This window comes from Pseudomonas sp. B26(2017) (assembly GCF_002113045.1).
Lineage (GTDB): Bacteria > Pseudomonadota > Gammaproteobacteria > Pseudomonadales > Pseudomonadaceae > Aquipseudomonas.
This window is the reverse complement of record NZ_NEJJ01000003.1, coordinates 55,800-167,040: the sequence shown is the minus strand read 5'-3', so window position 1 is coordinate 167,040 and position 111,241 is coordinate 55,800. Positions and strand designations below refer to the sequence as shown.

General features: G+C 61.1%; 107 protein-coding genes, 7 tRNA genes and 1 pseudogene (2 of these 115 only partly in view). 76 read left to right on the top strand and 39 right to left on the bottom strand.

Annotated features, from left to right (window positions below; translation table 11 throughout):
- A protein-coding gene (locus CAF79_RS06050; RefSeq protein ID WP_007960291.1) for a PA3371 family protein crosses the window boundary here: on the bottom strand, window positions 1-48 show its 5' portion. Its footprint begins 132 nt before the window's first position; the window shows 48 of its 180 coding nt (coding positions 1-48); the start codon lies at window positions 46-48; the stop codon falls past the left edge of the window.
- 19 nt (window positions 49-67) lie between these two features.
- Entirely contained in the window at window positions 68-295 is a 228-nt protein-coding gene (locus CAF79_RS06045; protein WP_085697073.1) for a hypothetical protein, read from the bottom strand.
- A 284-nt stretch (window positions 296-579) separates the two neighbouring features.
- Between CAF79_RS06045 and CAF79_RS06040 the strand changes: the two genes are divergently transcribed.
- The 5 genes from CAF79_RS06040 (at window position 580) to CAF79_RS06020 (ending at window position 6,119) form a co-directional block, all read left to right on the top strand.
- A tRNA-Arg gene (locus CAF79_RS06040) sits at window positions 580-656 on the top strand.
- A 275-nt stretch (window positions 657-931) separates the two neighbouring features.
- On the top strand, window positions 932-2,536 hold the full coding sequence (locus tag CAF79_RS06035) for a tetratricopeptide repeat-containing response regulator (RefSeq protein WP_085697072.1): 1,605 nt from the start codon (window positions 932-934) through the stop codon (window positions 2,534-2,536).
- Window positions 2,533-3,225 (top strand): sensor histidine kinase KdpD, encoded by a 693-nt coding sequence (locus tag CAF79_RS06030; RefSeq protein WP_085697071.1) that lies wholly within the window; start codon window positions 2,533-2,535, stop codon window positions 3,223-3,225. Before CAF79_RS06035 ends, CAF79_RS06030 begins: the two co-directional genes overlap by 4 nt.
- A 219-nt stretch (window positions 3,226-3,444) precedes the next feature.
- Window positions 3,445-4,686: a glutamine synthetase family protein gene (locus CAF79_RS06025; RefSeq protein ID WP_170929701.1), complete on the top strand. Its 1,242-nt coding sequence runs from the start codon at window positions 3,445-3,447 to the stop codon at window positions 4,684-4,686.
- Between the two features lie 68 nt (window positions 4,687-4,754).
- Window positions 4,755-6,119: an MFS transporter gene (locus tag CAF79_RS06020; protein WP_085697069.1), complete on the top strand. Its 1,365-nt coding sequence runs from the start codon at window positions 4,755-4,757 to the stop codon at window positions 6,117-6,119.
- 60 nt (window positions 6,120-6,179) lie between these two features.
- Here CAF79_RS06020 and CAF79_RS06015 read toward each other — a convergent pair whose 3' ends face one another.
- The 4 genes from CAF79_RS06015 to flgA all read right to left on the bottom strand — a co-directional run bounded on the left by CAF79_RS06015 (window position 6,180) and on the right by flgA (window position 8,833).
- Window positions 6,180-6,926: a flagellar brake protein gene (locus tag CAF79_RS06015; protein ID WP_085697068.1), complete on the bottom strand. Its 747-nt coding sequence runs from the start codon at window positions 6,924-6,926 to the stop codon at window positions 6,180-6,182.
- A 95-nt stretch (window positions 6,927-7,021) separates the two neighbouring features.
- On the bottom strand, window positions 7,022-7,489 hold the full coding sequence (locus CAF79_RS06010; RefSeq protein ID WP_085683591.1) for a flagella synthesis protein FlgN: 468 nt from the start codon (window positions 7,487-7,489) through the stop codon (window positions 7,022-7,024).
- 48 nt (window positions 7,490-7,537) lie between these two features.
- Window positions 7,538-7,864, bottom strand: a complete 327-nt coding sequence (gene flgM / locus CAF79_RS06005; protein ID WP_007960324.1) for a flagellar biosynthesis anti-sigma factor FlgM — start codon at window positions 7,862-7,864, stop codon at window positions 7,538-7,540.
- A 207-nt stretch (window positions 7,865-8,071) separates the two neighbouring features.
- Window positions 8,072-8,833 (bottom strand): flagellar basal body P-ring formation chaperone FlgA, encoded by a 762-nt coding sequence (gene flgA, locus CAF79_RS06000; protein ID WP_085697067.1) that lies wholly within the window; start codon window positions 8,831-8,833, stop codon window positions 8,072-8,074.
- A gap of 82 nt (window positions 8,834-8,915) precedes the next feature.
- Between flgA and CAF79_RS05995 the strand changes: the two genes are divergently transcribed.
- The 6 genes from CAF79_RS05995 to flgE all read left to right on the top strand — a co-directional run bounded on the left by CAF79_RS05995 (window position 8,916) and on the right by flgE (window position 13,925).
- The gene (locus CAF79_RS05995; protein WP_085697066.1) at window positions 8,916-9,848 is read left to right on the top strand and encodes a chemotaxis protein CheV; all 933 of its coding nucleotides are present in this window, start codon (window positions 8,916-8,918) and stop codon (window positions 9,846-9,848) included.
- A gap of 47 nt (window positions 9,849-9,895) precedes the next feature.
- A complete protein-coding gene (gene cheR / locus CAF79_RS05990) occupies window positions 9,896-10,723 on the top strand; it encodes a protein-glutamate O-methyltransferase CheR (RefSeq protein WP_085697065.1) in 828 nt (275 codons plus the stop codon).
- A 241-nt stretch (window positions 10,724-10,964) separates the two neighbouring features.
- Window positions 10,965-11,372, top strand: a complete 408-nt coding sequence (gene flgB, locus CAF79_RS05985) for a flagellar basal body rod protein FlgB (protein ID WP_085697064.1) — start codon at window positions 10,965-10,967, stop codon at window positions 11,370-11,372.
- Window positions 11,373-11,375: 3 nt separating this feature from the next.
- Window positions 11,376-11,819, top strand: coding sequence for a flagellar basal body rod protein FlgC (gene flgC / locus CAF79_RS05980; RefSeq protein ID WP_054593596.1), 444 nt, complete (start codon window positions 11,376-11,378; stop codon window positions 11,817-11,819).
- A 15-nt stretch (window positions 11,820-11,834) separates the two neighbouring features.
- Window positions 11,835-12,563 (top strand): flagellar hook assembly protein FlgD, encoded by a 729-nt coding sequence (gene flgD, locus CAF79_RS05975; protein WP_085697063.1) that lies wholly within the window; start codon window positions 11,835-11,837, stop codon window positions 12,561-12,563.
- Window positions 12,564-12,593: 30 nt separating this feature from the next.
- On the top strand, window positions 12,594-13,925 hold the full coding sequence (gene flgE, locus CAF79_RS05970) for a flagellar hook protein FlgE (RefSeq protein ID WP_085697062.1): 1,332 nt from the start codon (window positions 12,594-12,596) through the stop codon (window positions 13,923-13,925).
- 253 nt (window positions 13,926-14,178) lie between these two features.
- Here the strand turns inward: flgE and CAF79_RS05965 are convergent, their stop codons facing one another.
- Complete coding sequence (locus tag CAF79_RS05965; protein ID WP_085697061.1) at window positions 14,179-17,073, bottom strand: ribonucleoside-diphosphate reductase subunit alpha; 2,895 nt, start codon at window positions 17,071-17,073, stop codon at window positions 14,179-14,181.
- Window positions 17,074-17,808: 735 nt separating this feature from the next.
- On the opposite strand from CAF79_RS05965, the gene CAF79_RS05960 reads away from it, so the two are divergent.
- Both CAF79_RS05960 and CAF79_RS05955 read left to right on the top strand, forming a co-directional pair.
- Window positions 17,809-18,531 (top strand): response regulator, encoded by a 723-nt coding sequence (locus tag CAF79_RS05960; RefSeq protein ID WP_085697060.1) that lies wholly within the window; start codon window positions 17,809-17,811, stop codon window positions 18,529-18,531.
- Window positions 18,528-20,138 carry an ATP-binding protein gene (locus CAF79_RS05955; protein ID WP_085697059.1) on the top strand — a complete coding sequence of 537 codons (1,611 nt, stop codon included), beginning with the start codon at window positions 18,528-18,530 and terminating at the stop codon, window positions 20,136-20,138. The genes CAF79_RS05960 and CAF79_RS05955 overlap by 4 nt, the downstream gene beginning before the upstream one ends.
- Before the next feature lie 115 nt (window positions 20,139-20,253).
- Here the strand turns inward: CAF79_RS05955 and CAF79_RS05950 are convergent, their stop codons facing one another.
- Together CAF79_RS05950 and CAF79_RS05945 are read right to left on the bottom strand one after the other, a co-directional pair.
- The gene (locus tag CAF79_RS05950) at window positions 20,254-20,979 is read right to left on the bottom strand and encodes a 4'-phosphopantetheinyl transferase (protein ID WP_085697058.1); all 726 of its coding nucleotides are present in this window, start codon (window positions 20,977-20,979) and stop codon (window positions 20,254-20,256) included.
- A gap of 192 nt (window positions 20,980-21,171) precedes the next feature.
- The gene (locus CAF79_RS05945) at window positions 21,172-21,963 is read right to left on the bottom strand and encodes a dienelactone hydrolase family protein (protein WP_085697057.1); all 792 of its coding nucleotides are present in this window, start codon (window positions 21,961-21,963) and stop codon (window positions 21,172-21,174) included.
- Between the two features lie 142 nt (window positions 21,964-22,105).
- On the opposite strand from CAF79_RS05945, the gene CAF79_RS05940 reads away from it, so the two are divergent.
- The 3 genes from CAF79_RS05940 to CAF79_RS05930 all read left to right on the top strand — a co-directional run bounded on the left by CAF79_RS05940 (window position 22,106) and on the right by CAF79_RS05930 (window position 24,836).
- A complete protein-coding gene (locus CAF79_RS05940) occupies window positions 22,106-22,711 on the top strand; it encodes a hypothetical protein (protein WP_085683581.1) in 606 nt (201 codons plus the stop codon).
- A 104-nt stretch (window positions 22,712-22,815) separates the two neighbouring features.
- Window positions 22,816-23,493, top strand: coding sequence for a response regulator transcription factor (locus tag CAF79_RS05935; RefSeq protein WP_085683580.1), 678 nt, complete (start codon window positions 22,816-22,818; stop codon window positions 23,491-23,493).
- On the top strand, window positions 23,490-24,836 hold the full coding sequence (locus CAF79_RS05930; RefSeq protein WP_085697056.1) for an ATP-binding protein: 1,347 nt from the start codon (window positions 23,490-23,492) through the stop codon (window positions 24,834-24,836). The genes CAF79_RS05935 and CAF79_RS05930 overlap by 4 nt, the downstream gene beginning before the upstream one ends.
- A gap of 4 nt (window positions 24,837-24,840) precedes the next feature.
- On the opposite strand, the gene CAF79_RS05925 is transcribed toward CAF79_RS05930, so the two are convergent.
- Window positions 24,841-25,839 carry an AraC family transcriptional regulator gene (locus CAF79_RS05925; RefSeq protein WP_085697055.1) on the bottom strand — a complete coding sequence of 333 codons (999 nt, stop codon included), beginning with the start codon at window positions 25,837-25,839 and terminating at the stop codon, window positions 24,841-24,843.
- A 352-nt stretch (window positions 25,840-26,191) separates the two neighbouring features.
- Here CAF79_RS05925 and CAF79_RS05920 point away from each other — a divergent pair, with 352 nt between their 5' ends.
- Together CAF79_RS05920 and CAF79_RS05915 are read left to right on the top strand one after the other, a co-directional pair.
- Window positions 26,192-27,526, top strand: coding sequence for a dicarboxylate/amino acid:cation symporter (locus CAF79_RS05920; RefSeq protein ID WP_085697054.1), 1,335 nt, complete (start codon window positions 26,192-26,194; stop codon window positions 27,524-27,526).
- Window positions 27,527-27,671: 145 nt separating this feature from the next.
- Complete coding sequence (locus tag CAF79_RS05915) at window positions 27,672-28,853, top strand: CaiB/BaiF CoA-transferase family protein (RefSeq protein ID WP_085697053.1); 1,182 nt, start codon at window positions 27,672-27,674, stop codon at window positions 28,851-28,853.
- Window positions 28,854-28,936: 83 nt separating this feature from the next.
- Here CAF79_RS05915 and CAF79_RS05910 read toward each other — a convergent pair whose 3' ends face one another.
- Both CAF79_RS05910 and CAF79_RS05905 read right to left on the bottom strand, forming a co-directional pair.
- On the bottom strand, window positions 28,937-29,431 hold the full coding sequence (locus CAF79_RS05910) for a SprT family zinc-dependent metalloprotease (protein WP_085697052.1): 495 nt from the start codon (window positions 29,429-29,431) through the stop codon (window positions 28,937-28,939).
- Between the two features lie 172 nt (window positions 29,432-29,603).
- On the bottom strand, window positions 29,604-30,206 hold the full coding sequence (locus tag CAF79_RS05905; RefSeq protein WP_007957761.1) for a Yip1 family protein: 603 nt from the start codon (window positions 30,204-30,206) through the stop codon (window positions 29,604-29,606).
- 289 nt (window positions 30,207-30,495) lie between these two features.
- Between CAF79_RS05905 and ttcA the strand changes: the two genes are divergently transcribed.
- Together ttcA and CAF79_RS05895 are read left to right on the top strand one after the other, a co-directional pair.
- Window positions 30,496-31,320, top strand: a complete 825-nt coding sequence (gene ttcA / locus CAF79_RS05900) for a tRNA 2-thiocytidine(32) synthetase TtcA (protein ID WP_064598661.1) — start codon at window positions 30,496-30,498, stop codon at window positions 31,318-31,320.
- A gap of 145 nt (window positions 31,321-31,465) precedes the next feature.
- Complete coding sequence (locus tag CAF79_RS05895) at window positions 31,466-32,140, top strand: DNA-3-methyladenine glycosylase I (protein WP_085697051.1); 675 nt, start codon at window positions 31,466-31,468, stop codon at window positions 32,138-32,140.
- Between the two features lie 129 nt (window positions 32,141-32,269).
- Here the strand turns inward: CAF79_RS05895 and CAF79_RS05890 are convergent, their stop codons facing one another.
- Genes CAF79_RS05890 through arsC form a run of 3 tightly spaced genes read right to left on the bottom strand, consistent with a single transcriptional unit; the run spans window position 32,270 to window position 33,643 of the window.
- Complete coding sequence (locus CAF79_RS05890) at window positions 32,270-32,695, bottom strand: DUF2069 domain-containing protein (RefSeq protein ID WP_085697050.1); 426 nt, start codon at window positions 32,693-32,695, stop codon at window positions 32,270-32,272.
- Between the two features lies 1 nt (window position 32,696).
- Window positions 32,697-33,293, bottom strand: a complete 597-nt coding sequence (wrbA, locus tag CAF79_RS05885) for an NAD(P)H:quinone oxidoreductase (RefSeq protein ID WP_085683574.1) — start codon at window positions 33,291-33,293, stop codon at window positions 32,697-32,699.
- Entirely contained in the window at window positions 33,290-33,643 is a 354-nt protein-coding gene (gene arsC, locus CAF79_RS05880; protein ID WP_085697049.1) for an arsenate reductase (glutaredoxin), read from the bottom strand. Before arsC ends, wrbA begins: the two co-directional genes overlap by 4 nt.
- 114 nt (window positions 33,644-33,757) lie before the next feature.
- Here arsC and CAF79_RS05875 point away from each other — a divergent pair, with 114 nt between their 5' ends.
- Window positions 33,758-34,225, top strand: a complete 468-nt coding sequence (locus CAF79_RS05875; RefSeq protein WP_007957768.1) for a TlpA disulfide reductase family protein — start codon at window positions 33,758-33,760, stop codon at window positions 34,223-34,225.
- A 155-nt stretch (window positions 34,226-34,380) separates the two neighbouring features.
- Here the strand turns inward: CAF79_RS05875 and CAF79_RS05870 are convergent, their stop codons facing one another.
- Together CAF79_RS05870 and CAF79_RS05865 are read right to left on the bottom strand one after the other, a co-directional pair.
- Entirely contained in the window at window positions 34,381-34,785 is a 405-nt protein-coding gene (locus CAF79_RS05870) for an META domain-containing protein (protein WP_007957769.1), read from the bottom strand.
- On the bottom strand, window positions 34,785-35,219 hold the full coding sequence (locus tag CAF79_RS05865) for a hypothetical protein (RefSeq protein ID WP_085697048.1): 435 nt from the start codon (window positions 35,217-35,219) through the stop codon (window positions 34,785-34,787). The genes CAF79_RS05870 and CAF79_RS05865 overlap by 1 nt, the downstream gene beginning before the upstream one ends.
- A gap of 133 nt (window positions 35,220-35,352) precedes the next feature.
- Here CAF79_RS05865 and CAF79_RS05860 point away from each other — a divergent pair, with 133 nt between their 5' ends.
- Entirely contained in the window at window positions 35,353-35,793 is a 441-nt protein-coding gene (locus CAF79_RS05860; RefSeq protein ID WP_085697047.1) for a hypothetical protein, read from the top strand.
- A 10-nt stretch (window positions 35,794-35,803) separates the two neighbouring features.
- On the opposite strand, the gene CAF79_RS05855 is transcribed toward CAF79_RS05860, so the two are convergent.
- Both CAF79_RS05855 and CAF79_RS05850 read right to left on the bottom strand, forming a co-directional pair.
- Entirely contained in the window at window positions 35,804-36,793 is a 990-nt protein-coding gene (locus tag CAF79_RS05855; protein ID WP_085697046.1) for a 2-hydroxyacid dehydrogenase, read from the bottom strand.
- An 83-nt stretch (window positions 36,794-36,876) separates the two neighbouring features.
- Window positions 36,877-39,630 carry a response regulator gene (locus CAF79_RS05850; protein WP_085697232.1) on the bottom strand — a complete coding sequence of 918 codons (2,754 nt, stop codon included), beginning with the start codon at window positions 39,628-39,630 and terminating at the stop codon, window positions 36,877-36,879.
- Window positions 39,631-39,846: 216 nt separating this feature from the next.
- On the opposite strand from CAF79_RS05850, the gene CAF79_RS05845 reads away from it, so the two are divergent.
- The 7 genes from CAF79_RS05845 to CAF79_RS05815 all read left to right on the top strand — a co-directional run bounded on the left by CAF79_RS05845 (window position 39,847) and on the right by CAF79_RS05815 (window position 48,149).
- Window positions 39,847-40,569, top strand: coding sequence for a response regulator transcription factor (locus tag CAF79_RS05845; RefSeq protein WP_085697045.1), 723 nt, complete (start codon window positions 39,847-39,849; stop codon window positions 40,567-40,569).
- Complete coding sequence (locus CAF79_RS05840) at window positions 40,556-41,980, top strand: sensor histidine kinase (protein ID WP_085697044.1); 1,425 nt, start codon at window positions 40,556-40,558, stop codon at window positions 41,978-41,980. The genes CAF79_RS05845 and CAF79_RS05840 overlap by 14 nt, the downstream gene beginning before the upstream one ends.
- A 141-nt stretch (window positions 41,981-42,121) precedes the next feature.
- Window positions 42,122-43,024: a cysteine synthase CysM gene (gene cysM / locus CAF79_RS05835; protein ID WP_085697043.1), complete on the top strand. Its 903-nt coding sequence runs from the start codon at window positions 42,122-42,124 to the stop codon at window positions 43,022-43,024.
- Entirely contained in the window at window positions 43,024-44,409 is a 1,386-nt protein-coding gene (rlmD, locus tag CAF79_RS05830) for a 23S rRNA (uracil(1939)-C(5))-methyltransferase RlmD (protein WP_085697042.1), read from the top strand. The genes cysM and rlmD overlap by 1 nt, the downstream gene beginning before the upstream one ends.
- A gap of 88 nt (window positions 44,410-44,497) precedes the next feature.
- Window positions 44,498-46,741 carry a GTP diphosphokinase gene (relA, locus tag CAF79_RS05825; protein WP_085697041.1) on the top strand — a complete coding sequence of 748 codons (2,244 nt, stop codon included), beginning with the start codon at window positions 44,498-44,500 and terminating at the stop codon, window positions 46,739-46,741.
- 5 nt (window positions 46,742-46,746) lie between these two features.
- Complete coding sequence (mazG, locus tag CAF79_RS05820) at window positions 46,747-47,580, top strand: nucleoside triphosphate pyrophosphohydrolase (RefSeq protein ID WP_085697231.1); 834 nt, start codon at window positions 46,747-46,749, stop codon at window positions 47,578-47,580.
- Between the two features lie 26 nt (window positions 47,581-47,606).
- Entirely contained in the window at window positions 47,607-48,149 is a 543-nt protein-coding gene (locus CAF79_RS05815; protein ID WP_085697040.1) for a DUF2058 domain-containing protein, read from the top strand.
- Window positions 48,150-48,246: 97 nt separating this feature from the next.
- Here the strand turns inward: CAF79_RS05815 and CAF79_RS05810 are convergent, their stop codons facing one another.
- The 6 genes from CAF79_RS05810 to CAF79_RS05785 form a co-directional block, all read right to left on the bottom strand.
- On the bottom strand, window positions 48,247-48,435 hold the full coding sequence (locus CAF79_RS05810) for a hypothetical protein (protein ID WP_007957795.1): 189 nt from the start codon (window positions 48,433-48,435) through the stop codon (window positions 48,247-48,249).
- Between the two features lie 276 nt (window positions 48,436-48,711).
- Window positions 48,712-49,932: a beta-ketoacyl-ACP synthase I gene (gene fabB / locus CAF79_RS05805; RefSeq protein ID WP_085697039.1), complete on the bottom strand. Its 1,221-nt coding sequence runs from the start codon at window positions 49,930-49,932 to the stop codon at window positions 48,712-48,714.
- Window positions 49,933-49,943: 11 nt separating this feature from the next.
- Window positions 49,944-50,459 (bottom strand): 3-hydroxyacyl-[acyl-carrier-protein] dehydratase FabA, encoded by a 516-nt coding sequence (gene fabA, locus CAF79_RS05800; RefSeq protein ID WP_085697038.1) that lies wholly within the window; start codon window positions 50,457-50,459, stop codon window positions 49,944-49,946.
- Window positions 50,460-50,706: 247 nt separating this feature from the next.
- Window positions 50,707-52,608 carry an ATP-binding protein gene (locus tag CAF79_RS05795; RefSeq protein WP_085697037.1) on the bottom strand — a complete coding sequence of 634 codons (1,902 nt, stop codon included), beginning with the start codon at window positions 52,606-52,608 and terminating at the stop codon, window positions 50,707-50,709.
- Window positions 52,605-53,537, bottom strand: coding sequence for an ABC transporter substrate-binding protein (locus CAF79_RS05790; protein WP_085697036.1), 933 nt, complete (start codon window positions 53,535-53,537; stop codon window positions 52,605-52,607). The genes CAF79_RS05795 and CAF79_RS05790 overlap by 4 nt, the downstream gene beginning before the upstream one ends.
- Complete coding sequence (locus CAF79_RS05785) at window positions 53,538-55,661, bottom strand: TonB-dependent siderophore receptor (protein ID WP_085697035.1); 2,124 nt, start codon at window positions 55,659-55,661, stop codon at window positions 53,538-53,540.
- Between the two features lie 196 nt (window positions 55,662-55,857).
- Between CAF79_RS05785 and CAF79_RS05780 the strand changes: the two genes are divergently transcribed.
- From CAF79_RS05780 to CAF79_RS05740, 9 genes are all read left to right on the top strand, one after another.
- Entirely contained in the window at window positions 55,858-56,883 is a 1,026-nt protein-coding gene (locus tag CAF79_RS05780) for an NAD(P)H-dependent glycerol-3-phosphate dehydrogenase (protein ID WP_085697034.1), read from the top strand.
- Between the two features lie 18 nt (window positions 56,884-56,901).
- Window positions 56,902-57,249 carry a DUF4389 domain-containing protein gene (locus tag CAF79_RS05775; protein ID WP_085697033.1) on the top strand — a complete coding sequence of 116 codons (348 nt, stop codon included), beginning with the start codon at window positions 56,902-56,904 and terminating at the stop codon, window positions 57,247-57,249.
- A complete protein-coding gene (gene sixA, locus CAF79_RS05770; protein ID WP_085697032.1) occupies window positions 57,246-57,698 on the top strand; it encodes a phosphohistidine phosphatase SixA in 453 nt (150 codons plus the stop codon). Before CAF79_RS05775 ends, sixA begins: the two co-directional genes overlap by 4 nt.
- 81 nt (window positions 57,699-57,779) lie before the next feature.
- The gene (locus CAF79_RS05765) at window positions 57,780-59,435 is read left to right on the top strand and encodes an AMP-binding protein (RefSeq protein ID WP_085697031.1); all 1,656 of its coding nucleotides are present in this window, start codon (window positions 57,780-57,782) and stop codon (window positions 59,433-59,435) included.
- Between the two features lie 31 nt (window positions 59,436-59,466).
- A complete protein-coding gene (locus CAF79_RS05760; RefSeq protein WP_025112971.1) occupies window positions 59,467-59,910 on the top strand; it encodes a hotdog fold thioesterase in 444 nt (147 codons plus the stop codon).
- Window positions 59,911-60,028: 118 nt separating this feature from the next.
- Window positions 60,029-60,835 carry an alpha/beta fold hydrolase gene (locus CAF79_RS05755; RefSeq protein ID WP_085697030.1) on the top strand — a complete coding sequence of 269 codons (807 nt, stop codon included), beginning with the start codon at window positions 60,029-60,031 and terminating at the stop codon, window positions 60,833-60,835.
- On the top strand, window positions 60,832-61,686 hold the full coding sequence (locus CAF79_RS05750; RefSeq protein ID WP_085697029.1) for an alpha/beta hydrolase: 855 nt from the start codon (window positions 60,832-60,834) through the stop codon (window positions 61,684-61,686). Before CAF79_RS05755 ends, CAF79_RS05750 begins: the two co-directional genes overlap by 4 nt.
- A 127-nt stretch (window positions 61,687-61,813) precedes the next feature.
- Complete coding sequence (locus CAF79_RS05745; protein ID WP_085697028.1) at window positions 61,814-62,620, top strand: DUF4892 domain-containing protein; 807 nt, start codon at window positions 61,814-61,816, stop codon at window positions 62,618-62,620.
- A 68-nt stretch (window positions 62,621-62,688) separates the two neighbouring features.
- A complete protein-coding gene (locus CAF79_RS05740; protein WP_085697027.1) occupies window positions 62,689-63,741 on the top strand; it encodes an AI-2E family transporter in 1,053 nt (350 codons plus the stop codon).
- 233 nt (window positions 63,742-63,974) lie between these two features.
- Here CAF79_RS05740 and xopAW read toward each other — a convergent pair whose 3' ends face one another.
- The 3 genes from xopAW to CAF79_RS05725 form a co-directional block, all read right to left on the bottom strand.
- Window positions 63,975-64,610 (bottom strand): EF-hand domain-containing protein, encoded by a 636-nt coding sequence (xopAW, locus tag CAF79_RS05735; RefSeq protein ID WP_085697026.1) that lies wholly within the window; start codon window positions 64,608-64,610, stop codon window positions 63,975-63,977.
- Between the two features lie 104 nt (window positions 64,611-64,714).
- Window positions 64,715-65,770 carry a cell wall metabolism sensor histidine kinase WalK gene (locus CAF79_RS05730; RefSeq protein WP_085697025.1) on the bottom strand — a complete coding sequence of 352 codons (1,056 nt, stop codon included), beginning with the start codon at window positions 65,768-65,770 and terminating at the stop codon, window positions 64,715-64,717.
- Window positions 65,770-66,531: a response regulator gene (locus tag CAF79_RS05725; RefSeq protein ID WP_371917913.1), complete on the bottom strand. Its 762-nt coding sequence runs from the start codon at window positions 66,529-66,531 to the stop codon at window positions 65,770-65,772. Before CAF79_RS05725 ends, CAF79_RS05730 begins: the two co-directional genes overlap by 1 nt.
- A 283-nt stretch (window positions 66,532-66,814) precedes the next feature.
- Between CAF79_RS05725 and pyrF the strand changes: the two genes are divergently transcribed.
- A complete protein-coding gene (pyrF, locus tag CAF79_RS05720) occupies window positions 66,815-67,513 on the top strand; it encodes an orotidine-5'-phosphate decarboxylase (protein ID WP_170929700.1) in 699 nt (232 codons plus the stop codon).
- Between the two features lie 51 nt (window positions 67,514-67,564).
- On the opposite strand, the gene CAF79_RS05715 is transcribed toward pyrF, so the two are convergent.
- Window positions 67,565-68,569, bottom strand: a complete 1,005-nt coding sequence (locus CAF79_RS05715; protein WP_085697022.1) for an NADP-dependent oxidoreductase — start codon at window positions 68,567-68,569, stop codon at window positions 67,565-67,567.
- 227 nt (window positions 68,570-68,796) lie between these two features.
- On the opposite strand from CAF79_RS05715, the gene CAF79_RS05710 reads away from it, so the two are divergent.
- The 4 genes and pseudogenes from CAF79_RS05710 (at window position 68,797) to CAF79_RS29640 (ending at window position 73,227) form a co-directional block, all read left to right on the top strand.
- Complete coding sequence (locus CAF79_RS05710) at window positions 68,797-69,558, top strand: SDR family oxidoreductase (protein WP_007917441.1); 762 nt, start codon at window positions 68,797-68,799, stop codon at window positions 69,556-69,558.
- 195 nt (window positions 69,559-69,753) lie between these two features.
- A complete protein-coding gene (locus CAF79_RS05705) occupies window positions 69,754-71,154 on the top strand; it encodes a PLP-dependent aminotransferase family protein (RefSeq protein ID WP_085697021.1) in 1,401 nt (466 codons plus the stop codon).
- 108 nt (window positions 71,155-71,262) lie between these two features.
- Window positions 71,263-72,366: pseudogene (locus tag CAF79_RS29645) on the top strand (HAMP domain-containing protein); the annotation flags it as partial.
- Window positions 72,346-73,227, top strand: coding sequence for a methyl-accepting chemotaxis protein (locus tag CAF79_RS29640; RefSeq protein WP_371807389.1), 882 nt, complete (start codon window positions 72,346-72,348; stop codon window positions 73,225-73,227). The pseudogene CAF79_RS29645 and the gene CAF79_RS29640, both read left to right, overlap by 21 nt.
- Before the next feature lie 517 nt (window positions 73,228-73,744).
- Here the strand turns inward: CAF79_RS29640 and CAF79_RS05695 are convergent.
- Window positions 73,745-74,503 (bottom strand): hypothetical protein, encoded by a 759-nt coding sequence (locus tag CAF79_RS05695; protein WP_170929699.1) that lies wholly within the window; start codon window positions 74,501-74,503, stop codon window positions 73,745-73,747.
- Between the two features lie 389 nt (window positions 74,504-74,892).
- Here CAF79_RS05695 and CAF79_RS05690 point away from each other — a divergent pair.
- From CAF79_RS05690 to CAF79_RS05665, 6 genes are all read left to right on the top strand, one after another.
- Window positions 74,893-74,968 (top strand) — tRNA-Glu (locus tag CAF79_RS05690).
- 2 nt (window positions 74,969-74,970) lie between these two features.
- Window positions 74,971-75,046, top strand: a tRNA-Gly gene (locus CAF79_RS05685).
- A gap of 104 nt (window positions 75,047-75,150) precedes the next feature.
- Window positions 75,151-75,226 (top strand) — tRNA-Glu (locus CAF79_RS05680).
- Window positions 75,227-75,229: 3 nt separating this feature from the next.
- Window positions 75,230-75,305: transfer RNA gene (locus CAF79_RS05675), tRNA-Gly, on the top strand.
- Window positions 75,306-75,363: 58 nt separating this feature from the next.
- A tRNA-Glu gene (locus tag CAF79_RS05670) sits at window positions 75,364-75,439 on the top strand.
- A 2-nt stretch (window positions 75,440-75,441) separates the two neighbouring features.
- Window positions 75,442-75,517 (top strand) — tRNA-Gly (locus CAF79_RS05665).
- Window positions 75,518-75,638: 121 nt separating this feature from the next.
- On the opposite strand, the gene CAF79_RS05660 is transcribed toward CAF79_RS05665, so the two are convergent.
- The 4 genes from CAF79_RS05660 to CAF79_RS05645 all read right to left on the bottom strand — a co-directional run bounded on the left by CAF79_RS05660 (window position 75,639) and on the right by CAF79_RS05645 (window position 79,701).
- On the bottom strand, window positions 75,639-77,378 hold the full coding sequence (locus CAF79_RS05660) for a dipeptidase (RefSeq protein ID WP_085697018.1): 1,740 nt from the start codon (window positions 77,376-77,378) through the stop codon (window positions 75,639-75,641).
- 195 nt (window positions 77,379-77,573) lie between these two features.
- Window positions 77,574-78,212 (bottom strand): LysE family translocator, encoded by a 639-nt coding sequence (locus CAF79_RS05655; protein ID WP_085697017.1) that lies wholly within the window; start codon window positions 78,210-78,212, stop codon window positions 77,574-77,576.
- Window position 78,213: 1 nt separating this feature from the next.
- On the bottom strand, window positions 78,214-78,984 hold the full coding sequence (locus CAF79_RS05650; protein ID WP_085697016.1) for a 2OG-Fe(II) oxygenase: 771 nt from the start codon (window positions 78,982-78,984) through the stop codon (window positions 78,214-78,216).
- A gap of 90 nt (window positions 78,985-79,074) precedes the next feature.
- Window positions 79,075-79,701, bottom strand: coding sequence for a hypothetical protein (locus tag CAF79_RS05645; RefSeq protein WP_085697015.1), 627 nt, complete (start codon window positions 79,699-79,701; stop codon window positions 79,075-79,077).
- A 90-nt stretch (window positions 79,702-79,791) separates the two neighbouring features.
- Between CAF79_RS05645 and CAF79_RS05640 the strand changes: the two genes are divergently transcribed.
- Window positions 79,792-80,787, top strand: coding sequence for a LysR family transcriptional regulator (locus CAF79_RS05640; RefSeq protein ID WP_085697014.1), 996 nt, complete (start codon window positions 79,792-79,794; stop codon window positions 80,785-80,787).
- A gap of 57 nt (window positions 80,788-80,844) precedes the next feature.
- On the opposite strand, the gene CAF79_RS05635 is transcribed toward CAF79_RS05640, so the two are convergent.
- Together CAF79_RS05635 and CAF79_RS05630 are read right to left on the bottom strand one after the other, a co-directional pair.
- The gene (locus CAF79_RS05635) at window positions 80,845-81,252 is read right to left on the bottom strand and encodes a PA2817 family protein (RefSeq protein ID WP_007950758.1); all 408 of its coding nucleotides are present in this window, start codon (window positions 81,250-81,252) and stop codon (window positions 80,845-80,847) included.
- Between the two features lie 74 nt (window positions 81,253-81,326).
- A complete protein-coding gene (locus CAF79_RS05630) occupies window positions 81,327-83,774 on the bottom strand; it encodes an acyl-CoA dehydrogenase (protein WP_085697013.1) in 2,448 nt (815 codons plus the stop codon).
- 248 nt (window positions 83,775-84,022) lie between these two features.
- On the opposite strand from CAF79_RS05630, the gene CAF79_RS05625 reads away from it, so the two are divergent.
- The 4 genes from CAF79_RS05625 (at window position 84,023) to CAF79_RS05610 (ending at window position 87,189) form a co-directional block, all read left to right on the top strand.
- A complete protein-coding gene (locus CAF79_RS05625) occupies window positions 84,023-84,682 on the top strand; it encodes a transglutaminase family protein (protein ID WP_085697012.1) in 660 nt (219 codons plus the stop codon).
- Window positions 84,683-84,725: 43 nt separating this feature from the next.
- Window positions 84,726-85,349, top strand: a complete 624-nt coding sequence (locus tag CAF79_RS05620; RefSeq protein ID WP_085697011.1) for a glutathione S-transferase family protein — start codon at window positions 84,726-84,728, stop codon at window positions 85,347-85,349.
- Window positions 85,350-85,480: 131 nt separating this feature from the next.
- Entirely contained in the window at window positions 85,481-86,413 is a 933-nt protein-coding gene (locus CAF79_RS05615; protein WP_085697010.1) for an ABC transporter ATP-binding protein, read from the top strand.
- Window positions 86,410-87,189 (top strand): ABC transporter permease, encoded by a 780-nt coding sequence (locus tag CAF79_RS05610; protein ID WP_085697009.1) that lies wholly within the window; start codon window positions 86,410-86,412, stop codon window positions 87,187-87,189. The genes CAF79_RS05615 and CAF79_RS05610 overlap by 4 nt, the downstream gene beginning before the upstream one ends.
- A 54-nt stretch (window positions 87,190-87,243) precedes the next feature.
- Here the strand turns inward: CAF79_RS05610 and CAF79_RS05605 are convergent, their stop codons facing one another.
- Complete coding sequence (locus tag CAF79_RS05605) at window positions 87,244-87,762, bottom strand: DUF2062 domain-containing protein (RefSeq protein WP_085697008.1); 519 nt, start codon at window positions 87,760-87,762, stop codon at window positions 87,244-87,246.
- Between the two features lie 136 nt (window positions 87,763-87,898).
- On the opposite strand from CAF79_RS05605, the gene CAF79_RS05600 reads away from it, so the two are divergent.
- From CAF79_RS05600 to CAF79_RS05545, 12 genes are all read left to right on the top strand, one after another.
- On the top strand, window positions 87,899-90,142 hold the full coding sequence (locus tag CAF79_RS05600; RefSeq protein WP_085697007.1) for a DNA internalization-related competence protein ComEC/Rec2: 2,244 nt from the start codon (window positions 87,899-87,901) through the stop codon (window positions 90,140-90,142).
- Window positions 90,143-90,220: 78 nt separating this feature from the next.
- Window positions 90,221-90,856: a MotA/TolQ/ExbB proton channel family protein gene (locus CAF79_RS05595; protein WP_085697006.1), complete on the top strand. Its 636-nt coding sequence runs from the start codon at window positions 90,221-90,223 to the stop codon at window positions 90,854-90,856.
- Window positions 90,853-91,281, top strand: coding sequence for a biopolymer transporter ExbD (locus CAF79_RS05590; protein WP_085697005.1), 429 nt, complete (start codon window positions 90,853-90,855; stop codon window positions 91,279-91,281). The genes CAF79_RS05595 and CAF79_RS05590 overlap by 4 nt, the downstream gene beginning before the upstream one ends.
- Window positions 91,281-92,291 carry a tetraacyldisaccharide 4'-kinase gene (gene lpxK, locus CAF79_RS05585; protein ID WP_085697004.1) on the top strand — a complete coding sequence of 337 codons (1,011 nt, stop codon included), beginning with the start codon at window positions 91,281-91,283 and terminating at the stop codon, window positions 92,289-92,291. The genes CAF79_RS05590 and lpxK overlap by 1 nt, the downstream gene beginning before the upstream one ends.
- A gap of 24 nt (window positions 92,292-92,315) precedes the next feature.
- Window positions 92,316-92,501 (top strand): Trm112 family protein, encoded by a 186-nt coding sequence (locus tag CAF79_RS05580; protein WP_003179363.1) that lies wholly within the window; start codon window positions 92,316-92,318, stop codon window positions 92,499-92,501.
- Window positions 92,498-93,262 carry a 3-deoxy-manno-octulosonate cytidylyltransferase gene (gene kdsB, locus CAF79_RS05575; RefSeq protein WP_085697003.1) on the top strand — a complete coding sequence of 255 codons (765 nt, stop codon included), beginning with the start codon at window positions 92,498-92,500 and terminating at the stop codon, window positions 93,260-93,262. The genes CAF79_RS05580 and kdsB overlap by 4 nt, the downstream gene beginning before the upstream one ends.
- Window positions 93,262-93,726, top strand: a complete 465-nt coding sequence (locus CAF79_RS05570; protein WP_007950772.1) for a low molecular weight protein-tyrosine-phosphatase — start codon at window positions 93,262-93,264, stop codon at window positions 93,724-93,726. Before kdsB ends, CAF79_RS05570 begins: the two co-directional genes overlap by 1 nt.
- Window positions 93,723-94,742: a UDP-N-acetylmuramate dehydrogenase gene (murB, locus tag CAF79_RS05565; protein ID WP_085697002.1), complete on the top strand. Its 1,020-nt coding sequence runs from the start codon at window positions 93,723-93,725 to the stop codon at window positions 94,740-94,742. The genes CAF79_RS05570 and murB overlap by 4 nt, the downstream gene beginning before the upstream one ends.
- 258 nt (window positions 94,743-95,000) lie before the next feature.
- Window positions 95,001-95,471, top strand: a complete 471-nt coding sequence (locus tag CAF79_RS05560) for a (2Fe-2S)-binding protein (protein WP_039770687.1) — start codon at window positions 95,001-95,003, stop codon at window positions 95,469-95,471.
- Entirely contained in the window at window positions 95,468-97,789 is a 2,322-nt protein-coding gene (locus CAF79_RS05555; protein ID WP_085697001.1) for a xanthine dehydrogenase family protein molybdopterin-binding subunit, read from the top strand. Before CAF79_RS05560 ends, CAF79_RS05555 begins: the two co-directional genes overlap by 4 nt.
- On the top strand, window positions 97,789-98,769 hold the full coding sequence (locus CAF79_RS05550) for an XdhC family protein (protein WP_085697000.1): 981 nt from the start codon (window positions 97,789-97,791) through the stop codon (window positions 98,767-98,769). The genes CAF79_RS05555 and CAF79_RS05550 overlap by 1 nt, the downstream gene beginning before the upstream one ends.
- Window positions 98,766-99,362, top strand: coding sequence for a nucleotidyltransferase family protein (locus CAF79_RS05545; protein ID WP_085696999.1), 597 nt, complete (start codon window positions 98,766-98,768; stop codon window positions 99,360-99,362). Before CAF79_RS05550 ends, CAF79_RS05545 begins: the two co-directional genes overlap by 4 nt.
- Window positions 99,363-99,429: 67 nt before the next feature.
- Here CAF79_RS05545 and rne read toward each other — a convergent pair whose 3' ends face one another.
- Window positions 99,430-102,654, bottom strand: a complete 3,225-nt coding sequence (gene rne / locus CAF79_RS05540) for a ribonuclease E (protein WP_085696998.1) — start codon at window positions 102,652-102,654, stop codon at window positions 99,430-99,432.
- A 699-nt stretch (window positions 102,655-103,353) separates the two neighbouring features.
- Between rne and rluC the strand changes: the two genes are divergently transcribed.
- The 3 genes from rluC to sppA are packed head-to-tail and all read left to right on the top strand — an operon-like array spanning window position 103,354 to window position 105,979.
- Entirely contained in the window at window positions 103,354-104,316 is a 963-nt protein-coding gene (gene rluC / locus CAF79_RS05535) for a 23S rRNA pseudouridine(955/2504/2580) synthase RluC (protein WP_085696997.1), read from the top strand.
- Complete coding sequence (locus tag CAF79_RS05530; RefSeq protein ID WP_085696996.1) at window positions 104,303-104,965, top strand: HAD-IA family hydrolase; 663 nt, start codon at window positions 104,303-104,305, stop codon at window positions 104,963-104,965. Before rluC ends, CAF79_RS05530 begins: the two co-directional genes overlap by 14 nt.
- Before the next feature lie 24 nt (window positions 104,966-104,989).
- Entirely contained in the window at window positions 104,990-105,979 is a 990-nt protein-coding gene (sppA, locus tag CAF79_RS05525; RefSeq protein ID WP_085697230.1) for a signal peptide peptidase SppA, read from the top strand.
- A gap of 47 nt (window positions 105,980-106,026) precedes the next feature.
- Here the strand turns inward: sppA and CAF79_RS05520 are convergent, their stop codons facing one another.
- Window positions 106,027-106,605 (bottom strand): nucleoside triphosphate pyrophosphatase, encoded by a 579-nt coding sequence (locus tag CAF79_RS05520; protein WP_085696995.1) that lies wholly within the window; start codon window positions 106,603-106,605, stop codon window positions 106,027-106,029.
- 106 nt (window positions 106,606-106,711) lie between these two features.
- Here CAF79_RS05520 and CAF79_RS05515 point away from each other — a divergent pair, with 106 nt between their 5' ends.
- The 7 genes from CAF79_RS05515 to fabF all read left to right on the top strand — a co-directional run.
- On the top strand, window positions 106,712-107,239 hold the full coding sequence (locus CAF79_RS05515; protein ID WP_003204262.1) for a YceD family protein: 528 nt from the start codon (window positions 106,712-106,714) through the stop codon (window positions 107,237-107,239).
- Between the two features lie 13 nt (window positions 107,240-107,252).
- On the top strand, window positions 107,253-107,435 hold the full coding sequence (gene rpmF, locus CAF79_RS05510; RefSeq protein ID WP_003179396.1) for a 50S ribosomal protein L32: 183 nt from the start codon (window positions 107,253-107,255) through the stop codon (window positions 107,433-107,435).
- 4 nt (window positions 107,436-107,439) lie between these two features.
- The gene (gene plsX, locus CAF79_RS05505) at window positions 107,440-108,450 is read left to right on the top strand and encodes a phosphate acyltransferase PlsX (RefSeq protein ID WP_085696994.1); all 1,011 of its coding nucleotides are present in this window, start codon (window positions 107,440-107,442) and stop codon (window positions 108,448-108,450) included.
- Between the two features lie 125 nt (window positions 108,451-108,575).
- Entirely contained in the window at window positions 108,576-109,514 is a 939-nt protein-coding gene (gene fabD / locus CAF79_RS05500; protein ID WP_085696993.1) for an ACP S-malonyltransferase, read from the top strand.
- A gap of 16 nt (window positions 109,515-109,530) precedes the next feature.
- A complete protein-coding gene (fabG, locus tag CAF79_RS05495; protein WP_085696992.1) occupies window positions 109,531-110,274 on the top strand; it encodes a 3-oxoacyl-ACP reductase FabG in 744 nt (247 codons plus the stop codon).
- 196 nt (window positions 110,275-110,470) lie between these two features.
- Window positions 110,471-110,707: an acyl carrier protein gene (acpP, locus tag CAF79_RS05490; protein WP_085696991.1), complete on the top strand. Its 237-nt coding sequence runs from the start codon at window positions 110,471-110,473 to the stop codon at window positions 110,705-110,707.
- Window positions 110,708-110,815: 108 nt separating this feature from the next.
- Window positions 110,816-111,241 carry the 5' end (the start) of a beta-ketoacyl-ACP synthase II gene (gene fabF, locus CAF79_RS05485; protein WP_007908259.1) on the top strand. The gene runs 819 nt beyond the window's last position, so the window shows 426 of its 1,245 coding nt (coding positions 1-426); it begins with the start codon at window positions 110,816-110,818; the stop codon falls past the right edge of the window.

Sequence of the window (111,241 nt, the reverse complement as noted above, 5' to 3'; positions counted from 1 at the left end):
GCCACTCAATAAGGCGAGGATCAGAAACCCCGCAGCTGACTTGGACATGCTGTACTCCTGAAGATATTCAAAAAACCAGACGTTCAGTCGAATGCGTCGGCAACGCCTGTTCAGACTCGCTGACCGCTTGCGGGGCGAAGCTCTGATCGCTCAACACCGCCCATTGCGGCGCCTTCTGCACTTGCAGGTAATGCGGCATGCGCCCGGCCACTTTCTCGTTGTCCTCGGGGACGAAGTGAAAGCCCACCAGGACGGCCAGTGCGATTGCGTTTGCGAACACGAGGGCGCTGTTCATGAGACGAGTCTCCGACTGTTCTTGTATAAGAACCGGTAAAGCAGCCGTCGTGCCAATAGTCTAACTGCTGTTAAGTCCTTTAAAAACAAGCATTTAGAATGGTTTTTCGGAAGGGCTGCATTGCAATCTGCAATGATGGCTTTCTGCGCTGATGCAAATTGCACGGTAAAACGTCCGGCACCCGTGCAGGGCGCCTGCCTACACTTAAAAAGCCCTGTGGACGACATGACAAATCCGGGCCTGGCCGTTAACATGCACGCCGTCTGTCGCACCGACAGTCCTGTGTCCCAGTAGCTCAATTGGATAGAGCATCCCCCTCCTAAGGGGAAGGTTGGCAGTTCGAACCTGCCCTGGGACACCATCTATTGAAAAGCCCCGAGCAGAGTAATCTGGCGGGGCTTTTTGCTGCTTGGAAAAGTCATGGAACGTCTCGGCGCCTTCCTCAGTTTTGCCAATCGATGTGCCGACCCCTGTACAACGAATCTTGAACCCTCGCTTCAAGAGAACCGCTGATCCGGCCGATAACCCGTTCGGTGACTTCAGAGTCGCGCGAAATCGCTTGATAGCATTTGGCCGGCAGCTATCATCTGCGCGCCTGGAAATGGACCATCTTCTTCAATTGCCTGGAAATCCTCGATGCTGTCGTATCACCAAAAGAGTTTTCTGATCGTCGATGATTTCTCGGATTTCCGCAGTTCCGTGCGTTCGATGTTGCGCGAGTTGGGCGTCAAGGATGTGGACACCGCCGACACCGGTGAGCAGGCGCTGAAAATGTGTGCGCAGAAGTCCTACGATTTCATCCTCCAGGACTTCCACCTCGGCGACGGCAAGAAGAACGGTCAGCAGGTGCTGGAAGACCTGATGATGGAGAAGCTGATCAGCCACGAAGCGGTGTTCGTGATGGTGACGGCCGAAACCAGTCAGGCGATGGTGCTCAGTGCTCTGGAGCACGAGCCCGACGCGTATCTGACCAAGCCGTTCAACCGCTCTGGCCTGGCTCAGCGCCTGGAGCGTCTGGAGCAGCGCAAGACGTTGCTCAAGCCGATTCTGCAAGCCCTCGACCGTGGCAAACCGGTCGAGGTGCTCAACGCCTGTATCGCCCTGTGCAAGCAGGACATCCGTTATTCGCCGCTGTGCCTGCGCTATCGCGCTGATGCGTTGCGCGACATGAACCAGAACGAAGCGCTCGAGCGCCTTTACGACAGCATCATCGCCGACCGGCCGTTGCCGTGGGCCTTTGCCGGGTTGGGCAAGTTGCTGTTCAAGCGCGGGCAGGTCAGTCAGGCCAAGGGCGTTTACGAAAAAGCCCTGAAGGTCTTTCCGATGATGCCAGCGCTGTATGACGGGATGGCCGACGTGCTGGTCGCCGAGGGCGATACCAAAGGCGCGCAGCAAGTGCTGGAGGAGGCGATTCGTCTGTCGCCGCTGGCGGTGCGTCGTCAGGCGTTGCTGGGCAAGCTGGCGATGGCCAACGAAGATTTCGACACCGCCTCCCGGGCTTATCGCCAGGCGGTGAATCAGGGCGCGCAATCGCGGTTCAAGGATCCGGAAAGCAATCTGGGCCTGGCGCACGCGCTGATCAGCAAGGGCAGCGAGCGCGGGCTCGATACCCGTACGCGTCTGGAGATCAACACCACTCTCAGCGCAGTGGCCAAGGAAAACCCGACCGATCCGGGCCTGCAAATTCGCGCGCGCCTGATGAAGGCCACCAGCCTGTTGCTCAACGATGCCGAGACCGCTGAAAAACTCACCGAACAAGCGCTGATGCGCCTCGACGGCATGGAGCAGTTCATGAGTCCCGAGGCTGCGTTGCTGGTGGCCAAGCAACTGCAGATGCTCGGTCAGGCCGAGGCGGGCACGTCGATGCTCAAGAGTTGCGCGGAGATCTACGGCGATGACCCGGCGGTGATGAAAGACATCGCCAAGCTCACCGATGACCCGACTATTCTCAGCTCAAGTAATGCGGCCGCCGACCTCAACCGTCAGGGCGTGCGCGTGTACAAGACCGGCAACCTGGTGGAGGCCCGCGAGGTGTTCCGCAAGGCGCTGAAGATGCAACCGAAGAACATCAGTATTGCGCTGAACATGGCCCAGTCGCTGCTGCACGGCACCGACACCAGTGTGCCGTCGGCGGAGCTGGAAGAATGTCGGGCCTGCCTGAAACTGGTGGGCATGATGCCCGATACCGACGCGCGTTATCCGCGTTATCAGAAGCTGAAAAGCAAGGCGTTTGGCGAATGAACCAAGACGAGCAGGCACTGGATTTTTCCACGGTGATTGCCTCCACCGTGCACGACATGAAGAACTCTCTGGCGATGCTGATGCAGGCCCATAGCCAATGGCTGGCGCGTCTGCCCGAGGCGCAGCGCCAAGGGGCGGAGCAGGGCGTGATCGACTTCGAGTTCGCTCACCTCAACGGCATGCTGGTGCAGTTGCTCGGACTGTACAAGCTCGGGGTCAACCAGATGCCGTTGCAGCCGGCGTATCACGAGCTGGACGATTTCATCGAGGCGCAACTGGCGGCGCATCAGGAAGTGTTCGCCAGCCGTGGAATCATCGCCACTTACGAAGTCGATCCGCTCAGTCCCCTGGGTTTTTTCGACCGCGAACTGATCGCCTCAGTGCTGGGCAACTGCATCAACAACGCGATCCACTACGCCCGTGAATCGCTGCTGATCACCGTCAGCGACGAGGCCGGGCAACTGGTGCTGAGCATCAATGACGACGGCGACGGTTATCCGGCCGAAATGCTCGAGCGCCAGTCCGATTACGTGCAGGGCATCAACCACAGCAGTGGCAGCACTGGCCTTGGTCTGTACTTCGCCGGGCGCATCGCTGCGCTGCATCAGCGCAACGGTGTGGGTGGCCGGACCGAGATCCGTAATGGCGGCCCGTTGGGCGGTGGCGTGTTCAGTATTTACCTGCCCTGAATCACGGATTCATCGACCGGAATTCTTTTTGTTGGCTGCTGCTTGATATTCCGAACAGCCGAAGCCTATTTTGTCCGGGTCGCCGTTCGCGGCTCGCACAATAACAAGGATTGCGTCATGACAACCGATGGCCAGCGTTCACTCGCGCAGCGATTGACGGGCATTGATGAGATTGAATGTGTCACGCCGGATTTGAACGGCGTGCCACGTGGCAAGGTAATGACCGCCGAGGGCTTCCTCGAAGGGCGGCGTTTGCAGTTGGCCCGGGGGGTGCTGCTGCAATGCATCATGGGTGGTTATCCCGCCGCCAAATTCTATGGCAGCGATGACGGTGACCTGGCGCTGGTGGCTGATCCGGCGCAGATCCATCCGTTGCCATGGAGTGACGAACCACGGGCCTTTGCCATCTGTGATGCCGACGAGCTGACCGGCGAGAGCTCCAACCTGTCGACCCGTGGCCAGCTCAAGAAAGTCATTGCCCGCTACGCATCCCTTGGTCTGGCGCCGGTGGTGGCGACCGAACTCGAATTCTTTGTGTTCGCACCGAACACCGACCCGACCCAACCGTTCCAGCCGCCAGTTGGCCGCGACGGTCGTCGCGAGGACGGCCACTCGGCGTTCAGTGTCAGCTCCAACAACGGCCTGCGACCGTTCTTCAGTGAAGTCTATAAATGCATGGCGGCCCTCGGTCTGCCGCGCGATACCTTCATGCACGAAATGGGCGTCAGCCAGTTCGAGATCAACCTGCTGCACGGCGATCCGCTGCTGCTGGCCGACCAGACCTTCCTGTTCAAGCACCTGCTCAAGGAAGTCGCGCTCAAGCACGGTCTGACCGTGGTGTGCATGGCCAAACCATTGGCGCACACGCCGGGCAGTTCGATGCACATTCACCAGAGCATCGTCGAAATCGGCAGCGGCAAGAATGTGTTCAGCGACGCGGACGGTCAGCCGACCGCAATGTTTCGCCACTTCATCGGCGGGCAGCAGGCGGGTATGGCTGATTTCACCGCGCTGTTTGCGCCGAACGTCAATTCTTACCAGCGTCTGTGCCATCCGTTTGCATCGCCGAATAACGCCTGCTGGTCCCACGACAACCGCGCCGCCGGTCTGCGTATTCCGGCCAGTTCGCCGGTCGCGCGCCGGGTCGAGAATCGCTTGCCGGGCGCTGATGCCAATCCGTATCTGGCGATTGCCGCGAGCCTGGCCGCCGGTTTGTACGGCATCGAGCATGAGCTTGAGCCAAGCGAAGCGATTCAGGGCGAGTTCGATGTCCCGGACCATCTTTCGCTGCCGTGTACCTTGCACGCGGCGCTCGAACGTCTCAAGCGCAGTCAGCTGGCCAAGGAACTGTTCGGCACGGAGTTCATCGAAGGCTACGTCGCTTCGAAGACCATGGAGTTGACCAGTTTCTTTGATGAAATCACTCCCTGGGAACGCCGTGTTCTAGCTGCCCAGGCCTGACGAAATGTCGCCGTCGGGCTATCGTTTGATAGCCCGATACTTACCGCAAGGAGCCGCTCGGAACGCCGATGCGCCAAATCTGGAAATCCTTTCGAGCGCTGTATTTCGCCTCGCTGATGATGTTGATCGGCTCGGGCCTTCTTTCTACTTATCTGGCGTTGCGTCTGGCGGCCGACCATGTCGACGGGTTGTGGGTCGGTGCGCTGATGGCGGCCAACTATTTCGGTCTGGTGCTGGGCGGCAAGATCGGTCACCGCCTGATTGCCCGGGTCGGGCATATCCGTGCCTACTCGGCGTGTGCCGGGATCGTCGGCGCGGCGGTGCTCGGTCATGGTCTGGTGGACTGGCTGCCGGCCTGGCTGGTGCTGCGGACCATCGTTGGCCTCGGCATGATGTGCCAATACATGGTCATCGAGAGCTGGCTGAACGAGCAGGCTGACGCCAATCAGCGCGGTCTGGTGTTCAGCGGCTACATGATCGCGTCGTATCTGGGGTTGGTGCTCGGTCAGCTGATTCTGGTCATGCACCCGGGCCTTGGCCTGGAACTGCTGATGCTGGTCGCGCTGTGCTTCGCCCTGTGTCTGGTGCCGGTGGCGCTGACCCGGCGGATTCACCCGGCGCCGTTGCATCCGGCGCCGATGGAGCCGCGCTTCTTTATCAAGCGTGTGCCGCAGTCGCTGAGCACCGTGCTCGGGGCGGGGCTGATCATTGGTTCGTTTTACGGTCTGGCGCCGCTGTATGCCTCGCAGCAGGGGCTGTCGACCGAACAGGTCGGTCTGTTCATGGGTAGCTGCATTTTTGCCGGGCTGGTGGTGCAGTGGCCGTTGGGCTGGTTGTCGGATCGTTATGACCGGGCCTTGCTGATTCGCTGCTTTGCGCTGTTTCTGGCAGTCGCTGCATTACCGCTGGCGATCCTGCCGCAGGTGCCGCTGGAGGTGCTGTTCGTGGTCGGCTTCCTCTGCTCGCTGGTGCAGTTCTGCCTGTACCCGTTGGCGGTGGCGTTCTCCAATGACCATGTCGAAGGCGAGCGCCGGGTGTCGCTGACGGCGATGTTGCTGGTGACCTACGGCGTGGGTGCCAGTGTCGGGCCGCTGGCGGCCGGGGTGCTGATGAAGCTGTTCGGGCCGCAGAGCCTGTACGCGTTCTTCACCTTTTTCGCGCTGGTGCTGGTGTGGCGGATCCGGCCGAAAGCCGTGACCAATCTGCATCAGGTCGACGATGCGCCGCTGCATCACGTGGCGATGCCGGACAGCATGTCCAGTTCGCCGCTGGTGGCTGCGCTTGACCCACGGGTAGACGAGCAGGTGGTGCAGGAGCAGATGCAGAATACGGTCGCTCCTGAACCGGAGCCGGAACCTGATCCGGAACCTGTCACGCCAACCGACTCGACAGTCGAGGGCGAAGGGCCGGACATCAGCCCCGCCAGGCCTTGATCCGGGCATAAAAAAAAAGGGCAGTCACCGCAATGACTGCCCGTTTTTCATGCCTTCCGATCAGAAGTCGTCTTTATCAAACCGACGCGCTTCGCGTTGCAGCTGATAAACGAAACGCTCGACGTTGCGTGCTGCCGGGCCGCTGATGTTGTGAAAGCGCAGGCCGGCGAAGGTGATGTTGAGTTTTTCTTCGAAGTGCAGGTAACGCAGTTCGACCGAGGCCGGTTGGTTGCCGAACAGCGGTGCGGCGATCAGCCGATCGTAGACCTGGCCCAGTTGCAGGCGGTCGGTAATGTCGCCTTCGAAACGCAGTTTGCAGCCAGTGGCGGAGATATCCAGCAGCTTGCCGTCGATCGGTGACTTGAGCTTTTCGCCACCGAGCACGACGCTGACCAGATCGGTCAGCTTCAGGGCTGCGCGGAAGGCGTTGCGGCGCTGGTGATAAACCACTTCGGTGGGCAGGTCGCCGGTGTAGAAGCGGTCGCCACTGGATTCTTCGATGTTCAGCTTGCCGTCGCATTCCCAGGCAATGCGCACGCCGTCATGAAAACCTTCGACCTTGAACGGTTCGCCGGCGAGCAGGAAGCGTTCGCCATCGCGCGGGATCATTTCGTCCAGGGCAATCGTGGCGGTTTCCCGGTCAACCTTGATCAGGTAACTCTGGAAGCGCTGGCTGCGCTCGTGGAAGGTGATGATCAGCGGATCGTGGCTCTCTTGCAGCTGGCGCAGGTTGCTGGAGATTTCCAGAGGTGTGGTGAGCACCTTTGGGGGCTGCGGAGCATCATCCGCGCTGAGGACGTTGGACACGTTAAATCAATCTCCAGACAAAATTTGACTACGGCTGGCCAGTATTTTGCCAGCATGTTTCGCACGTTGATAGGGCGCAAGCATTGAAGAAAGCATCACGCCTGGCTGAGCGCGCGTGGTTTCTGCAGTTTGGAGAAGGTGCCACTGGCATCGTAGAGCGCGGGAGGCTCGCCGCCGGTGAGGATTTTCAGCTGATTGGCGGTGGCGGCCTGCTGCATGATGATCGACTGGCCGTTCTTGGCGTTGGCTGCCTGGCACTGGGCAATCAGGTCGGTGAGGACGTCGCTCTGGCTGAGCAACTGGTCGCCGATGCTCGACTGACTGGCCAGTTGTTCCAGGCCGGCGCGGTCGAGCGACAGATTGAGACTGGCGAGGATTTCGCTGCGCTTGCGGCCATGCTGTTCGAGCAGAATGATCAATGCCTGTTTGCGCGCCAGAATTTCTTCCAGCAGAGGCATGTCGCGACCGTGCAAGGCGAGGGACTCGGTTTGCAGTAACTCCAGCAATTGTTGAGCTGGAGCAAAGTCGTCGGTGATCAGTTGCAATAAATTAGTGTCGTGCATGGCTGGCCTTGGGTTTTAAGCGTCCAAAAGCCTGGCGCTGACCGAGGCCTAGCGCTGGGCTTCGAAATTAAGCAGTTTGCTGGCTACACGGTTGCTGTCGACCTTGTAGCTGCCATCGGCAATCGCTGCTTTCAACTCGGCCACGCGGGCTTTATCGACGGCAGGCTGATCGCGCAGCTTGTCAGTGACCTTCTGCAACTGTTGAGCCTCATTGCTGAGGTGTACCGATTCCCCGCTTTTTGCGGTACTGGCCTGTTCGGCCGGGGTATTCAGCGGCGCGGAGGTGCCGGTTTCGGCGGTTTCCTTGGCGTTGCTGGTACGTGTACTGCCCGTAAGTGACGAGGAGCTGTTCAAACGGCTGAAATCGATGACCATGTTAAAAACCTCTGGGAATTTGGACGCTTGCCATGTTCTCGGCCATCCCCTGGAAAACTTTAGGCTCATTTAGCAATGAGCTTGCATGCGCCGTTGCAGATCCTGCTGCGGCACAGTTTAGGGAACAGCTCTGGTCAGCGCCAGTTTTCTGCCTGGTTACTCAGGGGCTTTTCAAATATCCGTTCATGCAACCGTTTGCATCGCCGCTCACATGGCCACTTCCACCTGGCCGGGCGCAACAACCTGCGCCTTGATGACCCGTTGGGAGTTGAGGTTTTTCACGCGAATCTGTTCTTTCAGGCCGCCGTTGGCCAGCGCTTCGCCCGGCATTCGGACGGCCAAGGTGCCGCTGCGGGCGGTGATTACCACTTGATCGCCCTTGCGAACCACTTCCGCCTGTTCCAGATGCACCAGGGTAATGACTTGATCGGCTACCGTTGGTCGGGTCAATTTCTGTCCGATGGCTTCATCCACCGACGTCAGGAAACCCTGATTGATCGTACTGACGTCGCGCTCGCGCAAGGTCACGTCCTGAGGTTCGATGATGCCGGCGCGTTTGAGTGGCCGCGTGGTGGTGACAATCTCGCGAAACAGGCGGACTTGAGCGGGCACAAACACCGTCCAGGGGGAGGCGCCTTCGCAGCGGACTTTGACCGTGACACGGCCCAGAGGACGTGCCGGACTCTCCAGTGTCGCTGTCAATTCCTTGTCGCACATAGGCATGCGCATGCGTGGATCAAGCTGCTTGACCTCGATTTCATAACGACCTTCCGTTTGACTGGTAGCCAGATAGTCTTCTACGGTGAATTCAAGAAAGCCCTGAGTGACGCCGATAAGCATGTCAGGCAAGGTAACCGCATCAGCATCGGCAGGGCTGCCAGCGAAAAAAAGGCATACGGCGGACATCGCGCAAAGCCCTCTGCGGAGGGGAGATGTCAGGCGTCGGAAAAATGTCGTTTGAGCGTTCATACGAGTTAAAAAGCAAGCGCCGTGCCGTTTAGCAATGAATGTGCGTCGCAACAACACTTGGCGTTGGGGTAGGAGTCTGGGCATGGCTGGTGTAATGGATTCGGTGAACCAGCGCACGCAACTGGTGGGGCAGAATCGCCTGGAGCTGTTGTTGTTCCGTCTCGACGGTCAGCAGCTCTATGGGATCAACGTGTTCAAGGTTCGGGAAGTGCTGCAATGCCCGCAACTGACGCTGATGCCCAAGTCCAGTCCTGTCGTGTGCGGGGTGGCGAATATCCGGGGGGCGACCATTCCGATCCTTGATCTGGCGATGGCGACCGGCTCCGGAGCTTTGAAAGACAAGAACAGTCCGTTCGTGATCATCACGGAATACAACACCAAGACCCAGGGTTTCCTGGTGCGCTCGGTGGAACGCATCGTGAACATGAACTGGGAAGAGATTCATCCGCCGCCCAAGGGCACCGGACGTGATCATTACCTGACCGCTGTGACTCGGGTCGACAATCAGTTAGTCGAAATCATCGACGTCGAGAAGGTGCTGGCGGAAGTTGCGCCGACGCCGGAAGCGATTTCGGTCGGCGTGGTGGATGTCGAGACCCAGAGCAAGGCATTGTCGTTGCGGGTGCTGACGGTCGATGACTCGTCGGTGGCGCGCAAGCAGGTGACGCGTTGCCTGCAGACGGTCGGCGTCGAAGTGGTGGCGTTGAACGACGGCAAGCAGGCGCTGGATTACCTGCGCAAGCTGGTCGACGAGGGCAAGAAGCCGGAAGAAGAGTTCCTGATGATGATCTCCGACATTGAAATGCCGGAGATGGACGGGTACACCCTGACGGCCGAGATTCGCAGCGACCCTCGCATGCAAAAGCTTCATATCATCCTGCATACTTCGTTGTCGGGAGTGTTCAATCAGGCGATGGTCAAGAAAGTCGGTGCCGATGACTTCCTGGCCAAGTTCCGTCCTGATGACCTGGCATCCCGGGTAGTCGACCGGATCAGAGCAGCAGATATCAGCTAAGGGCCTTTTGCCCCTGGCGTTCAACACGATTTAAGAGGCGGCATCATTTGTCTACGGGTAATTTGGATTTCGAACAGTTCCGGGTCTTCCTGGAAAAAGCCTGTGGCATTTTGCTCGGTGAAAACAAGCAGTACCTGGTGTCGAGCCGTCTCAACAAACTGATGGAGCAGCAAGGCATCAAGTCCCTGGGTGAGCTGGTACAGCGCATCCAGACCCAGCCGCGCAGCGGTTTGCGCGAGCAGGTGGTCGATGCCATGACGACCAACGAAACCTTGTGGTTTCGTGACACCTATCCGTTTGAAGTCTTGAAGAACAAGGTGCTGCCCGAGGCGATCAAGGCCGCTCCCAACCAGCGTCTGCGGATCTGGTCGGCGGCCTGCTCGTCGGGTCAGGAACCCTATTCGCTGTCGATGTCGATCGACGAGTTCGAACGAGCCAACATCGGTCAGTTGAAAATGGGCGTGCAGATCGTTGCCACCGATCTGTCCGGCAGCATGCTGACCAACTGCAAGACCGGCGAGTACGACAGTCTGGCGATCGGTCGCGGTCTGTCCGCCGATCGTCTGCAGCGCTACTTCGATCCGAAAGGGCCGGGACGCTGGGTGATCAAGGCGCCGATCAAGAACCGGGTGGAGTTCCGCTCGTTCAACCTGCTGGACAGCTACGCAAGCCTGGGCAAGTTCGACATCGTGTTCTGCCGCAACGTGCTGATCTACTTCTCCGCCGAGGTGAAGAAAGACATTCTGTTGCGCATCCACAGCACGCTGAAACCGGGCGGTTATCTGTTCCTTGGCGCTTCCGAAGCGCTGAACGGTCTGCCGGATCATTACCAGATGGTTCAGTGCAGCCCGGGGATCATCTACCAGGCGAAGTGATCAAGATCGGCAACACAAGAAACGGGAATCCTCAGGGGCTCCCGTTTTTTTATGCCTGAAGGTTTTGCCGGGGGCAGGCGGCGGCAGAAAAGCGGCATCTGGCGGAAACCGGTTGCCGCTTTTCTGGCATTGCCGCATTGCCGATTCTCGGCAAAGCCCCGTAATCCGGGGCTTTCTCAAACTGGCACGACGCTTGCTATGACCCTGTTACGAAAAATCCGGTCACCTGAAGGTTCCCGACATGAGCATCAGCTTCGATAAAGCGCTCGGCATTCACGAAAAGGCTCTGGGCTTCCGCGCCCAGCGTGCCGAAGTGCTGGCCAACAACATCGCCAACGCCGACACCCCGAACTACAAGGCGCGGGATCTGGAGTTCTCCAAAGTGCTCGAAGCACAGAGCCAGAAGAACGCCAACGGCACCATCGCCCTGAACATGACCAACAGCCGTCACATCGAAGCTGAAGGCCTGGGCAATGGCGACGAGTCGCTGATGTATCGCACGCCGATGCAGCCGTCGATCGACCAGAACACCGTGGACGCCCAGCTGGAACAGTCGAACTACGCGCAAAACGCTGTCGACTTCCAGGCGAGCTTCACCCTGCTCAACAGCAAGTTCAAAGGGCTGGTGTCAGCCCTGCGCGGAGAATAATCCATGTCCCTGTCCAGCGTTTTCAACATTGCCGGCAGCGGCATGAGCGCCCAGACCACCCGTCTGAACACCGTGGCTTCGAACATCGCCAACGCCGAGACCGTCTCGTCGAGCATCGACCAGACCTACCGTGCCCGTCACCCGGTATTCGCCACCATGTTCCAGGGCGGCCAGAGCGGCGGCAGCAATTCGTTGTTCCAGAACCAGGATGCAGCCGGTCAAGGCGTGCAGGTGCTCGGCGTGGTCGAAGACCAGAGCAACCTCGAAGCGCGCTACGAGCCGAACCATCCGGCGGCCGATGCCAAGGGCTACGTCTACTACCCGAACGTCAACGTGGTGGAAGAAATGGCTGACATGATTTCCGCGAGCCGGTCGTTCCAGACCAACGCCGAGATGATGAACACCGCCAAGACCATGATGCAGAAGGTACTGACCCTCGGTCAGTAATAAGGGGCGACTGCCATGAGTGTTACCGATACCACCAGCAGCCTGACGATGAACGACATACTGGCCAACTCTTCGAAGAAGACCAGTAGCACGACCACCGGCGGCATCGCTTCGGCCACCAACAGCTCGACCGGCGGCCAGGCCCTGGGCAAGGACGCGTTCCTGCAACTGCTGGTTACCCAGCTGAAGAACCAGAACCCGCTCGACCCGCAGGACAACAGCGCATTCGTTGCCCAGCTGGCGCAGTTCAGCAGCCTTGAGGGGATCACCACCCTCAACAGCACCGTCAGCTCGCTGGCCGGCAACTACAACTCGTCGCAAGCCCTGCAGGCTTCTTCGCTGGTGGGTCGCAACGTGATCGTGCAGACCAACACTGTTCAGCTGGATGACCCGAGCAAAGGCATGACCGGTTCGGTCACCGTTCCGTCGTCGATCGCCGGCGGTACCGTCTCCATCACCGACAGCAGCGGCGCCGTTGTTCGCACCATCGATCTGGGCAGTCGCGCCGCAGGCAATGCGAGCTTCACATGGGACGGCAAGGACAAGGACGGCAACCTGGTGAAAACCGGTACCTACACCGTCAAGGCGAACGCCTCGATCAACGGCACCGCGACCGACCTGGCGACCTACCTGCCAGCCACGGTCACCAGCGTGACGATCAGCCAGACCGGTGGCGAGCTGATGCTCAACCTGTCCGGCAAGGGCACCGTTGCCCTGTCCAAAGTACAAACCATTGGTATATAGAGCCGACTAACCGGCACAAAGGAGTGGAATATGTCTTTCAATATCGGCCTTAGCGGTCTCTATGCAGCCAACAAACAACTGGACGTGACCGGCAACAACATCGCCAACGTCGCGACCGCCGGTTTCAAATCGTCCCGTGCAGAATTCGAAGACGTCTACTCGGCCACTCGCCTGGGCAGCGGCAGCAAGGTCATCGGTAACGGTGTGCGTCTGGCCAACGTTTCCCAGCAGTTCACCCAGGGCGACATCAACAACACCGGCAACGTGCTGGACATGGGCATCAACGGTTCGGGTTTCTTCACTCTGAGCAACAACGGTTCGATCTCCTACACCCGTGCCGGTACGTTCAAGGTCGACAAGGATGGTTTCATCACCAACACCGACTACACCTCGCGTCTGCAAGGCTACGGTGTGGACTCCAACGGCAAGATCATCAACGGTGTGTTGACCGATCTGAAGATCGACACTTCGAACCTGGCACCGAAGTCCACCTCGCTGGTGACCTCGACCATCAACCTGAACTCGACCGCTCCGGTGATCGACGATACTGCGGCGGCAGGCAAATTCGATCCGACCAACACGGCGACCTACACCAAGTCGTTCAGTACGCCGATCTATGACAGCCAGGGCAACCAGCACACCATGGATCAATACATGGTCAAGACCGGTGCCAACACCTGGAAGGTCTACACCTTGGTGGACGGTCGCAACCCGGATGCCACCGGCAGTGATCCGAAAACCACGGCACCGGTGGCCTCGACCATGAGCTTCGACAGCACCGGCAAACTGACTCAGGTCAGCACCCCGGATCCTGCGAACCCTGGTACGCCGATCATCAGCAGCGACCTGAAACTCACTGGCTGGGTGCCGGGTACCGTGACCAACGGTGTATGGACTGCCAACGGCGCTTCGGCGAACCCGGCCGGCATCACCATCTCCATGGCCAAGACCACTCAGTACAACGCTGACACCGCGCGCTCGATCCCGACTCAGGATGGCTACGCCACCGGCCAGATCACCAACCTGACCATCGATGGCACCGGTACGCTGTTCGCCAACTTCAGCAACAACCAGAGCAAGGCCATCGGCCAGGTTGCACTGGCCAGCTTCACCAACGAACAGGGTCTGCAGCCGATTGGTGGTACCAGCTGGAAAGAGACTTTCGCTTCGGGTATCCCGGGCTACGATGCGCCGGAAACCGGTACTTTGGGTTCGGTTGTTTCGAACTCGCTGGAAGAGTCGAACGTTAACCTGACCAACGAGCTGGTTGATCTGATCAAGGGTCAGAGCAACTATCAGGCGAACGCCAAGACCATTTCGACTCAGAGCACTATCATGCAGACCATTATTCAGATGACCTGATTTCTGGTATTGGCTGGTTAAGGAGCCCCTCTTTTTGAGGGGCTTTTTTTGTCTTGGGTTTGGGGATGGATCGGTATTTCATGCTGGCGCATCTCTTGAGAACAGCTCGTTCGGTTCCCTTTCCCTCAGGAAGAGGGGAGGGCTGAGGGCCGCTTTTGACTTTTTTCGCGGGCAAAAGAAAACCCCCGACAAACCAGAAGTCTGTCGGGGGGTTCTCGGATCGGGCGTTTCGCAACGCCCGATTCAGCTCAGCTTATTGGCAAGCTTCGCAATCCGGCTCGTCGATGGCGCAGGCCTTCGGTACTGGAGCCGGGCCGGCAGGGGCTGCCAGGACCGAGTCGTCACCGTGGTTGCCGCCGCTGGATACAGCGTTCAGCTTGCCGGTGTTGATGGTCGACTTCTCGGTGCTGGTCGCGGCCAGGGCACGGAGGTAGTAGGTGGTTTTCAGACCACGGTACCAGGCCATGCGGTAGGTCACGTCCAGCTTCTTGCCCGATGCGCCGGCGATGTACAGGTTCAGCGACTGCGCCTGGTCGATCCACTTCTGACGACGGCTGGCGGCGTCAACGATCCACTTGGTGTCCACTTCGAACGCGGTCGCGTAGAGCTCTTTGAGTTCTTGCGGGATGCGCTCGATCTGCTGAACCGAACCGTCGTAGTACTTCAGGTCGTTGATCATGACCGAGTCCCACAGACCGCGAGCCTTGAGGTCGCGAACCAGGTACGGGTTGATCACGGTGAATTCGCCCGACAGGTTCGATTTCACGTACAGGTTCTGGTAGGTCGGTTCGATCGACTGCGATACGCCGGTAATGTTGGCGATGGTCGCGGTCGGTGCGATGGCCATGATGTTCGAGTTGCGGATGCCTTTCTGTACACGGGCGCGAACCGGTGCCCAGTCCAGGGACTCGGTCAGGTCGACGTCGATGTACTTCTGGCCACGGGCTTCGATCAGGATCTGTTGCGAATCCAGCGGCAGCACGCCTTTGGACCACAGCGAGCCCTGGAACGTCTCGTACGAGCCGCGCTCGTCGGCCAGGTCGCAGGACGCCTGGATCGCGTAGTAGCTGACCGCTTCCATCGACTTGTCGGCGAACTCGACGGCAGCTTCGGAGCCGTAAGGGATGTGCTGCAGGTACAGCGCGTCCTGGAAGCCCATGATGCCCAGACCGACCGGACGGTGGCGGAAGTTGGAGTTCTTCGCCTGCGGTACCGAGTAGTAGTTGATGTCGATCACGTTGTCGAGCATGCGCACGGCGACGTCGATGGTGCGCTTGAGCTTGGCGGTGTCCAGCTTGCCGTCGACGATGTGGTTCGGCAGGTTGATCGAGCCCAGGTTGCAGACCGCGATTTCGTCCTTGTTGGTGTTCAAGGTGATCTCGGTGCACAGGTTAGAGCTGTGAACCACGCCGACGTGCTGCTGCGGGCTACGCAGGTTGCACGGGTCTTTGAAAGTCAGCCATGGGTGGCCGGTTTCGAACAGCATCGACAGCATCTTGCGCCACAGGTCTTTGGCCTGGATGGTCTTGAACAGCTTGATCTTGCCCGGGTATTCGGTCAGGGCTTCGTAGTACTCATAGCGCTCTTCGAAGGCCTTGCCGGTCAGGTCGTGCAGGTCCGGTACTTCGGACGGCGAGAACAGGGTCCACTTGCCGTCATCGAAGACGCGCTTCATGAACAGGTCAGGGATCCAGTTGGCGGTGTTCATGTCGTGGGTACGACGACGGTCATCACCGGTGTTCTTGCGCAGCTCGATGAACTCTTCGATGTCCATGTGCCAGGTTTCCAGGTAGGCACACACAGCGCCTTTGCGCTTGCCACCCTGGTTAACGGCGACGGCGGTGTCGTTCACCACTTTCAGGAACGGAACCACGCCTTGGGATTTGCCGTTGGTGCCCTTGATGTACGAACCCAGTGCACGAACCGGCGTCCAGTCGTTGCCCAGGCCACCGGCAAATTTCGACAACATGGCGTTGTCGTGGATCGCGTGATAGATGCCCGACAGGTCATCCGGAACGGTGGTCAGGTAGCAGCTCGACAGCTGTGGACGCAGGGTGCCGGCGTTGAACAGGGTCGGAGTCGAAGCCATGTAGTCGAACGAGGACAGCAGGTTGTAGAACTCGATCGCACGGTCTTCTTTCTGCTTCTCTTCGATCGCCAGGCCCATGGCCACGCGCATGAAGAAGATCTGCGGCAGTTCGAAACGCACGCCATCCTTGTGGATGAAGTAGCGGTCGTACAGGGTCTGCAGGCCCAGGTAGGTGAATTGCTGGTCGCGCTCGTGGTTGATCGCCTTGCCCAGTTTTTCCAGGTCGAAGTCGGCCAGCACAGGGTTCAGCAGTTCGAACTCGATACCTTTGGCGACGTAGGCCGGCAGTGCCTTGGCGTACAGGTCGGCCATCTCGTGGTGGGTCGCGCTCTCGGCGACGCCCAGGAAGCCCAGGCCTTCGGCACGCAGGGTGTCCATCAGCAGGCGGGCGGTCACGAACGAGTAGTTCGGCTCACGCTCGACCAGGGTACGCGCGGTCATCACCAGTGCGGTGTTGACGTCGTTCAGGGCCACGCCGTCGTACAGGTTCTTCAGGGTTTCGCGCTGGATCAGGTCGCCGTCGACTTCGGCCAGGCCTTCGCAGGCTTCGGTGACGATGGTGTTCAGGCGGCCCATGTCCAGTGGCGCGAGGGTGCCGTCGGCGCGGGTGATGCGGATCGACGGGTGCGCTTGCACCGGTGCTTCGGCGGTGGTGCGGGTGGCGCGTTCCTTGGAACGGGCGTCGCGGTAGATCACGTAGTCGCGAGCCACTTTCTGCTCGCCGGCACGCATCAGGGCCAGTTCGACCTGGTCCTGGATTTCTTCGATGTGGATGGTGCCGCCCGATGGCATGCGACGCTTGAAGGTCGCGGTGACCTGTTCGGTCAGGCGGGCAACGGTGTCGTGGATTCGCGACGAGGCGGCAGCGGTGCCGCCCTCAACTGCGAGAAACGCTTTGGTGATAGCGACGGTGATCTTGTCATCGGTGTAAGGAACGACAGTGCCATTACGCTTGATCACACGCAGTTGACCTGGCGCGGTGGCTGCCAGATCCGAATTCGAATCGGCGGCCTGCGGCAAGGTGCCCTGCGGGTTCTCGCGAGTTGTGTCGGTTTGCATGGGGGGTGATCTCCACATTCTCTATGTTTGTTTGGGCACCATCATGGTGCTCACCGTTCTGGTCCGAAGCACTACAGCCGACGGGCGTCGGGCATAACAACTTCGGACCAGTAGGAAAAAGGCTGATGAAGCCGCATCCTTGCCGAAGTTTTTGGCCGCGAGCCAAGGCTCGAGCCGAATTACTTCTCGGGTGACAGTAATGACTGCAACACCCGTACCGTTCCAGTCGTTTCCAACCTGAAAAACGGTGCCATCCGCAAGTGCGGTTTGGGCTTTGAAAAACTTGCTTGGTTCAACCGGAAACCAGCAATAAAGCGCTTGAGTTTCAGGTCTGAAATGTGGTTGGGCTCTAAAACGGAAAACCCTATATGTAGGGGCTTCCCTTGCGCCGCGCTACAAGATAATGCGTTTCGAGGGGGCTTGCAACGTACGAGCTGTGGATAAACCTGTGCGTAAATTGTGTAAGAAACCAGGAAAACCCGTGTAGGCCGCGAACCTGCTGAGCTAGACCGTTTGTCACTGTTTTTTCGCCGGGAAAAACGCTTCAGCGGAATTTTGAGGGCGCGAACCCTATCACAAAAATCCGCCTTGTCCGAACGCATTTACCGACTTGTGTTCTGGCTGTACGCCGTTTATACAATCGGCCCGTGCGCACGCATTCTTATCCTCCTGAAAGATGACAAAAAGACGGGAGGACCTTCCTTTATAAGCAGCATCGGCAAGCAGAGGTCACCCGTGGAGCAAGAAGCCTGGCAGGTATTGATAGTCGAGGACGACCAGCGTCTGGCCGAATTGACCCGTGAATACCTGCAAGCCAACGGATTGCGCGTGGAGATCGAAGGCAACGGTGCACTGGCGGCGGCGCGGATCATCAAGGAACAGCCGGACCTGGTAATCCTCGACCTGATGCTGCCCGGCGAAGACGGACTGAGCATTTGCCGCAAGGTCCGTGACCGCTACGACGGGCCGATCCTGATGCTCACCGCGCGCACCGATGACGCCGACCAGATCCTTGGTCTCGACCTCGGCGCCGACGATTACGTGTGCAAACCGGTGCGCCCACGGCTGCTGCTGGCGCGGATCCAGGCGTTGCTGCGACGCAGTGACACACCGGAGCCATCGGCAGGCAATCCGCGTCGTCTGCAATTCGGCCCGCTGGTGGTGGACAACGCGTTGCGCGAAGCCTGGCTCAGTGACAGCGGCATCGAGCTGACCAGTGCCGAATTCGACCTGCTCTGGCTGTTGGTATCCAACGCCGGACGCATCCTGTCCCGGGAAGAAATCTTCACCGCGTTGCGCGGTATCGGCTACGACGGCCAGGACCGCTCGATCGATGTGCGCATCTCGCGCATCCGCCCGAAGATCGGCGACGACCCCGATCACCCGCGCCTGATCAAGACCGTGCGCAGCAAAGGTTATCTGTTCGTGCCGGAAGCCTGCGCAGACCTGCCGCTGTGAATTCGATCTTCCTGCGCATCTATGGCGGCATGTGCGCGGCGCTGATTCTGGTGGCGGTGCTCGGCGTGCTGGCACTGCACCTGCTCAATCAGGTGCGCAGCGAGCAATACCGCGAGCGTCTGGCCCATGGCACGTTTTCGCTGATGGCCGACAACCTGCAACCGATGAACGAAACCGAGCGCCATCGCGCCTTGCTGGTGTGGGAGCGCCTGCTCGGGATTCCGCTGGCGCTGAAGACCTTTGCCCAGACCGACCTCGACCTGACCCAGCGCACTCGGGTGCAGCGCGGGCAGGCGCTGGTCGAACAGACCGGCCCGCACGCGGCCAAGGTCTATCGACTGGTCAGCGACAAGGATCAACTGGTGCTGGTGGGCGAGGTGCAGCAGATCAGCGAGCAACTGGCACGGGCGACCATTTACCTGTTGGCCGATGAACTGGTGCGGGTGCCGGTGGGCGAGCAGCCCAAACGGCTGGCGCAATTGAAGGAAGACAAAGGCTTCGGTTTCGACTTGCGGCTGGTCACCGTCAGCGATGCCGACATGGACGAAGACCAGAGCCGTCGGGTGGCTGAGGGCGATACGGTGATGGCGCTGGGCAAGGGCGGCGATTCGATCCGGGTGTTCGCCGGCATGGTCGGCACGCCGTGGGTGCTGGAAATCGGGCCGCTGTATCAGATGAATCCGTACCCGCCGGAGTGGCTGGTGCTGATCGCCGCCCTCGGCCTGACCCTGATCGGCCTGATCGTCTATTTATTGGTGCGCCAGCTCGAGCGACGTTTGCGCGGGCTCGAAGCTGCCGCCACGCGCATCGCCAAAGGCAGCCTGGAAACCCGCGTACCGGCCCGGGGTGCCGACTCGGTGGGCAAACTCGCAGCGGCTTTCAACGGCATGGCCGAGCACTTGCAGCAGTTGCTCGCCATCCAGCGTGAACTGGTGCGCGCGGTGTCCCACGAATTGCGCACGCCGGTGGCGCGCCTGCGTTTCGGCCTGGAGATGATCGGTTCGGCCACGACCCCGCAGGCGCTGGAAAAATACCGCGAGGGCATGGACCACGACATCGAAGACCTCGACAAACTGGTTGATGAAATGCTCACCTACGCCCGGCTGGAGCAGGGGTCGCCGGCGCTGACGTTCCAGCGCATCGATCTGGATGCACTGGTCAATCAGGTGATTGAAGAGTTGGCGCCTCTGCGCGCCGAGGTCACAGTGCAACGCGGTCTGTGCCTGTCAGCGGCGGATTGCGATGATGCGTGGGTCGAGGCCGAGCCGCGCTACCTGCACCGCGCCTTGCAGAACCTGGTGAGCAACGCCATGCGCCATGCACGTTCGAAGGTCACGGTCAGTTATCAGGTCGGGCAGATGCGCTGTCGGGTGGATGTCGAGGACGACGGACCCGGTGTGCCGGAAACCGCCTGGGAGAAAATTTTCACGCCGTTCCTGCGCCTGGACGACAGCCGAACTCGGGCGTCCGGCGGGCACGGGCTGGGTCTGTCGATCGTGCGGCGGATCATCCACTGGCACGACGGCCGGGCACTGATCGGCAAGAGCAAGAGCTTGGGCGGGGCGTGTTTCAGCCTGAGCTGGCCGAGGAATCAGGAGCGGCGCTGAATCTTGCATTGGTCAAGCTGACCCTTTCGCGTACAAGCTCGCTCCTACAGGTCAGCGCGCTTCAGGGTGGGAGCGAGCTTGCTCGCGAAAGGGTGATTCCAAATAAAACAAACCTTCAGGCAGGAATGCTGACCAGACTCAGCAACTGGCCGTCCTGCACGCTGAATTGCGCATCGAGTTCCGTGCCGTTGCGCCATTCGCCGGACAGATCCGTCAGCAACCGCAGCCGCACCTGACCCTGTTCATTCCACTCCAGCATCTCGGCATGCTCGAAGTAGAAGCGCTGCTGCACGATCGGGTACAGCGCCTTGAACAGGCTTTCTTTTACTGAAAAGGTCAGGGTCACCCAAAGCGCGATCTGATCCCGGGAAGCGGCGGCCATGCGCTGCATTTCCGGCGGGGTCAGGATCTCTCCGGCCAGTCGCTCGGCGCGTTCGGCGTTGAGCAGGTTTTCCAGGTCCATGCCCAGCCCGCGCCAGTGCTGTTTGTTGGCGACAATCGCCGCCGCACGACCGGTGCTGTGGGTGATCGAGCCGCAGATGTGCGCCGGCCATACCGGTGCACGATCTTCACCGATCGCCGGAACGCTGCTTGTGCCTTCCAGCTGCAGCAACGCCGCCCGGGCGCAAATCCGCCCGGCGAGGAATTCCGCCTGCCGCTTGGCCACCGAACGCTGGATACTCGACGGCGGCTCGATGGCGCTGCGGCGAAAGTCATCGCCGAGCAATTGCGACGGGTCGAAATGGGTGCTCAGAAACGCGGTGTCGGGCAATGCGGTCGGCAGCGGCCAATGGGCATCGAGCGGGGTGCAGCAGGCGGGGAGGAAAGGGTTGGCAGTCATGTCGGGCATTTTGCCGGGTTGTCTTCGGGCTGGATAGTGCCGACATGATCGTCCCCACGTCGAGGCGTCGAACCGTCCGCGTGGGAATGCCGTCCGGGACGCTCCGCGTCCCTTCGCCGGGTGACGCAGAGCGTCGCTGTATGCATACCCACGCAGAGCGTGGGAACGATCAGCGTTTGAGGGCGATCGGGTTCAGCCGAAAATCTTCTTGAAGAACGCCTGCATGTCCGCCCAGGATTTTTCATCGGCAGCCTTGTTGTAGCCGATATCCGGGCCACCGTGATCGCCGTGGCTCAGGCGATCCGCATCGGGGTTGCTGAAGCCGTGCTTGGCGCCCTCGAGGCTGACAAATTGATAGTCGGCGCCGGCCTTGTCCATTTCCGACTTGAACGCCGTGACGTTGTCCGGGGTGACCATGCTGTCCAGCGCGCCGTGCTCGACGAGGATTTTCGCCTTCACGCTGCCCGGCGCAGCTGGCGTCTTGGTGGCCAGCGCTCCGTGGAAACTCACCACGCCGGCCAGCGGCACACCCTGACGCGCCGCATTCAGCACCACGCCACCGCCGAAGCAGTAACCGATGGCGGCGATTTTATCCTTGTCGGTCTGCGGCTGTTTCTTCAACAGATCCAGCCCGGCCTGAAAGCGCTTGCTGGCCGCATCGGCGTTTTGCGTGGCGGCTTGCATGAAGGCCATCGCGTCTTTCGGGTGCTCGGTGTTCTTGCCCTCACCGTACATGTCGATGGCCAGCGCGCTGTAGCCAAGCCCGGCGAGATCCCGGGCGCGGCGCTTGGCGTAGTCGTTCAGTCCCCACCATTCATGCACCACCACCACGCCGGGGCGCGGGCCCTTGATCGCGTCGTCGTAGGCGTAATAACCGATCAGCTTTGTGCCGTCGGCACTCTGATAGGGGATTTCCTCGGTCTTGATCGCAGCCTGGCTGAGGCCGCTGAAGACGAGCAGGGCGAGGGTCAATAGCAGGCGCATGATCGGGTCTCCGGACAATAAAGGGTCAAAACAGCCTAGTTCATTTCATTCAGGCCAGGTTCAGAGAGCGTTCAGGGGCGGTACAGGGGAGGGTCAGTAACCTTGCGCCATACCCGAAGAGCACAACTGAGAGGAACACTCAATGACTCGTTTGAACAAACTGCTGCTGGCTTTCACTGTCATGAGCGCAAGCATTGCCGCCCATGCCGACACCACCACCAACTTCGCCGGCCTGACCTTTGGCCAGACCAGCGACAAGATCAAGAAATCCAACGCCCTGAACGACAACCTCGGCCACCCGGATGCCACCGCGGCCATCGACGGCAACAACACCTACGGCCTGCGCCTGGGTCAGCAAAACAGCCAGGGTCGCTACTACGCCACCTACGACAACGTGTCCGGCTCGCACAATGGCATTAAACTGCGCCAGGAAAACCTGCTGGGCAGCTACGATCTGTTCTACCCGGTGGGCGGCAGCACCAAGCTGTTCGGCGGTGCGACCGCGGGCCTGACCAAGCTGACCCAGGATTCGCCGGGCTACAGCCGCGACAGCGACATCGGTTACGCCGTCGGCGGCCAGTTCGGTGTGCTGCAGCAAGTCTCGCAGAACACCTCGGTCGAACTCGGTTACCGTTACCTGCGCAGCAACGCCAGCACCGAGATGAAAGAGAGCGGCGGCAGCAAGCAAGGCTCGCTGGATTTGACCAGCAGCGCCCAGACTTACCTGTCGGCCAACTACGCTTTCTAAGCGATTGGCGTCAGGCCCGCGCCGGGTCGTCCTTCGAGGGGCGACCCGGCGCAGCCATGTGAGGCGAAAGCCTTTGGAGTTGTCGATTTACCCGGGAGAGCGTCATGAAACTGTTGGTCGTCGAAGATGAAGCGCTGTTGCGCCATCACCTGCAAACCCGCCTGACGGAGAGTGGTCACGTGGTCGAGTCCGTGGCCAACGCCGAAGAGGCGTTGTACCAGACCGGGCAATTCAACTTTGACCTGGCGGTGATCGACCTCGGCCTGCCGGGCATGGGCGGGCTCGACCTGATCCGCCAGTTGCGCTCGGGCGGCAAGACCTTTCCGATCCTGATTCTCACCGCGCGCGGCAACTGGCAGGACAAGGTCGAAGGCCTGGCCGCCGGCGCCGACGATTACGTGGTCAAGCCGTTCCAGTTCGAAGAACTCGAAGCGCGGCTCAATGCGTTGCTGCGTCGCTCCAGCGGTTTCACCCAGTCGACCATCATCGCCGGCCCGCTGTTGCTGGATCTGAATCGCAAGCAGGCAACTCTCGACGAGCAACCGCTGGCGCTGACCGCCTACGAATACCGGATCCTCGAATACCTCATGCGCCATCACCAGCAGGTGGTGCCCAAGGATCGGCTGATGGAGCAGTTGTACCCGGATGACGACGAGCGCGATCCGAACGTGATCGAAGTGCTGGTCGGCCGTCTGCGCCGCAAGCTCGAAGGCCCGGCCGGGTTCAAGCCGATCGATACCGTGCGCGGCCTCGGTTACCTGTTCAATGAGCGCTGCACTTGATCCGTTCCCTTCGCGTCCGGCTGATGCTCGCCGCCACCACCCTGGCGGTGTTGTTCATGCTCGCGTTGCTCCCGGCAATGCAGGGCGCGTTCAGCCTGGCGTTGCAGGACTCGATCGAGCAGCGGCTGGCGTCCGACGTCACCACGCTGATCTCCGCCGCGCGGGTTGAAAACAACCGCTTGATGATGCCGGCACAGTTGCCCGACGAGCGCTTCAACCTTACGGACAATCGCCTGCTCGGCTACATCTATGACCGCGAAGGGCATCTGGTCTGGCGTTCGAAGGGGACCCAGGAAGAGAAGATCAACTACACGCCGCGCTACGATGGCCTCGGCAACGAGTTCGCGCGGATTCGTGAGGCCAACGGTCAGGAATTCTTCGTCTACGACGTTGAGGTCAAACTGCTCGGCGGCAAGAGCGCGGCCTTCAGTATCGTGGCCCTGCAACCGGTGCGTGAATACGAAACCACCCTCGAAGGTCTGCGGGAAAATCTCTACCTCGGTTTTGGTGCGGCGCTGTTGGTGCTGCTCGCCTTGCTGTGGATCGGCCTGACCTGGGGCCTGAAAGCCTTGCGCCGGCTCAGTCAGGAACTCGACGAAATCGAGGGCGGAACCCTCGAAAGCCTCAGCGAACAGCACCCGCGCGAACTGCTGCGCCTGACCGGTTCCCTCAACCGCCTGCTGCACAGCGAACGCCAGCAGCGCAGCCGTTACCGCGACTCCCTCGACGATCTGGCCCACAGTCTGAAAACCCCGCTGGCGGTGTTGCAGGGTGTCAGCGAAGACATGGCCCAGCGCCCCGAAGACCGCGATCAGGCCTGGGTGCTGCAAACCCAGATCGAGCGCATGAGCCAGCAGATCGGCTACCAGTTACAGCGCGCCAGCCTGCGCAAAAGCGGTCTGGTGCGCCATCAGGTGCGCCTGCGCCCGGTGCTGCAAAGCCTGTGCGACACGCTGGACAAGGTCTACCGCGACAAACACGTGCGCGTTGCCTTCGATCTGCCGGAGCACTGTTATGTGCCGATCGAGCAGGGCGCCTTGCTGGAAATGCTCGGCAACCTGCTGGAAAACGCCTATCGCCTGTGCCTGGGCGAAGTGCGCGTCAGTGTGCGTGAAAGCCATTCCGGAAGCGAACTGTGCATTGAAGACGACGGCCCCGGCGTACCACCGGATCAGCGCGCACGGATTCTCGAACGCGGCGAGCGTCTGGACCGTCAGCACCCGGGGCAGGGGATCGGGCTGGCGGTGGTCAAGGACATCATCGAGAGCTACAACGCCAAGCTGACGCTGGGGGACTCGCCGATGGGCGGGGCGGCGTTCAGGATTCATTTTCCGGCGGTGTGATGGCTTACTGCTCCTGCGCCCGATAAGCCCCCGGCGTCAGCCCTGTCCATTTCTTGAACGCCCGATGAAACGCCGACGGCTCGGAAAACCCGAGCTGTTCGGCGATCTGTTGCAACGACAGATCCGCCCGCCCGAGGTGATAAATCGCGATGTCCCGCCGCAACTGATCCTTCAATTCCTGAAAACTGGTGCCTTCTTCGCGTAGGTGCCGGCGCAGGGTTTGCGGGCTGATGTGCAGGTGCGCCGCCACCGCTTCGAGGTCCGGCCAGCGTGCGCTGTCGTGGCTGAGCAAGCGCCGCAGCCGGCTGCTCAGGCTGTTGCCGTCGTCCGGGCGGGACAGCAGGTCGGCGGGGGAGCGTTCGAGGAAATGCTTGAGGGTGCGTTCATCCTGCAACAGCGGCATTTGCAGATAACGGCTGTGAAACACCAGGCTGCTTTGCGCTGCCGAAAATTCCAGCGGACAGGAAAACAGCAGATCGTATTCCGCCCCGTGCGCCGGTTTCGGGTAGCTGAAACTGGCCTGCTCCAGGCGAATCCGCTGGCCGATCAGCCAACTGCCCAGGCGATGCCAGATCACCAGCAGGCTCTCGCTGAGAAAGTGATCCGGATCCCACAATTGCGCATCGTCGAGGCTCAGGCGCACCCATTCGTCTTCACGGCTCAGGGTCAGGCGCGGGGCTTCGGGGAATAGGCTATAAAACAATAAGCCGCGTTGCAGAGCCTTCTCCAGGCTGCGGCAATGAATGATGGCGTGGCACATCATGGCGAAGCTGCCGGGTTTGCTCGGCGCATTGCCGAAACCCAGGTATTCGTCGTCCAGGGCCAGCCAAAGGTTCTGGATCAGTTGGGTGAATTGCTCCGGGGCGATCCGCGCGCGCGGCTCGTCGAGCAGTTCGGGGCTGATGCCCAGTTGCTGCAGCAGGTCCGAATAGTCGTAACCCGAGCGCCGTGCGCCACCGAGGGCGGCGCGGGCGAAATGACTGGCGATGGTGCGTTCGCGCATGAGCGGCAGATCCTTCCTCTGGCGACCGATGGTAGCGGCTGCCTTTGATCGGTAACAAGGCGGATTTCCGCCAAATTGTAGGACGAGGTCGGGCGACTTGGCGGAAATCCGCCACACTTGAGTCACCGAACGGTGACACAAAAAAACCTGTATCCCCTGATATCAAAAGGCTTGCAGCGATTTGCACCAAAGTGGCACGACGTTTGCGATAAGAGCGACAGAAGCGTGCGCCGAGCCGGTCCGGAAAGCGCCGTTCGACACAACAAATCCCTCCAGTGCAGGAGGGTTCGCAATTCAAGTGTCGCGTACAACAGATGGATGTTGCCGCGCGGGACTCTTGAGGAACTTTGCAATGACGACTCGTCAGCCACTGTACAAATCCCTGTATTTCCAGGTGATCGTCGCAATCTGTATCGGTATCGCGCTCGGCCACTACTACCCGCAGTTCGGCGTGGCCGTAAAGCCGCTGGGTGACGGGTTCATCAAACTGATCAAAATGATCATCGCCCCGATCATCTTCTGCACCGTGGTCAGCGGCATCGCTGGCATGCAAAGCATGAAATCGGTCGGCAAGACCGGCGGTTATGCACTCCTGTATTTCGAGATCGTTTCGACCATCGCCCTGCTGGTCGGTCTGATCGTGGTCAACATCGTGCAACCGGGCAACGGCATGCACGTCGATGTCAGCACGCTGGACGCCTCCAAAGTGGCGACCTATGTGCAACAAGGTGCTGACCAGAGCGTCGTCGGCTTCCTGCTCAACGTAATCCCGAACACCATCGTCGGCGCGTTCGCCACCGGTGACATCCTGCAAGTGCTGATGTTCTCGGTGATCTTCGGTTTTGCCCTGCACCGCCTGGGCGCCTACGGCAAGCCGATCCTGGACTTCATCGATCGCTTCGCCCACGTGATGTTCAACATCATCAACATGATCATGAAGCTCGCGCCGATCGGTGCCTTCGGTGCGATGGCGTTCACCATCGGTGCCTATGGTGTCGGTTCGCTGGTGCAGCTGGGTCAACTGATGGCCTGCTTCTACATCACCTGCCTGGCGTTCATCCTGATCGTGCTGGGTGGCATCGCCCGCATGCACGGTTTCAGCGTGCTGAAGATGATCCGCTACATCCGTGAAGAACTGCTGATCGTGCTGGGTACTTCCTCTTCGGAATCGGTACTGCCACGCATGCTGATCAAGATGGAGCGTCTGGGCGCGAAGAAATCGGTAGTGGGTCTGGTGATCCCGACCGGTTACTCGTTCAACCTCGACGGTACCGCGATCTACCTGACCATGGCGGCCGTGTTCATCGCCCAGGCGACCGACACCCACATGGACATCACTCACCAGATCACGCTGCTGGTGGTGTTGCTGCTGTCCTCCAAAGGCGCAGCCGGTGTGACCGGTTCTGGCTTCATCGTACTGGCGGCCACTCTTTCGGCGGTAGGTCACCTGCCGGTGGCCGGTCTGGCGCTGATCCTGGGTATCGACCGCTTCATGTCCGAAGCCCGCGCCCTGACCAACCTGGTCGGCAACGCCGTTGCCACCATCGTTGTGGCCAAGTGGGTCAAGGAACTGGACACCGACGTGCTGGATGCCGAGCTGGCGTCGGGCGGTCGCGGTATCGCCGATACCCGGCCTGAAGATGACCTGGGCGTGGCCGAAGGCCCGACCCCGAGCAATGTGAAGTAAGCATCGCTTGCCTGGAAAAACCCGCTTCGGCGGGTTTTTTCTTGTCTGCTGTTTGAGCGCAACGGTCAGCGCAACTGATGGATCCGGTAATTGCCCCATCGCCGATGGCTGCCTAGGCTGCATGCATCGTTGATGGAGATCGCCCATGTCTGCACCGCTGGCCTCACTGAAGATTCTGGATTTCTCGACCCTGCTGCCGGGGCCTTTCGCCTCGCTGCTGCTGGCGGACATGGGCGCCGACGTGCTGCGCATCGAATCGCCGACCCGCCTCGACCTGGTGCGGGTCTTGCCGCCCCACGATCACGGCGTCTCTGCCAGTCACGCTTATCTCAATCGCAACAAGCGCAGCCTGGCGTTGGATCTCAAGCAGCCCGAGGCGCTTGAGCTGGTCAAGCAGTTGCTGGCGGATTACGACATCGTGCTGGAGCAGTTCCGTCCCGGTGTGATGGAGCGGCTGGGGCTGGGTTACGAGGCGTTGAAGGCGATCAATCCGAAGCTGATTTATGTGTCGATCACCGGTTACGGCCAGACCGGGCCGTACAAGGATCGCGCCGGCCACGACATCAACTATCTGGCCCTGGCCGGGCTCTCGAGCTACACCGGGCGCGCCGACAGCGGGCCGTTGCCGCTGGGCATGCAGGTGGCGGATGTCGCGGGTGGCTCGCTGCACGGGGTGATCGGTCTGTTGGCGGCGGTGATTTCCCGCCAGCAGACCGGGCAGGGCACCCATCTGGACGTGAGCATGACCGACTGTGCATTCAGCCTCAACGCCATGGCCGGTGCCGGGTATCTGGCGTGCGGCGAGGAGCCGGGCTGGGAAGAACAGATGCTCAATGGCGGCAGTTTCTACGATTACTACCGCTCCCGCGACGGGCGCTGGATGTCGGTGGGCAGTCTGGAGCCAGCCTTCATGCAGCAACTGTGCGCGGCACTGGGCCGGCCTGAGTTGGCGGCGCAAGGCTTGTCACCCAAGCCTGAGCAACAACGCGCGCTGAAGGACGCCTTGAAGGTCGAGTTCGAAAAGCATGATTTTGCCGAACTGTGCGAGCTGTTCGCCGGCATTGATGCCTGCGTCGAACCGGTGTTGAACCTTGGCGAGGCGGTGCAGCATCCGCAATTACAGGCCCGGGAACTGGTGACGCAAGTGCCCCGTGGCGATGGTTCGACGCAGGCGCAGATCGCTTGCCCGCTGAAGTTCTCTGAAGCATTGCCGGCGCCGCGACATGTCGGCGCGGCGCTGGGGCAGCATACGGATCAGGTGTTGGGGGAGTTGGGGTTGAGCCCAGAGCGGATTGCCGAATTACGTGCTGCGAAAGTGGTTTTGTAGCTCGTTCCCACGCTCTGCGTGGGAACGCCGCCATGGACGCTCCGCGTCCACTGTGACGCAGTGCGTGGGAACGAGGTGGGGACTTACTCGACCCGCGTCTCGCCACTGAACACCAGCGTGTTGCGACAGCGCCGGCACAAATAGCGCCGACCTTGCCTGACCAGGCTATGACGTTGCGCCGAAAACGGAAAATCGCTATCCGCGCACGGGCATTTATAGATGTAGCGGGTCACGCTGCGGCGCTTGACTTCATAGGTATGGCAGCGATCCGGCGGCAACTCATAGACCCCTCGCATGATCAGTTGCCACTCCTCGCCATGGGGCTGGATGCGGTCGCCGAACAGTTGATGGGCGATCAGGTGTGCGACTTCGTGGGCCACGGTCTGCTTGAGGAAGTGTTCGGTGTTTTCCCGGTACAGCTGCGGATTGAAGCGCAGCAGATTCTCGTGCAAATGCGCGACCCCGGCTTTTTGCCCGCGCAGCTTGAGGCTCACCACGGGGCGTTTGAAAGGACGTTTGAAAAAGGATTCAGCGAGTTGGAAACAGTCTTCGACGCGGGTATTGAGTTGCTCGGGCATGCTTGATGGATCTCCAGAGGTTTGGAGTATGCCGCAACCGTCCGGTCTTGCGCATCGCCAGACTGCCGAATGGTCGCAACGTCTCTTTCAGGCATGAGAAGGCCGCCTTGCGGCGGCCTGTGTTGGCGGATCTTGTTCTTTTCGGCGTTGCAGCCAGCCAGTTGGTGGCTCTCTAATTGGTGTAGACAGGCCCCACGCCCAGTCCCCAGACAATCACGGTAAACGCCATGATGGCGACCAGCACCACCAGACCCACCGCCAGCACCGAGCTGGAAAACAGGAAGCCCTCGTCGGATGGAATGTTCATGAAGGTCGGCAGCCCCACATACAACAGGTACACCGTGTAGCAGATAGCCGCCGTGCCGACGATCATCCCCAGCCACATGTGCGGATACAGCGCCGCCAGCCCGCCGACGAACAACGGTGTCGCGGTGTAGGTGGCAAATGCCACGCAACGGGCCAGGCTCGGGTTGGCGTCATAAGTGCGGGCCATCCAGTGCACAAAGGCACCCATGACCGCGACCCCGCCGAGCATCGCCAGGTACGACATGATCGTCATCCACAACGCGCTTTCGACGGTGAGCATCACCGGTGCGCGGTTGCCGATCACCCAGCCGACCTGAGTGGTGCCGATAAATGCCGAAACAGCGGGGATCGCCGCCAGAATCAGCGTGTGCGTCAGGTACATGTGGCTGATGCTTTCCTCTTGGTCGCCACGGATTTCCTTCCATTCCTGATCGGGGTGGGTAAAAAGTCCCACTACGTGATGGATCATGCCAGTCACTCCTCTCGTTATTGCCATCGCCCCCCAGCGGAGCGCGTACGGGCCAATGCGGCCGAGCAAATACAGGTCTTCAGATTGTGTGCGACCTTATGTCGCAGTATAGAAAGGTCTTAACCGCACAGGTGATAGGGGCTTAGAGCAAATCGCGCTGTAAAACCTCGGGGTAATCGCGTCGGGGTCTGTGCGAGCGGGCATTCGAGGGGGCGACAACCTGTGGCCACAACCTCGGTCTTTTTGCGTAAAATGCCCGCCTTTCGTCACACCTCACGGATTTCGCGTCATGGGCACTCTTACGGTCAACCAGAACAAACTGCAAAAGCGCCTGCGCCGCCTGGCCGGCGAAGCCGTCACCGACTTCAACATGATCGAAGACGGCGACAAGGTCATGGTCTGCCTGTCCGGGGGCAAGGACAGCTACACCATGCTCGACGTGCTGATGCACCTGCAGAAGGTTGCACCGATCAAGTTCGAGATCGTCGCCGTGAACATGGACCAGAAGCAGCCGGGTTTCCCCGAACACGTGCTGCCGGCCTACCTGAAAGAACTGGGCATCGAGTACCACATCGTCGAGAAGGACACCTACTCGGTGGTCAAGGAGCTGATCCCGGAAGGCAAGACCACCTGCTCGCTGTGCTCGCGCCTGCGTCGCGGCACGCTGTACACCTTCGCCGACGAAATCGGCGCGACCAAAATGGCCCTCGGTCATCACCGCGACGACATCGTCGAGACGTTCTTCCTCAACATGTTCTTCAACGGCAGCCTCAAGGCCATGCCGCCGAAGCTGCGAGCCGACGACGGCCGCAACGTGGTGATCCGTCCGCTGGCCTACTGCAACGAGAAAGACATCCAGGCCTACTCGGACTTCAAGCAATTCCCGATCATCCCGTGCAACCTCTGCGGTTCTCAGGAAAACCTGCAACGTCAGGTGGTCAAGGAAATGCTGGTGGACTGGGAGCGCAAGACCCCGGGCCGCACCGAGAGCATTTTCCGCAGCCTGCAGAACGTGATCCCTTCGCAGCTGGCTGACCGCAATCTGTTTGACTTCACCAGCCTGAAGATTGATGAAACCGCCGCTTCGCGATTCGTTAACGTCGTAAACCTGTAAACACCGTCACTGTGGGAGCGAGCTTGCTCGCGAAAGCGTCGTGTCAGCCGGCATCAACACTGGATGACACACCGCAATCGTCGGATCGCCACCCGGAACAAGCTCGCTCCCACATTGGTTTTTCGTTTCATCAAAAGGAGAGGGCATGCGCGACTACAAGTGGCTGCACGAATACTGTCTGAACCGCTTCGGTTCGGCGGCTGAACTGGAAGCCCATCTGCCTGTTCCCAAGACCCCGACGCAACTGCGCAAGATCAGCGACGACCGCTATCTCTCGACCATGGCCCTGCGGGTGTTCCGCGCCGGGCTCAAGCACAGCCTGGTGGACGCCAAATGGCCGGCCTTCGAAGAAGTGTTCTTCAAGTTCGACCCGGAAAAAGTCGTGCTGATGAGCGCCGAACACCTTGAGCGCTTGATGCAGGACGCGCGGATCATCCGCCACCTGGGCAAACTCAAAAGCGTACCGCGCAATGCGCAGTTCATTCTGGACGTCGAGAAAGAGAAGGGCAGTTTCGGTGCGTTGCTCGCCGACTGGCCGGTGACCGACATCGTCGGTTTATGGACGTACCTGAAAAAGCATGGCAGTCAATTGGGCGGCCTGTCGGCGCCACGCTTCTTGCGGATGGTCGGCAAGGATACCTTCGTGCCGAGCTACGACGTGGTGGCGGCGTTGAACGCACAGAAGATCGTCGACAAGGTGCCGAGCAGTCTGCGGGATCTGGCGACGGTGCAGAACGCATTCAACCAGTGGCATGAAGAGAGCGGTGGACGGCCGATGAGCCAGATTTCGATGATGCTGGCGTACACCGTCAATCATTGAGTTCAAAGCGATCGTTCCCACGCTCCGCGTGGGAATGCATAAAGAGACGCTCCGCGTCTCAGGGACGCAGAGCGTCCCGGGCGGCATTCCCACGCAGAGCGTGGGAACGATCTCGGAGATAGCGGTCTGTCAGGCGACGGAAACTTCGCCTTCGCCCGCCAGTTTGCGATTCAACTGATACCGCCACCGCACAAACAGCAACGCCGAGCAGAACACCGCCAGACTGGCGATCATCTCCAGCACGCCGAACAACTGCCGGCTCGGGTCATACGCCGCCAGTGCGCCCTTGATGAAATACAGATTCACCACAAAGCACATCCACGAGTGCCCGCGTGCGCTGCCCATGATCATGCCCGGTGCGAGCACGATCCACGGGATCAGCTCGACCAGCAGAATCACCCACGGCCGCGCGCCGTGCAGGTCGGCGAACACCAGGTAATACGCGGCGAGCAGTCCGGCCAGGGCGAAAAAGCACAGCAGACTGATCACCCGCATTGCTCGCACCCGTGGCTCCAGCCACTCGACGGCCGGCAGGACTTTCGGCTTTCTGGCCATCTCAGTTCCCCAGTTTCTGGGCCGTTTTGGCCAGACGTGCACCGAGGGCGCGGCACAGCGCCACTTCGTGTTGATCGAGACCACTTTTGCCATCGGCCCCGGCGTGATGGCTGGCGCCGTAAGGCGTGCCGCCGCCCTGGGTTTCCAGCAGCGCCGATTCGCTGTAGGGCAGGCCGGTGATCAGCATGCCGTGGTGCAGCAGCGGCAGCATCATCGACAGCAGAGTGGTTTCCTGCCCGCCGTGCAGGCTGGCGGTGGACGTGAACACCCCGGCCGGTTTGCCGACCAGCGCGCCGGTCAGCCACAGGTTGCTGGTGCCATCGAGGAAATACTTGAGCGGCGCGGCCATGTTGCCGAAACGGGTCGGGCTGCCGAGGGCCAGGCCGGCACAGTTTTTCAGGTCATCCAGCGTGGCGTACAGCGCGCCTTCATCCGGAATGTCCGGCGACACCGCTTCGCACTCGGTGGAGATCGCCGGCACGGTGCGCAGGCGCGCTTCGAGGCCGGCCTGTTCGACACCACGGGCGATTTGCCGGGCCATCTCGTTGGTCGAGCCGCTGCGGCTGTAATAGAGAACCAGAATGTACGGCGCACTCACGGCAGCAGCTCCAGGATCTGCTCCGGTGGACGGCCGATGACGGCTTTGTCGCCGGCTTCAAGAATAGGTCGCTCCATCAGCTTCGGATGTGCGGCGATCACGTCGATCAATTGTTTCTCGGTGAGACTGGCATCGGCCAGGTTCAGGGTCTTGTATTCGTCTTCGCCGGTGCGCAGCAGTTGCCGTGCGCTGATTCCCAGCTTGCCGAGCAAGGTCTTGATCTGCGCGGCGTCGAGCGGCGTTTCGAGGTAGCGCACCACGTTCGGCGTCAGGCCACGGGCTTCGAGCAGTTCGAGCGCACCACGGGATTTCGAGCAGCGCGGGTTGTGATAAAGCGTCAGATCGGTCATGGGCGGGTCGCTTCTTGCGTAGAGTGGCGGCTATTCTAACTGTGCAGCGCGCAATCCAGAACCTTGAGAGGCGATGGGTCGTAGGCGCATTCAATTTTGCACAAGGAACACGACATGACACGGGCACTGGCAGCGGCATTGACGATCATCGGGGCGTTGATGCTCGGGGGCTGCGGTAACGACTACGGCATCGACCAGAACGGGCAGAAAGTGGCGTCCGAGCGCCTCGACAAACAATGGGTCGTGCTCAACTACTGGGCCGAATGGTGCGGCCCGTGCCGCACGGAAATCCCGGAACTCAATCACCTGGCCGACGAACTCAAGGGCAAGAAGATCGGCGTGTTCGGGGTCAATTTCGACAACGTGCAGGGTGAAGAGCTGAAGAGCGCCAGCGAAAAACTGGGCATCAAGTTCACCGTACTGGCGCAGGATCCGTCGGAACTGTTCGAACTGCCGCGCAGTGAAGCCTTGCCGGTGACTTACATCATCGACAACAAGGGCAAGGTGCGGGAACAGTTGATGGGCGAGCAGACGGCGGCGGGAGTGATGGCGAAGCTTGAGGCGTTGCAGGCGACCAACTGATTCGCCTTGGCTGATCGTCGCTGATCGTTCCCGCGCTCCGCGGGGGAATGCATCCCGTGACGCTCTGCGTCACAGCGGACGCGGAGCATCCGGGGCGGCGTTACCACGCAGAGCGTGGGAACGATCAAATGCTGCGCGTGGGAATGGTCGAAGGATCAGCCTTCTTCCAGCCACCAGCGCAACGGCTTGCCTTCAGCCGGCCAGAAGCGCATCTGCTCGATCGGCGAAATGTCCCAGCGCTCCACGTGCTCCAGCGCCTGGAGGAAGCGCTGCTCCTGCTCCATCAGCGCCGGTGCGCAGAGTTTGCGGGTCTTGCCGATCTTGCCGAAGCTCAGCTTGTCGCCTTCCAGGGTGTACGGCGCGAACCAATGGTTGCAGCCGCCATTGCCATACGCCCGACCATCATCGCCGAGGGTCACGGTCAGGTGGCTGTAGTCCATCAGCGGACGCTCGCCGATCCATTCAAGAATGTAGCTGCGGTTCTGTTGCAGTTGCACAGGCTCCGCGGCGCAACCCATCAGGCCGGCGCCGACAGCGGCGGTCAGGGCCAGGTGTTTCATCACGCTGGCTCCTGGCAGTTCGGGCACAGGTGCTTGTCGCCGACGGTTTTCCAGCCCAGTTCCGCGATGCGTGCGGTGGCGGCCGGTTTTTCCGCAGGCTTGCCCAACCTGGCGTCCACGGCGAATTCGAAGCTCAATTCCTTGGCGCAGCTGTCGCAGTTGACCTGCCAGGTGTGGATCGCCAGCTCACCGAACACCGGGCCGGAGGTCATGGCAGTCCATTGGCCTGGCGGATTGATCAGGTGGCGGACGGTGTCGACGGTCAGGCGCATGGACAAGTCCTTGCTGCCTTTGAGGGTCACGACCAGCACGTCGCCGATGCGAATCGAGCCACCATTGCCGGTGACCTGATAACGGCCCGGAACCAGGGCGCGGCATTCGGTGAGGGTGTGTTGCGGGTTCATCAGGGTGTAGCGAAAATCGTGTTCGACCATGGGTCCTCCAAATATGCGCGACATGCTAGCACGGGCTTGATTGCAGAATGATGCGCGCGTGCGACCTTCGATCCGGTTCAAATCGACACCGCAGTCGTGGCAAACTGCCGCCTTCATTTTCAAGGAACGGAACATGGCGCTGATCGAATGTTATGAATGCAAGCGGAGCATCAGCTCCGAAGCCACGGCGTGCATTCATTGCGGGGCTCCGCAGGCAGAGGCGCAGGCTCCTCACGCCGAAAAGGGCAAGTCGACGATTTCCTTTGGCAGCCTGCCGCGCAACAAGGCGGTGCCCGAGGCCTACGTTCCGCCACCGGCCCCCGAGCGGCCGAAGATAATGCCGGCCGCTGCAGGCCGCCGCCGTCGTTCGCAGCCGGTCGAGCCGGAGCTGAACCCGGACGGTTCGCGCCCGGTGGAAGGCTGGTTGAAGATCATGGCGTTCCTGATGCCGCTGGTGTTTGTCTGGTTCCTGCTGCGCAGCGGGCACTCCCTCAAACAACGTTTACTGGGATTCGGCTGGATGGCGCTGTTGATCCTGTGCGTGGCGATTACCCCGACGCCGCCTCCGGTCTGAGTCCGATCGCTCAGCCTTCGACCTGGTTCAGCGGCGTACCCGCCGCCCAGGTCGCGATGTTGTGCAGAGTTGTCGCGGCAATCGCGCTCAGCGCCTCATGGGTCAAAAACGCCTGATGTGCGGTGACGATCACATTGGGGAACGTCAGTAGCCGCGCCAACACGTCGTCCTGTAGCGGCAGGTCGGAACGGTCCTCGAAAAACAGCTGCGCTTCCTCTTCGTACACATCCAGTCCCAGATAACCGAGTTGGCCGTCCTTCAAGGCGTCGATCAGCGCCGGCGTGTCCACCAGACCGCCGCGCCCGGTGTTGATCAACATCGCCCCCGGTTGCATATGCGCCAGCGAATCGCGGTTGATCAGGTGTTTGCTCTGTTCGTTGAGCGGGCAGTGCAGGCTGATGATCCGCGACTGCGCCAGCAGGTCCGGCAGGCTCAGGTAACGGGCGCCCAACGCTTCGACGGCAGGATTCGGATAAGGATCGTAGGCCAGCAATTCGCAGCCGAAGCCGTGCATGATCTTCGCGAAGGTCGCGCCGATCTGTCCGGTGCCGACGATGCCGACCGTTTTGCCCACCAGATCGAAACCGGTGAGCCCGTGCAGGCTGAAGTCACCTTCACGGGTGCGGTTGTAGGCGCGATGCAGGCGCCGGTTGAGGGCGAGGATCAATGCCACCGCATGCTCGGCTACCGCGTGGGGCGAGTAGGCCGGCACGCGCACGACGGCCAGCCCGAGGCGTTTGGCGACGGCCAGGTCCACATGGTTGTAGCCGGCCGAGCGCAAGGCGATCAGGCGTGTGCCGCCGGCAGCCAGGCGTTCCAGCACCGGCGCACTCAGGTCATCGTTGATAAACGCGCAGACCACCTCGTGATGTTCGGCCAGCGCCGCCGTGTCGACACTGAGCCGCGCCGGCTGAAAGTGCAGTTCGATCCCGGCCGGGCAGTCGGCGGCGAGGAAGCTGTCGCGGTCATAGGTCTGGCTGCTGAAAACGATCGTGCGCATTAAATCCTCCTGGAGCATCGACGCGGGCGCAAATCACCCGCGACAACTTTAGCCGCGTCGGCGTTGACCGGCATTGCCGTGGATCAGGCGCTGATCTTCGCCTGGGCCGCCAGACGATTGATCGCCCGTTCCAGCTCGTCCAGCGCGGTCGAGGCCTTGGGGTCCTGCTGCTTGAGCAGGGTTTCGCTGCGCTGGCAGGCGGCGCGCAATTGCGGCACGCCGCAGTAACGGGTGGCGCCATGCAGGCGGTGCACCCGTTCAAGCAGGCCGTTCTGATCCTGATTGTCGCGGGCGGTGCGGATGGCTTCGCGGTCGGCCTCGAGTGAGGCCAGCAGCATTGCCAGCATGTCCGCTGCCAGATCGGCCTTGCCGGCAGCCAGACGCAGACCTTCTTCGTGATCGAGAATCGGCAGTTCCTGATTACCCAGCAGACTCTCGCCACCACGGTCCGGCGCCTGATTACGCAATGCCAGGCCGGTCCACTTCAGCACGACCTGCGCCAGTTGCCGCTCGCTGATCGGCTTGGTCAGGTAGTCGTCCATGCCGCTTTGCAGCAGCGCACGTTTTTCATTGGCCATGGCGTGGGCGGTGAGGGCAACGATCGGCAGCGGCGTGCAGTGCCGCTCGCTTTCCCACTGGCGAATCGTCTCGGTGCTCTGGCGTCCGTCCATGCCGGGCATCTGCACGTCCATCAGCACCAGATCGAAGGTTTCGTTCTGCACCGCCTTGACTGCGGCGTAACCGCTTTCCACGGCCAGCACCTTGGCACCCATGTCTTCGAGCAGTGTCTGCACCAGCAACAGGTTGGCCGGGTTGTCGTCGACGCACAGCACTTTCGGCGCACGGCTCGACAACGGTTCGCCCGGTTCGCTGCGCGGCTGGCGCGGGTTGACCATGTCCGACAACGCCCGGCGCAGTTTGCGGGTGCAGGCCGGTTTCGACTGCAGCTGGCTGTGAGGGTTGGGCACCGAAAGGTGATACAGCGTCAGTTCGGTGGTCGGGCACAACACCAGCACTCGACAACCGAGGTGTTCAAGGTCCCAGATGTGCTGGTTGAGGCGTTCCGGCGGCATGTCGTTGCTGGTGATGCCGAGCACTGCCAGATCGATGGACTGATCGGTCTGATGGGCACCGGTGACGCCATTGGTCAGGCTTTCCAGCGTATTGAATGGCGTGACGTCGAGGCCGCAATCCTCCAGTTGATGCTGCAAGGCCTGACGCGCCAGTTCATGGTTTTCCAGTACCGCCACCCGACGCCCGAGCAATGGCGCGACGGGCAGGTCTTCGGCGTCGTCGCGGGTCTTGGGCAGGTTCAGGCTGATCCAGAACTCCGAGCCTTCGCCCGGCGTGCTGTCGACGCCGATTTCGCCGCCCATTTGCTCGATCAGACGTTTGGAAATCACCAGCCCCAGACCGGTGCCGCCAGGTTGGCGCGACAGGGAGTTGTCGGCCTGGCTGAAGGCCTGAAACAGTGCGCGTACGTCCTGGCTCGACAGACCGATGCCGGTGTCCTGAATACTGATGCGCAGTTGCACGCTGTCGTCGTTTTCTTCTTCGAGCATGGCACGGGCGACGATGGTGCCTTCGCGGGTGAACTTGATCGCGTTGCTCACAAGGTTGGTCAGGATCTGCTTGAGGCGCAGCGGATCGCCGACCAGCGACAACGGCGTGTCGCGGTACACCAGACTCACCAGTTCCAGCTGCTTGGCGTGGGCCGCAGGGGCGAGGATGGTCAGGGTGTCCTGCAGCAGGTCGCGCAGGTTGAACGGGATATGGTCGAGCACCAGTTTGCCGGCCTCGATCTTCGAGAAATCGAGGATCTCGTTGATGATCCCCAGCAGGCTGTCGGCGGACTTTTCGATGGTGCCCAGATAGTCGAGCTGGCGCGGGGTCAGCTCGCTTTTCTGCAACAGGTGGGTGAAACCGAGAATGCCGTTGAGCGGCGTGCGGATCTCGTGGCTCATGTTGGCGAGGAATTCGGATTTGATCCGGCTCGCTTCCAGTGCTTCCTTGCGCGCCAGGTCCAGCTCGATGTTCTGGATCTCGATGGTTTCCAGGTTCTGGCGTACGTCTTCGGTGGCCTGATCGACGCTGTGCTGCAATTCTTCGCGAGCGTTTTGCAAGGTGCCGGCCATGCGGTTGATGCCGGACGCCAGTTCATCCAGTTCCTGACTGCCCAGCGGCGGCAGGCGGGTTTCCAGGTGACCGTCCTTGAGCTGCGCAACGGCCTGTTTGATCTGGCTCAGCGGGCGGTTGATCGTGCGGCCCATGCGCAAAGCCAGTAACGCGGTGCCGGCCAGACCCGCGCCGATCAGCAGCAGGCTGGCGAACAGGCTTCGATAGCCGCGCAGCAACATGCCGTTGTGCGACAGCTCCAGTTCGACCCAGCCGAGCAGTCGGTCGGACTCTTCCGGGATCAGCTCGCCGGCGAGGTTGCGGTGTTTGCCGAAGACCGGCAGCAGATAGCGGGTGGCGTCGTTGCCGCTGCGTCGCAGCAAGTGCGCGCTGTCGCCGCTCGGCGCCTGGTTGAGCATGGTCGGGCCGGCGTGGGCGAGGGGAGAGCGGTCGGGCGCGAGGAAGGTCACGGCGCGCACGTCCGGTTGTTCGAGGGACTGGGTGGCGATGCGCTCGAGCAGTTCGGCATCGCCGTGGCCCATGGCCGGTGCCACCAGCGGCGCCAGTTGCTCGGCGATCATTTCGCCGCGCTGCATCAGTTGGGTCTGCAGGTCGGACTGCTGCGTCCAGGTGAAATACCCGCCCAGCACCAGTGCCATCAGGCTGGTCGGCAACAGGGTCAGCAACAATACGCGACCTTTGATTCCCAGTTTCTTGAGCACGCCTTTCTCCTGCATCCCGCTGATCGTTGACTCACACGTGCGTCCGGCACGCGGTATCGGCGCAGTGTAGCGATTTGCTTGCGGGCAATCTTGGGAAAAATGATGTCGCCGTCCTTCGCTCAAGCAGTGGTCATCTGTCCGACAGGTCAAGCTTGGGTTGCCGGGCGCCGGGCAATCTTGAATAATCGCCCAACTGAGAATTATTTGCAGATAGTCATGACTCCTGTCTCTATTGGCCAGCCCCGCATTCTTTCCATCGAAGACGATCCCGTTCTCGGTGCCTATGTCCATGAGCATCTGGGCCGCAGTGGCTTTCAGGTCACCTGGTGCCAGAACGGCAGCGAAGGCCTGAGCATCGCCCGGCGTCAGCCGTTCGATGTGGTGTTGATGGATATTCTGTTGCCGGGGCTCGACGGATTGAATGTCCTGACCCAGCTGCGCCAGAGCCATTCCACCCCGGTGCTGCTGATGTCAGCCCTCGGTGCCGAAGCCGACCGCATCAGCGGATTCCGCCTCGGTGCCGACGACTATCTGCCCAAACCCTTCAGCATGGCCGAGCTGCATGTGCGGATCGAAGCGATCCTGCGCCGGGTCGCCCTCGACCGTCGCCCGGCGGCCATCGCTCCGGTGGTGCCGGTCGGCGGGCTGCGTTTCGACGATGAACAGTGCGAGGTGTTCTATCTCGATCAGCCCGCCGGACTGACCCGCAGCGAATACCGCCTGCTGGAAACCCTCGACCGCAACGACGAGGAAGTGCTGAGCAAGGCCTTCCTTTACCAGCACGTTCTTCAGCGCGGTTACGCAGCCCACGACCGCAGCCTCGACATGCACATCAGCCAGATCCGCCGCAAACTCAAATCGGTCGGTTACACCGAGCGGGAAGTGCGCACGGTGTGGGGCAAGGGTTACGTCCTGAGTGCCGTCGATGAAAGTGTCTGACCTGCCGGGCCGGCACTCGCTGTTCTGGAAACTCGCCTGCCTGCTGGTGGCGTTCTGTCTGCTGATGATCTGGCTGAGCTGGTCCTGGGGCTGGTACATGGAGCAGCGCAATCAGTTCCTCTCCGACGACGCCCGTCGCACCCTGAGCGGTTATGCCGCCGAGGCCGAGCGCGCGTGGCAGCAGGGCGAGCGCGATGGCATCGATAGCTGGCTGCAAGGCATGCAGCTGCGCGAAGCCGGTTGGGTCGGCGTGATCGGCAGCAATCTGCAGTCGCTGGGCAGCCAGCCGTTGAGCGCTCAAGAACTCCAGCGCCTGACCTTCCTGCGAGGCCTTGACTGGCCGATTCATAAAAAGGGCCGACCGTGGCTGCGGGTTCCGTTCCCATCGGATCCGACTGCCGGCAGCCTGGTGATCGAGTTGCCCGAGCGATTCCTGCCGGGGAAATACCGGGTGTTCTGGCGGGTCATGACCAACGGCGTGATTCCCGGCCTGTTTACCCTGCTGCTGTGCGTCGGCCTGTATCGCCTGCTGGTGGTGCCGCTGAACAATCTGCGCGAGCAGGCCAAGGCGTGGCGCGCCGATCAACTGAATGTGCGGCTGTCGAGCGGTATCACCCAGCGCCCCGATGAACTCGGTGAACTGGCCCGCGCCTTCGACTCGATGTCCGAACGCCTGCAATCCACCGTGGCTCTGCAACAGCAACTGCTGCGCGACCTGTCCCACGAACTGCGTACCCCCCTGAGCCGGCTGCGCGTCGCCAGCGAAAGCGAGCAGCAGCTGCAACCGTTGCGCGAGCGCATCGGTCGCGAAGTCGACGTGATGCAGCGTCTGGTCGAGGACACCCTGCAATTGGCCTGGCTCGACACCGAGCGCGCGCCGCTGCCGGACGAAGCGATCCAGATTCAGGCGCTGTGGGAAATGCTCACGGAAAATGCCTGCTACGAAAGCTGCTGGCCAGTGGGGCAGTTGCAGTGCGGCGTTGACGCTTGCTGCTGGGTGCGCGGCAATCTCAACAGCCTGGCCCAGGCTCTTGAAAACATTCTGCGCAATGCGATTCGCCATTCGCCACCCGGCGGCATCGTGCGGCTCGACGGCCGGCGGGATGGCGATTACTGGCACCTGTGGCTGGAGGACGAGGGCGGCGGCGTGGCCGAAGCTGATCTTGAGCGAATCTTCTCGCCGTTCATCCGACTCGACGGCTCGCGGCCGGGGGACGACGGGTTTGGTCTGGGACTGAGCATCGCGAGGAACGCGGTGCAACGCCAGGGCGGAACCCTGTGGGCCGAGAACGGCCCGTCGGGATTACGCTTGAATCTGCGGCTGATGGCGGATGACAGTGCTGTCAGTCCCGACATCGTTGCTGGCAAGCCAGCTCCCACCATGGACATGGCCCGCCCGCCGATTGTGTGAGCGGCACAGGAAAGTCTCACCACTGGCGAGACTTTTAATGCTTATTCCAAGAAACCATAAGCACCACACTTTGCGTGATATGGCACGCGCAGGTTTGCCGGTATGATAGGCGCCCCCGCTGTCCGGATTGCGAAAAACGCCATGACCTTGCAGTACCCAACCATCGCCGATTGCGTCGGCAACACGCCGCTGGTGCGTTTGCAGCGCCTGCCCGGTGTCACCAGCAACACCCTTTTGCTCAAGCTCGAAGGGAACAACCCGGCGGGTTCGGTCAAGGATCGTCCGGCGCTGTCGATGATCACCCGTGCCGAGTTGCGCGGGCAGATCCATGAAGGCGATACGCTGATCGAAGCGACCTCGGGCAACACCGGGATCGCCCTGGCGATGGCCGCTGCGATCAAGGGTTACAAGATGATCCTGATCATGCCGGACAACTCCAGTGCCGAACGTAAAGCGGCGATGACCGCTTACGGCGCGCAGCTGATTCTGGTCAGCCAGGAAGAGGGCATGGAAGGCGCTCGCGATCTCGCCCAGCGGATGGAAGCCGAAGGCCGTGGCAAGGTGCTGGATCAGTTCGCCAACGGCGACAATCCTGAAGCGCACTACACCACCACCGGCCCGGAAATCTGGCGTCAGACCCAGGGCTCCATCACCCATTTCGTCAGCTCCATGGGCACCACCGGCACCATCATGGGCGTGTCGCGCTACCTCAAGGAGCAGAACGACAACGTACAGATCGTCGGCCTGCAACCAATGGAAGGCTCGGCCATTCCCGGCATCCGCCGCTGGCCGCAGGAATACCTGCCGAAGATCTATCAGGCCGAGCGCGTCGACCGTATCGTCGACATGGCGCAAAGCGAAGCCGAGGACGTCACCCGTCGTCTGGCCCGCGAAGAAGGCATTTTCTGTGGCGTGTCCTCGGGCGGTGCGGTAGCAGCGATGTTGCGCCTGTCCAGGGAAGTTGAAAACGCGGTGATCGTCGCGATCATCTGCGACCGTGGCGACCGTTACCTGTCGACCGGCATTTTCGACGCGCCCAACTGATGGCCAGGCATGAGAGAGGCCTGCGCTTTCAGCCCACCGGCGGCAGCAAGGCCCCGCAAATCCCGACCGGCAAAAAGCAGCGCCTGAGCATCGAGCGCCTGGCCAATGACGGTCGCGGCATCGCGTTTTTCGAAGGCAAAACCTGGTTCGTCCTCGGCGCCCTCGCCGGTGAAGAGGTCGAAGCGCGGGTGCTCGGCGCCCACGGCAAAGTGGTCGAGGCGCGCACCGAACGCGTGTTCAGCGCCAGTGAATTGCGTCGTCCTGCACCTTGCCAGCACGCCGGACGCTGCGGCGGTTGCAGCGTCCAGCATCTGCCCCATAACGAACAGCTTGCCCTCAAACAGCGCATGCTCGCCGAGCAGTTGTCGCGAGTCGCCGGTGCCGAACCGGAGGAGTGGGCGGCGCCGTTGACCGGTCCCGAATTTGGCTACCGCCGCCGTGCCCGGATCGCCGTGCGCTGGGACAGCAAGGCCAAAAAGCTTGAAGTCGGTTTCCGTGCCGCCGGCAGCCAGGACATTGTCGCGATCAGCGAATGCCCGGTGCTGGTACAGCCCTTGCAGCCGATCATGATCCGCTTGCCGGAGATGCTTCGTCGCCTGAGCAAACCTCAGGCGCTGGGGCATGTCGAATTGTTCAGTGGCTCGTCACTGGCCGTTCTGCTGCGTCACATGGCGCCGCTGTCCGACGCCGACCTGACGATCCTCAAGGATTTCTGCGCATTCCACGAAGCGCAACTCTGGCTGCATGGCGAAGGCGAACCGCAGCCGGTGGATGAGGCCCAGTCGCTCGGCTATCGCCTGGAGCAATGGGACCTGCAACTGGCCTACCGGCCGGGGGATTTCATTCAGGTCAATGCCGGTGTCAACGAGAGCATGGTCGCCCAAGCGCTGGACTGGTTGAAACCGACAGGCGATGAGCGCGTGCTCGATCTGTTTTGCGGTTTGGGCAACTTCGCTTTGCCGCTGGCAAAAGCCGCGCGTGAAGTGGTGGCGGTCGAAGGCGTGCAGACGATGGTCGATCGCGCGGCGGCAAATGCCGCTAGCAACAATTTGCATAACACAAAGTTTTTTCAGGCCGATTTATCCCAGCCTTTGACCGATGCTCAGTGGATCGGAAACGGCTTTTCTGCGGTACTCTTGGACCCACCGCGCGACGGTGCTTTCGAGGTGGTGCGCAAGCTGGCGACCCTGGGCGCCAAACGACTGGTGTACGTGTCGTGCAACCCTGCAACTCTGGCGCGCGATACGATCGAATTGATCAAGCAGGGCTACCGGTTAAAACGTGCCGGGATTCTCGATATGTTTCCTCAGACGGCGCATGTCGAGGCCATGGCGTTATTTGAAGCGAGCCAGGATGGCTCGTCTGATCCGACTGGTCGTCCGTAGCGCTCGTATTGGCCCCGCGAGCGCGAACGGGCATTGAAGGTCAGTGATTTGACGCATTGAATCTGCGTCGTAGGGAAGGTAAAGCAAGATGGTACAGGTGAGAGCACACCAGCCGATCAACACTGACGGCAGTATCAATCTCGAGGCTTGGCTCGATCATGCGGTCAGTGTCGATCTGGCACTGGATCGCGAAGCCTTGAAAGAGGCCTGCGAGTACGCTCGCCAGGCCGAGCAACAGTCCAATGCGGCGAAGAATCTCTGGGCCGAAGGCAGCGGCAGTTTCAGCACGGGCCTTGAGATCGCGGAAATTCTCGCCGACCTCAAGCTTGATCAGGATTCGCTGGTCGCGGCGGTGCTTTACCGTGGCGTGCGCGAAGGCCAGATCGAGCTGTCGGCGGTCAGCCAGCGCTTCGGCCCGGTGGTCGCCAAGCTGATCGACGGCGTGCAGCGGATGGCCGCAATCAGCGCCAGTCTCAGCCCGCGCCAGTCGATGGTGATGGGCACCCAGGGTCAGGTGGAAAACCTGCGCAAGATGCTGGTGGCGATGGTCGACGACGTGCGCGTCGCGCTGATCAAGCTCGCCGAACGTACCTGCGCGATCCGCGCGGTGAAAACCGCCGACGACGAAAAACGTAACCGGGTCGCCCGGGAAGTGTTCGACATCTATGCGCCGCTCGCGCATCGACTCGGCATCGGTCATATCAAATGGGAACTGGAGGACTTGTCCTTCCGTTACCTGGAACCCGATCAATACAAACAGATCGCCAAGCTGCTGCACGAACGGCGGCTGGATCGTGAGCGTTTCATCTCTGACGTGATGACCCAGCTCAAGGACGAATTGCAGGCCACCGGCGTCGAAGCCGACATCAGCGGCCGGGCGAAACACATCTATTCGATCTGGCGCAAAATGCAGCGCAAGGGTCTGGAATTCAGCCAGATCTACGACGTGCGTGCGGTCCGCGTGCTGGTGCCGGAAATGCGCGACTGCTACACCGCGCTCGGCATCGTCCACACCCTGTGGCGGCACATCCCGAAAGAGTTCGACGACTACATCGCCAACCCGAAAGAAAACGGCTACCGCTCGCTGCACACGGCGGTGATCGGCCCGGAAGGCAAGGTGCTGGAAGTCCAGATCCGGACCCATTCGATGCACGAAGAGGCCGAACTCGGCGTCTGCGCGCACTGGCGCTACAAGGGCACCGACGTCAAGTCCGGCTCGAACCATTACGAAGAGAAAATCTCCTGGCTGCGTCAGGTCCTCGAGTGGCACGAAGAGCTGGGCGACATCGGTGGTCTGGCCGAACAGTTGCGGGTCGATATCGAGCCGGATCGGGTCTACATCTTCACCCCCGACGGTCACGCCATCGACCTGCCGAAAGGCGCGACGCCGCTGGACTTCGCCTACCGCGTGCACACCGAAATCGGTCACAACTGCCGTGGCGCGAAGATCAACGGGCGCATCGTGCCGCTCAACTACAGCCTGCAGACCGGCGAGCAGGTCGAGATCATCACCAGCAAGCACGGCACCCCGAGCCGTGACTGGCTGAACCCGAACCTCGGCTACGTCACCACGTCCCGGGCGCGGGCGAAGATCGTGCACTGGTTCAAGTTGCAGGCGCGCGATCAGAACGTCGCGGCGGGCAAGACCCTGCTCGAGCGCGAGCTCAATCGCCTTGGCCTGCCGGCGGTGGATTTCGACAAGCTGGCCGACAAGGCCAACATGAAAACCGCCGAAGACATGTTCGCCGCCCTCGGGGCCGGCGACCTGCGTCTGGCGCAACTGGTCAATCTGGCACAGCAACTGGTCGAGCCGGAACGCGGCAACGAACAGCTGGAACTGATTCCACGCAAGGCCACCGGCTACAAACCGGGCAAGCGCGGCGACATTCAGATCCAGGGTGTCGGCAACCTGATGACCCAGATGGCCGGCTGCTGCCAGCCGTTGCCGGGCGATGCGATCGTCGGCTACATCACCCAGGGCCGTGGCGTGAGCATTCACCGTCAGGACTGCGCCTCGGTGCTGCAACTGGCCGGGCGCGAGCCGGAGCGGATCATCCAGGTCAGCTGGGGGCCGGTGCCGGTGCTCACCTATCCGGTGGACATCGTCATCCGCGCCTACGACCGTTCCGGTCTGCTGCGTGACGTTTCGCAGGTGCTGCTCAACGAGCGGATCAACGTGCTGGCGGTCAACACCCGCTCGAACAAGGAAGACAACACCGCGCTGATGTCCCTGACCATCGAGATTCCGGGTCTGGACGCGCTGGGACGGCTGCTGGGGCGGATTTCCCAGTTGCCGAACATCATCGAAACGCGGCGTAACCGGACTCCATGAAACCGATCTACAGCCTTGAAGACCTGTTGCACCTGATGAACCGGCTGCGGGATCCGCAGTACGGTTGCCCGTGGGACATCAAGCAGACTTACGCGACCATCGTCCCGCACACCCTTGAAGAGGCCTACGAAGTCGCTGACGCCATCGAGCGCGGCGACTTCGACCACTTGCAGGGCGAGTTGGGCGATCTGCTGTTTCAGGTGGTGTATTACAGCCAGCTGGCGCGGGAAGAGGGGCGGTTCGAATTCGCCGGCGTGGTCGACAGCATCACCCGCAAGTTGATTCGTCGTCACCCGCACGTATTCCCCACCGGTGACCTGTATGCGCCTCTGGATGTGCCACGTCTGAGCGAAGAGCAGGTCAAGCAGCGCTGGGAGGAGATCAAGGCCGAAGAGCGCGCCGAGAAATCCGCCGAGCCGCAGCAACTGTCACTGCTCGACGATGTGCCGGCCGCGTTGCCGGCGTTGTCCCGCTCGGCCAAGTTGCAAAAGCGCGCAGGGCAGGTCGGTTTCGACTGGCCGGATGCGTTGCCGGTGCTGGACAAGGTCCGTGAAGAGCTTGATGAAGTGCTCGAAGCCATGTCCGAAAATGACCCGCATGCGGTGGCCGACGAGATCGGCGACCTGCTGTTTTCCGTGGTCAATCTGGCCCGGCATCTGAAGGTCGATCCGGAAACCGCATTGCGTGGCGCCAACGCCAAGTTCGAGCGACGTTTCCGTTTTATCGAACAGGCATTGCGCGACACCCACCGACCCATGGAAGATTGCACCCTCGAAGAGTTGGACGCCCTGTGGGGCGAAGCCAAACGTCAGGAAAAGAATTTGCCCAGCTGCGGCTGAGCCGTTGCCCAAGTGAGTAAGCATCAATGAGCCTTTCCCTTCGCGACCAGTTGCTCAAGGCAGGACTGGTCAACCAAAAGCAGGCCAAGCAGGTCAGCAAGGAAAAACAGAAGCAACAGCGCCTGGCCCACAAAGGTCAGATCGAGCTGGACGACTCCCAGCAGCGTGCTGCCCAGGAAGCCATGGCCGAGAAGGTCAAGCGCGACCAGGAGCTGAACCGTCAGCAGCAGGAGAAGGCTGAAGCCAAGGCCCGTGCGGCGCAGATCAAGCAGTTGATCGAAGTCTCGCGTCTGCCGAAGCTGACCACTGAGGATTACTACAACTTCGTCGACGACAAGAAGGTCAAGCGCATCTCCGTCAACACGCTGATGCGCAACAAGCTCAGCAGCGGTTCGCTGGCGATCGTGCACCATGCCGGCGGCTACGAAGTGATTCCTCGTGAGGCGGCCCTGAAGATTCAGGAGCGCGATCCACAGCGCATCGTGCAGCTCAACGAGAAGGTCGAAGAGGTCAATACCGAGGACGATCCGTACGCGGCTTATGTGATCCCGGATGATCTGATGTGGTAAGCGGGTTTCACCGGGCTGCGAAGCGCCCTTGAAGCACCCAGCAACGACAAACCCCGCTCATCGCGGGGTTTGTCGTTTTCAATGCTGTGGTTTTGATTCAGGCGGATTTCAGATCCCGCTGGCGTTCTTGCAGTTCCAGTTCGGCCTTGTAGTTGTGGGCGTCGATCTCGTTGTGGAACATGCCGACCAGCAAGTCTTGTTGGTGCACATCCCAGATCCGTACGCCGGCAGCTACGCCTTCATGGGACATGTGTGAATCGTCGCGTTCAGTTACTTTTACAGTCATCTGCTAGCTCCAATCTCTGTTATCTGCAACAAGGCGTGTGCAGGGCTCTTTTATAAAATTTGTTAGCCTGCTAAGTAAACGCCTGATTTGTGCAATCTATTTTTGCGAAATCTGCAACAGCGCTGGAGCCCGCATAAACCGCGACATTCAGTCGCAGGGCGGTAAGTTGCATGACAAACGTTTCATCTTGGCGCCGCTGAAAATGCCTTTCTCCAGCCGAAAAAAAACGCCCCGAACCAGTCGGGGCGTTTTCGTGTGCGGCTCAGCGAGAGGGAATTACTTGCCTTCCCAGCGCTTCAGCACGAGGGTGGCGTTGGTGCCACCGAAGCCGAAGCTGTTGCTCATCACGGTGTTGATGGTGGCGTTCTCGCGGGTCTTGGTCAGCACCGGCAGATCGGCCACTTCAGGGTCCAGTTCGTCGATGTTGGCGGAACCGGCGATGAAGTTGCCTTCCATCATCAGCATGCAGTAGATCGCTTCGTGAACGCCGGCGGCGCCCAGGGAGTGACCCGACAGGCTCTTGGTGGAGCTGATGGCCGGGGCCTTGTCGCCGAACACTTCACGCACACCTTTCATTTCCGCGATGTCGCCGACCGGAGTCGAAGTACCGTGGGTGTTCAGGTAGTCGATCGGGGTGTCGACGGTGGACAGCGCCTGCTGCATGCAGCGGATGGCGCCTTCGCCGCTCGGAGCCACCATGTCGTAGCCGTCGGACGTCGCGCCGTAGCCAACGATTTCCGCGTAGATCTTCGCGCCACGGGCCAGAGCGTGTTCCAGCTCTTCAACCACGACCATGCCGCCACCGCCGGCGATGACGAAACCGTCACGGTCGGCGTCGTAGGCGCGGGAGGCTTTTTCCGGAGTGTCGTTACGCTTGCTGGACAGAGCGCCCATTGCGTCGAACAGGAACGACTGGCTCCAGTGCTCTTCTTCACCGCCACCGGCGAACACGATGTCCTGCTTGCCCATCTGGATCTGTTCCATGGCGGTACCGATGCAGTGAGCACTGGTGGCGCAGGCAGAGGCGATGGAGTAGTTCAGGCCCTTGATCTTGAATGGCGTGGCCAGGCAAGCCGAAACGGTGCTGCTCATGGTCCGCGTTACACGGTATGGGCCGACGCGCTTGACGCCTTTCTCGCGCAGGATGTCCAGCGCTTCCATCTGGTTCAGGGTCGACGCGCCGCCGGAACCTGCGATCAGGCCGGTACGCGGGTTGGACACCTGCTCTTCGGTCAGACCGGAGTCGGCGATGGCGTCTTTCATGGCCAGATAGGCGTAAGCCGCTGCGTGGCCGACGAAGCGATAGATCTTGCGATCGATCAGCTCTTCAAGGTTGAGGTCGATGGAGCCGGAAACCTGGCTACGCAGACCCATTTCGGCGTATTCCGGGTTGAACCGGATGCCAGGGCGGCTTGCACGCAGGTTAGCGGAGACGGTCTCTTTGTCATTGCCCAGGCAAGAAACGATGCCCAGACCAGTGATAACGACGCGGCGCATGCGAATAACCCTTAGAAGTTGTCAGTGGAGGTGAACACGCCGACGCGAAGGCCTTCGGCGGTGTAGATTTCGCGACCGTCGACAGTCACCGAACCGTCGGCAATGGCCAGGTTCAGCTTGCCCTTGAGGACGCGCTTGATATGAATGTTGTAAGTAACTTTCTTGGCGGTCGGCAGGACCTGGCCGAAGAATTTCACTTCGCCCGAACCCAGCGCACGGCCACGGCCCGGCAGGCCTTGCCAGCCCAGGAAGAAACCGACCAGTTGCCACATGGCGTCCAGACCCAGGCAGCCCGGCATCACCGGATCGCCTTCGAAGTGGCACGCGAAGAACCACAGGTCAGGGTGGATATCCAGCTCGGCGACCAATTCACCTTTGCCGTACTTGCCGCCTTCTTCGCTGATCAGGGTGATGCGATCCACCATCAGCATGTTCGGGGCGGGCAGTTGCGCGTTACCTGGGCCGAACAGCTCACCGCGACTGCAGCGCAGCAGGTCTTCCCGAGTAAAGGCGTTTTGTTTGGTCATGCGAGCTCCTCAATAATCCCATGCGGCAGGTGGGGCAAATCTTCCCGGCCGATCGATGCGTTCATGCCTCGTACCGGCAGCCTACTCATAGACTATTGCGTTGTAGTGAAAGTCACAGCACCAAGGACATGAATGTACACTTGTGCACTGAAATTTTTATTCAAGCCCCTTTTGAGGCTCGTCAGGGTGCCTAAGACTGCCGCACTTTCGCTTTTCACGCCAGTCGCAGATGCTCGAAAGGGCCCAGTCACTGCACCCAGCGCTGCAGAATCTGCTGCAGATCATTGCGTTTGAATGGCTTGGCCAGGTAATCGTTCATGCCCGCCGACAGGCAGTTTTCCCGATCGCCCTGCAACGCATTGGCGGTGAGGGCGATGATGGGCACATGGCCGCAGCCGGGCAGGCGGCGGATCTGTCGGGTCGCCTCGTAACCGTCGATGAGCGGCAAACGGCAATCCATCAGGATCGCCTCGAAACGGCTGTCGCCGGCACTGCGCACCGCCTGCACGCCGTCGGTGGCGACGCTGACGGTAAAGCCCAGGCTGCGCAACATCGCTTCGATCACCGTCTGGTTGACCGGGTTGTCCTCGACCAGCAGCACATTGCGCCCTTCGCCGTGACCGTCGCCGTTCAGCGTGCGCGGTGCCGCCAGCGCAGGGAGTGCCTGCTTATATAAAGCCAGAGGAATTTCCAGGGTGAATACCGATCCGCGACCTTCTTCACTCTGGGCGCGCAAGGTGCCGCCCATCCGCTCGGCGAGAGTGCGGGCAATCGGCAGGCCCAGGCCGGTGCCGCCATAACGACGGGAAATCGAACTGTCGGCCTGCTGGAACGCGTTGAACATCAGTTCCAGGCTCTGCGGCGAAATGCCGATGCCGCTGTCACGCACCGCGCAGGTGAACCACAGCAATTCGTGATCCAGCGACTGCCACTGCGCCTCGATGCTGACGCGCCCCTGTTCGGTGAACTTCAAGGCATTGCCGACCAGGTTGACCAGAATCTGCCGGATTCGTGTCGGATCGCCTTGTACCTGCAAGTCGCGCATGTCTTCGGGGATTCGCAGTTCCAGGGCCAGCCCGCGTTGCGCGGCGCTGTGCTGGAACGACTGGGCGCAGGCGCCGATCAGGTCGGCGAGGTTGAACGGAATGTGCTCCAGTTCCAGTTCCGAACGCTCGATGCGCGAGAAATCCAGAATGTCGTTGATCACCTTGAGCAAATGCTCCGTGGACTCGGAAGCCAGCGCCGCGTACTCGACCTGTTCCTCGGTCATTTCGGTGGTTTCGAGCAATTGCAGCATGCCCAGCACGCCGTTCATCGGGGTGCGCAGTTCATGGCTCATCATCGCTAGGAAATCCGATTTGGCGTTGTTGGCCTTTTCCGCCTCCTCGCGGGTCTGGATCAGTTGCGCCATCGCCTGATGCTGCTCGCGGCTGGCCTGTTCCAGCGCCTGGGCCAGATTGTTGATGTGTTGCGAAAGGGCGCCCAGCTCGGTGTCATCGACAATCGGCAGCGGGGTTTTGTAGTCGCCGTCCTGAATTGCCTTGACCGCATTGCCGATATCACGGATCGGCTGCGACAGGCTTCCGGCCAGTCGCCGCGCCAGAACAAACGTGAACAGCAGGGCGAACAACGCCAGAATTGCGGCCTTGAGCAAAATTTCCTGTTGGCGCTGACTGAAGGCGTCGTTGGACAGACCGACGATCACCCGGCCCAGATAATCCTCGCTGGCCACGCCGGGGCTGCTTTTGCCGTCCTGAAAGAAATCGTTGTGCAGGGCGATGCGTTGCAGCCGCACCGGCGCCTGGAACACTTCGACCTGATGCGGGCGGTTGTGCGCATCCGCCGGCTGTTCGACGTAAGCCAGAATCCGGTTGGCGCTGTCCTGCACTTCCAGAAATCGCACATTCGGCGTGGCCAGCGTGGCCTTGAGCAGGCTTTCCAGCACCTCGTTGTTGCCGGAAATCACCCCGTATTCGGTGGCGGGTGCGAGTTGGTTGGCGATCAGTTGGCCGGTGTGGTTCAGCTCCTGACGCAAATCCTGAATGCGCACGAAGGTGAAAAAGCTGATCAGCAGCAAGGTCAGCAACAGCGCAGGGCCCAGGCTGATCAACTGGGTGCGGGTGTTGATGTCCCAACGGCGGAAAATCATGGGCGGCGCTCTCCTTCGGCCAGCTCTGCGGCGACAGACGCTTCATTGATCGGTTCTATCCCTAGGGAACGAGCTACCTGCGCATTACTTGAGACTTTAAAACGCTCGGGGTAGAGCGTGCGCGGCCAGGTGGCCGGTGGCCGGTCCAGCAACTCGTCGAGGACTGCCAGCCAGTCGTTCTGATCGCTGTAGGTACTGGCCAGGCTGCCGGCACGGACGAAAGCGACATTCGGCCCGACCAGCGCCAGTTGCCGAGAGTAACTGCTGAGCAACAGGTTCTTCGCGGTTTTCGGGTTGTACAGGTCAGGGTCGTCAAGGCCCAGCAACACGTCGCTGTTTTTCAGCACAGTCTGCAAGGGGCGGCTGTCGTGGGTGTTGTCCCAGCGCTGCGGGACGATTTGCAGACTCAGCGGCTGGGCCGCCGATTGCAGCTCCTTGAGCAGGAACTCGCTGTGCTGGTCGAACAGCACGCCGACGCGCCCGGCCTGGGGCAGAATCCGGCGGATCAGTTGCAACTGACGACTCAGCGGCGGATCGGCCCACAGCAGGCTCAAGTGGGGTGGCTGCATGTCGCCGAAGCGTTGCCGGGCCTGCAAGCGGCTGATGCGCAGGACCAGAGTCGCCGGGCCCTGGCTTTCCTGCATGCGCCAATCGAGGCTCGGCAAATCGAGCAGAATCAGGCGCAGACTCGACGGCAACTTGCCCGGCGCCGGCAGGCTCGCCAGTGGCTGGAAATGCACGCGGTCGGTGGGGCGCAGTTCGCTCAGGGCCTGGACGAACGATTGCACGCCGGGGCTTTCCTCGGCGCCGGTCAGCAGAATATCGGCCGCCTGCACCGCCACGCCATGCAGCCACGCTGTCAGGAACAGACAAAGCCCGGCCAGCCATTGGCCGAGCGTTGGCATCTTCCGTGACATGGCGTAACGCATCTAGAACTCCAGCTCGGCGCTGAAATACACCACCCGGCGTTCGTCGTAATTGTTATCGACGAAGGTGGTCGGCTCATGGTCCAGGCGTTGTTGCAGCACACCGGCCAGTTGCAGTTGGGCCTTGCCCAAGGCGATGCGTTTGGCGATGCGCGTGTCGACCCGCTCGAAACGGTAACCGTTGAGCGCGTTGTCAGCATAGTAGAAGAGGGCGCTGTTCCAGCCCTGGCCCCAATCGCGCAGCCAGCCCGCCGAGCCGCTGTTGCGCGCGGTGAATTGCTGATCCAGCGGATTGCTCGCCTCGGCGTCGACGAAGGCATACGTCAGGCGCAAGCGGTCGGCCGCACTCAGGCGCCAGTCCATTTGCGTTTCGGTGCCGCGAAAGCGCGAATCGTTGGCGTTGCTGGCGATGTACTGATTGTTGCGCAGCGGCTCGCTGATCATCCCGGTGATTTCGTCGTAGAACAGCTTCACGTCCAGCGCCAGCCCCCACTCCGGGAAATAGCCGTTGTAGCCCAGTTCCCGCGAGCGCATGTGTTCCTGGTCCAGATCACCGGGGCCCCGGGTCTTGACGAAGTAGCGGGCCGAAGACTGGCCATAGGCGGCGGGCCGCAGGTTGGTCACCTGATAACTCCAGTTGACGTTGTTCTCGAACATGTCCGGCGAGCGGATGGCTTCCGAATACACCGCGCGCAGGCTGTGTCGCGGGTTGAACAGGTAGTTGACCGCAAACCGGGGCGTCAGCGAACTGCCGATCAATTGCGTGTCTTCGAACATGGCGCCGCCCTGCAACAGCCAGTGTTCGCTGGCGCGCCATTCCAGTTGGCCGAAGGCGCGCCAAGTGGTGTCGTCGAGCGTGCCGTTGAAATAGGTCTCGGAATCGGCCCGGTCGTAACGATAGTTCAGGCCGCTGACCAGACGCAGGCTGTCGGACAGGCTGAGGGTGTCCTGCAATTCCAGGTCGTAACGCGATTCCCGGGCACTCTGGTCGATGTCGCCGCACAGGGTCTGGCGCGCGCCGTTGCGCCACTGGTCCAGCACCTGATTGGCCAGGGCCATTTCCTGCGGTGTGCCGGCGGGTGCGCCGGGGCCGGTGAACAGCGTCATGTTGCGCGCCAGGCGTTCGGTGTAGTTCGGGTTGAGTTGCCACAGCTCCGTCAATTGCGGGCTGAACGACACTTCGGCGTCACAGGCACGCCAGGTCTGCTGACGGTCCCAGTGTTGCGCAGAACCTTGCACGTAAAGGCTGTGATCGGGATTGAGGTCGAGATTCCAGCGCACCGAGCCGGCGTAGTCCTTGGCAACCACGTCGGAATTGTTCCCGGCAGCGGTAATCCCGGAGAACACCGGTCGGTAGGTATAAGGCCGCTGATTGGTCCCGTCCTTGGCGTTGACCTGCCAGTCCAGGCTCTGGTTGTCGCCCAGGGTCTGGCTGACCGCGAGGCTTAAGCGGTTCAAGCGGCGGTTGTCGCGGTAATCGGCGCCGGTGCGATCGCTGTCAAAACCGTCGTCTTCCAGACCGGACAGCGACAGACGCAGATCGCCGCCATTCCAGCCGGTGCTCTGGCTGGCATAGAAGTCGTTGATGCCGCGCTGGCCGCGTGTCAGCTTCAGCCGCGTGCCGTGGCTGTCCGCCGGGTTGCGGGTGATGATGTTGACCACCGCCATCAGCGCATTGGCGCCGTAGCTGACGGTGTTCGGGCCGCGAAAGACTTCGATCCGCTCGATGTCTTCCATGGCCACCGGAATGTCGCTCCAGTCCACGGTCGCGAGCCCGGCGCGGTACACCGAGCGGCCGTCGATCAGCACCTGCATGCGGCGGGCTTCAGTGGCGTTGGTTCCGTGATAATTCACCACGGCCTGATTGCCGCTGATGCTGCCGACCATCATCCCCGGCACCAGGCGCAGCAGTTCGCTGATGTCCCGGGCGCCGCTGGCGCTGATCAGTTCGCTGTCGAGCACCGTCATGCTGCCCGGGACTTCCGCCGGCGACTGCTTCAGGCGGGTGGCGGTCAGGATCTGTGGCAAGGCCTCACTGTCGACAAACAGGTCATCCGCCAACAGCACCGGGCTGAACAGCAGCGCCAGCAGCAGGGACGAACGCGGTGAAGGGGGGCCAGAAAACACGACGCAGCCTTGATAGCAGAGAATTGGCGCGCATGTTAACCGAGGGCGACGACTTTTCCAGTCACGTTGCAGGCATTTTCCTCGGTTTTATTGGTCTTCTTCCTATAAGTGCGGGTAATTGACGCCGGGGCTGTCCGAGAGGGGGACGCTCCGTATAATGCCGGCATCGCCACTGGTATGGATTAACGGATTACATATGACTGAACAGCGCCCGATTGCGGTCCTGGGAGGCGGAAGTTTCGGTACCGCCGTGGCCAATCTGTTGGCCGAGAACGGCCATCAAGTCCGGCAGTGGATGCGTGACCCCGAGCAGGCCGAGGCCATCCGGGTCAATCGCGAGAACCCGCGTTACCTCAAAGGCATCAAGATTCTGCCCGGCGTGACCCCGGTCACCGACCTGCAGGAAACCCTCGACGCCTGCGATTTGTGTTTCGTGGCATTGCCGTCCAGCGCGCTGCGCACAGTGTTGGCGCCGCATGCCGAACGCCTGAGCGGCAAGATGCTGGTCAGCCTGACCAAAGGCATTGAAGCCCACACCTTCAAACTGATGAGCCAGATTCTCGAAGAGATCGCCCCGAAGGCGCGCATCGGCGTGCTGTCCGGGCCGAACCTGGCACGGGAAATCGCCGAGCACGCGCTGACCGCCACTGTGGTCGCCAGTGAAGACGAAGAACTGTGCAAAGCCGTGCAGGCCGCGTTGCATGGCCGTACTTTCCGCGTCTACGCCAGCGCCGACCGATTCGGCGTGGAACTGGGCGGGGCACTGAAAAACGTCTACGCGATCATCGCCGGCATGGCGGTGGCGCTGCAGATGGGCGAGAACACCAAGAGCATGCTGATCACCCGCGCCCTGGCCGAGATGACCCGGTTTGCAGTGAATCAAGGCGCCAACCCGATGACCTTCCTCGGTCTGGCCGGGGTCGGCGATCTGATCGTCACTTGCTCGTCGCCGAAAAGCCGCAACTATCAGGTCGGTTTCGCTCTCGGTCAGGGCTTGAGCCTCGACGAAGCGGTGTCGCGTCTCGGTGAAGTGGCCGAAGGGGTCAACACCCTGAAAGTGCTCAAGGCCAAGGCCCAGGAGGTTGGCGTGTACATGCCGCTGGTCGCCGGACTGCATGCAATCCTGTTCGAAGGGCGCACGCTTGAGCAGGTGATCGGTCTTCTGATGCGAGGCGAGCCGAAAACCGACGTCGACTTTATTTCCACCAGTGGTTTCAACTGATTCAGCAGGGAGCAGGGCATGAACGATCCGAAAACCGAAGCCAAATATGAATCCATCCTCCTGCGGGCGTTGTGGATGATCATCTACGTGCTGGTCTGGCAGGTAGCGCAGTTCATCCTCGGCGCGGTGGTGCTGGTGCAGTTGATCTATCGTTTGATCTATGGCGCCCCGAGCGCCAGCCTGATGAATTTCGGCGACAGCCTGAGCCAGTTTCTGGCGCAGATCGGTCGTTTCGGCAGCTTCCACAGCGACCAGAAACCCTGGCCGTTCGCCGACTGGCCGGCGCCGCGTACTCCGGAAGGTGAGGCGCCACACGTTGTCGCGCCGGCACCGCATCCGGCCCGGGATGAGGAACCCAAGCTATGAAACTCTGGGTATTGCGTCACGGTGAGGCCGAGCCCTACGGCTCACGCCCCGACTCCGAGCGGGAACTGACCGCCCACGGTCGCAAGGAAGTGTTGAGCAGCGCAGCCCGCTTGATGGGCCAGCCGCTGACCGCCATCTATGCCAGCCCGTACCTGCGGGCACAGCAGACGGCGCAACTGGTGCGCGAAGCCCTGGGCTTTGAGCCGGAGATCCGCACCGTCGAGTGGTTGACCCCGGAAGTTGACCCGGACCGCGTGGCCGAGCAACTGGTTTCGGTGAGCAACGTTTTGTTGGTCAGCCACAATCCGCTGGTGGGAAATCTGCTCAGCTACCTGCAACACGGTGCCGGCTATCCGCCGGAAAAAGTCAGCACCGCCGGGCTGGCCGAGCTCGAACACAGCGAGTTGCTGATCGGTTCGATGAAGCTGAACAGTCTTAAACATCCCTGAAATTTTTTGTACGAAATAGTCAACCAAGCACTTGCTTGGTTGACTACGCTTGCTCCAGACCAAAAAACAGGAGCGAGTCGAATGTCTTCTGCCTTCCGTTTGCCGCTGGACGTGTTTTATGAACGCGAGGCCCGGCACCCGCGTCAGCGTTTTCTGGTGCAGCCGATCGGCGGCGGGCAGGTCGAAACCCTGACCTGGGCCGATGTTGGCCATCAGGCCCGTTGCGCCGCGCACTGGTTGCGATCCCGGGAGTTGCCGCCAGGCAGCCATATCGCCCTGATCTCGAAAAACTGCGCGCACTGGATCATTGCCGACCTGGCGATCTGGATGGCCGGGCATGTCTCGGTACCGCTCTATCCGAACCTCACCGCCGAATCCGTGAATCAGGTGCTCACCCACTCGGAAAGCGTGCTGGCATTCATCGGCAAGCTTGATGACTGGCCGGGCATGTCAGCGGGTGTACCGGCCGGTCTGACAACAGTCAGCCTGCCGCTGCATCCGCCGGGCACGTTCGATTTCAACTGGGACGATGTGCAGCGCAGCTCGCCGATCCAGGACGATCCGCGTCCCGCCGCCGAGCAATTGGCGACGATCATTTACACCTCCGGCACCACCGGCCTGCCCAAGGGTGTGATGCACAGCTTTGCCAACCTCGGGTTCGCGACGACGCGCGGCACGCAGCTGTTCGGTCTCAATGAGAACGACCGGCTGCTGTCGTATCTGCCGCTGTGTCATGTTGCCGAGCGGATGTTCGTCGAACTGGCGTCGATCTATACCGGGCAGACGGTGTTTTTCGCCGAGAGCCTCGATACCTTCCTCGCCGATCTCAAGCGGGCGCGGCCGACGGCGATGTTCGGTGTGCCGCGGATCTGGACCAAATTCCAGATGGGCGTCTACAGCAAGATCCCGGCGAAACGCCTGGACTTCCTGCTCGACCTGCCCTTCATCGGCAAGCGGGTCGGCCACAAGGTGTTGGCGGGGTTGGGGCTGGATGCGTTGCGCGTGGCGTTGTCCGGTGCGGCACCGGTGCCGCTGACCTTGTTGCGTTGGTATCAGAAACTCGGGCTCGACGTGCTGGAGGTCTACGGCATGACCGAAAGCTGCGGTTATTCGCACATCTGCCTGCCGGGGCAATACAAGGAAGGCTGGATCGGTCGGCCGTGTCCTGACGTGGAAGTGCGTATCGATGAGTCCGGGGAAGTGCAGGTGCGCAGCCAGGCGAACATGCTCGGCTATTTCAAGGAGCCGCAGAAAACCGCCGAAACCCTCACCGAAGACGGTTTCCTGCGCACCGGCGACAAAGGCGAACAGGACGCCGCAGGGCGTTTGCGCCTGACCGGGCGGCTCAAGGAAATCTTCAAGACCAGCAAGGGCAAATACGTCGCTCCGGCGCCGATCGAAAATCGGCTGGCGGTGCATTCGCGGATCGAACAGGTCTGCGTGGTCGGCGATGGCCTGAGTGCGCCGCTGGGGTTGTGCGTACTCTCGGCCGTGGGCCGGCAAGAGCCCCGCGCACCGCTGCATTCGAGCCTGGAAAAACTGCTGGAGGAAGTCAACGCCGTACTCGACAAGCACGAGCGCCTGCGCCGGCTGGTGGTGGTCAAGGACAGTTGGGCGGTGGAGAACGGCTTTCTCACGCCGACCCTGAAAATCAAACGCAACATCATCGAAGACACCTACGGAGCACGTTTCGAAGAATGGAGCGAGCGCAGTGAGACGGTGCTGTGGCAGGATTGAGCGTCGATCAAAACAACAAAGGAAGCCTGCGATGACCTTGTGGCGCACCACTCCGAACATCGAGCAGTTGAACGCAATCCAGAAAAACACCATCGGCGAAGTGCTGGACATTCGCTTCGAGTCCTTCGACGAGGAGTCGCTGACGGCCAGCATGGTCATCGACCATCGCACCCATCAGCCTTACGGCCTGCTGCACGGTGGCGCCTCGGTGGTGCTGGCCGAGACAGTCGGCTCGATGGCCAGCTACCTGTGCATCGATGCCAGCAAGTTCTATTGCGTGGGGCTGGAAATCAACGCCAACCACTTGCGTGGCCTGCGCAGCGGTCGGGTGACGGCGGTGGCCAGACCGATTCACATCGGCCGCACCACCCATGTCTGGGACATCCGCCTGACCAGCGATGAAGGCAAGGCCAGTTGTGTGTCGCGTCTGACCATGGCGGTGGTGCCGCTGGGAGAACAACCGCCGGCGCGTTGATGGCTCAAGCGTCATAGCCCTGACCGGACTGTCATCATTCCTGGCAGTTACGGTCATTGCTGTAGGACGCGGTCTTACGGACAATCAACGCCTGTTTTCCGCTCATGGATTTGCCGGTATGTCGCAACCGATCTTCTTCGCCCACGCCAATGGTTTCCCTTCGGGTACCTACGGCAAACTGTTCGCGGCGCTGGCGCCCGAGTACCGGGTCGCGCATCTGGAACAACATGCCCATGACCCGCGTTTCCCGGCGGGTGACAACTGGTACCACCTGGTCGACGAACTCATCCATCATCTTCAACAGCAAGATGAACCGGTGTGGGGCGTGGGCCATTCTTTCGGCGGCATGCTGCATTTGCACGCCGCACTGCGTTGCCCGGAACTCTATCGGGGTGTGGTGATGCTCGACTCGCCGGTGCTGACCCGTACCGATCAATGGGTGATCCGCGCCGCCAAACGCTTTGGTTTCATCGACAAACTGACCCCGGCCGGCCGCACGTTGGGGCGCCGCGAAGAGTTTGCCGATCTAGACAGCGCCCGTGGTTATTTCGCCGGCAAGACCTTGTTCCGCAGCTTTGATCCGGAATGCTTCGATGCTTATCTGCAGCACGGTCTGCACAAGGTCGGCGACAAGCTGCGCCTGCGCTTCGATCCTGCGACCGAGATCAGCATTTATCGCGGCGTGCCGCACACCAGTCCTGCTCATACCCGGCAATTGAAGGTGCCGCTGGCAGTGGTGCGTGGACACAAGAGCCGGGTGGTGATGAACCATCACACCCGGTTTGTCGGGCGTCTGCCTCAGGGCGAGGCGCTGACCGTGCCCGGTGGGCACATGTTTCCCCTTGAACGCCCGCAGGATACGGCGTTGCTGCTGAAAAGCCTGTTCACCCGATGGGAAGGTCGCCAGCAAAAGGATTGCGCATGAACCCCGCCGTCGAAGAAGTGCGCCTGAGCCTGCCGCATATCGAACTGGCGGCGCACCTGTTCGGCCCGGAAGACGGGTTGCCGGTGATCGCCCTGCACGGCTGGCTGGACAACGCCAACAGCTTCGCGCGCCTGGCGCCCAAGCTCAAAGGCCTGCGCATCGTGGCACTGGACATGGCCGGTCACGGGCACTCCGGGCATCGCCCGATTGGTGCCGGTTACGCACTTTGGGATTACGCCCATGACGTGCTGCAGGTCGCCGAGCAACTGGGCTGGAAACGTTTCGGCCTGCTCGGGCATTCCATGGGCGCGATCGTTTCGCTGGTGCTGGCCGGCTCGTTGCCCGAACGCATCACCCATCTGGCGCTGATCGACGGGGTGATTCCTCCTACCGACAAAGGCGAAAATGCCGCCGAGCGCATGGGCATGGCCTTACAGGCACAGCTCGATCTTCGGGAAAAGCGCAAACCGGTCTACAACACCCTCGACCGGGCCATCGAAGCACGGATGAAAGGGCTGGTGGCGGTCAGTCGCGAAGCCGCCGAACTGCTGGCGCAACGCGGCCTGATGCCGGTGCCCGGCGGTTACACCTGGCGCACCGACAACCGCCTGACCTTGCCGTCGCCGTTGCGTCTGACCCAGGAACAGACGATGGCGTTCGTGCAGCGCATTGCCTGTCCCGCGCAATTGGTGGTCGCCGCCGACGGCATGCTGGCCCGACATCCGGAGCTGCTGGAGCGTCTACCCTTTGACCGGGAGCAGCTGCCGGGCGGGCATCACCTGCACCTGAACGATGAGGCCGGGGCCGAGCTTGTCGCAGACTGTTTCAATCGGTTCTTCGCCATTCCTTGACTTGCTCCCGGCAACTGTCGAGGCTGGGCGGGTTGAAATGGGAGACAACCAAGATGGATTTCTACACCGCTGCGACTTCGAACTGCCCTCAAGGCACCCAGGCCATGTCCCTGCGATGAGCCTGTCCATGCGATCTATCAGTCTGCTGGCGCTGTGCTGTTTCAGTCCCTTTCCATTCGCTGCCGACCTGCCGGGCAGTCAGGATCTGCCGATCGTGCCGCGTGTGGCCGATGCGCAGATCGTCGACTATCGCCCTGCCGCAGAGCTGGAGCGGATCTACCCGCTCGGCTCGATCCGCAAGATCAGCGGCCAGTTGCGTTTCGACGGCCAGGTCAGCGCCCGGGGGCAAACCACCTCGGTGACCTACGAGTTGCCGCCGGAACATTCCGCCACCGAAGCTTTCACTCTCGCTCGCGAAGCCCTGCAAAAGCAGGATGCCCAACTGTTGTTCTGGTGCCAGGCCCGGGATTGCGGCGAGAGCAGCCTGTGGGCCAACGAGGTGTTCGGCAACGCCAAACTGTACGGTGCCGACGAGCAGCAGGCCTATCTGCTGCTGAGGCTCGCGGCGCCGCGCGACAACACGCTGGTGGCGCTTTACAGCATCACTCGCGGCAATCGCAAAGCCTATCTGCACGTTGAACAGTTCCAGGCGCTGGCACCGCTCGGTGACCTGCTGCCGACCTCGGCCACGCTGCTGCGGGAGTTGAAAAGCACTGGCGAACTGGATTTTCCGAAGCTGGTTGGCGATCCGGATGATACCTGGCTGCGTTTGCTGTCCCGTGGTCTGAACCTCGACACCACCTTGCGGGTCACGGTGTCCGGGCCGAAAGCCGAGGCCTGGCGGCAGGCGTTGATCGGGCAGGGCGTGCGTGCCGCGCGAATGGAAACCGGCAGTGTCGATGGCGAAGGTCTGCGCATCGATCTGTTGCGGTAGGTGTATCGGGCGGGCACGCGCCGCGTGTTCGCCTACTCTTTGGATGAATGTTTTTTTCGAGACCTCGCATGCTCAATAACGATCGCCTGTTGGTGCAGATCCTGTTGCTGGTGCTGTTCGGCGCCAGCCTGTGGGTGATGGCGCCGTTCTGGTCGGCGCTGTTCTGGGGCGCGGTGCTGGCGTTTGCCAGTTGGCCGCTGATGCGTCTGCTGACCCGCTGGCTCAGTGGCCGGGAATCCCTCGCGGCCCTGTTGCTGACCATGGGCTGGATGTTGCTGGTGGCGGGGCCGCTGGTGTGGCTGGGCTTTAACCTGGCCGATCACGTGCGTGATGCCACGGCGTTCATCAAGGATGTGCAGGTCGATGGATTGCCCGAGGCACCGAGCTGGCTGGGCGGCGTGCCGCTGGTGGGCGAACGGCTGGTGGGAATCTGGAACAGCATCGATCAGCAGGGCGCGGCCCTGATGGTGACGGTCAAACCTTATCTGGGGCAGGTCGGCAACTGGTTGCTGGCGCGCAGTGCGCAGATCGGCAGCGGAATTCTCGAGCTGACCCTGAGCATCGTTTTCGTGTTCTTTTTCTACCGTGACGGACCGCGATTGGCGGCGTTCGTGCACAGTCTGCTGCAGCGCCTGATCGGTGATCGGGCCGGTTACTACATCGATCTGGTGGCCGGTACGGTGCAGCGGGTGGTCAACGGGGTGATCGGTACGGCGGCGGCACAAGCGATACTGGCGCTGATCGGGTTCCTGATTGCCGGGGTGCCGGGGGCGCTGGTGCTGGGGATCGTGACGTTCCTGCTCAGTCTGATTCCGATGGGGCCGCCGCTGGTATGGATTCCGGCCACGGCGTGGCTGGCCTGGAAGGGTGAGTACGGAATGGCGGTGTTTCTCGGGATCTGGGGGACGTTCGTCATCAGTGGCGTGGATAACGTGCTCAAGCCGTATCTGATCAGCCGTGGCGGGAATCTGCCGTTGGTGATTGTGTTGCTTGGGGTGTTTGGCGGGTTGATTGCATTTGGCTTTATCGGCTTGTTTATCGGGCCTACGCTTTTGGCGGTCGCTTATAGTTTGTTGACGGATTGGAGCAAGAGTCAGGCTCGGGTCGACGATCGGCGTTGATGGTGAGCCTTGGCGGCCGTTCACTCGCCCCGGCGTTCGGCCCTCGCTGGCTCGGGTTCCTTCGCTCCGACGTCCCTCCGGGGGGCATCGACGTTGTCGATGAGTCCGGCTTCGCCAAACGGCACTGCGTGCCAATCCCCGGATGAACACCTCCACTCAGCCTTCCGAAGGGGCGGGCGGATCAAGATCAAGAGCGCTGTCGAGCTGACGCTCATCCTGTTTTTTGGATTACCTCACGTCGCCACATTCAAATACTTGCCCACCGATGCGGTGTTTTCGAGCGAGTACTGCTTGCTCAGGTTGGCGATCATGCGGTTCAGCGCTTCGGTAGTGGTTTGGTTACTGCTGGCGGTTTCTTCGTCGCTTGGGTGTTCGCGAGCTGCATGCAGTGCAGCTTTCAGTTCATCGCTGCTGACGCCACCGCTGCTGTCGCTGTCCAGCACCTTGAGCAGGGCGGCAGCGGTGTCGGTGTTGTTCGAGGCGGTGCTGTCGCTGACCTGCAACGCGCTGTTCAGTTCGGTGGCGGTCACCGTGCCGTCGCCGTCAGCATCGAGTTGGCTGAACAGTTCGTCGCTGGAGGCTTGAGGGGGCGGTGGTGGCGGTGGGGCCATGGCGGTCATTTCTTCGGCGCTGAGGCTGCCGCTGGCGTCGCTGTCCAGATCGCCGAATTGTTGGTTCAGGCTGACCAGCAGGCCGTCGTTGGACTGTTGCGACAGGGCGCTGCCCAGTTCGTCCTGATCCACCGCGCCGTCGCCGTTGCTGTCGAGTTTGGCGAACAGTTCCTTTTGCAGTTGCTGGCTGCGGGCGTTTTGCGTGGAGGTGCTGCTGGTGCTGGTATAGCTCGTGTAGTTGCTGACGCTACCGATCATCGGGCTCACTCCTTGGACTGGAAAACCGGTGGGTGTACCGGCTTATGCAGCCTCCAGTCGCAACGTGTCGTGGGTATGTGAGGTTTGTACCGGTCGGTACACAGTCAGGCGCAGTGGCGAGGCAGTTGGATCACGGCGGTCAGGCCGCCGCCGGGTGTTTCTGCCAGGGTCAGTTGTCCGCCCTGGCGCTGCGCCGCTTCCCGGGCGATGGTCATGCCCAGGCCGACGCCGCCGGAGTTGCGGTTGCGTGAGCCTTCGAGGCGGAAGAACGGTTCGAATACGGCTTCACGCTTGTCCGCCGCGATGCCCGGGCCATGGTCGATGACGTGGATCAGCAGTTGTTCGCGCTGGTCTTGCAGTTCGATGAGCGCGTGGCCGGCATAGCGCAGGGCGTTGTCCATCAGGTTGTTGATGCATGAGCGCAGTGCCATCGGCTGCACCTGCAAGGGTGCGCAATGGCCGCTGACCTGCACGTCCGCGCCTTGATCCTGGGCGTTTTCGCACAGGGATTCGACCAGCGCCTGCACGTCCATCAGTTGCAAGGCTTCGCTGGTGCGCTGTTCGTGCAGGTAGGTGAGGGTGGCGTCGAGCATGCCGATCATGTCGTCCAGGTCCTGGCGCATCTGGCCTTGCAGTTTGTCGTCGTTGATGTTTTCCAGGCGCAGTTTCAGCCGCGACAGCGGGGTGCGCAGGTCGTGAGAGACGGCGCCGAGCATCCGCGCCCGCTGCTGCACCTGTTCGCGGATGCGCTGCTGCATCAAGTTGAACGTGTGCGCAGCCTGCCGTGCTTCCCGGGGGCCGGTTTCGTCCAGCGGCGGGCTGTCGAGGTCTTCACTCAGGCGTTCGGCTGCATCGCTCAGGCGCTGGATGGGCCGGGTCAGCAGTTTGGCGCCGTACCAGGCGGCGATGATCAGCGAGATGAACTGAAAAGTCAGCGGCACGATCGGCCCGCCGAACCAGGGGCGCGGCGGGCGGGGCGGGTAGCGCGGATCCTGTGGCGGCTGTTTGCTGTCGAGGCTTTCCGAGAACTCCGGCGGCGGTGGCGGTGGTGGCGGGCCGTAGAGGCGGAACCAGGCGAAGGCCAGCAAATGCGCCAGGACGATCGCCACCAACAGCACGCCGAACAGGCGGCCGAACAGCGTGTCGAAGCGCGCCCGCATCAGCCGATGTCTCGTGCGTCGAACAGGTAGCCTTCACCGCGTACGGTCTTGATCAGTTGCGGGGCTTTCGGGTCATCGCCGAGTTTTTGCCGCAGGCGCGAGACCAGCAGGTCGATACTGCGGTCGAAGGCTTCGATCGAGCGACCTCGGGCAGCGTCCAGCAACTGTTCGCGGCTGAGGACCCGGCGCGGACGTTCGATGAACACCCAGAGCAGGCGGAATTCGGCATTGGACAGCGGCACCACCAGACCATCGTCAGCGATGAGCTGGCGCAGGACGCTGTTCAGGCGCCAGTTGTCGAAGCGGATGTTCGCACGCTGTTCGGTGCGGTCGTCGCGTACCCGACGCAGAATCGTCTGGATCCGCGCCACCAGTTCCCGAGGTTCGAACGGCTTGGCCATGTAGTCATCGGCACCCAGTTCCAGGCCGATGATCCGGTCGGTGGGTTCGCAGCGGGCGGTGAGCATCAGGATCGGGATGTCCGACTCCGCGCGCAGCCAGCGGCACAGCGACAAACCGTCTTCGCCGGGCAGCATCAGGTCGAGCACCACCACGTCGAAGTGTTCGGCCTGCATCGCCTGGCGCATCGCCGCTCCGTCGGTGACGCCGCTGGCGTGAATGTTGAAGCGGGCCAGGTAGTCGATCATCAGTTCGCGGATCGGCACGTCATCGTCGACGATCAGGGCACGAATGTTCCAGCGCTTGTCGTCTTTCTGCTCGTCGTTCACGGAGACTTGGGAGTTGTGCATGAGGCTGTTCATCTGCCAGTAGGCCGCCAACCACAAAGATAGGCTGCGAGGTTGTGGTTTCAGCATAGGCGTCCGGCCGTGAGGCGGGAAGGGCTGCTGTAAGGACTTGTTGCGGCTGGCGAGGCTAGCGCGGGCGCATGTTGCCGGCGTGTCGGTTGTGTATCGGCTTCGACACAATATCCTGCAGGGCTATGCTGATCACGGCTGGCGCGACGATTTACCGATCATCGGGTGCCGCGCCGTCGCCGGTTCCGCTACAATGCGCGCCGATTTCGACTTGCCTGAGAGCCCACCCATGTCCGCCTGCCAGACTCCTATCATCGTCGCCCTGGATTTCCCCACCCGTGACGCCGCACTGAAGCTGGCCGACCAGTTGGACCCGAAGCTGTGCCGGGTCAAAGTGGGCAAGGAATTGTTCACCAGTTGCGCGGCGGAAATCGTCGGCACCCTGCGTGACAAGGGTTTTGAAGTATTCCTGGACCTGAAATTCCACGACATTCCCAACACCACGGCGATGGCGGTCAAGGCCGCTGCCGAGATGGGCGTGTGGATGGTCAACGTTCACTGCTCCGGTGGCCTGCGCATGATGGCGGCCTGCCGTGAAGAGCTGGACAAGCGCAGCGGCCCGCAGCCATTGCTGATCGGCGTGACCGTGCTGACCAGCATGGAACGTGAGGATCTGGCCGGTATCGGTCTGGACATCGAGCCGCAGGAGCAGGTGCTGCGTCTGGCGGCACTGGCCGAGAAGGCCGGGATGGACGGTCTGGTGTGCTCGGCGCTGGAAGCCACCGCGCTGAAAACCGCGCACCCGTCGCTGCAACTGGTGACCCCGGGGATTCGCCCGGCGGGCAGCGCCCAGGACGACCAGCGTCGCATCCTGACTCCACGTCAGGCCCTGGATGCCGGTTCCGACTATCTGGTGATCGGCCGTCCGATCAGCCAGGCGGCAGATCCGGCCAAGGCACTGGCCTCGGTGGTTGCGCAACTGGCCTGAGCGAACAGCTGAAGCATCAAGAAGGGAGCCCAATGGCTCCCTTCCTTGTTTTCAGACCTTCAACACCAGCTTGCCGAAGTTCTCACCGCTGAACAGTTTGCCCAGGGTTTCCGGGAAGGTTTCCAGGCCTTCGACAATGTCTTCCTTGCTCTTGAGCTGACCCTTGGCCATCCAGCCGGCCATCTCCTGGGCGGCGCTGGCGTATTGTGCGGCGTAGTCCATCACCACGAAGCCTTCCATCCGCGCGCGATTGACCAGCAGCGACAGGTAGTTGGCCGGGCCTTTGACCGCTTCCTTGTTGTTGTACTGGCTGATGGCGCCGCAGATCACCACGCGTGCTTTCAGGTTGATACGGCTGAGCACGGCGTCGAGGATGTCGCCGCCGACATTGTCGAAATACACGTCCACGCCTTTCGGGCATTCGCGTTTAAGGCCGGCCACAACGTCTTCGCTCTTGTAGTCGATGGCGCCGTCGAAGCCCAGTTCATCGATCAGAAACTTGCACTTGTCGGCGCCGCCGGCAATCCCGACCACCCGGCAACCCTTGATCTTGGCAATCTGCCCGGCAATGCTGCCGACCGCGCCCGCTGCGCCGGACAACACCACGGTGTCGCCGGCCTTCGGTGCGCCGACATCGAGCAGGGCGAAGTAGGCGGTCATGCCGGTCATGCCCAATGCGGACAGGTAAACCGGCAGCGGTGCCAGTTTCGGATCGACCTTGTAGAAACCTCTTGGCTCGCCGAGGAAATAATCCTGCACGCCAATGGCACCGTTGACGTAGTCGCCAACGGCAAACCCCGGATTGTTTGACGCGATGACTTTGCCTACGCCCAAGGCGCGCATGACTTCGCCCAGACCCACCGGCGGAATGTAGGACTTGCCTTCATTCATCCAGCCGCGCATGGCCGGGTCGAGGGACAGGTATTCGTTCTTGACCAGAATCTGCCCCGCCGCCGGTTCGCCGACCGGTACTTCCTGATAGGTGAAGGTCTCGCGGGTGGCGGCGCCCACCGGGCGTTTGGCGAGCAGGAACTGGCGATTGGTCTGGTTGGTCATGACAGGCACTCGAAATGAATGAAGCCTTGTTGATAGACCTTCATGCGCGATGTCGCAAGGTTGGCTCACGGGGCGAATGCAGGCCGATCCAGTACGGTGATAGTCCCCGGCGGGGTTTCATCACTGCGATTCATGCAGGCCTAACCGGCCTTTTGATAGTGCTGACGTCACTCAGGCCCCTGTGGCTATGCTGCCTTCATCAATCCCCCGCATTCGAGGACATAACAATGAGCATGACGTTTTCCGGTCAGGTAGCCGTGGTGACCGGCGCGGCCAACGGCATCGGCCGCGCGACGGCCCAGGCATTCGCCGCCGAAGGTCTGAAAGTGGTGGTGGCCGATCTGGATGCGGCCGGGGGCGAGGGCACCGTGGCGCTGATTCGTACAGCCGGCGGCGAAGCGACTTTCGTGCGCTGCAACGTGACCGTCGAAAGCGAAGTGAAAAATCTGATGGACGAGGTGATCAATACCTACGGCCGTCTCGACTATGCCTTCAACAACGCCGGGATCGAGATCGAGAAGGGCAAACTGGCCGAAGGCTCGATGGATGAGTTCGATGCGATCATGGGCGTCAACGTCAAGGGCGTCTGGCTGTGCATGAAGTATCAGCTGCCGTTGCTGTTGGCCCAGGGCGGCGGGGCGATCGTTAACACTGCGTCGGTGGCTGGGCTGGGCGCTGCGCCGAAGATGAGCATCTACGCGGCTTCCAAGCATGCGGTGATCGGCCTGACCAAGTCCGCCGCCATCGAGTACGCCAAGAAGAAAATCCGCGTCAACGCCGTTTGCCCGGCGGTGATCGATACCGACATGTTCCGCCGCGCCTATGAGGCAGATCCGAAGAAAGGCGAATTCGCCAACGCGATGCACCCGGTCGGGCGCATCGGCAAGGTCGAGGAAATTGCCAGCGCCGTGCTGTACCTGTGCAGCGATGGTGCGGCCTTTACCACCGGCCATTCGCTGGCCGTGGATGGCGGCGTGACCGCCTTCTAAGGCGACATTGACTGATGCTTGAAAGAATCCGCCCTTCGGCGGATTTTTTTTCACTTGGGGAGCGGTTCCGTGAATCCGCTAAACAATGTGTATCAAATGGTGAGAACGGAGGCTTTTGGCGGTTTTGTCGCACAGCCTGAAGGGCGCGGCTGTGATTAACTGCCGCCAGCAAAATGGACAGGAGTTTGCGTGCTCATGGAATTGAGAATTGACCGACTGGCAATGGTGCCGGTCGTACAGCAGATTGTTGACGGATTGATCGAGTGGATCATGCAGGGGCAGGTGCCGCCGATGACGCGTCTGCCCTCCGTGCGAGAGATCGCGCGGTGCAATCTGCTCAGCCAGTCCTGTGTCATGGAGGCTTGCGAGCGGCTGGTGGCGCAAGGGGTTCTGGCCTCGCGTCAGGGCTCGGGTTTCATGGTGGCTGCTTCGTTGCCCGGTTGCTGCAAGGCAATCGATGGCTCAGGGTGCGAGAGGGAGCGCAACGGGGGCGATCCGGCCTCCGGCTGGCGCAGCGGTTTGACGCTGGGAAGTGGCGTGCTGCCGGAGAGTTGGCGCGAGCCCGACGATCTCGGTTATGCGATCCGCGAGGTAACACGGGCCGACATGGCCAGCCTGTTCAACTACAGCACGCCACTGGGCCTGCCGGCGTTGCGCGAGCAGATCGTCAAGCGCCTGGGATTGCTGAGTATCGAGGCTGTCGAGGGGCAGGTGATGACCACCGCTGGCGCCAGCCACGGGCTGGATCTGATCGTGCGCACGTTGTTCAAGGCCGGCGATTGTGTCGTGGTCGAAACTCCCGGTTATGCGCCACTGTTCGATCTCCTGCGCTTGCATGGCGTGCGCATGCTGGAGGTTCGCCGCACGCCGGTCGGTCCGGATGTCGAGGCGCTCGAGGCGTTGCTGCGGCAGTTTCGGCCCACCGCGATGTTCATCAACAGTCATCACCACAATCCTACGGGCAGTTGCCTGTTGCCGGCGGTCGCTCGACGCATCCTCGAATTGAGCAGAATCCATGACCTGCGGCTGATAGAAGATGATGTCTACGCCGACCTGCACAATGGCAGTGGCACTCGCCTGGCTGCGCTGGATGACGAGGGGCGAGTGATTTACCTCGGCAGCTTTTCCAAGACCCTGAGCAGCTCGCTGCGAGTGGGTTTCGTGCTGGCCGATGGTGAGCTGATCGAGCGGATGGCGCGGGTCAAGATGATCAGTTGCATGGGCACCTCGAGGTTCTCTGAGGCGGTGCTGGCCGGGATGCTGGCCAGCGGCGCCTATCGCAAACTGGTGCAGCGCCAGCGTCAACGCCTCAATACCGATCGTGTGGCGGCCTTGCAGGCCCTGGAAGATGCTGACTGGGAAGTGTTCGGCAAACCCTCGGGCGGGCTGTTCATCTGGGCGCGCGCGCCACGGGCTGGTGAGCAGCATTTGCGCAGGCAAGCGTCGCGCTGCGGGGTGCAGTTGTCTTGTGCAACCTCGTTCAGCCCCAGTGGCGAAGCCTGCGACTGGCAGCGCATCAACGTGGCTTACGCCTGTGATCCACGGGCGCGACAGTTTTTTCGAAGCACGACCGTGGATCGACCTCAAGCGTTCTGAAAACGACGCGTGCGTAGCTTTTTGCCATTATTCCGACGCCAGAGACTTGTGCTGCTTCAAGGCCGTTGCGAATCTTCGGTAACAGACTATGGCAGGGGACTACGCGCAATGATTTCGGCCGTGCAAGGACGTTTTGCCAACCTCGGTATGGCGAAAAAACTGGGTATCGGGTTTGTGCTGGTGTTGTTGCTGACTGCTCTGGTGGCGGCCATTGGCGTCTGGTCACTGCAAACCATCAGTCATCGCTTCGACGGGCTCAAGCAGATGTCATCGCTCAACAGTGGCCTGCTCAAGGTGCGGCTGCTGGAGCAGGACTACGCCTTGCACGGCAATCCGAAAACCGTCGATGCCTTGCACGAGGGTGTCGATGGCCTGATCGCCATGGCCGACCAACTCAAGATTTTGTCGCCGGGCAACGAGTCGGTCATGAGCGACGTTCAACAGTCTTTGGGCGCGTACCGCAAGGCGTTCGATGAATTCGTCTCGTTGTCCCAGGCCAAGGACCTGGCGCTGGAAATGGCCAGTTGGTCGGTGTCCAGCGTCGCCAACAATCTTGATGTGTTGCAGGCCGGTCTGGCCGACGACGGTGCGTACACGCTGAAAGACAGCGAGGGCAAGGACGGGGCGCAGTTCATCGAGCAGGCTGGGCAGGTCAGCCAGGTCTCACGCTTGATGTTGCAGGCGATGAACGAAGCGCGGGTACGCCTGGATCAAAGCCGCAAGGGTGATGACAGTGCCGGTCAGGGCAATATCGAACAGGCCGCGCAGGCTCAGGCCCAGGCTGAACAGCTCAAAACCACGGTCAAGGACGAAGGCTATCTGACGGTGCTCAATGAGGTCTCCGGACACATTGCCGGTTTCAGTGAAAAGCTTGCCGAGTACACCGGGTTGCTGGCCCAGGAAAAGACCGTCTATCAGCAGTTGCATCAGCGGGCCGACGAAGTCGTGGCGCGGGTCGATCAGGCGTATGTCGCGCAAGACAGCGCGATGCAGGGCGAACTGAAAAAAAATTCGGTGCTGATCATTGGCTCATCGGCGCTGGCGTTGTTGGTCGGGCTGATCGCGGCGTGGGTGATCACCCGCCTGATCGTGGCGCCGTTGCGCAGCGTGATTCACGTGGCGCAACAGATTGCTGCCGGTGATCTGAGTGCAACGATCGAGGTCTCCCGCCGCGACGAAATCGGCCAGTTGATGCTGGCCATGCAGCAGATGGGCGCGGGTTTGAGCACGATTGTCAGCGGATTGCAGGCGGGGATCGAGCAACTGGCCAGTTCGGCACAATCGCTGTCTGCGGTGACCGAACAGACCAACCTTGAGGTCAGCAGCCAGAAAGAGGAAACCGAACAGGTCGCCACGGCGATGAATCAGATGACCGCCACCGTACACGATGTGGCGCGCAATGCAGAAGAGGCGGCGCTTGCGGCGCAGACTGCTGACGGCAAGGTCGAAAGTGGCCAGCAGGTGGTGCGCCAGAGCATGGCGCGGATTGAGCAGTTGGCGGATTCGGCGACGTCAGCCAGTTCGAGCATCGAAAGCCTCAGTGCGGAAATCCAGAATATCGGCACGGTGCTTGAGGTGATCAAGAGTGTTGCCGAGCAGACTAACCTGCTGGCGCTCAATGCGGCGATCGAGGCAGCGCGGGCGGGTGAGCAGGGCAGGGGCTTTGCGGTGGTCGCCGATGAAGTGCGGGCGCTGGCTCGGCGCACTCAGCAGTCGACCGAGGAGATCGAGCGGCTGGTCAGTGCCTTGCGTTCGGCGGCGCATTCATCGGTGCAGCAGATTCAGAGCAGCGGCGAGCTGGTGAAGTTGGCGGTGAGTGATGCGTTGCAGACCGAGAGTGCGTTGGGGAGTATTGCGGCGGCGGTTTCGTTGATTCAGCAGATGAACCAGCAGATTGCGGCGGCGGCCGAGGAGCAGAGTTCGGTGGCGGAGGAGATCAATCGCAGTGTGACGAGTATTCGGGCGAGTGCGGATCAGTCTTCGATTGCCATGCGGGGGAATGCGGCTTCGAGTGTTGAGCTGGCGCAGTTGGGGAGTGAGCTCAAGGGGATGGTGGGGCATTTTCGGCTTTGACCTTGGCGGCCTTGGGGCCGACCAGGTTCCCGTTTTATTGCGTTTATATCCGTTTCTGCGGGTGCTGCTGCTGGCGGTTTCGCCCTTACGGCGAGTCACTTTTTTCAAACGCCAAAAAAGTAACCAAAAACGCTGGGCCCCGGCGTTCGGCACCTCGCTTTGGCTCGGTGTTCCTTCGTTACGGGATTCATCCGGGGGCATCGCCTACGGTTTGCTTCGCTGCACCTCCTCTCGATGCATGCGGCTTCGCCGCACGGTCGCTGCGCTCCCACCCCCGGATCAATCCCTCCACTCAGCCTTCCGATGGGGCCGGCACGTCAAAAGCGGTACTCGAGCTAACGCTCATTGTGTTGAGTGGTGGGAAGCGAGAGGCGAATGCGGGCTGCTTTTGCTTTTCTGTGGGAGCGAGCTTGCTCGCGAATGCGGTTTGCCAGTCGGCTGGTGGTTTTCAGGTTTACTCTTGAACTTAAGCCAAACAAAAAAGCCACCTCTCGGTGGCTTCTCTTTTTGACTGCACTCAGTCGTAAATCACTTTCTTCTTCCAGTCCGCGTCAGCCTCGACATCTTTGAGGCCAGCGGTCAGTTGGTTTTCTTCGCCTTCGACCGGGGCGATTTTGTCCATGACCTGGGCGTTGGCGCGGGCCAGGAGTTTTTCCAGGTATTGGAGTTGTTCGGCGTAGATTTGCGGGTCATGCTGTTTGCGCAGGTATTGCACGCCGCGTTCGAAGGCGAGGCGGGCCTGGCCTGGCTGGTTTTGCTGGAGGGCGTGCTGGCCGAGGTTGTTGAAGAACTCGATGTGCAGCAGGACGAGGATGTGGCGTACTTCGCGGATCCAGTGTTTGGCTTCGTTCGGTGGCAGGAAGCCGTCCTGGGCGGCGCGGGTGATCTGACCGTGGAGGGCTTCGAGGAGGAAGCGAACGTCTTTGGCCTTGGCTTCGGTCTGGATCGGGGCCGGCGGGTTGTTGACCGGGATCGATTCGCCCTGGGCGACGAGGGCGCTCAGTTCGGTGATGCGGGCCTTGGTGGTGGCGCTGGTTTTTTCCAGGTTCAGCAGGCGCTGGCAGACATTCAGCTCAAGGCGGGTCAGCAGCAGCTTGAGGGCCGGGGTCATGAACTGGCCGGGGAAGGTTTCGGTCAGTTCGCCGCAGCGGCGCAGGCGGTCGTTGAGTTCGACCTTGGTGCGGGCCTTCTCCAGTTTGGTGTTTTCCACCACATGGTTCATGTAGCCAATGGCGATCAAGATTGCGATCCCGGCTATGACTAGCAGGGTGATCATGAGTGGTGTCAACGGTAAGACCTCTTTATAGGGTTCGCGTGCGAGTGTAGTGGCTTGGCATGGAGGAGCCTAGCGCCGCTCGACGGGTTTGGATCGGCGAAGCTGTTATCTGTATCGGCCAGGGAGCCGCTTATATAAATGCTGGCCCTTGGGGTGCAGATTGCCATCACCTTTGCGGTGGACTATAACGCCTTGGCGAGTGTCGGAATATAGGCGTCAATCGTCGGGCGACGCAAAAGCCGGAAACGGCCGGTAAAGCAGGTCGAAGTCATTGATTTAAATAAATTTATATATGGGGGTTGACGACCTTTCAATCCATCCATAGAATGCGCGCCACTTGCAGCGTAAAGCACACAGCGAAACGCGGCAGGGAGTGAATGTTGTAGTGTGTCCCCTTCGTCTAGTGGCCTAGGACACCGCCCTTTCACGGCGGTAACAGGGGTTCGAGTCCCCTAGGGGACGCCAATGCGGGAATAGCTCAGTTGGTAGAGCACGACCTTGCCAAGGTCGGGGTCGCGAGTTCGAGTCTCGTTTCCCGCTCCAATTTTAAACAGCGACGCTTAACGGCGGTGCTGAGTGAAACCAGAACCCAATCTTCGGAGGCGGATCTGGACACCGAAACACACACCATGTGTTCCGGGTAGCGTGTCCCCTTCGTCTAGTGGCCTAGGACACCGCCCTTTCACGGCGGTAACAGGGGTTCGAGTCCCCTAGGGGACGCCATTTGCGGGAATAGCTCAGTTGGTAGAGCACGACCTTGCCAAGGTCGGGGTCGCGAGTTCGAGTCTCGTTTCCCGCTCCAAATTCAAAAAGCGCCGCTTTGCAAAGAGCGGCGTTTTTATTAGTGAAAGTTGTAGCCTGTCCCCTTCGTCTAGTGGCCTAGGACACCGCCCTTTCACGGCGGTAACAGGGGTTCGAGTCCCCTAGGGGACGCCATTGCGGGAATAGCTCAGTTGGTAGAGCACGACCTTGCCAAGGTCGGGGTCGCGAGTTCGAGTCTCGTTTCCCGCTCCAAATTCACAAAAACGCCGCTCAGTGATGAGCGGCGTTTTTGTTTGTGCGTTTTTTGTCACGCAGTAAAAAAGACCGCGAGGTCTTTTTGTGGGCCTGCCAACGGGGCAGGCCCGAAACGCCATCAGAGCTTCGGCAGTTGCCCGATACGCCCCATCATCTCCGTGACGATCTGCAGGTCCAGCAAGAACTGGTCGACGGTCTTGAATTCGCCATCGGTGTGACCGGTGTACTTGACCTCCGGTCGTGCCAGGCCGAATTGCACGCCGTTCGGCAGTTCATGCACCGAGGTGGCGCCGGCCGAGGTGCCGAACTCGTGTTTCATGCCCAGGTTTTCGGTGGCCACGGCCAACAGTGCCTTGACCCACTCGCCTTCAGGGTTGCGGTACATCGGTTCGGCGATCGAATAGTCGAAGTTCACCGCGACATGGTTTTTCTTGCTCCAGGCCGCCAGTTTGTCGGCGATTTCGGTCTTGAGCACTTCCGGCGACTTGCCCTTCGGCACGCGCAGGTTGACCGCGAGTTTGAAGGTTTTGTCGTCCATGCCGACGTAGGTCAGCGACGTGGTCAACGGGCCCATGAAGTCATCGGCGAAACCGACGCCCAACTTGCCACCCTTGTAATCCAGACCCCAATTGTCAGCGGCGTAGTGCGCAGCGTCGGTGATGTGGTTGTGCTTGAACGCAATCTTGCCGTCGACGCTGTGAATGAAGTCGAGCATACGGGCGATCGGGTTGACCCCGGATTCCGGTTCGGATGAGTGCGCGGAAACACCGGTGACGGTGAGTTTGACGTCTTTGCCATCGACCTTGGCGTTCACTTCGAAATCGCCGCCATTGTGCTTGGCATATTCAGTGCCGGCCTTTTGCAGGCTGGCCGCCAGCTCGGCGGGTTTGTCGGTCACCAGCGTGACGACGGAAACAGACGGAATCTGGTTGGTTGCCATGCCTCCGGTCATCGAGACCAGCTCCGCGCCTTTGCCCTCGGCTTTGCGCTTGGCGAACTTGGCCATGACCGTGCCGTAACCTTTCTCGGCAATCACCACCGGGTAGCCACCGTCCAGTGCCAGGTTGTACTCCGGCGTCGGGTTGCGTTCGAAGTAGTAGGGAATCGCGTCGCCGGTGGTTTCTTCAGTGGTGTCCACCAGCAGTTTGAAATTGCGCGCCAGCGGCAGCTTTTCTTCCTTGATCACCTTCATGGCATACAGCGTCACGACGATGCCGTTTTTATCGTCCTCGGTGCCACGGCCGTACATGCGGTCGCCGATCAGCGTGACCTTGAACGGATCAAGTTTGGTGCCGTCCTTCAGCACCCAGTTCTCCGGTGTTACCGGCACCACGTCGGCGTGCGCATGAATGCCCACGACTTCCTTGCCGCTGCCGTCGAGGGAGATTTCGTAAACGCGGTTGTCGATGTTGCGATAGTTCAGGCCGAAAGACTCCGCCAAATCCTTGATCTTGCCGGCGATCTTGATGAATTCGGGGTTGTCGTGCTGATCGACACCGTCCTTGCGGAAGGTCGGGATTTCCACCAGTTCGCGCAGGGTTTCCAGAGCGGCTTTGCCGTACTTTACGCGGGTGTAGAGGCCGAGCAGGCGATGGATCTCGTTCTGTTGTTCGGCGGTCAGCGTCTTGTTGTCGAGGAAGGCGCTGATGGCGGGACGCAGATCGTCGGTCTTGCTCAGGTCGTTCTTGGCCAGATCGCCGAGAAACGCTCTGAAATCACTGACTTTTGCCTCATTGAATGTCTTGAGGATGGTCGCGCTCTGCTGCTCGGTCAGGTTGGCGTGGGCTGGCAGTGTGACGGACGAAAGGCTGGCCAGAATCAGCGTCGAGGCGGCCAGTTGCTTGAGTGAAAAGTCCATTGCTAAGGGCATTCCTTTGCAGGCGGTGAGTAGGAAGTGTCTGATCGATGCGTCAGACGGTTTCGCAAACTAACACCACCCGCGAGTGATAGGGGAGCCCCCGAAGTGGGACGCGTCGCACAGAAATGCAAAAGCGGCGCAGAATCGAAAAAGCCCGCCCAATCTGTCTGGGTCGGGCTTCTCCGATCAATGTGCTTACATCGACAGCACCAGACGCCCGGCAAACAGGATCAGAATCACCCCCATGCTGCGCTCGAACCAGTGGCCCATGCGCATGAACAGCACGCGCACTTTGCTGCTGGAAAAGAACAGCGCGACGATCACGAACCACAACGCATTCACCCCGCACATCCACAACCCGTACAGGGCCTGGATTTGCAGCGGCGTGCTGGCGCTGATGATCGTGGTGAAGATCGCCAGGAAAAACAGTGTGGCCTTGGGGTTGGTGGCGTTGGTCAGGAAACCGGTGGAGAACGCCTTGAACAGCGATTGCTCGACCAGCGGTTCGTCGCTGGCTTTTTCGCCTTCCATGGTCGTCTTGGGTTTGCTGCGGATCAGGCTGATGCCCAGGTAAAGAATGTAAGCGCCGCCGACCACTTTGGCGACGGTCAGCAGCCAGGGCGTGGTGTGCATCAAGGCGCCGACGCCCAGCAGGGTGTACAGAACGTGCACGGAAATTCCCGCGCCGATGCCCAATGCCGTGCAGATGCCGACCAATCGGCCGAAACGCACACTCTGGCGGATGGTCACGGCGAAGTCCGGACCGGGAGCGACTACGGCCAGAAAGTGGATGGTGGCCAGTGCCAGAAACTCGCCCAGGTAATTCGATGTCATTTCAGCTCCAGAAAGTCAGGGGTGATGCATTGCCGCGATAGCCGACAAAAAACGATAGGCTCAGGCGCGGATCGTCTACGCCCGGCGTCACCGAGTGCATGCGACGCGAATTGAACATGATGAAATCCCCCGGTTCCGGGCGTACTTCGAGGGCGGGCGGGCCGAGCAGCGCAGGGTCGATGCCGTAGCTGTCGCCGCGCATTTCGTCGAAACGGTCTGGCGAGATGTCGTCTTCCCACATCTGCAATGCGCCGCCTTCAGTCGGCATGTTGAGGTAGACGTTGCAGGCGAACTGCGCCTCCAGACTGCGAGCCTGGAAACTCTCCGGCGCATCCTTGGCGAAGATGTCGTGGTGGGCGAGGAAGCACACGCCCGGTTTCACTACCCGTGACAGGCCAACGTACATCTTGCTCCCATAGAGGTTCTCCAGATGGGCGCCTGCGGGCCAGGATTCATCGAGCATGCAGCGCAGGGTGTCGACCGGCGACGAGTAGGGCGCGCAACGGTTACGCAGTTCGGCGATGTTGCTGGTGGCGCGCTCGAAATAATCTTCGATCAGCAGCGGCTGGTTTTCCGCCTCGTAGAACGCCATGCCGATCCGGCCGATGCTGGGCGCGTTGATGTAACCCTCGAAGCCAGGGGCGAGGATCTTGTCACCAATCTGGATCGCCTGCGCGTGGGGCAGAAAGCCTTTGACGCGGATGGCGAGAACTTCTTCGTTGGCCAGTTTTTTTATGCACGTCTCATCGAGACGCTCGACGTCAAGCATCATGGTTTCAGGTCCATCTATCGAATAGTCAACGGAACCGGCGAACGCGGTTCCCCCGGCGCCGGACGCTGCATCTGGCAGCGCCCGAAATCCTCAATCCACGCTGTAGTGGACGGACAACGTGCCTTTCTTCTGCGAAAGGGACGCGATCGTGACTGTGCCCAGATCCTTCAGGCTGCGTACATGGGTGCCGCCGCAGCCATAGGCTGGCAGTTCACCGAAACCGATTTCCCGCGCGCCTTCGCGCAGGGATGTCAGGCGTGGCAGATCATGTTCGATCCACTGGCCGATGCCGAACTGAACAATTTGTGCATCGACTTCCTGGGCCGAATCTCCAGGTTTGAATTGCACCCGGCCCTCGTCCGGCCAGTGGTGGGCCTTGACCGGCATCCAGCCCAGGGCCTGGACAAAGTGGCCGATCAAATGCCCGGCAGAGTGCATGCGGGTATTAAAGCGGCGGCGTTCTTCGTCGACACGAATCTGGGTCATGCCCAGCGGCACAGGTTGATTGACGAAATGAATGATTCGGTCCGCTTCCTGGACGACCCGCAGCACTTGGCTGTCGCCAATCCAGCCGGTATCACAGGGTTGGCCACCACCCTGAGGATGAAAAAGCGTGGCGCGCAACACAACGGCGAATTCGTTCTCGTGGGGCGTGCAGTCGAGGACTTCCACATTGGCCTTGAGGTCATCACTATGGAAAAAGAGGCGAAGCGTCATATTCCATGCCCTTATTAAAGTTTCTTTTTTAATTATATGAATCGTGCAATAACGTGATAATCCGTTCAAACATCAAAGGACTGTTGCGCTGTGAGCATAAATCTTCCCCTGCCGCTGCTCGGTGAAATGGCGATTTTCGTCAAGGTCGTCGAGACCGGCAGCTTCTCCGAAGCCGCTCGCCAATTGGGCTCATCGCCGTCGGCGGTCAGCCGCAGTATTTCCCGGCTGGAGAAGGCACTGGCCACGCGGCTGCTCCAACGCACCACGCGCAAACTGCGTTTGAGTGACGGCGGGGAAGAGGTGTTCAAGCGCTGTCAGGAAATGGTCAGTGCAGCGAAGTCGGTGATGGAGATCAGCGGCCAGTTCAACCACGAAGCCGAAGGGCTGGTGCGGGTCAGCGTGCCGAAAGCGGTGGGGCGTTTCGTGATTCATCCGCACATGCCGGAGTTTTTGCGGCGCTATCCGAAAGTCGATGTGGAGTTGTTGCTCGAAGACCGCCAGGTGGATCTGATCGACGACCATGTCGATCTGGCCATTCGCATCACGGATCGTCCACCGGCCGGACTGGTCGGACGACAACTGCTGACCATCGACCATTTGCTCTGCGCGACACCGCAATACCTGGCTGAACACGGGACGCCGACTCATCCCCACGACTTGCTCAACCACAGTTGCATCTATCTGGGCGAAACTCCGAGCGATGCGCGCTGGAAATTCAAGAAAGGCACGAAAGCCGTCACCGTCGGCGTGCGCGGCCGGTATGCCGCCAATCACACAGGCGTGCGCCTGGGCGCGGTGTTGCAGCACATCGGTATTGGCAGCCTGCCGTATTTCACTGCGCGTTATGCACTGGAGCAGCGGCTGATCGTACAGGTGTTGCCGGACTGGACATTTCTGGCGTCCTACCACGGCGGATTGTGGTTGCTGCACTCGCCGACGCGCTATTTGCCGCCGAAGCTGCGGGTCTTCATCGACTATCTGGTGGAGTGCCTGGAGAAAGAGCCGACCCTGAGCAAACCGGGAAAGTCTGGCGGAACAAAACCTTTGGCCGAGTACGAATTGCCCGAGAGTGAAGGGTTGCTTTGACCCCATGAAAAAGGCCCGCATGGATCACCATGCGGGCCTTTTTTTATCAGGCAAAAATCAGTGCTTGCTGTCCTGGGCGGACATCGCCAGCAGCTGTTTTTCCTGGTTCCAGTCGAACGGTTCGTCGTTCTGTTCGGCTTCGTAGCGGCGTTCTTCCAGCGCCTGATACATGTCGATTTCTTCGTCGGACAGGTAGTGCAGGCAGTCGCCGGCGAAGAACCACAGCAGATCCCGCGGGATCAGGTGGGCAATTTGCGGGTAACGGGTAATCACCTGAGTCAGGATGTCCTGGCCCAGGTATTGGCTTTCGATCGGCTCGATCGGCAGTGAAGCCAGCAGTTCGTCGAAACGCTCCAGGAACAGGGCATGGCTTTCTTCGGGAACCTGATCGGCCTCACCTACGGCGACCAGGATGCTGCGCAGGTGGTCGAGCAAAACCAGATGATCGGCAACGACGTTGGACACGAGATAAGTCCTCAAGAGCAAAACGGGCGCGGGAGTATAAAGCCCCTGCGCCCGTTTTTCACTGATTGAAGGGATCAGCGGATTTTGCCTTCCGCGGGTTTCAGCTCCTCTTTGTCGAAATCATCGACATCGATCACCTTGCGCCGCGCCGCTTCGGCATCACGCAGGGCCTGGGCTTCCACGGCCTGCAACACCCCGGCCTCCAGTGCTGCATCGATGACGTGTTCGCCGGCCACCGGTTTGACCTGACCGCTCTTGAGTGAAGTGTGCAATTTTTTGTGCAGTGGTTGCGCAGCGTTCAACTGATCGAAGGCGTGTTGCAGCGCACCGACCGCATCGTCTGCCGATTGCGGGCGATAGCAGCCGGCAAGCAGTTCTTCCAGCGCCGGATCGCCCTTGGCCCGGCCGATGACCGCAGCGACTTCTGCACCGAGTCTGTCCGACGGACCTTTGTGACGGCGACCGAACGGGAACACGATCACCCGCAGCAGGCAGCCGAAGACCCGGCTCGGGAAGTTGGTCAGCAATTCGTCCAGCGCTTTTTCCGACTGGCCGAGGCTTTCTTCCATGGCCCATCTGAACAACGGTTCCATGTACGCCGGGGAGTCAAGATCGTGATAACGCTTGAGCGCTGCCGAGGCCAGATAGAGGTTGCTCAGCACATCACCCAGTCGTGCCGACAGACGTTCGCGGCGTTTCAGCTCGCCACCCAACAGCATCATGCTCAGGTCGGCAAGCATGGCAAACGCGGCAGCCTGTCGGTTGAGGGCGCGGAAGTAACCCTGGCTGAGCCTGTCTCCCGGCGCATGTTCGAAATGGCCGAAACCAAGGTTCAGCACCAGTGTGCTGGCGGCGTTGCTCACGGCAAACCCGATGTGCTTGAGCAACAGGCCATCGAATTCCTTGAGCGCCTGATCCTTGTCCTCGCGTCCGGCGAGGGCCATTTCCTTGAGCACGAACGGATGGCAGCGGATCGCGCCCTGGCCGAAGATCATCAGGTTGCGCGAAAGAATGTTCGCGCCTTCCACGGTGATGAAGATCGGTGCGCCGTTCCAGCTGCGGCCCAGATAATTGTTCGGGCCCATGATGATCGCTTTACCGCCGTGCACGTCCATGGCGTGGCTGATGCACTCGCGACCGCGTTCGGTGAGGTGGTACTTGAGAATCGCCGACAGCACCGACGGCTTCTCGCCCAGATCCACCGCATTGGCAGTCAGCATCCGCGCAGCATCCATCATCCACGCGTTGCCGCCGATCCGCGCCATGGCCTCCTGAATGCCTTCGAACGCTGACAGCGGCACGTTGAACTGCTCGCGAATCTGCGCGTATTGCCCGGTCACCAGACTGGTGAACTTGGCCGCGCCGGTGCCGACTGCCGGCAGCGAGATCGAACGCCCGACCGACAGGCAGTTCATCAGCATCATCCAGCCTTTGCCGAGCATTTCCTGGCCGCCGATGAGGAACTCCAGCGGGATGAACACGTCCTTGCCGGAGTTCGGTCCGTTCATGAACGCAGCGCCCAGAGGCAGGTGGCGACGGCCGATTTCCACGCCGGGGGTGTCGGTCGGGATCAGCGCGAGACTGATGCCCAGGTCTTCCTTGTCGCCGAGCAGGTGATCCGGGTCATAGGCCTTGAAGGCCAGGCCGAGCAAGGTCGCGACCGGGCCGAGGGTGATGTAGCGTTTTTCCCAGTTCAGGCGCAGGCCGAGGGTTTCCTGGCCCTCCCATTCGCCCTTGCAGACGATCCCGGTGTCGGGCATGGCGCCGGCGTCGGAGCCGGCGAGCGGGCCGGTCAGCGCAAAGCACGGGATGTCGTCGCCTCGGGCCAGTCGTGGCAAGTAATGATTGCGCTGTTCGTCGGTGCCGTAGTGCAGCAGCAGTTCGGCCGGGCCGAGGGAGTTGGGCACCATCACGGTGGAGGCAAGGTCGCCGCTGCGGGTCGCCAGTTTCATCGCCACCTGGGAGTGAGCGTAGGCGGAGAAACCCTTGCCGCCGAACTCCTTGGGAATGATCAGGGCGAAGAATCCGTGTTCCTTGATGTGCGTCCAGGCTTCTGGCGGCAGGTCCATCGACTGGCCGATCTGCCAGTCGGTGACCATGGCGCAAAGCTCTTCGGTCGGGCCGTCGATGAACGCTTGTTCTTCGTCGCTCAGTTGCGCTTTTGGATAGGACAGCAGCTTGTCCCAGTCCGGGCGCCCGCTGAACAGTTCGCCGTCCCACCACACCGTGCCGGCATCGATCGCGTCGCGTTCGGTCTGCGACATCGGGGGCAGGGTTTTCTGGAACCAGCTGAACAGCGGCGCGGTGAAGTGTTTGCGGCGCAGGTCAGGCAACAGCAGCGGGGCAGCAACCAGGGCCAGCACGATCCAGAAAATCAGCAACAGCCAGCCCGGCGCGTGGCTGAAAATCCCCATCGCCAACAGGTAAGCGGCAACGATGCCCAGTGCAGGCAGCGGGGCGATGCGCCGGTGGGCCAGATACGCCACGCCGACGATCAGAACCAGTATCCACAACAACAGCATATTTAATCCTCCGTGAACCAGGGCGAACCGACCCTCCAGAGCTTAGACGGCATCTGCAAAACGGGGCGGTCAGAGCAAGGTGATTGAAATCGTGGGAAACCCCGGATGTCTTTTGTAGGTTCGGTGGGCAACACGCGTGGGAAATCGTTCGCAGCTTCCGCGTCTTTGCGTGCATGTTTGGCCGAAACGTCGTTATCTCTGTGCTGAACCTCTCGCTAGACTCGAGGCTCAATCAGGAGAGTGTCGTCATGCACGAGTATCTGAGCCCCGGCCGCTTCATCGATAGTGACCACCCCTCGGTGGTGGAGTTCGCCGAGCAGCACCGTGGTACCAGCCGCGATCCGCTCGCGCAGGCGATCAGTCTTTATTACGCCGTGCGCGAGGCGGTGCGTTACAACATGTACACCTTCAGCCGCGACCCGCAAACCTTGCGTGGCAGCTACGCGCTGGCGGCGGGTGAGAGCTATTGCGTGCCCAAGGCCACGCTGCTCGCCGGTTGCGCGCGCCATTGCGCGATCCCCGCACGGATTGGGCTGGCGGATGTGAAAAATCATCTGTCGACGCCGCGTCTGCTTGAGCTGCTGAGAAGCGAGGTGTTCGCCATGCATGGTTATACCGAGCTGTTTCTCAATGGTCGCTGGGTGAAAGCCACACCCGCGTTCAACCAGAAGCTCTGCGAAATGTTCAACGTGGCCCCGCTGGAATTCGACGGCATGAACGACAGCGTTTTTCACCCTTACAACAGTGATGGCGCGCTGTTGATGGAGTACCTGGTCGATCACGGCCAGTTCGCCGATGTACCGGAATCCTTTTTCTTCGAACATCTGCAGAAATGTTATCCGCACCTGTTCAACGATCAGCAGAAACCATTGTCCAGTGACATGCGCGGTGATGTCGGCAGCCTCTGATCCGGCGTATGCTGCCTGCCCATTCACTGGAAAAGAGGCGGTCATGCTGAAGATCTGGGGTCGCAAGAATTCGTCGAATGTCAGAAAACCGTTGTGGGCTGCCGAAGAACTCGGGCTGGCCTACGAGGCCATCGACGCCGGTGGCGCGTTTGGTGTGGTCGACACACCGGAGTACCGGGCAATGAACCCGAACGGGCGGGTGCCGGTGATACAGGACGACGGTTTTGTGCTGTGGGAATCCAATGCCATCGTGCGTTACCTGCTGGCAAAACATGCAGCCGATACCGCGTGGTACCCGGCGGATCCGCAGACCCGCGCCACCGCTGACAAGTGGATGGACTGGACGACTTCCAGTTTTGCAGGGCCGTTTCGCACGGTGTTCTGGGGCGTACTGCGTACCCCGGCAGACAAGCAGGACTGGCCGGCGATCCATGCGGCGATCAAGGAATGTGACAGCTTGCTGGCGATGGCCGATCAGGCGCTGAAGCATCAGCCTTATCTGTCCGGCAACGAAATCGGCATGGGCGATATCCCGCTCGGCAGTTTCATTTATGCCTGGTTCGAGATGCCGATCGAGCGCGCGCCGATGCCGCATCTGGAGGCCTGGTACGCGCGACTGAAGCAGCGTCCGGCGTATCGCAAAGCCGTCATGACCGCGTTGACTTAATACCTACTATCGACACACTTGACTGTACTTGTGCGGCGGCGGCAAGCACCATTGCGCTTGTGCGCCGCGGTTGTCTCCCTCGCCGCCCGCCGTCATTCAGTCCTTTTTCTCTTCTTGGTGCGTAATCCGATATGAGTTCCGCTCTGTCCATCCGGCAGCTAACCAAAACCTACGGCAACGGGTTCCAGGCCTTGAGTGGTATCGATCTGGACGTCGCTGAAGGTGACTTCTTCGCCTTGCTCGGCCCCAACGGCGCCGGCAAATCCACGACCATCGGCATTCTCTCGACCCTGGTCAACAAGACCAGCGGCACCGTGAATATCTTTGGCAACGACCTGGACAAGAACCCGGCGGCGCTCAAGCGCTCCATCGGCGTGGTACCCCAGGAATTCAACTTCAACCAGTTCGAAAAGACCTTCGACATCGTCGTGACGCAGGCCGGCTATTACGGCATTCCGGCGAAGATCGCCAAGGAACGCGCCGAGCAGTATCTGACTCAGCTCGGTCTGTGGGACAAGCGCGATGTGCCGTCGCGTTCGCTGTCCGGCGGCATGAAGCGCCGTCTGATGATCGCCCGGGCGCTGGTGCATGAACCGCGTCTGCTGATCCTCGACGAACCGACCGCCGGGGTGGATATCGAGCTGCGCCGCTCGATGTGGACGTTCCTCACCGAACTGAACCAGAAAGGCATCACCATCATCCTCACCACCCATTACCTGGAAGAGGCTGAGCAGCTGTGCCGCAACATCGGCATCATCGACCACGGCACCATTGTCGAGAACACCAGCATGCGTCAGTTGCTCGGGCAACTGCATGTGGAAACCTTCCTGCTCGACCTGAAGAACGATCTGGCGGTCGCGCCGCAACTGGCCGGCTACCCGGCCCGTCTGGTGGATGCGCATACGCTGGAAGTCCAGGTCGACAAGTCCATGGGCATCACTGCGCTGTTCGGCCAACTGGCCCTGCAGAACATAGAAGTGCTGAGCCTGCGCAATAAAACCAATCGCCTCGAGGAGCTGTTCGTGTCCCTGGTGGAGAAAAATCTGTCGAAGGTGGCGGTATGAGTTCCGAGCTGCGCCCCAACCTCATTGCCCTCAACACCATCGTTTACCGCGAAGTCAGACGTTTTACCCGGATCTGGCCGCAGACCCTGCTGCCCCCGGCGATCACCATGGTTCTGTACTTCGTGATCTTCGGTAACCTGATCGGCCGGCAGATCGGCGACATGGGTGGCTTCACCTACATGGAATACATCGTGCCGGGTCTGATCATGATGTCGGTGATCACCAACTCATACGGCAACGTGGTGTCGAGCTTCTTCGGCAGCAAGTTCCAGCGCTCCATCGAAGAATTGATGGTGTCGCCAGTGTCGCCGCACACGATTCTGATCGGTTACACCATTGGTGGCGTCCTGCGAGGCCTTATGGTGGGCGTGATCGTGACGATTCTGTCGTTGTTCTTCACCAGCCTGCAGGTGCATCACCTGGGCGTGACCGTTCTGGTGGTGGTGCTGACGGCGACGATTTTCTCGCTGCTGGGCTTTATCAACGCGGTGTTTGCGCGCAACTTCGATGACATCTCGATCATCCCGACCTTCGTGCTGACCCCGCTGACCTACCTCGGTGGCGTGTTCTATTCGATCACCTTGCTGCCGCCGTTCTGGCAGACCGTGTCGCTGGCCAACCCGGTGCTGCACATGGTCAACGCCTTCCGTTACGGCATCCTCGGTGTGTCGGATATCCGCATCGGTATCGCGATCACTTTCATGCTGGTGGCGACGGTGGTGCTGTATTTCGGTTGCGCGCGGCTGCTGGTAAGCGGGCGCGGAATGCGTACCTGATTTCTTCGATGTTGCAATGAAAAACGGCCTCCCACAGTGGAGGCCGTTTTGCATTCACGCCTGACGACTTTTTTTGCGCCGCGCCCATTGCCGCGCCACCCACCAGCGCCAGTACATCATCACCAGGCAATAGGCGAGGGCACCCAGTACCAGCCCGACCACCACCGACCCCAGCAGGAACGGTTGCCACAAGGTCGAGAGTTCACCGCTGATCCATTCCCAGGTCAATTCATCGGGGAGGGTGCGGGCGGGCACATCCATCAGCCAGGCCCCGGCCTGATACGTGCAGAAAAACACCGCCGGCATGGTGATCGGATTGGTCAGCCAGACCAGGCTGACAGCAATCGGCATGTTGCCGCGCACCATGATCGCGAGGACGGCGGCCACCAGCATTTGTGCGGGAATCGGCAGGAACGCGGCAAACAGGCCCACGGCCATGGCGCGGGCCACCGAGTGTCGGTTGAGGTGCCAGAGGTTCGGGTCATGCAGCAACGTGCCGAGAAAGCGTAAGGATTTGTGTTCCCTGATGCTCGTCGGATCGGGCATGTAACGTTTGAATAAGCGCCGGGGCATAAGGCTTCTCGGTCGGTTAAGGCGGCAAGTATGTCTGGATTCTACGAACCGCCCATTCAGACTTTGTGACAATTGATAACGACGCCCGTGTCCCGCAACCGCTATGCCTGAGGGTGGGACTCTCAAGGACGGGCTTATGCGCACAGGGATGATGGCGCTGGCAGCCGGTCTGCTGGCTGCGGTTTTTTTACCGGCCTTGCCGCCGGTCGGGGTATTGGTGGTGTTGCCGTGGGTGGCGCTGATGCTGCTGCCGTTTCGCAGCTATCCACTGGCGTTTTTGCTGCTTGGATTTACATGGGCGGGTTTCAACGCGCAGATGGCGCTGAATGATCGACTGCCTCACCGGCTGGATGGCGAAACGCGCTGGGTGGAAGGGCGGGTCGTCGGCTTGCCGCAGAATGTGGAGGGCGTCGTACGCTTTGAACTGGCCGATGCGCACTCACGTCACGAGAAACTGCCATCACTGATGCGTCTGGCCTGGTATGCCGGGCCTGAGGTCAAAAGTGGCGAACGCTGGCGAGTGGCGGTCAAGCTCAAGCGCCCCGGTGGGCTGCTCAATCCGGATGCGTTCGATTATGAAGCCTGGCTGTTGGCGCAGCGCATTGGCGCCACCGGGACGGTGAAGGATGGCCAGCGTCTGGCGCCGGCGCAGTGGGCCTGGCGCGACAGCATTCGTCAGCGCTTGCTTGCGGTGGATGCTCAGGGACGCAACGGAGCCTTGGCCGCGTTGGTGCTGGGCGATGGCTCGGGACTCAGTCGCGAAGACTGGCAGTCCTTGCAGGATACCGGCACCGTGCACCTGCTGGTGATTTCCGGGCAGCACATTGGGCTGTTGGCGGCGTTGATGTATGCGCTGGTCGCCGGCCTGGCAAGGGTCGGGATTTGGCCGTTGCGTTGGCCCTGGCTGCCTTGGGCGTGTGGTCTGGCGTTCACGGCGGCGCTGGGTTACGGCCTGCTGGCCGGGTTCGACGTGCCGGTGCGGCGGGCGTGCGTAATGGTTGCACTGGTGTTGTTGTGGCGTTTGCGTTTTCGCCATCTCGGTGCGTGGTGGCCGTTGCTGCTGGCGTTCGACGGCGTGTTGTTGATGGATCCGCTGGCCAGCCTGCGTCCCGGGTTGTGGCTGTCATTCGCGGCAGTGGGTGTTTTGATCTTTACCTTCGGCGGCCGACTGGGGCCGTGGCGCTGGTGGCAGACCTGGACGCGCGCGCAATGGCTGATCGCGATCGGCTTGTGCCCGGTGTTGGTGGCGTTGAGCCTGCCGATCAGCCTCAGTGGGCCACTGGCCAATCTGCTGGCGGTGCCGTGGGTCAGTTTTGCGGTGCTGCCGCCGGCGCTGCTGGGCACTTTGTTGCTGCCAATCCCTCATGTCGGGGAAGGGTTGCTGTGGCTGGCCGGCGGGCTGATCGATGGCTTGTTCAGGACGTTGGCCCTGATTGCCGGGCGTTGGCCGGCGTGGATGCCGCCGACGATGCAAGGGTGGGGCTGGGCGCTGGGAAGTCTTGGTGCCGTGTTGTTATTGCTGCCCCGAGGCGTTCCTTTGCGTCCATTGGGTTGGCCGTTGCTGCTGGTGCTGGCATTTCCGCCGCGAGAGCTTCTGGCCGAAGGCGTGGCCGATGTCTGGCAACTCGACGTCGGTCAGGGCCTGGCGATTCTGATCCGCACCCGCCATCACACCTTGCTGTACGACAGCGGCCCGCGTTTCGGTGACTTCGACCTCGGCGAGCGAGTGGTGCTGCCGGCATTGCGCAAACTTGGGGTGGAACACCTCGATCTGATGCTGCTCAGCCATGCCGATGCCGACCACGCAGGTGGCGCGCTTGCCGTGGTGAAAGGGATGACTGTCAGGCGGATCATCAGCGGCGATCCGCCGGGGCTGCCCGAAGCGCTGACCGCCGAGGCCTGCGAAAGCGGCCGGCAATGGCAGTGGGACGGCGTTGCTTTCCAGCTATGGCAGTGGGCTGACGCCCATGACAGCAACCAGCGGTCCTGCGTCCTGCAGATCGAAGCCAATGGCGAACGCTTGCTGTTGACCGGCGACATCGACAGCGCTGCCGAGCGGGACCTGCTCGACAGCGTGCTGGCAGTTCATACCCAATGGCTGCAAGCCCCGCATCACGGCAGCCGCAGTTCCTCTTCGATGGCCTTGCTCAAGGCTTTGCAGCCCCGGGCCGTGCTGATTTCCCGAGGGCAGGGCAATTCATTCGGCCATCCGCACCCGACCGTCATTGCCCGCTACCGCAAACAGGGAGTGCATATCCACGACAGCGCCGAGCAGGGTGCCATTCATCTGCAACTGGGACGGTTTCAGCCGGCCCGGTCGATGCGTCAACAACGCCGGTTCTGGCGCGACCCGCCGTTGTCGGAGGCAGAGTACCGTTGAGCACGGTCGTCGGGGCGACGGGTCTTTATCGCGAACCGGTATGGTAAAGTGGCGCACTTTTTCGAGGGGGCTGTCACTGTGTGGGAATTGGTCAAATCCGGCGGCTGGATGATGTTGCCGATCATTCTGAGTTCCATCGCCGCCATGGCGATTGTCGCCGAGCGCCTGTGGACCCTGCGCGCCAGTCGCGTCACCCCTGAGCATTTGCTGGGTCAGGTCTGGGTCTGGATCAAGGACAAGCAGCTCAACAAGGAAAAACTCAAGGAATTGCGCGCCAACTCGCCGCTGGGGGAAATCCTCGCCGCGGGTCTGGCCAACTCCAAGCATGGTCGCGAGATCATGAAGGAGTGCATCGAAGAGGCCGCCGCCCGGGTCATCCACGAGCTGGAACGCTACGTCAGCGCGCTGGGCACCATCGCTGCGATGTCGCCGTTGCTGGGGCTGCTGGGTACGGTGCTGGGCATGATCGACATTTTCAGCGCCTTCACCGGTTCCGGCATGACCACCAATGCTGCGGTGCTGGCCGGCGGTATTTCCAAAGCGCTGATCACCACCGCAGCGGGCCTGATGGTCGGTATTCCGGCGGTGTTCTTCCACCGTTTCCTGCAACGCCGCATCGATGAGCTGGTGGTGGGCATGGAACAGGAAGCGATCAAGCTGGTGGAAGTGGTGCAGGGCGACCGTGACGTCGATCTGGCCGGGGGCAAAGCGTGAAATTCCGTCGCAAACCCCGGGAAACGATCGACATCAACCTCGCGTCGCTGATCGACGTGGTGTTCATCCTGTTGCTGTTTTTCGTCGTGACCACCACTTTCACCCGCGAAACCCAGCTGCGCGTCGATCTGCCCGAAGCGGTCAGCGGTTCACCGGCCGAGGATCAGCAGGTCAAGCAACTGGACGTCGCCATCAGCGCCGAAGGTGTGTTCTCGGTGAACAACAAGATTCTGCCGAAGAACGACCTGGCCACTCTGATGGAAGCCATGCAGAAGGAAGCCAACGGCGACACCAGCATGCCGTTGTCGATCAGTGCTGACGGCAAGACTCAGCACCAATCCGTGATCACCGCCATGGACGCGGCCGGCAAGCTCGGTTTCAGCCATCTGCGCATGACCACGGTCGAGGCGGCGCCAAAATCCTGATGGCCATGTCCGATCGTCTGCTCGCCGCGTGGTATCAGGGGCACCCGGCCCTGACGCTGTTGCGGCCGCTGGAGTGGCTGTACCGTCGCGTCGTGGCCGGCAAGCGTCAGCGTTTTCTCGACGGCGAAGGCGAGATTTATCAGTCGCCGGTGCCGGTGATCGTGGTCGGCAATATCACCGTTGGCGGCACCGGCAAGACCCCGATGATCCTGTGGCTGATCGAGCACTGCCGACGCCACGGACTGCGGGTCGGTGTGGTCAGCCGTGGTTACGGCGCCAAACCGGCGCAACTGCCATGGCGGGTCGAAGCCGATCAGACTGCCGACATCGCCGGCGACGAACCCTTGCTGATTGTGCAGCGTACCGGCGTGCCGCTGATGATCGATCCCGATCGCAGCGCCGCCGTCAGAGCCCTGCTGGACAGCGAGCCGCTGGACCTGATCCTGTCCGATGACGGCATGCAGCATTACCGTCTGGCCCGCGATCTTGAGCTGGTGCTGATCGACGCCGCCCGAGGGCTTGGCAATCAGCGTTGCCTGCCCGCCGGCCCACTGCGCGAACCGATCGAGCGTCTGCAAAGCGTCGACGGCGTGTTGTTCAACGGCGCCCTCGACGATCGCGATGGCGGTTTCGCTTTCCGCCTCAAGCCTTCGGCGCTGGTCAATCTGCGCAGCGGCGAACGCCGGTCGCTCGATCATTTTTCGCCCGGTCAGGCCGTGCACGCGGTGGCCGGGATCGGCAACCCGCAACGTTTCTTCAATACCCTCGAAGCGCTAGACTGGCGGCCTGTGCCCCACGCGTTTGCCGACCACGCCGAATACAGCGTGCAGGCCTTGAGTTTCACGCCGTCATTGCCAGTGGTGATGACTGAAAAGGATGCGGTGAAGTGCCGTGCCTTCGCTGCTGCCGACTGGTGGTACCTGGCGGTCGATGCCGTGCCGTCTCCGGCCTTCGTGGCCTGGTTCGATACGCAGTTGATGCGCCTGTTGCCGGATCGTCTTTTGCCTTAATCCGTTTTTATCCAGGGAATGTTCATGGACACCAAATTGCTCGACATCCTCGCCTGCCCGGTCTGCAAAGGCCCGCTCAAGCTCAGCGCCGACAAGACCGAACTGATCAGCAAGGGCGCCGGCCTGGCGTACCCGATCCGCGACGGCATTCCGGTGATGCTGGAAAGCGAAGCCCGCACCCTGACCACCGACGAGCGTCTGGATAAATGACCACAGCCTTCACCGTTGTCATCCCGTCGCGTTTCGCCTCGACCCGTCTTCCGGGCAAGCCGCTGCTGGACATCGCCGGCAAGCCGATGATCCAGCACGTCTGGGAGCAGGCCAGCAAAAGCAGCGCCAGCCGTGTGGTCGTGGCGACCGACGATGCGCGCATCGTCGAAGCCTGCAAGGCCTTCGGCGCCGAAGTGGTGCTGACCCGTGAAGATCACAACTCCGGCACCGATCGTCTGGCCGAAGTGGCCGCGAAGCTGGGCCTGGAGCCGGATGCCATCGTGGTCAACGTGCAGGGTGACGAACCGCTGATCCCGCCGAGCGTGATCGATCAGGTCGCCGCCAACCTCGCGGCCCACACCGAAGCAGGCATGGCCACTCTGGCCGAGCCGATCGAAGATCTCGAAACGCTGTTCAACCCGAACGTGGTCAAGGTTGTCAGTGACCTCAACGGTCTGGCGCTGACCTTCAGTCGCGCGACTCTGCCATGGGCTCGCGATGCCTTCGCCAAGAGTCGCGACGTGCTGCCGGAAGGCGTGCCGTATCGTCGCCACATCGGCATTTATGCGTACCGCGCAGGCTTCCTTCAGGACTTCGTGAGCTGGGGCCCGTGCTGGCTGGAGAACACCGAATCCCTTGAACAGCTGCGTGCCCTGTGGCACGGCGTGCGGATTCATGTGGCTGACGCGTTGATCGCGCCGCCAACCGGAGTCGACACCGCCGAAGACCTTGAGCGCGTCCGTCGCCTGCTGGAGGCCTGATGCGCGTTTTGTTCGTGTGCCTGGGCAACATCTGCCGTTCGCCCACTGCCGAAGGTGTGTTGCGCCACAAGTTGCGCGAAGCGGGGCTGGCGGATCAGGTCGAAGTGGCCTCCGCCGGCACTGGCGACTGGCACGTCGGCAATCCGCCGGACAAGCGCAGTCAGGCCGCGGCCAAGCTGCGTGGTTATGACCTGTCGGCGCAGCGCGCTCAGCAGGTCAGCCGCGCCGATTTCGCCAGCTACGACCTGATCCTCGCCATGGACAACAGCAACCTGCGTAACCTCAAGGCCCTGCAGCCGTCCACCGGCAAGGCCGAGCTGGACCTGTTCCTGCGCCGCTATGCAGGTGTGGTCGACGAAGTGCCGGATCCTTATTACGACGGCGATCAGGGCTTCGAGCAGGTGCTGGATCTGATCGAGCGTGCCTGCGATCAGCTGTTGATCGAAGTGAAGGGGCGGTTATGAGTTTGCAGGTGCAACCGCAGGTTTCCCTGAAACCCTTCAATACCTTTGGCGTTGACGTTCGCGCGCAGCTGTTTGCCGAAGCCCACAGTGATGCTGATGTGCGCGAAGCCCTGGCTTACGCGACCTCCCACGACGTGCCGTTGCTGGTGATCGGCGGCGGCAGCAATCTGTTGCTCACGGCGGATATCCCGGCTTTGGTACTGCGCATGGCCAGCCGTGGCATCCGCGTCATCAGTGACGACGGCAATCGCGTGGTGATTGAAGCCGAAGCCGGTGAGCCGTGGCACCCGTTCGTGCAGCACACGCTGGCCCAGGGTTTCTCGGGGCTGGAAAACCTCAGCCTGATCCCCGGCACGGTCGGTGCCGCGCCGATGCAGAACATCGGTGCCTACGGTGTCGAGATCAAGGACGTCTTCGCCGGCCTGACGGCGCTGGATCGCCAGACCGGCGAGCTGCGTGACTTCAGTCTGGAAGAGTGCAACTTCGCCTACCGTGACAGCGTGTTCAAACAGCAGCCGGGTCGCTGGTTGATCCTGCGGGTGCGCTTCGCACTGGATCGAGTCGCCCATCTGCATCTGGAATACGGCCCGGTGCGCCAGCGCCTGATCGAGCAGGGTATCGAGCAGCCGACACCGACGGACGTCAGTCGAGCGATTTGCAGCATCCGCAGCGAAAAGCTGCCGGATCCAGCAGTGCTCGGTAATGCTGGCAGTTTCTTCAAGAACCCGCTGGTGTCGGCGGCCGTAGTCGCACAGATCAAGGCGCGGCATCCGGATCTGGTGGCCTACGCGCAACCGGACGGGCAGATGAAACTGGCGGCCGGCTGGTTGATCGAGCGCGCCGGTTGGAAAGGTTTTCGTGAGGCCGATGCCGGCGTGCATAAATTGCAGGCGCTGGTGCTGGTCAACTACGGCGCGGCGACCGGGCTGCAATTGCTCGATCTGGCCCAGCGCATCCAGAAAGACATTTCAGAGCGTTTCAATGTCGAGCTGGAAATGGAGCCCAATCGCTATTGAGGCTACGCTTTCAAGGCTGAACAAAAAGCCCTGCACTTTTTAAAAAGTACAGGGCTTTTTTGTTAATCGCGGGTTAACGTAGCCAGCTAACGATACCGGTCATTTACTCCACTATTTGTTTCACCAAAGGCCCGGTGCAGACGTTCCCGTCGGCACAAGAGAGCCTGATTAGCCTGAGCCGATCTGCGCGAACCACCACTGTCCCTGCGGTGGCAGATGGCTCGACCCCATAACCTCCATGAATATGCGGGCGTGCCCATGATTACCCTGAAACTCAATGGTCAAGACCATCCACTCGATGTCACCGAGGACATGCCGCTGTTGTGGGCGATCCGTGACGTCGCCGGTTACAACGGCACCAAGTTCGGTTGCGGCATGGGCCTGTGCGGTGCATGCACCATTCATATCGACGGCGCGCCGGCGCGCAGTTGCATCACGCCGATCGGTTCGGTGGTCGGGCAGAACGTGACCACCATCGACAACCTGCATGCCGACCCGGTTGGCCAGATCGTCCAGCAAGCCTGGCTCGACACGGCTGTAGCCCAATGCGGTTACTGCCAGGGCGGACAGATCATGTCCGCCACTGCGTTACTCAAGACCAACCCGAACCCGAGCGACGAACAGATCGAAGAAGCGATGGTCGGCAACATCTGCCGCTGCGGCACCTACAACCGGATCAAGACTGCGATCCGTCAGGCCTCCACTCATCTGAAGGAGGCCAAGGCATGAGCCGTTTACCGAACGATTTCGCCCTGAGCAATCTGAGTCGCCGGGGCTTCCTGAAGGGCGTCGGCGCCACCGGTGCACTGGTACTGGCGGCGAGCTGGGGCTGGCAGGATGCGCTGGCCGAAGACAAACCGAAGCAGTTCGGCGCCGACGGCATGCCCAACGGCTGGGTCGACGATCCGAAGGTTTACGTCAGCATTGCCGCCGATGGCACGGTGACTGTGGTCTGCAACCGCTCGGAAATGGGCCAGGGCGTGCGCACCAGCCTGACCATGGTGGTGGCCGATGAACTGGAAGCCGACTGGGCGCACGTCAAGGTTCAGCAGGCGCCGGGGGATGAAGTGCGCTTCGGCAACCAGGACACCGACGGCTCGCGCAGCATGCGTCACTGGTACGAGCCGATGCGCCGTTGCGGCGCTGCCGCCCGGACCATGCTGGAGCAGGCCGCCGCCGCGCAGTGGAAGGTGCCGGTCGGCGAATGCCGCGCGCAACTGCATAAAGTCATTCACACACCGTCCGGGCGCGAGCTGGGGTACGGTGAGCTGGCCGCTGCGGCCAGTGCACTGACGGTGCCGGCCCGTGACAGCCTGCGGCTCAAGCAACCGGCGGAATTCCGCTACATCGGCAAGGAAGGCACCAAAGCCATCGACGGTGCCGACATCGTCAATGGCCGCGCGGTGTACGGGGCCGATGTGCATTTCGACGGCATGCTGTTCGCGGTCATTGCGCGTCCGGCGGTATACGGCGGCAAGGTCAAGTCGGTGGACGACAGCGCCGCGCTGAAAGTGCCGGGCGTACTCAAAGTCATCCAGATCGAACCCCGGCCATTGCCTTCGGAATTCCAGCCATTGGGTGGCGTGGCCGTGGTGGCCAGCAACACCTGGGCCGCATTGAAGGGCCGCGAGGCACTGAAGATCGAGTGGGACGATGGCCCGAACGCCAGTTACGACTCGGTCGCCTATCGCAAGGAGATCGAAGCCGCTTCGCAGAAGCCGGGCAAAGTCGTGCGCAACACCGGTGACACCGACAAAGCCATCGGCAGTGCTGCCAGCACGCTGGAAGCCTCTTATTACTTGCCGCATCTGGCCCAGGCACCCATGGAGCCGATGGTTGCCATTGCCCGTTACAAGGATGGCACCTGCGAGGCATGGGCACCGAGCCAGGCGCCGCAGGTCACCCGCGAGCGGATCGCCGAACGTCTGGGGCTGCCATTCGATAACGTGACCTTCAATGTCACGCTGTTGGGCGGTGGTTTCGGGCGCAAGTCCAAACCGGACTTCGTCGTTGAAGCGGCCGTGCTCGCCAAGGAATTTCCTGGCAAGGCAGTGCGCGTGCAATGGACCCGCGAAGATGACATCCACAATTCGTATTTCCACACGGTGTCCGCCGAATACCTCAAGGCCGGCGTCGGCAAGGATGGCTTGCCTTCCGCCTGGCTGCACCGCACGGTAGCGCCGAGCATCACTGCGCTGTTTGCACCGGGCATGAATCACGAAGCCGCGTTCGAGCTGGGCATGGGCTTTACCAACATGGCCTACGCGATTCCCAACGTGCGCCTGGAAAACCCCGAGGCCACGGTGCATACACGGGTTGGCTGGTACCGTTCGGTGTCGAACATTCCCCATGGTTTTGCGATTCAGAGTTTCGTCGACGAACTGGCGCACAAGGCCAAGGAAGATCCGCTCAAGTACCAGATCAAATTGCTCGGCCCGGATCGGCAGATCGACCCGCGTACGCTCAGTGAAGAGTGGAACTACGGCGAGTCCCCCGAGCGTTATCCGATCGACACCGGGCGCATGCGCACCGTGCTGGAAACGGCGGCCAAGGCGGCGGGTTGGGGGCGTCAGTTGCCCAAGGGCCGTGGTCTCGGATTGGCGGTGCATTACAGCTTCGTTACCTATGTGGCGGCGGTGATCGAAGTCGAGGTCAAGGACGACGGCACGCTGATCGTGCACAAGGCCGATATCGCCGTCGATTGCGGCCCGCAGATCAACCCCGAGCGGATCCGTTCGCAATTCGAAGGCGCGTGCGTGATGGGCCTGGGCAATGCCGTATGGGGCGAAATCAGCTTCAAGGACGGCAAGGTGCAGCAGGACAACTTCCATATGTATGAAGTGGCGCGCATGTCGTTGGCGCCGAAGGAAGTCGCGGTGCACCTGGTGACGCCGCCGGGCGAGGTGCCATTGGGCGGTGTTGGTGAGCCGGGCGTGCCGCCGATTGCGCCGGCGCTGTGCAACGCAATCTTTGCCGCGACCGGCCAGCGCATCCGCAGCCTGCCGGTGCGTTACCAGTTGCAGGGCTGGCAAAAGGCGCAAGCGTAATGGACAGCGCCGATCTAAATGTCCTGCGCAGCGTGCTCGAATGGCGCCGCGCCGGGCAACGGGTAGTGTTGTTTTCGGTGGTGCAGACCTGGGGCACCGCCCCCCGGGCGCCTGGCGCGATGCTGGCGTTGCGCGAGGACGGCGTGGTGATCGGTTCGGTGTCCGGCGGTTGCGTCGAGGACGATCTGATCGCCCGGCTGCACGATGGGCGGATTCCCGCCAGCGGGCCGCCGGTGCAATTGATCACCTACGGCGTGACGCAGGAAGAAGCCGCGCGTTTCGGCCTGCCCTGCGGCGGCACCCTGCGCCTGACCGAGGAGCGGGTCGGCGATCCGGCGTGGGTCGCCGAGTTGCTGGATCGCTGCGAGGCCCATGAAATCGTCGCGCGCGAGTTGAACATCGGCACTGGCGAAGTGGTGTTGCGACCCGCCGGCAAGGCCGACACCTTGAGCTTCGACGGCCAGACCCTGCGTGCCATTTACGGTCCGCGCTGGCGCTTGCTGTTGATCGGTGCCGGGCAGTTGTCACGGTATGTGGCCGAGATGGCGCGACTGCTGGATTTCGAAGTGCTGATCTGTGATCCGCGTACCGAATTCGTCTATGGCTGGGAAGAGCAGCATGGACGGTTTGTCCCCGGCATGCCCGACGAAGCGGTGCTGAATATCCAGACCGATGAGCGCACGGCGATCGTCGCGCTGACTCACGATCCACGGCTGGACGACATGGCGCTGCTCACGGCGCTCGACTCCAAAGCGTTCTACGTCGGAGCACTGGGCTCTCGGGTCAACAGCCGCAAGCGTCGGGAAAATCTCGCTGAACTAGGCTTGTCAGAAGCGGCCATCGCCCGTTTGCACGGGCCGATCGGTTTGCATATTGGCAGCCATTCACCGGCGGAAATCGCCTTGTCGCTGTTGGCGGAGATCGTCGCGATCAAGAATGGTGTCGAGCTCAAGCAGAAGAAAACCGTGGAGAGTGTATGAGCCGAACCATAGGAGTGATTGTGCTGGCGGCGGGCGAGGGTAGCCGTTTTCGCGAAGTGGCGGGCGCAGACAAGGACAAGCTGCTGGCCGATTGCACCGGGCGCGATGGCGCGGTGCGTTCGGTGATCGAGCAGGTGTTGGTGAACCTGCCGGCGAGTCTCGATCAGCGAGTGCTGGTGACGACCGAGGCGCGCCCACAGGCAGTGCGCATGGCGCAGGCTTATGGGTGTGACATTGTCTCGATCGAGTCCACCGGGATGGGTGACAGCCTTGCGGCGGGCGTGGCGGCTTGCCCGGATGCCGATGGCTGGCTGATTGTCCTGGGGGATATGCCGTTCATCCTGCCGTCGAGTATTGAACGTGTCGTGGCGGCCATTGCCGAGGATGCGGTCAGCGTGCCGACGTTGAATGGTGACTATGGGCATCCGGTCGGGTTTGGTCGCTCGTTTGCAGCGGGGCTGATGGCCTTGTCCGGTGACCGGGGCGCGCGACCGTTGTTTGCCCAAGGGCGGGTGGTTGAAGTCGCGGTGGATGATCCGGGCGTGTTGTGGGATATCGACGTGCCGGATGCGCTGGTTTTCCCGCCGTCCTGATAAAACCTTGAGATATAAAAAAGCCCCGCCTGGATTACCAGGCGGGGCTTTTTAGTGGCGTTTGGAATCAGACGAGGGGTTTAGGCTCGTGTTCTTTTTCCTGGGCCTCTTCGTGTTGCTCGACCGCTTCCTGAACGGAGCGTGGAGCTTCGGCAATCACGGCTTCAACGGCAACTTCTTCAGCGACCGGGGCAGGCGCTGCCTCGATCACTTCGGCAGCTGGAGCAGCAGCGGCGGCAGCGGCAGCCAGTTCCGCTTCCTTCTGCAGACGCTCTTCTTCACGCTTGCGACGACGCACTTCACGCGGGTCGTTAGGTGCGCGGCCGCTTGGGGTCAGGGCGCTGACCGGGGCGACAACTGGAGCCGCTTCAACTACCGGGGCAGGTGCTTCGGCGACCACTGGCGCTTCAACCGCTGGGGCTTCAACGACCGGTGCCGGTTCGGCAACCACTGCTGGCTCGACAGCCTTGGCTTCTTCAACAACAGGCGCTTGGACCACTGGCGCTGGTGTTTCAGCGACAGCCGGCTCGGCGACCCAGTTGAAAGCGGTCTGCTCTTCGCGAACTTCACGCACGGTTTCAGTCACGGTTTCAGCGACGGTCTCGACAACCGACTCTTCGACTGCGGCTGGTGCTTCGAAGGTCACCGCTGGTTCAGCGGCCGCTTCAACCAGGGGCTGAGCTTCGCGAGCCGGAGCCACTTCGACTTCCGGAGCGGCAACTACTTCTACCGGAGTGGTTGCTTCAACGACCGGCGCTTCTGCTGGAGCAGTTTCCAGAGTGGCAGCTGTGGCGCGTTCAGCTTGTTCATGGGCCTGAGCTTCAGCCGGAGCGCTGATCACGGTGCTGGCAACAGCAGCGGTAACAGCCAGACCAGCGGCCAGATCGGCAGTGCTTGGCGCTTGAGCGTTTTCGCCGGACTCGGATTCTTCCGAACCTTCGATCACGTTGCCATTGGCATCACGCTGACGTTCGCGACGGTTGCTGCGACGACGCTGACCACGGGAGCGGCGGCGTGGACGATCGCCTTCAGCGTTCTCCGAACCGTCTTCCGGCAGTTGCTCTTCGTTAATGTTGGTTTCTTCTTCGGCGGCAGCGGCAGCGGCCTGTTCGGCGCGCGGCTGACGCTCTTCACGCGCAGGACGTGGCGCACGTTCTTCACGCGGCTGACGGGCCGGACGCTCTTCAGCGGTGGCGGCGGCAGCAACGGCGGGAGCGGCATCCAGAGGCTCGCGCAGTTCGCGTACGCGTTCTTCACGCTCGCCACGTGGCTTGCGATCTTCACGCGGGGCACGTGGTGCACGTTCTTCACGAGGCGCGCGCGGTGCGCGGGCTGTCGGTGCTTCGTCACGGGATTCGCGTGGCTCGCGGACTTCGCGTGGTTGACGCTCTTCACGCGGCTCACGTGGGGCGCGTTCTTCACGCGGTGCACGTTCTTCGCGCGGCTTGCGTTCTTCATCGCGGCGACCGTTACGGTTGCGGCTCTGCTGACGACCGTTGCGACGCTCTTCGTTGCGGGCCGGACGCTCGGTGGCAGGTTTTTCAACCACAACCGGCGCAACAGGCTCTTCCTTGGTGGCGAACAGGCTGACCAGCGACTTCACCAAGCCTTTGAACAGGCTTGGTTCTGGCGCGGCAACCGGAGCAGGTGCCGGGGCCGGCGCGGCGACTTCGGTCGGAACCGGAGCGTTGGCGCGGGCCGGAGCGGTCTTGACCGCGGCTTCCTGGCGAACCAGGGTGCGGGTCGCGGCGGCTGGCTGGACGTCTTCGACATCGGCGGCAGCGGCAGCGATTTCGTAGCTGGACTGGTTGGTCGCGGCTTCCGGGCTGTCGTCACGCAGGCGCTGAACTTCGAAATGCGGGGTTTCGAGGTGATCGTTCGGCAGGATGACGATGCGGGCGCGGGTGCGCAATTCGATCTTGGTGATCGAGTTGCGTTTTTCGTTGAGCAGGAACGCGGCCACCGGGATCGGCACTTGAGCGCGAACTTCGGCGGTGCGGTCTTTCAGGGCTTCTTCTTCGATCAAGCGCAGGATCGCCAGAGAGAGCGATTCGACGTCACGGATGATGCCGGTGCCGCTGCAGCGCGGGCAGACGATGCCGCTGCTTTCGCCGAGCGAAGGACGCAGGCGCTGACGGGACATTTCCAGCAGGCCGAAGCGCGAGATGCGGCCGATCTGCACACGGGCGCGGTCGGCTTCCAGGCATTCGCGGACTTTCTCTTCCACGGCGCGCTGGTTCTTGGCAGGGGTCATGTCGATGAAGTCGATGACGATCAGGCCGCCGATGTCGCGCAGGCGCAACTGACGGGCGATTTCTTCGGCCGCTTCCAGGTTGGTCTGCAGGGCGGTTTCTTCGATGTCGCTGCCTTTGGTGGCGCGTGCCGAGTTGATGTCGATGGACACCAGGGCTTCGGTCGGATCGATGACGATGGAGCCGCCGGACGGCAGTTCGACGACGCGCTGGAAAGCGGTCTCGATCTGGCTTTCGATCTGGAAGCGGTTGAACAGCGGAACGCTGTCTTCGTACAGCTTGATCTTGCTGGCGTACTGCGGCATCACCTGGCGGATGAAGGTCAGGGCTTCGTCCTGGGCTTCAACGCTGTCGATCAGCACTTCGCCGATGTCCTGGCGCAGGTAGTCGCGGATGGCGCGGATGATGACGTTGCTTTCCTGGTAGATCAGGAACGGCGCGGAACGATCCAGCGAGGCTTCCTTGATGGCGGTCCAGAGTTGCAGCAGGTAATCGAGGTCCCACTGCATTTCTTCGCTGCTGCGGCCAAGGCCAGCAGTGCGCACGATCAGGCCCATGTCGGCTGGAGCGACCAGACCGTTCAGGGCTTCACGCAGTTCGTTGCGCTCTTCGCCCTCGATGCGACGGGAGATGCCGCCGGCACGCGGGTTGTTCGGCATCAGAACGAGGTAACGACCGGCCAGGCTGATGAAGGTGGTCAGGGCTGCGCCCTTGTTGCCACGTTCTTCTTTTTCGACCTGGACGATGACTTCCTGGCCTTCGCTCAGGACGTCCTTGATGTTGACGCGGCCTTCAGGGGCTTTCTTGAAGTATTCGCGGGAGATTTCTTTGAGGGGCAGGAAGCCGTGGCGCTCGGAGCCGAAATCGACAAAGGCAGCCTCAAGGCTTGGTTCGATGCGAGTGATGCGGCCCTTATAGATGTTGGCCTTTTTCTGCTCGCGTGCACCGGATTCGATGTCCAGGTCGTAGAGGCGCTGGCCATCTACCAGTGCAACACGCAACTCTTCGGGTTGAGTTGCGTTAATCAGCATTCTTTTCATGTAGTACCGTCGGTTTCCGGGCTGCCGGAAACGGCGTTCGGCACACACGACTTCTCACGGTCGGTGTCAGGTGCGTCGGGAGTGGTTGGCCATTCCCGTGTCCAGCGATGTCCGGCCAATTGGGCCGTTATCGCGACGTACGCGTCCTGCTTGCTGTGGCTACTTAAGCACTCAGTCAGGAGGAGGAATCAACCGGTGGCTGTGGACGAGATGAAGCGTCTTGATAAAGCCTGTTGCTACACAGTCCAGCGGTTGTGCATCTCCACCCTACACGTATCCCTGATAATTCGGGTGCTGCCGCGCGCAGAATCCGCAGCGGGTTGGCATTTACCGTGAGCTCCGAAAGGGGAGGTCACGCATCATGGCTAATTCAGGCGGTGTTTCCGGAGCCTTCGCTCGGGGTCATCCGCGGCTGACTGCACTTTGTGAACTGGCCGTGAATATGGCTCGCGTGGCGAGTGAAAACTCTGCTTTGCGGCGTGATTCAGGCCTCATGTCACCTGCGCTTGTTACAGCTGCAAACTCCACCGTTACGTAGCAAAAGCCCCGTAGGACGGCCTCGCGTCCTGGTGAATTGCGTTGGTCAGGGCCGGTTTTTGACCGTGGTTCCGCTGTCCAGGCCGCTTTTGGCGGCGTTCGCGACTATAGCAGCAATGATTAAGTGCTTCAATTCCATAAAAAATTGTTATTATCCGCGCCATGACGACTACTGCCCCTACGACTCCAGGCGTTCAACTGCTTGAGGTCTCGCCGGAATATGCCGGCCAACGAATCGACAATTTTCTCCTCGCCCGGCTCAAAGGCGTGCCCAAGACCTTGATTTATCGCATTTTGCGCAAAGGCGAAGTGCGCGTGAACAAAGGTCGGATCAAGCCCGAATACAAGCTGCAGGCCGGCGATATCGTGCGCGTGCCGCCGGTTCGCGTGCCTGAGCGTGACGAACCGGTGCCTTTGGCTCAAGGCCTGCTGCAGCGCCTGGAAGCCTCGATTGTCTACGAAGACAAGGCCCTGATCGTGATCAACAAGCCCGCCGGCATTGCGGTTCACGGTGGCAGCGGCCTGAATTACGGCGTTATCGAAGCCTTTCGTCAGTTGCGCCCCGATGCCAAGGAGCTCGAGCTGGTTCACCGTCTCGATCGCGACACCTCCGGCCTGCTGATGATCGCCAAAAAGCGCAGCATGTTGCGCCACTTGCATGCCGCGTTGCGCGGTGACGGTGTCGACAAGCGCTACATGGCACTGGTTCGCGGCAACTGGGCGACCTCGATCAAGCAAGTCCGGGCCGCGCTCGGCAAGAGCAATCTGCGCTCCGGGGAGCGCATGGTCGAGGTCGATGAGGAGGAGGGCAAGGAGTCTGTGACCGTGTTCAAGGTCCTGCGTCGCTTTGGCGATTTTGCCACTTTGATCGAAGCCAAGCCGATTACTGGCCGCACGCACCAGATCCGCGTCCACACGTTGCACGCCGGGCACTGCATTGCCGGTGACACCAAATACGGCGATGACAGTTTCAGTAAGGAAATCCGTGATCTGGGCGGCAAGCGCCTGTTCCTGCACGCTTACATGCTGACCGTGCCGCTGCCCGATGGTGGTGAACTCAAGTTGCAGGCCCCGGTCGATGAAATGTGGGCCAAGACTGTGGAGCGATTGAGTGCGCCCATCTGATTACAAACTGCTGATTTTCGATTGGGACGGCACGCTGGCCGATTCCATTCATCGGATTGTCGAGGCAATGCACTCGGCGTCCGGGCGTTCAGGTTTCGAGTTGCGTGATGACCTTGCCGTCAAAGGCATCATCGGTCTGGGTTTGCCCGAGGCGATTCGTACCTTGTATCCGGAAATCAGCGATGCGGAAATGACCTTGTTCCGCGAGTATTACGCCGATCACTACATCGCTGCAGAAGCCGTGCCTTCGCCGTTGTTCGAAGGTGTAGTCGAGTCGATGGCGTCGTTTCGCGAGCAGGGCTATCACCTGGCTGTCGCGACTGGCAAGAACCGTCGCGGGCTGGATCGGGTACTCAAGGCCAATGGTTGGGAAGATTATTTCGATATCACCCGCGCTGCCGATGAAACTGCGAGCAAGCCGCACCCTCTGATGCTGGAGCAGATCCTTGCGCATTGCGGTGTGCGTGCCGGGCAGGCGCTGATGGTCGGCGATTCGTCCTTCGATCTGTTGATGGCGCGCAATGCGGGGATGGATTCGGTGGCGGTCAGTTATGGCGCGCAATCGATCGAATCGCTGCAGCAGTTTGCGCCGCGACTGTCGATCGACCATTTTTCCGAATTGCACGCCTGGCTGGAGAAGCAGGCCTAATACGTTTTTGCTGGGGTGGATGGCATGACCGACGAATGGAAAGCACCGGCCAAGGCAACTGCCGACGACGGTGATGCGAAAAGCTGGAAGCTGCTGGAGAAGACACTGCTGGCTGGCGTGCAGGAGCAGCGTCGGTCGCGGCGCTGGGGCATCTTCTTCAAGTTGCTGACCTTTGTTTATCTGTTTGTTGCGTTGATTCTGTTCACGCCGTTGATGGACATGGAAAAAAGCGCCACTCGCGGTCCGAACTACACCGCGCTGATCGATGTCACCGGCATGATTGCCGATAAAGAGCCTGCCAGCGCCGACAATATTGTCGGTAGTCTGCGCGCGGCGTTCGAGGACAAGAAGGTCAAGGGCGTGATCCTGCGCATCAACAGTCCGGGCGGCAGTCCGGTGCAGTCGGGTTATGTGTATGACGAGATCAAGCGCCTGCGCGGTCTGCATCCGGATACCAAGCTGTACGCGGTGATTTCCGACCTGGGCGCTTCCGGTGCCTATTACATCGCCAGCGCGGCGGATCAGATCTATGCCGACAAGGCCAGTCTGGTGGGTTCCATTGGCGTGACGGCGGCCGGTTATGGGTTTGTCGGCACCATGGAGAAGCTTGGCGTCGAGCGTCGCACCTATACCTCCGGCGAACACAAGGCGTTCCTCGACCCGTTCCAGCCGCAGAAGCCGGAAGAAACGGCGTTCTGGCAGAGCGTGCTGGATACCACGCACAAGCAGTTCATCAACAGCGTCAAGCAAGGGCGTGGCGATCGCTTGAAAGACAAGGATCATCCGGAGTTGTTCTCCGGGCTGGTCTGGTCTGGCGAACAGGCGCTGCCGCTGGGATTGATCGATGGGCTGGGTAATGCCAGTTCGGTGGCGCGCGACGTGATTGGCGAAAAGGAACTGGTGGACTTCACCGTTCAGGAATCGCCGTTCGACCGCTTCTCGAAGAAGCTGGGTGCCAGCGTTGCCGAGAAACTGGCAATGTGGATGGGTTTCAGCGGCCCGTCGTTACGCTGATCGAATGCTGCAAGAAAAACCGGCCTGAGAGCCGGTTTTTTTGTGGGTCAGGGAATCTGTACGCCTTCGGCCAGCAGCATGTCGATCAGGCGAATCAGTGGCAGGCCGATCAGGCTGGTTGCGTCCGGTCCTTCGGTGGATTGAAACAGGCTCACGCCCAGTCCTTCGGCTTTGAAGCTGCCGGCGCAGTCGTAGGGTTGCTCGGCGTGCAGATAGCGCTCGACGCGGGTCTGATCCAGTACGCGCATATGCACGGTAAAAGGCACGCAGTCGACCTGGCAGTGGCCGGTCTGGCTGTTGAGCAGGGCAAGGCCGGTGAGAAAGGTCACACTGGCGCCGCTGGCGGCCATCAGTTGTTCGCGGGCCTTTTCGAAGGTGTGGGGCTTGCCGATGATGCGCTCGCCGAGTACGGCAACCTGGTCGGAGCCGATGATCAGGTGAGTGGGGTGGCTGGCGGCCAGGGCTCGGGCTTTTTGTTCGGCGAGGCGCTTGACCAGTTCGAGGGCTGACTCGTCCGGGCGACGGCTTTCATCGATATCCGGCGAGCTGCAGACGAACGGCAGGTGCAGACGGCTGAGCAATTCCCGACGATAGGTCGAGCTTGAAGCGAGTAATAAAGGCAGCATTCGCATCTCCTGAGGCAGGCGACAGATTCTAGCGGAGCCGCGCAAGTGACGGACAGGGCACAATTTCCTTTGACATGGGTGGGTGCATCCCTATAATGCTGCGCCTATGTTGAATGACCCGATTCCACCTCACGTTGACCCGCGCAAATTGGCTGACCGTGGCACCACCCTTCAAGGTGAACTGCTGCTGGCCGATTTGAAGAGACTCTGCGACCCGCTTTCCGACGATGTCGGTACGGTGCAGGCAAAATTCGTTTTTGAACGAGATGAACGTAAATCTGTGGTGATCCACAGCTTTATCGACACCGAAGTCAAGATGGTTTGCCAGCGTTGTCTTGAGCTGGTCACCCTGCCGATCCACAGCGAATGCAGTTACGCTGTAGTGAAGGAGGGTGCGAATACCCAGTCGTTACCGAAAGGTTATGACGTGCTGGAACTGGGCGAAGATCCATTGGATCTGCAGTCACTGATCGAGGAGGAGCTTCTGCTCGCCTTGCCCATTGTGCCTGCTCATCATCCGGAAGAATGCCAGCAGCCGGCGGGAGCAGATGAGCCCGAACCGAGCGAGGACGAGGTAACGCGGTCCAACCCGTTCAGTGTATTGGCGCAGTTAAAGCGTGACCCAAACGTTTAGGAGTTAATCAATTATGGCTGTTCAGCAGAACAAAAAATCCCGCTCTGCCCGTGACATGCGCCGTTCGCACGACGCTCTCGAGGCTAGCACTCTGTCTGTAGAAAAAACCACTGGTGAAGTTCACCTGCGTCACCACGTATCGCCAGAAGGCGTATACCGTGGCCGTAAAGTGATCGACAAGGGCGCTGACGAGTAATCACTTGTCCGCTCAAGTCATCGCGATTGACGCAATGGGCGGGGACTTCGGTCCCCGCAGCATTGTTCAGGCCAGCCTTGCTTGCCTTTCTGCTACGCCCTCGCTGCACCTGACCCTCGTCGGTCAACCCTCCCTTCTTGAAGAATTGATCACCGGCCAATCGGCTGCCGATCGCGCGCGCCTGACGATTGTTCCGGCGTCCGAAGTCATCACCATGGACGAAAAACCTGCCCAGGCCCTGCGTGGCAAGCCGGACTCGTCGATGCGTGTCGCCCTCGAGTTGCTGCGTGATGGCAAGGTCCAGGCTTGTGTCAGCGCCGGCAATACCGGTGCGTTGATGGCTCTGTCGCGATTTGTGCTCAAGACCCTGCCCGGAATCGACCGTCCAGCCATGGTCGCGGCGATCCCTACTCAGAAGGGCTACTGTCAGCTGCTCGATCTGGGCGCCAACGTCGATTGCAGCGCCGAGCATCTTTTGCAGTTCGCCGTGATGGGGTCCGTGGCGGCGCAAACGCTGGGCATTGCCCGCCCTCGAGTCGCATTGCTGAATATCGGCACCGAAGACATCAAGGGCAATCAGCAAGTCAAGCTGGCCGCGACGTTGCTGCAGGCTGCCCGGGGCGTCAATTACATCGGTTTCATCGAGGGCGACGGTTTGTATCGCGGCGAGGCGGATGTGGTGGTTTGCGACGGTTTTGTCGGCAATATCCTGCTCAAGTCCAGCGAAGGCCTGGCGACCATGATTGCTGCGCGCATCGAGGCGTTGTTCAAGAAAAGCCTGGCATCGCGCGTCGTCGGTGCACTGGCGCTGCCATTGATGAAACGTCTGCAGGCTGATCTGGCGCCGGCGCGACATAACGGCGCAAGCTTCCTCGGTTTGCAGGGTATTGTCGTTAAAAGTCACGGTTCGGCCGGGGTTCAGGGATTTCAGAGTGCCATTCAGCGGGCGCTTATCGAGATTCAGGAGAATCTTCCCGAGCGCCTGCACGGCCGTCTGGAGGATTTGTTGTCTTAGGCGTTTTCGTCGGACAATGCTTAAATGTGACCGCCCGGTTCAAAGGGCCATCCAACTGTCAGTTTCTTGCGTCCCACTAGCGGGATGCCATTTTTCCGACGACAAGATCATTAGGGGCTTGTTACATGTCTGCTTCCCTCGCATTCGTCTTTCCAGGACAGGGTTCGCAGTCCCTCGGCATGCTGGCCGAGCTGGGCGCGCAATATCCACTGATCCTCGAAACTTTCAAAGAAGCATCCGATGCTCTGGGCTACGACCTGTGGGCGCTGACCCAGCAGGGCCCGGAAGAGCTGCTTAATCAAACCGACAAAACCCAACCGGCCATTCTGACCGCCTCGATCGCCCTGTGGCGTCTGTGGCTGGCGGAAGGTGGTGCGCGTCCGGCCTTTGTTGCCGGTCACAGCCTGGGTGAATACAGCGCGCTGGTCGCCGCCGGCAGCCTGAGCCTGGCGGACGCGGTGAAGCTCGTCGAGCGCCGTGGCCAGTTGATGCAGGAAGCCGTTCCAGCGGGGCAGGGCGGCATGGCTGCCATCCTTGGTCTGGAAGATGCCGACGTTCTCGCTGCCTGCGCTGAAGCGGCGCAGGGCGAAGTGGTCAGCGCGGTGAACTTCAACTCCCCGGGCCAGGTGGTGATCGCCGGTGCCAAGGCGGCAGTAGACCGCGCCATCGAAGGTTGCAAGGCCCGTGGCGCCAAGCGTGCCATGCCGCTGCCGGTCAGCGTGCCGTCGCACTGTGAACTGATGCGTCCGGCCGCCGAGCGTTTCGCGGAATCCATCGCTGCCATCGAATGGCAGGTGCCGCAGATCCCTGTGGTACAGAACGTCAGCGCTCAGGTGCCGGCGGATCTGGAAACCCTGAAGCGTGATCTGCTCGAACAGCTCTACAAGCCGGTTCGCTGGGTCGAGTCCGTACAGACCTTGGCCGCCAAAGGCGCGACCAATCTGGTCGAGTGCGGCCCTGGCAAGGTGCTGGCCGGTCTGAACAAACGTTGCGCCGAGGGCGTTTCGACTTCCAACCTCAATACCCCAGACGCTTTCGCTGCCGCTCGTGCAGCGGCTGTCTGAATCAGGAGAAGCTTGCATGAGTCTGCAAGGTAAAGTTGCACTGGTCACCGGTGCAAGCCGTGGCATAGGCCAGGCTATCGCACTGGAACTGGGCCGTCAGGGTGCCATCGTTGTTGGCACCGCGACTTCCGCTTCGGGCGCCGAGCGCATTGCTGCGACCCTGAAGGAAAACGGCATTCAGGGCGCAGGTTTCGAACTGAACGTCACCAGTGACGAATCGGTCAGCGCAGTGCTGGCGAACATTCAGGAGCAGTTCGGGGCGCCGGTGGCGATTCTGGTCAACAATGCCGGCATCACCCGCGATAACCTGATGATGCGTATGAAAGACGACGAGTGGTACGACGTGATCGATACCAACCTGAACAGTCTGTATCGCCTGTCCAAAGGCGTTCTGCGCGGCATGACCAAGGCGCGTTGGGGCCGAATTATCAGTATTGGCTCGGTGGTGGGTGCCATGGGCAACGCTGGCCAAGTAAACTATGCAGCCGCCAAGGCCGGTCTGGAAGGTTTCAGCCGTGCCATGGCGCGTGAAGTCGGTTCGCGATCAATTACGGTCAACTCGGTAACCCCAGGGTTCATCGACACCGATATGACCCGCGAACTGCCTGAAGCACAGCGTGAAGCCTTGCAGACGCAGATTCCGCTGGGCCGTCTGGGACAGGCTCAAGAGATCGCGTCCGTGGTCGCTTTTCTTGCATCCGACGGTGCGGCATACGTGACCGGGGCTACAATCCCGGTTAACGGCGGGATGTACATGTAATTCAAATGTGACGGATTGCTTCAAAAAAATGTCATACGAGCTGTCTAAAATCCGTTATAAAGCTGCAATCTATTTATAGGCAGAGGGCTCCAGGGTTTGAGGAGTGAAGCTTTCAGTTGAAAAGCTGAAAAGTCTTTCTATACACTTACCCACTGGCCAGCTGCCTGAATTTGTCCATTAGGAGTGAAAACAAGGTATGAGCACCATCGAAGAGCGCGTCAAGAAAATCGTTGCCGAGCAACTGGGTGTTAAAGAAGAAGAAGTGAAGAACGAATCTTCTTTCGTTGACGACCTGGGTGCCGACTCCCTTGACACCGTTGAGCTGGTGATGGCTCTGGAAGAGGAATTCGAGACCGAAATCCCTGACGAAGAAGCTGAGAAGATCACTACTGTACAAGCTGCAGTCGACTACGTTACTAGCCACCAGGCGTAATAGTTTGTAATCGTTGCTTGCTGTCATGGAAAAACCGCACTGCCATCATGGCGTGCGGTTTTTTCTTTAGGCCTGATGCAAAGTCGTCATTTGAAAAAGGAGAGTGCTGTGTCGCGTAGACGCGTCGTAGTCACCGGTATGGGTATGTTGTCGCCACTGGGCACGGATGTGCCGAGCAGTTGGCAGGGCATTCTGGCTGGCCGCAGTGGCATTGGTCTGATCGAACACACCGACCTTTCTGCCTATTCCACCCGCTTTGGCGGCTCGGTAAAGGGCTTCAATGTCGAGGAATACCTGTCGGTCAAGGAAGCGCGCAAGCTCGACCTGTTCATTCAGTACGGTCTGGCGGCCGGCTTTCAAGCCGTACGCAATGCCGGTCTGGAAGTCACCGATGCCAACCGTGAACGCATTGGCGTGGCCATGGGTTCGGGTATCGGCGGTCTGACCAACATCGAAGAAACCAGCCGCACCCTGCACGAGACTGGCCCGCGCCGGATTTCTCCGTTCTTTGTGCCTGGCTCGATCATCAATATG

Excerpts from the sequence above, each read along its gene's own strand:
- CAF79_RS06045 (WP_085697073.1), bottom strand. The coding sequence starts at position 295 with ATGAACAGCGCCCTCGTGTTCGCAAACGCAATCGCACTGGCCGTCCTG.
- CAF79_RS06035 (WP_085697072.1), top strand. The coding sequence starts at position 932 with ATGCTGTCGTATCACCAAAAGAGTTTTCTGATCGTCGATGATTTCTCG.
- CAF79_RS06030 (WP_085697071.1), top strand. The coding sequence starts at position 2,533 with ATGAACCAAGACGAGCAGGCACTGGATTTTTCCACGGTGATTGCCTCC.
- CAF79_RS06025 (WP_170929701.1), top strand. The coding sequence starts at position 3,445 with ATGACCGCCGAGGGCTTCCTCGAAGGGCGGCGTTTGCAGTTGGCCCGG.
- CAF79_RS06020 (WP_085697069.1), top strand. The coding sequence starts at position 4,755 with ATGCGCCAAATCTGGAAATCCTTTCGAGCGCTGTATTTCGCCTCGCTG.
- CAF79_RS06010 (WP_085683591.1), bottom strand. The coding sequence starts at position 7,489 with ATGCACGACACTAATTTATTGCAACTGATCACCGACGACTTTGCTCCA.
- flgM (WP_007960324.1), bottom strand. The coding sequence starts at position 7,864 with ATGGTCATCGATTTCAGCCGTTTGAACAGCTCCTCGTCACTTACGGGC.
- flgA (WP_085697067.1), bottom strand. The coding sequence starts at position 8,833 with ATGAACGCTCAAACGACATTTTTCCGACGCCTGACATCTCCCCTCCGC.
- CAF79_RS05995 (WP_085697066.1), top strand. The coding sequence starts at position 8,916 with ATGGCTGGTGTAATGGATTCGGTGAACCAGCGCACGCAACTGGTGGGG.
- flgB (WP_085697064.1), top strand. The coding sequence starts at position 10,965 with ATGAGCATCAGCTTCGATAAAGCGCTCGGCATTCACGAAAAGGCTCTG.
- flgC (WP_054593596.1), top strand. The coding sequence starts at position 11,376 with ATGTCCCTGTCCAGCGTTTTCAACATTGCCGGCAGCGGCATGAGCGCC.
- flgD (WP_085697063.1), top strand. The coding sequence starts at position 11,835 with ATGAGTGTTACCGATACCACCAGCAGCCTGACGATGAACGACATACTG.
- flgE (WP_085697062.1), top strand. The coding sequence starts at position 12,594 with ATGTCTTTCAATATCGGCCTTAGCGGTCTCTATGCAGCCAACAAACAA.
- CAF79_RS05965 (WP_085697061.1), bottom strand. The coding sequence starts at position 17,073 with ATGCAAACCGACACAACTCGCGAGAACCCGCAGGGCACCTTGCCGCAG.
- CAF79_RS05950 (WP_085697058.1), bottom strand. The coding sequence starts at position 20,979 with ATGACTGCCAACCCTTTCCTCCCCGCCTGCTGCACCCCGCTCGATGCC.
- CAF79_RS05945 (WP_085697057.1), bottom strand. The coding sequence starts at position 21,963 with ATGCGCCTGCTATTGACCCTCGCCCTGCTCGTCTTCAGCGGCCTCAGC.
- CAF79_RS05940 (WP_085683581.1), top strand. The coding sequence starts at position 22,106 with ATGACTCGTTTGAACAAACTGCTGCTGGCTTTCACTGTCATGAGCGCA.
- CAF79_RS05935 (WP_085683580.1), top strand. The coding sequence starts at position 22,816 with ATGAAACTGTTGGTCGTCGAAGATGAAGCGCTGTTGCGCCATCACCTG.
- CAF79_RS05925 (WP_085697055.1), bottom strand. The coding sequence starts at position 25,839 with ATGCGCGAACGCACCATCGCCAGTCATTTCGCCCGCGCCGCCCTCGGT.
- CAF79_RS05920 (WP_085697054.1), top strand. The coding sequence starts at position 26,192 with ATGACGACTCGTCAGCCACTGTACAAATCCCTGTATTTCCAGGTGATC.
- CAF79_RS05915 (WP_085697053.1), top strand. The coding sequence starts at position 27,672 with ATGTCTGCACCGCTGGCCTCACTGAAGATTCTGGATTTCTCGACCCTG.
- CAF79_RS05910 (WP_085697052.1), bottom strand. The coding sequence starts at position 29,431 with ATGCCCGAGCAACTCAATACCCGCGTCGAAGACTGTTTCCAACTCGCT.
- CAF79_RS05905 (WP_007957761.1), bottom strand. The coding sequence starts at position 30,206 with ATGATCCATCACGTAGTGGGACTTTTTACCCACCCCGATCAGGAATGG.
- ttcA (WP_064598661.1), top strand. The coding sequence starts at position 30,496 with ATGGGCACTCTTACGGTCAACCAGAACAAACTGCAAAAGCGCCTGCGC.
- CAF79_RS05895 (WP_085697051.1), top strand. The coding sequence starts at position 31,466 with ATGCGCGACTACAAGTGGCTGCACGAATACTGTCTGAACCGCTTCGGT.
- CAF79_RS05890 (WP_085697050.1), bottom strand. The coding sequence starts at position 32,695 with ATGGCCAGAAAGCCGAAAGTCCTGCCGGCCGTCGAGTGGCTGGAGCCA.
- arsC (WP_085697049.1), bottom strand. The coding sequence starts at position 33,643 with ATGACCGATCTGACGCTTTATCACAACCCGCGCTGCTCGAAATCCCGT.
- CAF79_RS05875 (WP_007957768.1), top strand. The coding sequence starts at position 33,758 with ATGACACGGGCACTGGCAGCGGCATTGACGATCATCGGGGCGTTGATG.
- CAF79_RS05870 (WP_007957769.1), bottom strand. The coding sequence starts at position 34,785 with ATGAAACACCTGGCCCTGACCGCCGCTGTCGGCGCCGGCCTGATGGGT.
- CAF79_RS05865 (WP_085697048.1), bottom strand. The coding sequence starts at position 35,219 with ATGGTCGAACACGATTTTCGCTACACCCTGATGAACCCGCAACACACC.
- CAF79_RS05860 (WP_085697047.1), top strand. The coding sequence starts at position 35,353 with ATGGCGCTGATCGAATGTTATGAATGCAAGCGGAGCATCAGCTCCGAA.
- CAF79_RS05855 (WP_085697046.1), bottom strand. The coding sequence starts at position 36,793 with ATGCGCACGATCGTTTTCAGCAGCCAGACCTATGACCGCGACAGCTTC.
- CAF79_RS05845 (WP_085697045.1), top strand. The coding sequence starts at position 39,847 with ATGACTCCTGTCTCTATTGGCCAGCCCCGCATTCTTTCCATCGAAGAC.
- CAF79_RS05840 (WP_085697044.1), top strand. The coding sequence starts at position 40,556 with ATGAAAGTGTCTGACCTGCCGGGCCGGCACTCGCTGTTCTGGAAACTC.
- cysM (WP_085697043.1), top strand. The coding sequence starts at position 42,122 with ATGACCTTGCAGTACCCAACCATCGCCGATTGCGTCGGCAACACGCCG.
- rlmD (WP_085697042.1), top strand. The coding sequence starts at position 43,024 with ATGGCCAGGCATGAGAGAGGCCTGCGCTTTCAGCCCACCGGCGGCAGC.
- relA (WP_085697041.1), top strand. The coding sequence starts at position 44,498 with ATGGTACAGGTGAGAGCACACCAGCCGATCAACACTGACGGCAGTATC.
- CAF79_RS05815 (WP_085697040.1), top strand. The coding sequence starts at position 47,607 with ATGAGCCTTTCCCTTCGCGACCAGTTGCTCAAGGCAGGACTGGTCAAC.
- CAF79_RS05810 (WP_007957795.1), bottom strand. The coding sequence starts at position 48,435 with ATGACTGTAAAAGTAACTGAACGCGACGATTCACACATGTCCCATGAA.
- fabB (WP_085697039.1), bottom strand. The coding sequence starts at position 49,932 with ATGCGCCGCGTCGTTATCACTGGTCTGGGCATCGTTTCTTGCCTGGGC.
- fabA (WP_085697038.1), bottom strand. The coding sequence starts at position 50,459 with ATGACCAAACAAAACGCCTTTACTCGGGAAGACCTGCTGCGCTGCAGT.
- CAF79_RS05795 (WP_085697037.1), bottom strand. The coding sequence starts at position 52,608 with ATGATTTTCCGCCGTTGGGACATCAACACCCGCACCCAGTTGATCAGC.
- CAF79_RS05790 (WP_085697036.1), bottom strand. The coding sequence starts at position 53,537 with ATGCGTTACGCCATGTCACGGAAGATGCCAACGCTCGGCCAATGGCTG.
- CAF79_RS05780 (WP_085697034.1), top strand. The coding sequence starts at position 55,858 with ATGACTGAACAGCGCCCGATTGCGGTCCTGGGAGGCGGAAGTTTCGGT.
- CAF79_RS05775 (WP_085697033.1), top strand. The coding sequence starts at position 56,902 with ATGAACGATCCGAAAACCGAAGCCAAATATGAATCCATCCTCCTGCGG.
- sixA (WP_085697032.1), top strand. The coding sequence starts at position 57,246 with ATGAAACTCTGGGTATTGCGTCACGGTGAGGCCGAGCCCTACGGCTCA.
- CAF79_RS05765 (WP_085697031.1), top strand. The coding sequence starts at position 57,780 with ATGTCTTCTGCCTTCCGTTTGCCGCTGGACGTGTTTTATGAACGCGAG.
- CAF79_RS05760 (WP_025112971.1), top strand. The coding sequence starts at position 59,467 with ATGACCTTGTGGCGCACCACTCCGAACATCGAGCAGTTGAACGCAATC.
- CAF79_RS05755 (WP_085697030.1), top strand. The coding sequence starts at position 60,029 with ATGTCGCAACCGATCTTCTTCGCCCACGCCAATGGTTTCCCTTCGGGT.
- CAF79_RS05750 (WP_085697029.1), top strand. The coding sequence starts at position 60,832 with ATGAACCCCGCCGTCGAAGAAGTGCGCCTGAGCCTGCCGCATATCGAA.
- CAF79_RS05745 (WP_085697028.1), top strand. The coding sequence starts at position 61,814 with ATGCGATCTATCAGTCTGCTGGCGCTGTGCTGTTTCAGTCCCTTTCCA.
- CAF79_RS05740 (WP_085697027.1), top strand. The coding sequence starts at position 62,689 with ATGCTCAATAACGATCGCCTGTTGGTGCAGATCCTGTTGCTGGTGCTG.
- xopAW (WP_085697026.1), bottom strand. The coding sequence starts at position 64,610 with ATGATCGGTAGCGTCAGCAACTACACGAGCTATACCAGCACCAGCAGC.
- CAF79_RS05730 (WP_085697025.1), bottom strand. The coding sequence starts at position 65,770 with ATGCGGGCGCGCTTCGACACGCTGTTCGGCCGCCTGTTCGGCGTGCTG.
- CAF79_RS05725 (WP_371917913.1), bottom strand. The coding sequence starts at position 66,531 with ATGAACAGCCTCATGCACAACTCCCAAGTCTCCGTGAACGACGAGCAG.
- pyrF (WP_170929700.1), top strand. The coding sequence starts at position 66,815 with ATGTCCGCCTGCCAGACTCCTATCATCGTCGCCCTGGATTTCCCCACC.
- CAF79_RS05715 (WP_085697022.1), bottom strand. The coding sequence starts at position 68,569 with ATGACCAACCAGACCAATCGCCAGTTCCTGCTCGCCAAACGCCCGGTG.
- CAF79_RS05710 (WP_007917441.1), top strand. The coding sequence starts at position 68,797 with ATGAGCATGACGTTTTCCGGTCAGGTAGCCGTGGTGACCGGCGCGGCC.
- CAF79_RS05705 (WP_085697021.1), top strand. The coding sequence starts at position 69,754 with ATGGAATTGAGAATTGACCGACTGGCAATGGTGCCGGTCGTACAGCAG.
- CAF79_RS29640 (WP_371807389.1), top strand. The coding sequence starts at position 72,346 with ATGCTGGCCATGCAGCAGATGGGCGCGGGTTTGAGCACGATTGTCAGC.
- CAF79_RS05695 (WP_170929699.1), bottom strand. The coding sequence starts at position 74,503 with ATGATCACCCTGCTAGTCATAGCCGGGATCGCAATCTTGATCGCCATT.
- CAF79_RS05660 (WP_085697018.1), bottom strand. The coding sequence starts at position 77,378 with ATGGACTTTTCACTCAAGCAACTGGCCGCCTCGACGCTGATTCTGGCC.
- CAF79_RS05655 (WP_085697017.1), bottom strand. The coding sequence starts at position 78,212 with ATGACATCGAATTACCTGGGCGAGTTTCTGGCACTGGCCACCATCCAC.
- CAF79_RS05650 (WP_085697016.1), bottom strand. The coding sequence starts at position 78,984 with ATGATGCTTGACGTCGAGCGTCTCGATGAGACGTGCATAAAAAAACTG.
- CAF79_RS05645 (WP_085697015.1), bottom strand. The coding sequence starts at position 79,701 with ATGACGCTTCGCCTCTTTTTCCATAGTGATGACCTCAAGGCCAATGTG.
- CAF79_RS05630 (WP_085697013.1), bottom strand. The coding sequence starts at position 83,774 with ATGCTGTTGTTGTGGATACTGGTTCTGATCGTCGGCGTGGCGTATCTG.
- CAF79_RS05625 (WP_085697012.1), top strand. The coding sequence starts at position 84,023 with ATGCACGAGTATCTGAGCCCCGGCCGCTTCATCGATAGTGACCACCCC.
- CAF79_RS05620 (WP_085697011.1), top strand. The coding sequence starts at position 84,726 with ATGCTGAAGATCTGGGGTCGCAAGAATTCGTCGAATGTCAGAAAACCG.
- CAF79_RS05615 (WP_085697010.1), top strand. The coding sequence starts at position 85,481 with ATGAGTTCCGCTCTGTCCATCCGGCAGCTAACCAAAACCTACGGCAAC.
- CAF79_RS05610 (WP_085697009.1), top strand. The coding sequence starts at position 86,410 with ATGAGTTCCGAGCTGCGCCCCAACCTCATTGCCCTCAACACCATCGTT.
- CAF79_RS05605 (WP_085697008.1), bottom strand. The coding sequence starts at position 87,762 with ATGCCCCGGCGCTTATTCAAACGTTACATGCCCGATCCGACGAGCATC.
- CAF79_RS05600 (WP_085697007.1), top strand. The coding sequence starts at position 87,899 with ATGCGCACAGGGATGATGGCGCTGGCAGCCGGTCTGCTGGCTGCGGTT.
- lpxK (WP_085697004.1), top strand. The coding sequence starts at position 91,281 with ATGGCCATGTCCGATCGTCTGCTCGCCGCGTGGTATCAGGGGCACCCG.
- CAF79_RS05580 (WP_003179363.1), top strand. The coding sequence starts at position 92,316 with ATGGACACCAAATTGCTCGACATCCTCGCCTGCCCGGTCTGCAAAGGC.
- kdsB (WP_085697003.1), top strand. The coding sequence starts at position 92,498 with ATGACCACAGCCTTCACCGTTGTCATCCCGTCGCGTTTCGCCTCGACC.
- CAF79_RS05570 (WP_007950772.1), top strand. The coding sequence starts at position 93,262 with ATGCGCGTTTTGTTCGTGTGCCTGGGCAACATCTGCCGTTCGCCCACT.
- murB (WP_085697002.1), top strand. The coding sequence starts at position 93,723 with ATGAGTTTGCAGGTGCAACCGCAGGTTTCCCTGAAACCCTTCAATACC.
- CAF79_RS05560 (WP_039770687.1), top strand. The coding sequence starts at position 95,001 with ATGATTACCCTGAAACTCAATGGTCAAGACCATCCACTCGATGTCACC.
- CAF79_RS05555 (WP_085697001.1), top strand. The coding sequence starts at position 95,468 with ATGAGCCGTTTACCGAACGATTTCGCCCTGAGCAATCTGAGTCGCCGG.
- CAF79_RS05550 (WP_085697000.1), top strand. The coding sequence starts at position 97,789 with ATGGACAGCGCCGATCTAAATGTCCTGCGCAGCGTGCTCGAATGGCGC.
- CAF79_RS05545 (WP_085696999.1), top strand. The coding sequence starts at position 98,766 with ATGAGCCGAACCATAGGAGTGATTGTGCTGGCGGCGGGCGAGGGTAGC.
- rne (WP_085696998.1), bottom strand. The coding sequence starts at position 102,654 with ATGAAAAGAATGCTGATTAACGCAACTCAACCCGAAGAGTTGCGTGTT.
- rluC (WP_085696997.1), top strand. The coding sequence starts at position 103,354 with ATGACGACTACTGCCCCTACGACTCCAGGCGTTCAACTGCTTGAGGTC.
- sppA (WP_085697230.1), top strand. The coding sequence starts at position 104,990 with ATGACCGACGAATGGAAAGCACCGGCCAAGGCAACTGCCGACGACGGT.
- CAF79_RS05520 (WP_085696995.1), bottom strand. The coding sequence starts at position 106,605 with ATGCTGCCTTTATTACTCGCTTCAAGCTCGACCTATCGTCGGGAATTG.
- CAF79_RS05515 (WP_003204262.1), top strand. The coding sequence starts at position 106,712 with ATGTTGAATGACCCGATTCCACCTCACGTTGACCCGCGCAAATTGGCT.
- rpmF (WP_003179396.1), top strand. The coding sequence starts at position 107,253 with ATGGCTGTTCAGCAGAACAAAAAATCCCGCTCTGCCCGTGACATGCGC.
- fabD (WP_085696993.1), top strand. The coding sequence starts at position 108,576 with ATGTCTGCTTCCCTCGCATTCGTCTTTCCAGGACAGGGTTCGCAGTCC.
- fabG (WP_085696992.1), top strand. The coding sequence starts at position 109,531 with ATGAGTCTGCAAGGTAAAGTTGCACTGGTCACCGGTGCAAGCCGTGGC.
- acpP (WP_085696991.1), top strand. The coding sequence starts at position 110,471 with ATGAGCACCATCGAAGAGCGCGTCAAGAAAATCGTTGCCGAGCAACTG.